Raw genomic sequence first — 109,988 nt, forward strand, 5'->3', positions numbered from 1 at the left:
CGAGCTGACCCTCGGCCGCTGTGCGGCATCGGGAGAAAACGGCGTGGTGCGTGCGTCCAATGCCCTGCGCTCTCGGCTCCGCTCAAATGAGCGTGAGGGCGAGGATCGCACCTATATCGAGCGCTGTTTCGGCAGAAGCATATATTCTCCCAGGCAGCTTGCGCTCATCGAGCAGCGCTGCTGCAGCGGCAGCCATCTCGGCTGTCATCTGTGGTTTACACACGGGGAACACCCGCCGGGACAGGCCATGAGCGCCGACACGCAGCGCCTTTTCGAGCAGGCCGCCCAACAGGCGAAGCGAAACCGTGCCGCCTATGACTGCGAGAGCGAACTGCACCAAAGCGCACTGGTACGCCTGACCGAGCAGATTCAAAACTGTATGCTCATTCACCAGCAGCCGGAGGATCTCCTCGCCCGCAAGGGGCGGCTGGACGGCACACGGGTCTGGCGCACTCCGGTGCTGCAGGACGGCCGGGTATTTCTCCGCAAGGACGAGGAGAGCCGTGCGGGCTTCACCGTCGATTTGATGTTTGATGCCTCGGCATCACGCCTGCGCTGTCAGGAGAGCATTGCCATTGAGGGCTATATCCTTGCCAAAAGCCTGGCGGCCTGCGGCATTCCCGTCCGTGTGACGAGCTTTTGCAGTCTCCGTGGCTACACAGTGCTGCATATTTTGAAGGACTTTGGCGATAAAAACGGCGAGCGCCGGGTGTTTGATTACTTTGCCGCCGGCTGGAACCGAGACGGTCTTGCGCTGCGCGGCATGGGCGAGCTGATAAAGTCCGCACCCGAGGAAAAACACCTGCTGCTTTTACTCACCGATGCCAGCCCGAACGACAGCCATAAGATCCTCCCCAGCGGAAAAGTGCCGCTCAGCCGGGAGTACGACGGGCAGTCCGGCATTGACGATACCGCTGCCGAGGTCCGGTCCCTGCGAGCCAAGGGCGTGCGTGTCGCCGCCCTGTTCATGGGCGAGAATTCCAGCGTCCCCGCTGCGAATGCCATCTATGGCCGTGACCTTGTGCGTATCCGCCGCATTGACCAGCTCGCCTCCGCCGCAGGGCGGCTCATTCAGGACGAGATCCGTGAACTGTCGCTTTGAGCGCTCCGCCGTGCCTGCGCAGCGGCTCCGTTATTTTTCTGTCATCGGCGTTGGTACCCGTATTTCGTCAAGGAGAACAACCGCACCCGCTGTTGCTATATATTTGCCCCTTCCATTGTACCATCCAGATAAATAAAAATGCGGCTCACACTTACCTGTGAACCGCATTTCTGTTACTGCGTATCTTTTGTGCCGGGAACCGCTGGAATTACTAGCTTTTTGCCATTACCGAGTCTGGCTCTACAAGGGAAATGCTTACTTATTCGGGCTCGCCGCAGATTTGGCTTTAGACCGGTGCCGGGTAGCTTTCTTGGTCACATGGTCGTACTCGATCAGTCCGGCATCCATCTCGCGGATGAAGTCCTCTACGGCAATGGTTGCCACTTTGGTACTGCCCAGCTTGACCGCCCGCAGCAGCTTGACGCTGATGAGGTCATACACCATGTTTTTGTTGACCTTCAAAATCTTCGCTACCTGCGGAACCGTCAAAAACTCACAGTTGGTCTGACGGACTTCTGCTACCGCAGCGCGGGTCTGTTCATTCATTGCATTCATGCTCATGCACCTCCTACCGGAAAGTATAGGGGGCGCATGAGCATTTCGCAAAAAATTACAGACCTAATTTTAGTCAGGCTGATTGGCTTTCGTCCAGAGCCTTGACTTCATCCACGCTGATTTCCAGCACATCGGCAATATCTTCGTAGGTGTACTTACCTGCTTTCAACATACGCCGCGCAATACTGACCGTTTTAGCTTTGGTCGCTTCACGCGCAGCTTCGTTTCTCATATCTTCCATAGCCTTGCACATAGTCGCAACTCCCTTGATTGAGCCGAAGCGAAACTGTGTCAGGCTGACCGGCTCTCGTCCAGAGCCTTGACTTCGTCCACGCTGATTTCCAGCACATCGGCAATATCTTCGTAGGTGTACTTACCTGTTTTCAGCATACGGCGCGCGATGCTGAGAGTGTTTTCTCTAGCCGCTTGGTTTCTCATATCTTCCATAGCCTTGCACATAGTCGCAACTCCTTCCGTATCTTCTTTGAAATAGCGAACTCTGTCCGCCAGAATTTGATAGTGCATCTCTTCGGCGCTGGTGCAGGAAAAATCGTGCATCAGCTGACCGAGCGCCGTATCGTCTTTGATCTGGGCGTTCACATACAGGATATGCGATTCATCCCCAAACAATGCACCGGTTTCCCGAACTGTCCGGTCAATATGATAGATCGGGTGGCCATCGCCCAGCACATCATGCTCTGTGATGAAAATGACATAGGTTTCGTTCAGCTTCTCATATTCATCGCCGGGTTCGGTCACATTTGCGTCAATCAGACTACTGTTATACCGGGCACGCTTGGCACCAGCGCCTTTATCGCTGCGTTGAACCTCGATATTGTAAACGCAGTCTGCTTCATCGACGGCCAGAATGTCCAGCCGCACAGAGCGTCCCTGCAAATTCTTAATATCGTGCTGGCCGTGTACGCGCTGTACGCGCAGATCGGTACGCTGCAAGATGATCTGGAGCAGGAACTCGGCACAGGCTTTGTCCTCAAACACCTTGTTCATAAAATCATCATCCAGCAGACGAAAACCGCGCAGCCGCTGCAAATCCTCGGCGTGTTTGCGCTCAAAATCCAAGTCGCTCATGTTCTCACATCCTGTCTCACCTATACTATAACATGGAAATACCGGCGGTTCAAGCTGTGGTTTTGAACTTTTTACGCTGACCGCACGCCCGGCAGTCTCGCAGTTTTTCCTCCAAAAATAAAGCAGGGCGGACAACAAGAAAACAGTCCTGTGGGCTATTTATTTTCGTTTCAGATAGTTTTTCTGAACCAGCTGGATGCTCCTCTTCTCATCCTTTGACAACTGGCGATAGTTCAGGACGAGGCAGGATTCGTCCTTGTCCAGCTCTAATTTGGGCTGGCGCTCCGTTTCGTCCACGGTGTGGCCGATGAGATAGTCCACCGAGACCTGAAAGTAATCCGCCAGCAGGATCAAGGTGGAAATATCCGGCTCGACATTGTGGTTTTCATACTTGTTGATGGATTGCTGGCTGGTTCCAATCACCTCCGCCAGGCGCTGCTGGCTGATCCCCTTGTTCATGCGGAGCTTTCGCAGATTCTTGACCATGGACATCCCCCCACGCCTATCATAACAACCGCTTTTTGTTAAAGATAAATCTAGTTAGTTGTTTATATTCATTGACAACAACCTTAAGTTGTTATAGTATGTATTTAACAACTATAGATGGGGGAGGGTTTAAACACACTGCGGGGGACAAAATCACAAATAAATACAAATGGAGGAACGGATATGAAAAGAATGATTGCCCGGGTATTGTCTGCGGTTATGATACTGTCGCTATGTGCTTGTGGTAACGGAGTATCGGAAGAGGCACGCGCTGTCCAGCATAAGATCGATAAAGCGCTTGAATCGACTCCCACTTATGGAGAACTTGAAGAAATAAGAGAATCATATAATGATTTATTGGAAGAAGAGCAGGCAACAGTAAAAGATTATGACAAAATTGAGCCCCTATTTGAATTAAACGCGACAGAAGTTTCTGCCGTATATGCCGTCCAGCAGTTAAAGGATAGGCTAAAGAATCCATCATCCCTGAAATTATTGTCAGTTGCGATTTCTAAGCCATATGAAAATACCAGCGTACCAATTAAAATCGACTATACTGCTGAAAATAATATCGGCGGAACTGTTGAAGATACCTATTATTGTGTGGTAAGTCTTGCAACTTATGACAAAGACAACGATACGTGGTCATGTGGGCTTGAGTCTCTTTTTCAGTCCCGGTATAGGCTAGAACTGGTCAATTCCTTGTTGGGCAGTAAATCTAGTATAGAAGGCTCGCAGGAGTATGCAAAAAAGGAATATAACAGAGGAAAGCCTGCAAATTTAGATGCTGAAAAAATAATTTCTAATCAGGCCTTAACTATCAAAGAAGTAGAAAACTGATTATAAAATCAAAAACCTGATTTATATCTAAAAAAGGAAGGTATACCATGAAGAAACGTATCTTATCTTGCATCCTGGCCTTTGCCCTGGCGCTCTCACTTGCGCCCACCGCGTTCGCCGCCGCAGATGAAGCCACGGAGGCGGCACAGGCACTGTATGAATTGGGGTTGTTCCAGGGCGTTGGGAAAGATGCCAGCGGAAAGCCGAACTTTGATTTGAACAGGACCCCCAGCCGGAACGAGGTGGTTACCATGCTGGTCCGGCTGCTGGGGAAGGCCGAGGAGGCCAAGGGCACGACCTGGAGCACACCGTTTACCGACGTGGCCGACTGGGCAAAACCGTTCGTGGGCTATGCCTATACAAAGGGCCTGACGGCGGGGACCTCCGCGACGACCTACAGCGGAAATGACACGGTCACAGCGTCGCAGTACCTGACTTTTGTCCTGCGTGCCCTCGGCTACACCAACGGGACTGACTTTCAATGGGACAACGCGTGGGAGCTGTCCGACAAGATCGGCCTGACCGACGGGCGCTACAGCGCCAGCACAACGAACTTCACCCGCGGCGACGCGGCGATCATTTCCAAGCAGGCGCTGTCGATAAAGCTGAAAGATTCCTCTATGACGCTGGCTGAAGCCTTGCCCGCCTCTGCTCCGGCTGAGACGAAGACGACCTCGACCAACGATACAAAGATCGCGATCTTAGAGGCAAACAAATCTGGCATACAGAGCCTTCAAGCAGGACTTTCCTTGTGTCTAAATAGCTTAAACTATCTTTCAGACAGCAATGAATCGTATGCCTATCAAATCGCATATCTGGTGAAGACGTTTCAGTATGACCAGGAATATATCAGAAAGGCCATTGGAAACTGGAACACCGCGATCACGCTGTGCGGAGACTATTCTGACACGCAGTTGATGAAACAATATTTGCAGCAGCTGGTGAGCCGTTTTTCCCAGGCATTGTCGTATACGATCACACCGGATAATGTTTTGGAATACATGAAATTTAGAACGGCATTAACGACCGACGATATCGAGGCTAAAATTGAAAACGTAATGGATTCGTGGGTCATTGACGCAATCAACTAATGATCGAATGTGATCGGGCACGCAAAAAGCGCACAGACTTTAAAAATCTGTGCGCTTTTGTGATTGTCTCTGAAGAGCCAATAAAAGAGAGGGAACCGATCACTCGATTCCCTCTCAAAGTATCACATGTTAGTTTGAATTACTTGTTGAAGTAACGCTTCAGCAGGCCCTCGAAAGCCTTGCCGTGGCGGGCCTCGTCCCGGGCCATCTCGTGGACGGTGTCGTGGATGGCATCCAGGTTCAGAGCCTTGGCCTTCTTGGCCAGCTCGAACTTGCCGGCAGTGGCGCCGTTCTCGGCATCTACCCGCATCTGCAGGTTCTTCTCGGTGGAGTCGGTGACCACCTCGCCCAGCAGCTCGGCGAACTTGGCGGCGTGCTCGGCCTCCTCATAGGCGGCCTTCTCCCAGTACAGGCCGATCTCGGGATAGCCCTCCCGGTGGGCCACACGGGCCATGGCCAGGTACATACCCACCTCGGTGCACTCGCCCTGGAAGTTCTCACGCAGGCCGGCCAGGATCTCCTCGTCCACGCCCTGGGCCACGCCCACCACATGCTCGGCGGCCCAGGTCTTCTCGGCAGCCTGCTCCTTGAACTTCTCAGCGGGGGCCTTGCAGATGGGGCAGAACTCAGGGGCGGCCTCGCCCTCGAACACATAACCGCAGACAGTACAGACAAACTTCTTCATGATAATTTCCTCCTCAATTTTGTATATTCTGGTTGCTTTCTTCCTGTTTTATACATGTTTGGCATCTTCCATAAAAGGTCAGTTCGTGGCGTTCCACGGCCAGACCATATTGCTCGCTGACGGCACGGGTGAGGGAGCTGTCCAGCTTGACGCTGTGCAGGTCGATCACTGCGCCGCAGTTGGTGCAAACAAAGTGACTGTGCGGAGCGGTGTTTGCGTCAAACCGCTCCTGCCCGTTCACCACTCCCACGCTCTGCACCTGTCCCTGCTGCTGGAAAAAGACCAGGTTGCGATAGACGGTGCCCAGGCTCAGGTCGGGGTGGGTGGGCTTTAAGGTGTGGTAGATCCACTCGGCGGAGGGATGACAGGTGGTACTGCGGATGGCGGTTAAAATAGCCTCCCGTTTTTTACTGTATCGTATCATCAGCCCGCTCCTTATCGGTAATAGTTATTGTTTATGCTTAGGATAATAGCATATCGTGACGAGTTTGTAAAGAGGTTTTTTCAAAAAAGACAAAAAATTTCGGGACCGGATGAACCGGCCCCGTGAGACTGTCGAAAAAGCCTGTCATTGCGAGGAGGCCCAACGGGCCGACGTGGCAATCCGTTCCTAAAACTCACGAGTATCAGCACATTCCCGACTTTTTGGTTACGGATTCCCACGTCGCTTCGCTCCTCGGAATGACAGAAAAGGGTTTATCGACACGCTGTCGGGACCGGATGAACCGGCCCCGCACATGATGTAAATTTGTCATTCTTTTCCCAGCCGCTTCAGAATGGCCCGCTCCAGCCTGTCGCCATAGAGCATACCCAGCACAAAAATCGCCGCCCCGGCAAGGCCGATCAGGACCATGGCCCACAGGGGAATGGTCAGGGAGGCCCCGCCCAGAGCGCTGGCAAACAGCAGCCCCCAGGGGCGGGTGACCAGGACCAGCAGGGCAAAACGGCCAAAGGGAATGGCCGTAAGGCCTGCCAGAATACACAGCACGTCATCCGGGAAGTAGGGCAGCAGAAAGGCCAGCGCAAGAAAGACCGTGGTTTTTTCTCGGATGACCTTCTGATATTTCTCGGACAGGCGGCGGCTGACCACTCGGTCGGCAAACTCCCGCCCCAGCGTCCGGGCCAGCCAGAACACCAGCAGGGACCCTGCCGTCACCGCTCCATAGGTGAGGAAAAAGGCGCTCCAGGTGCCGAAGAGCAGTCCCCCGGCCGCCGCCGTCAGATTGCTTGGGATGGGGGCCAGCACCACCGACAGCAACTGCACCACAAAAAAGGTCAGGTGGGAGTAGGGGGCGCTGCGGCTGATATAGGCCCGCAGGTCCCGTATAGAGGCGCAGGCGGCAAAAAACCCGCTGCGAGATAAAAACAGCCCTCCCGCCCCCAGCAGGAGCGCTGTCAGGGCCAAAACGGCCCATTTCTTTCTCTGCTTTCTCATCCGTTTTGTAATGCGTTAGTCCAGTTCGATATCCAGCAGCACCGGGCAGTGGTCGCTGCCCTCCACGTCGCTTAAGATCTCCGCCCGGCGGATCTTGTCCCGCAGGCGGTCAGAGACAATAAAGTAGTCGATGCGCCATCCGGCGTTTTTCTGGCGGGCGTGGAAGCGGTAGGACCACCAGGAATAGGCCCCGGTGACATCGGGATAGAGATAGCGGAAGCTGTCCGTAAAGCCGGAGGCGAGCAGGGTGGTCATCTTTTCCCGCTCCTGGTCGGAGAAACCGGCGTTTTTCCGGTTGGTCTTGGGGTTTTTCAAATCGATTTCTTCATGAGCGACGTTCAGATCGCCGCAATAGATGACGGGCTTGGTCTTGTCCAGGCTCATCAGATACTCCCGCAGATCGTCCTCCCACGCCATGCGATAGTCCAGGCGCTTCAGGCCGTCCTGGGCGTTGGGGGTGTAACAGCAGACCAGATAGAACTGGTCATACTCCAGGGTGATGAGCCGCCCCTCGTGGTCGTGAACTTCCTTGTCCATGCCATAGGCGGCATCCAAGGGCGGATGGGTGGTGAACACCGCTGTGCCGGAATATCCCTTTTTCTCTGCGGAGTTCCAAAACTCCAGCCAGCCTTCCCCCAGCTCCAGTTGGGCCTGCCCCTGGACCATCTTTGTCTCCTGAAGGCAGAGAAAATCGGGGGACTCCCGGCGGAAGAAGTCCAGAAACCCCTTGTTCAGACAGGCCCGCAGGCCGTTTACATTCCAGGAAATCAGCTTCATAGAAATTATCCTCTTGCTGCAAAAGATTTTTGTCCATAATATTATACGCATCCCGGCCCTGCGCGGTCAAGAAGCGATTGCAATCTTTCGTCCGATTCGGTATAATAAGGGGGATTTTAGTCCGATATAAGGAGTGTTCATCATGCGTGAAATTTCTCTTCCTCAGGGTTACAGCTCCCTGCTGTCCATCTACGAGACGCAAAAGGCCATCGGTCTGCTGAAGCGGCTGTTCGAGGACAAGCTGTCCGGTGCCCTCCGGCTGCACCGGGTGTCCGCCCCCCTCTTCGTCTCCGCCGACACCGGCCTGAACGACGACCTGAACGGCGTGGAGCGCCCCGTCTCCTTTGATATCAACGGCGTGAAAGAGACCGCCCAGGTGGTCCACTCCCTGGCCAAGTGGAAGCGCATGGCCCTCAAGCGCTATGACTTCCAGCCCGGCGAGGGGCTTTACACCGACATGAACGCCATCCGCCGGGACGAGGAACTGGATGCCCTCCACTCCGCCTATGTGGACCAGTGGGATTGGGAGAAGATCATCACCCGGGAGGACCGGAACGTGGCCTATCTCCAACAGACGGTGAAGGCCATCGTCCAGGCCCTGGCCGACACCCAGTATTTCCTCCGCTCCGTATTCCCCCAGCTGTCCGTACTGCCCCGTATGTCCACCGAGGTCACCTTCGTCAGCTCTCAGGAGCTGGAGGACCTGTACCCCGCTCTGACCCCCAAGGAGCGGGAGAACGCCTTTGTGAAGGACCACCCCGTCACCTTCCTCATGGGCATCGGCGGCAAGCTGCACTCCGGCAAGCCCCACGACGGCCGCGCCCCCGACTATGACGACTGGGACCTGAACGGCGACCTGCTGGTCTGGGACAGCGTGAACGGCCAGGCCCTGGAGCTGTCCTCCATGGGCATCCGCGTCAGCCCCGAGAGCCTGGACCGCCAGTTGACCCTGGCCGGCTGCGATGCCCGCCGGGATCTGCCCTTCCACAAGCAGCTGCTGGCCGGCCAGCTGCCCTATACCATGGGCGGCGGCATCGGCCAGTCCCGTGTGTCCATGTTCCTGCTGGGCAAGGCCCACATCGGCGAGGTACAGTGCTCCATGTGGGATGAGGCCAACATCCAGGCCTGCAAGAAGGCGGGCGTGACCCTGCTGTGAGCGCAAACGCCACCCCGGGCCGCCGGGAAAAGGGCAAAACACAAAGCCGCACAACGTTCTTCCCCCGGTTCATCGCCGTTGTGCTCATTCTGCTGGCCTTTGTCGGATTCCTGTTCTATCTGCTCCAGCCCGTCACCTTCACCTACCGGGGCATGACCATGGAGGCCGTCCCCGGCGTGGCGGTAAACCGCTATGACCCCGACGGGTTCTATACCGATGAGAAGGGCCGGGTACAATATACCAGCAAGGGGGCTTCCGCCCGGGCGGGCATCGACGTGTCCTACTCCCAGGGGGACATCGACTGGCCCGCCGTGGCGGCGGACGGGGTGGACTTTGCCATCATCCGCCTGGGCTACCGGGGCTATACCCAGGGAGCCATCCAGACGGACAGCTGCTTCTTTCAGAACATCCAGGGTGCCCTGGACGCGGGGCTGGACGTGGGGGTGTACTTCTTCTCCCAGGCCATCACCCCGGAGGAGGCCCGGCAGGAGGCCGACTATACCCTCTCTCTGCTGGAGAGCTACCCCATCACCTGCCCTGTGGTCTATGACTGGGAGCCCATCACCTTTGCCGAAGGGGCCCGCACCGACCACCTGGAGCACGAGGTGCTCACCCAGTGCGCCGCCGCCTTCTGCCAGCGGGTCGCCCAGGCGGGCTACACCCCGGCGGTATACTTCAACCAGGAGATGGGCTATTTCAGCTTCGATCTGAAGGAGCTCAGCCCCTTCCAGTTCTGGCTGGCCGAGTACGACAGCTACCCCAGCTTTTACTACGGCTTCACCCTGTGGCAGTACACCCACGAAGGCCGGGTGGATGGCATCCAGACCCCCGTGGACTGGAATCTGGATTTCAGCCAGCTGAAACGATAAGCGCATCAGCACACACAACACGGACCTGCCAGTGAAAACCGGCAGGTCCGTGTTTGCGTTATCCGTTCAAAATCTCGTCCCCGATCTGCCGGGCGGTCTCCTCCACCAGGTCAAAGTCCACATAGGGGTTATACAGGGCCTCCAGCCTGTCGTGCATGGCCTTGGCCTGGGACAGGGAGGCCACCGCCTCGCCCATCAGGGCGGCGGAGACCTTTCTGGCGAAGCGCAGCCTGGGGCGGTCCCGGCGGAGAACATCCCCCTCTGCCGCCCCGTCCAGGTGGATGCGCCGGTCCGCCGGGCGGGGCAGGGCCGTCTCCCCCGCCGTACTGACAAAGGCCAGCCCCCGCTGGGGCACCAGCAGGTGGGCCAGACGGCTGGGGGCCATGGGATCGGGACAGGCCACCGCGTCATAGCCCCCCTCCACCGCTCCGGCCAGCAGATGGATGAGCAGCTCGTGAGCCAGGCCGTCCCGGTCCGCCAGCTCATATACCCGGCTGCACTGGGCAAAGGCGGTGTCATAGAGACACAGCACTCCCTTGTGGGTCACCGCCCCCAAAAAACGCTGCTTCACCCGGCCCTTCTGTCCCCCGGACCTGGGCCGCAGCTCCCGGGCCAGGATGCCCCGGGCCCGGCGGGCCAGCTTCTCCCCCGCCGCATCGGTGAGCAGGGCCGCGCGCATGTCCTCCCGCAGCCGCTCCGCCGCCCCCAGACAGCGGTAGGCCCGCTGATAACAGGCGGGATAGCCGTCCATAGCCCCTATGATCTCCTCCCGGATGTCCTGCAGTCCGGCGGCATCATAGCTCTGCCCCAGATTCACATACCGCTCCACCACCGCCGGATACTTGGCCTCCACCACGTGGGGGGCCGTACCGTCCACAATGGCCACCTCCAGCTGGGGCAGCACCAGTCCGTCCAGGGAGTCCGGGTCCCCGGAACACAGGATGTACTCCGTCTCCAACCCCGCCTGCTCCATCCGCTCTCCCACCCGGCGCATCAGGGTAGACTTGCCGCAGCCCGGCCCGCCCTTTAAGATATAGACCGCCCGGGCCCGCTCCAGATCGATCAGCTCGGGGTACAGGGAATAGAATCCGTCCGGGGCGTTTGCCCCCAGAAAATACTGTACTTTGTGCTCGCTCATTGGCTCTGCCTCCGTTTCTTTCAGATGACAGACCAGCCTATGCCGCCCTTCCTCCACCAGTGCGGCCATTTTTATGTGGGAAAAGCGGCCGAAATTGACGTAAAAATCGTGAATATATCCATTGACAAGGAAATACAGCTAGGGTAGAATAAGTCGATAAATGAAGGAAAACTTGCATAACGAAAGGGAGGCCGTGTAAACTTGCAGTTTCGTATCACGAAACCAGAAGAAGCACGGGGAAAAGTTGGAGGAAAGAGCTTGTATGCGTAATTTTGAAACGAAAATCCAGGAGCTGAAAACTTCTGTTTTGACGGAGGTCTCCCGTCTGACTTGGGAGGACCGCATCCAGACCGGAATTTTGGATATCCCCGAAAAGATCATCCCCGGTCCCGCCGCCAGTCTGCGCTGCTGCATCTATAAGGAGCGGGCCATCATCAACAGCCGGGTGAAGCTGGCCATGGGCGGCGACAAGGCCAACCCCTGTGTGGTGGAGGTGCTGCCCATCGCCTGTGACGAGTGCCCCGTCACCGAGATCACCGTGGGCGACTCCTGCCGGGGCTGTCTGGCCACCCGCTGCGTCCACGCCTGCCCCAAGGATGCCATCTCCATCGTGAACCACCGGGCCCAGATCGACCACGAGAAGTGCGTCTCCTGCGGCCGCTGCGTCAACGCCTGCCAGTACAGCGCCATCGTCAAGACCCAGCGCCCCTGCGAAAAGGGCTGCCCCGCCGGGGCCATCTCCATGGGCCAGGACAAGAAGGCATCCATCGATATCAACAAGTGTATCTCCTGCGGCAACTGCGTCTATCAGTGCCCCTTCGGGGCCATTCAGGACAAGTCCTGGATCATGGACGCCATCCAGATGCTGCGGGGCAGCGAGCACTGGGGCTATAAGACCTATGCCGTCCTCGCCCCCTCCATCGCCGGGCAGTTCGCCCCCGCCAAATATGGCCAGGTGGTAGCCGGGCTGAAGGCCCTGGGCTTCTCCGGCGTGGCCGAGGTGGCTCTGGGTGCCGACATGGTGGCTGACCGGGAGTCTGACGAGCTGGCGGAGAAGGGCATCCTCACCTCCTCCTGCTGCCCGGGCTTTGTGGGCTATGTGAAGAAGAAGTACCCCCAGCTGGACAAGTACATCTCCCACACCCCCTCCCCCATGGTGATGATCGGCCTGTACCTCAAGGAGAAGGAGCCCGACGCCAAGGTCATCTTCATCGGGCCCTGCGTGGCCAAGAAGAAGGAGTTCCAGCTGGGCCGCACCATGAACGCCATCGACTGTGTGCTGACCTATGAGGAGCTGTATGCCCTGTTTGAGTCCAAGGACATCGACCTGACCAAATTGGAAGAGGCCCCCCTGGACGAGGCCAGCCCCTTTGGCCGGAACTTCGCCCGCAGCGGCGGCGTGACCCAGGCCGTGGCCCAGGTGATGAAGGAGAAGGGCGTGGACTTCGACTTAAAGCCCGTGCCCTGCAGCGGCATCGGCGAGTGCGACGTGGCCCTGCTGAAGCTGAAGCTTGGCAAGCTGGAGGGCAACTTCATCGAGGGCATGGCCTGCGACGGCGGCTGTGTCCAGGGTGCCGGCTGCCTGGTCCGCAGCCCCCGCAACCGCATGGACGTGGAAAAGCACGCCAAGCAGGCCGATGGCCGCACCATCCTCCAGGCCGTGGCTGCCAGCCAGGGCGAGCAGCCCGAGCAGGAAGCCGCTCCCAAAGCGGAAGCCAACCCCGCCCCCAAGGCCCCCGCAAAACCCGAGACCGCGCCTGCCAAGTAAATACTGATATGTGCTAAAAGGGACGGTTCCTGTGATTGGAAGCAATCACGGGAACCGTCCCTTTTCTTTACTTCTTTTGATCGGTCATGCAGATATGAGTGCTTATAAAATCTTGCTGTGCGGCAAGGGCCTGATATTCCGCCGCCAACGCAGGATCTGTCTGGCTGTATTCCACATCACTGGGCGTTCTGAGCAGATATGTGTTCTCCTCCGTTTGTGCGACTACAACACTGTGCCCCGCAACCACCGGCGGGTCGTCCTCGCTCCATTGGCCGGGATAGCAGTCGAGAAAGAACAGAACGCCGCCCTCGCCGTTATCACGGGTCGCTTTGTGATAAAACGTAACGCAATTCCCGCCTCCCCGGTGAGGAAGATCATATTCTTCTTCCACTTCCACTTGCCCCAGCCAACTCAGCGGCATCTCCATAGAAAAACCCAGCCGTTCATTTACATAGAGGCTCGCCGAGGGGCCAGAGGTGTTCCCGCCATAAAAATCAGTCTCTTCCACGCCGTCCCATTCGCCCAGGAGCCGCATATCCGCCTGGTTGGGTGTGGTGAACGCATCGAATCGCCAGCCTGCGTCGGTGTTGACCAGCGTGACGGGATAGGTGCGTGTGTACTCATAGCTCGTCTCCAGACGGTTGTCCCGCTCCTCCTGGGTCTCGTCCTGCCGGGGATAGGGATAGGAGTAGTGCGCCGTCACCGTGAAGTCGATGCGCTCATCCGTCTGTGCGGCCAGCGTAAACTCGTCGGGAATATTGCCGTTGTAGTACTGGTCGCCATAGGCGCAGTCGAGAATGAAAAGCCGGCCATCGTGTTCGATGTAGATCGGCCCGCTGCCGCTGTCGTTGCAGGCGGCCCAGAACGCATCGGTAAACAGCCCGTGGACGACCCGGTCAAAGTCGGCCCAGTCCCGCCAGCGGCTGTTGGAGCTGACGTAGGTAAGGTCGGAATCGGGCGGCGTATACTCGTCGTGCTCCGTCTGCGCGTCTGCGCCGGGGAAGGCGTCGTCAATGCCGGTGGTCTCCCCGTCGAACATGGCGCTGTAAAGTGCAAACGCCTGTCGATAGAGCAGCTGCTGCTCCTCCGTCAGGAACTCCGGTACGGTGCGAAGCCGTGCGGTGTCGCTCAGCGGCAGGTCGGCGTCGGTCAAAGCCTCCGGCCGGGCAGATGGCTCCGGCCCGCAGCCGGCAAGCAGCAGGAACAGGGCTGCAAGCGCAGCAGAAAACAGTCGTTTCACGATGATCCGTATCCTCCTGAACATAGTTCTTACTCTTTTGCAGCATACATCTCCGCCACCTGGGCCAGATAGTTCCCCATCTCCTCCACCACATCCTGGGGACCGACGATCTGGGCCAGGGTATGGAAGCCGAAGATCCAGGCAAAAAACTGGGGGCTGACCACCACGTCGGCGGTGACGGTGAAGTGGTCCGGGCCGTCGGGCACCAGCACCGCATCCCGGCCCAGCCGGTCCAGCACCGCCCCCACCATGCGGCTGTCAAAGCGCAGACGCACCCGCCGCTCCTCCCCGCTGAACATGCCGAAGACCTTTCGGGCATAGACGGCCATGTCCAGGGCCGCATAGGCCCGCTTGCCGTCCCGCTCCTCCTCCAGCACGGCGATGTCCACCATCTTGTCCACCCGGAAGTGCTTGATGACCTGCGCCTGGGAGTCGTAGGCCACCATGTAATAATTCTCGTCGTCCCAGGTGAGGGCGAAGGGGCTGACCTGATAGAAGCCCCCCTCCCGGCGGAACCGGCGCTGTTTGTCTACGGTATAGTCGAAATAGTGAAAGCGGATCTGGCGGTTCTGGGCGATTCCGCTGTGGATCTCGTCCACGTTATAGTAGATGGACTCGTTCATGGTCTTGATGCGGTTGGCCACAAAGACCTGGCGGCTGAGCTGCCGGGCCTGATAGACGCTGGAGAGGCCCTCGATCTTTTTGATGAGAGAGACCGTCTTTTTGTGGGTGATGAATTTGGATGCCTGCACGCTGTCCACCAGCAGCTTCAGCTCGGGCAGCTGAAACTCCCGGTCGCCGACGTAATAGCCGCACCGCCCATCCTCTTTGGTCTGGATGATGTCCAGCCCGAACCGGCGCAGGGTCTCGATGTCGTCATAGATGCTTTTGCGCTCGGCCCGGATGTCCTGTTGACTTAAAAAACCGATGATCTGATTCACCGTCACCGGATGCTCCTGGTCGGAGCTGCGCAGCAAAAAATCCCGCACATACAGAAGCTTTGATTTCTGATTTGCACTGCGAGCCATCGGCGGCCCTCCTCCCGTGTGGAAATTACACTTGCCGCTCCATCCCTCCGGTGCCGCTGATCTCCCGATAGAAGGCGGCATCGGCGGCAGTCTGATAGGGGTTCAAAAACAGGTTGCCGATGCCAAAGGTGAACAGGCACAGAATGATCCAGCCGATGAAGCTCAACTGCAGGCAGAACAGCCGCCAGCGGTTGCCCCGCATCATCTCTTTGGACCGCTGAATGGCCTGGCTGGCCGTCAGGTCCGGGTCCTCGGCCAGGATGTAGCCCGTCATGGCATAGCTGTACGAGGCCACGATACCGGGGATGATGAACAGCAGCGTCCACAGGAGGATGAGCACCCACTGGAGCAGATTGGCGACCACGGCAGTCTTCCACCAGGGGAAATAACCGAACAGGCGGCTGATGTTGGCCTCCTGTCCGTCCACCAGATCCAGGTTGAACTTGGAGTAGCCCACATTGACCACGCTGCCCACCACAAAAAGCAGCACCACCACCACCAGGGCTGTGGCCACCAGATACACCGCCGCCCCGACCAGCCAGCCGCTGAACCGAAGGTCCATGTCCATGCCAACAGACGCCAGTTCCCGCCCGACATAGTTCAGGCTGACCCGGCCCACGCCGGCACCCGGGTTAAAGTTAAATTTGATCTCCGGTCCTTTCAGCGTCGTGCCGCCCAGCAGCGCAGCCAGCAATCCGGCCAGCACCGCCATCAGCCACTTGCCCCGCAGCGCCTGCCGGGCCTGAGTGCGAAAATCAGCCGCCAGTTTCATGATATCCCTCTTTTCTGTCTCAAATCTCCCCGTGGGGGCTTGTTTTTGTTCTTATTTTACAAACTCTTGTCTAGAGTATAGCATTCTTTTATTGAAAATGCAACCTTTTCCATTTTCTGCTGTAAAGCCGCCTTTTTGCAGTATATGCCCCCGCGGGGCCAAAGCTTTCTATCCGCATTTACCCGGGCCGCCATCCATCCATGGCCGCCGCCAGCTTTTCCAGCGCCCGTTTCTCGATGCGGGATACATAGCTCCGGCTGATACCGCACCGTGCGGCGATCTCCCGCTGGGTCTGGGGCGGGTGGTCGTCCAGTCCATAGCGGCAGATAATGATCCGGCGCTCCCGGTCATCCAGACAGGCATCCACGCAGCGGCGCACCCGCCGGCAGGCATCCCGGGTGTCCAGGTCCTCCAGCATGGTGTCGTCCACGGCGATGACATCCATCAGCGACAGCGAGCCCCCCTCCCCCGCCGTCTCCAGGGTGTCCGCCAGAGAGACCTCCCCCTGCAGCTTCCGTTGAGACCGAAAATGCATTAGGATCTCATTCGCTATCCTCTCCTGACGGACACATAAGCTGCCCTATGGGCGGCAAATTCAGCTCTCCATCCTCCGCAAAGAGGTATACATAGACGTTTTTGCCGTCCCAAACCACTTTTTTGACGATAGTACGCAGCAGGCGACGCCGTTCTTCAATAGTAGTCGAATCCACCGTGTCGGCGAATGACTCAATCATATCTCTATAGAAAAATAGATTTTGGCTCAGAGCATTACTCTGCCTAGCAAGCCTTTCCAATTCAGCAATTCTTGTCTGCTCCTGTTCGCTCTGCCGGTGCAGCTCATCAATCTGCTCCATGACGTATTTGGCCGAGGTCTCGCTGGCAACGGACAGAGATTCCACCAGTCGTTTGATGCGGGCTTCTGTTTCAGCATGGTTCTTCACTAATAAAGTCAACTCAGCTTCATAACTTGCTTTGTTGTCATTGATTACTTTCTTGGTTTTTGACAGTAACTGGCCAAAGTCTTTTTTGTCGGTGGCAACCTTACGTATTTCCTCAACAATCTTAGCATCTAGAGTGTTGCCGTTGCAGTTTTTCATACTACAGACAGTACCATGACTGCGCTCTTTGGTGGAGCACATATAGGTGTAAATCAACTCCCCATTAGCATTAGTGCGACCAGTCAGTTTCGGGCGCATATAGTCACCGCACTCGCCACAACGCAGAAGGCCGGACAAAAGCGCCACATTGCTGCGCGGTTTGCGATAGCTCTTGGATTTGTTCACGTCCAGCATAGACTGTACTCGTACCCAGTTTGCACCGGAGATAATGCCGGGATGTTTCCCCACTGCCACAATCCAATCTTCCATCGGGCGAATCTGAGTAGCCTTGCCAGGGCGTTGGAGCGTGCGGTTGTAGGCCATAATACCGTGCTCACCGTCAAACTCCGATGGCTCAGCAAAAAGGTCTACGTTGTTCTCCTTGAGATACTGATACGCCGTATCGTCAGCAATCATATAAACCGGATTTGTCAGAATACCCCGGATGGCAAAGCGTGTGAACTGCTTGCCGCGCTTTGTGACACAGCGGTGCTCTAATAAGTACTGGTCAGTTTTACTGAGGGAGCCACTTTCCGTGAACACAGAAAAAATTGCCTTTACCAGCTGAATCTCCTCCGGAATAGGTTTGAGCTTACAAGCTTTTTTAACCTTGCCATCTACTGTTACGCTGGACAAGCTTTCCGAAGCGTAGCCAGTTGGTGTCGTCCCGCCCAGCCAGCGTCCGGTCTTGGACAGCTCATGCATGTTGTCGCGGATACGCTCGGCTATGGTTTCTCGCTCCAGCTGGGAGAACACTGACGCGATATACATCATTGCACGCCCCATTGGAGAGGACGTGTCGAACTGTTCCCGGATGGAAATGAAGTCAATGTGCCGGTCACCCAGATCCTCGATGAGCTTTGCAAAGTCACCAATATTGCGGCTGATACGGTCAAGGCGATAGACGACAATAGCAGCGAACTCAATCTTCTGGGAATCCTTCATCATCTGCTTGAACTGCGGACGCTCCAGATTGCCGCCGGAAAACCCTTCGTCCTCATATACAAGCGCATGCTCCGCCTCGTCTTCGCCAAAGTGCATTGCAATATATTGGCGGCACAGCTCAATCTGGTTCTCAATACTTTCGCCTTTCCCGGTAAATTTGGATTTGCGGGAATAGATGACGTATTGCTTCACCTGCGGCTGGTCTGTTGTTTTCATAGCAACACCTCGCATTACATTGTTAGGTTGTTAGATATATTGTAACGGATTGGAACCCATTTGAAAAGGTGCAAATGAGATTTTTTGAAAAGTTCTCCAAAGAACGTTATACCCCTTTATACCCCTTTCAAAAGGGTATAAAGGGGTATAACGTATTCTCACTGCCAGTTTCGTTTCAGGACTTCGCTTTTGAGATACAGCGTGCTCTTCTCCGATGTTTTGATTGGATGCAGCTTCCCGCGTTTCGTCAGGTCAATGATATTCTGCCGGGAGCAGCCCAATATCTCCGCCGCCTCCGCTGCATTGATAACTCTGTGCGTGGCAAAGTTCCGGAAATCCTCAATAGTCAGCGGAACGCTTTTGCCGATCCGGTAGAGCATCGCATCCGAGACGGTCATGTTCACATCCCATGCAACGCCATATCCGCCCGTCTGCATCTGCACATGCTGAAAATAGTCCGGCTTCTTGAGAAGAATCTGAAATGCTCTTGTCTTTTCAAAATGCTTCTGCAAATCGCACTTCTTCACTACGCCATCCCGGAAAAATACCAGCAGGCAATGGTTCTCCAGCGGCAGCACATCTTCAATTCTCTTTGAGAACCGCCGCGTAATTTCTTCCGGAAGCTCCTTCTCGTTAATGGGAACAAGGTAGTAATCATCCTGTGCGCATCGCCCCATTGCCAGCATCAGAAGCTCGTACTCATCATATTCCTTCAGATGATTGTCGCGCAGAATCTCACCGATGTTCTGGCGGTCGATCGGAACGATCCGCTGCTGAACCCAGATCTTGCTCCAATAGGAATTGACTGTGGTTTCCCCACGCTTCACAAAGGAGTCCAGCAACAGCGGCGTTTCCCATGCATCCGCATTTTCAGGCAGCTCAATATAGAACTGCTTTTCCTGCTTGTAATACAGGAGGTACGCCAGATCCTTCTGCTCCTGCGTCGATTCATCTCGAATTGCAAAAATCTTCATATGCGCTCCACCTTTTCCAAATCATTTCCCATACGCCTTCAGAAAAGACCCACCAATTTCGATAGAATTACGGTGGACAGGCCATGACAAATGGGTCAACTCCTGTTTTTCCTTCATAAGCTGCATATGTACATTCTCACTCCCCATTATCGTACTTCATTACTTGTCATACGTCAAGCTATAATGCAAAAAGCCGCCACCCTGATTTCACTCAGGGCGGCAGCTTAAACTTGTTTATAGCAAATCGGATAAACAAGTTGACACTATTGCTTGGAACGTAAATGTTCAACTACTGCATCGATAAGCTCCAACTTTTGTTCCGTAGAGCAGGGCAATTTCTGCACCATCTTTAGCGCTTGCTCTGCGTGGAACTTGGCCAATTCCTTGCTAAGTTTCGCCTTTCCTTCCGGCGTGGTCGGCATAATCAAAAAGACTTCCATATCTATTGTTCCTTTCCGAAAACTATGTGTGAGTTGTAGCAAATCGCTGCAACTCACGGTGGTTATCCTAAAATTTCCAAGTGTTTTACGGCTCCGGCTTTTCAACAACGAAAAGCGGGAATAGGTCATAGTTTCCATCCTTATCAGAACTCAAATTGAGCTCAGATAGAACCTGCTCCTGAACCTCAGGTTTAAGATCACAAATATATATTTCAACGCTCATGTGTCATCCTCCATATATGACTACTTTGCAAATTAATGGAGAGAGCTGCAGCAACCCGCTGCAGCTCTCAAATCATTTGTCTCGGAAAAGGTGCTTGTAAAGGTCATCCACACCCTTTTGCTTTTGTGTCCAGGTAATCGGTGCCATTTCAAAACCGGCAGCCGCACCCATCTCAATATAACGATCACGCGCTTTCCGAACTTCCTCTTTGACCTGATAATCCGAATCGACCATGACGTTGATTCTCTTCACGCCAATGGAGTCTAGTTCTTCAAGGGCTCGTTCGTACTGAGAATAGCTCGGTATGCCTGTAAGGCCCACGAAACCACACTCATAAGGTGAACCCTGCGCGAAGCTGTAGGCAAGGTCGGACTTCATAACTCCCTCCGTAAGGCAAACCACTTCATCGCCTTCATGAACGCCGACATAATGCGGGCAGCACTTCGACTGTGTCCCGTAGTACTGGTCAACACTCGTTAGGTTATAGAATTTCTGGTTGTAGACCTTATCAAGCCGAACCTGAATGGCTTCAATTTGGCCGAGCAGGTTTCGGTCGGGTAGCATGATTCCCGAGCCTCGGATATCCAACACCCATTGGCCAGAGTCCTTCTGGCAGTAAAATCCGGGAACCCCATCAAGAATGCAGCCACGCTCCAACAGCTCTGTAACAATCCGTTTCAAACGTGTTGTGGGCGTCGTTCGATAGCATAGCAGCTCCATCTCCTCTGATTTTAGCCCGCGCTCTTTCAAAGCGGATTGATGTGTTGGGCATAGAGTCAATAATGAGAGAAGGTTGGAATACGTATTATCCCGTACCTCAGCCGAGGCAATAGGGAGTTCTACCGTTTCTATGGAGCGAGGCTTCCGCTTGCATTTGCGCACCGGTTCACCTCCATCTGGCCCGAATATTTTGCAGAGTTCTTCGTAAGCCGTATGGAGATTGACATCACAGTACTCCGCATAAAGATGGAGGATACCCCCACCTTTACCACAGCGGTTACACCGAAACACATTATCGCGGATCTTGACATTCATATGAGCTTTTCGATCTGCACAGAATGGACACCTGCAATGCAGTTGAGTCCCGGTATCTCGTATGACTTCGATGCCAAGAAGATCAACCACTTGTTCAATATCACATGGCAGATCAGGTATTCTGCCCATCTAAACCACCTCCCTTAGCTAGGGGAAGAATCAGCTGGCCATCTGGCCTACCGTTTCCAAAAGCTTTGTAGCCCCTGCTTTCAGTGCGAGATTATGGCCGGAATAGTTCTTCACATACCACGCGAGGTCCCCTGGGCTCTTCATAGCGATTTCGCCAAGAGACCAGCCACTAAAGCGGCCAAAATCAACCTTGACGGCTTTCGCCTGTTCAATGGTCATGACACGCAAGTACTCATCCAGCGTTTTGGGGGGCTCCGGAGCAGGAGCATGAGACTGCTGCACAGGAGGCTGAACCTGCTGCTGAGCAGGCTGGGTAGATTTAGGCGCCGTCGCCGTCTGAGAGAAGGCAGGAGGATCCGCTGTCGGTTGAGCGGTAAAACTCGCCACAACACTACCAGGGTGTCCTGCATCTTCATCAGGAGGCATCTTGATTGGGGCATCCGCGATAATACCGGCCAGCGCATCACCATTCATACAGAACTGCGTACCATAACCTGCATCAGCCAAAGCGCGGCCCTTTGCGACTGTTTCGGCGATCTCCAAGAAGCGATCGCCAAAGCGCTCTTCCGTTGAGAAACGCTGAGAATACGCCTTCCCAATGAACTGGTCAGCTGGGTCAGCCTTATCGGCATAGATCCTGCAGCATACGATTGCATTCTTCTCATCAACTCGGATAAGCTCCGGGTCGATCTTTCCATTCGGATGGTGCAGGCGGAACCAAAGAAGGCGATATTTGACATCAAGGTAGAGATCGTTTTCGCCTTCCTCACCCACGGTAGTACGCACGAAATCAGCGGGGTTAAAACCATCGACAGCGTTGATGGCAGGGATCACATTAGAGTTCGATTCACTCATGGTAATTGTCCTTTCACAATAAATGTAGAAACGAGGCAGCTTTTGACCACCCCGTTTCCCAAATAATCACGCTACTCGCCGACTCAGCTCGCGGTTATAATAAGCCACGATTCGATCCGCGAGTACCGTATTCCTTTGACCCACATCACATTTATGGATCGCAACAAAGACTGCCTGCTTTTGCCCAATCAGGATGACCTTCGACTTGGCTCTGGTCACAGCAGTATAGAGCAAATTCCGCCGCAGCATGATATAGTGCTCTTTCAAAAGAGGAACAATGATGACAGGATACTCCTGTCCTTGGCTCTTATGAATGGTCGTACAGTAGGAGAACTCCAAATCCTCCAGCATTTCCTGCGTGTACTGTAGTGTCCTTCCATCCAAAAGCCTCACGCATGTGATCGTCTCATCATCCTCTTTCTTCATGTCGGTTATGACGCCGACATCGCCATTTGACACATTGATTCGATTTGCCGTCTGCATAATGCGGTCACCAACTCGAAATACTCGACTGCCACACTTAACCTCTTTCTTCAGGTTGTTTGGCGGGTTGACAAGGTCTCGAATGGTCTCATTCAACGCATTTGCCGCAACCGCACCTCGCTTACGGAGAGGTGAGAGAATCTGCACGTCCTCAATACCATGCAAAGAGACTTCCTGCAGATAGTTCTTGATGACCAACTGCGCAGCCTCTTCCGAGTTCTGAACTTCCAAAAACTGAAAGTCATCCCCGAACTGAAGATGTGTGTCGTTGTGGTTGATGGCATAGGCGTTTGTGATGATACGGCTATTAGATGCCTGGCGGAAAACAGTCTCTAAGACTGCCGTAGGAACCTTTTCACTTCGAATCATCTCTCGCAGCACATTACCCGCGCCAACAGATGGGAGCTGGTCAGCATCACCGACAATAATCAGCTGAGCACCCGACTTGATACGATCAAGGAGGATATACGCAAGGCGCATGTCCACCATTGAAAACTCATCAACGACTACCAAGTCTGCTGATAGTAACTCTTTGTCGTTCAGCGGGCTGTCTTCATCCGTCACAAGGCCAAGCGCCGAGTGAAGTGTAGAGGCGTACATTCCCGTCTGTTCTGCCATGCGCCGACTGGCACGGCCAGTAGGTGCAGCCAGCAGGACTTCATTCGCAGGGAACGCAGCTTTATAGATATCCAGGATGAATCGTAGTGTTGTGGTCTTTCCGCTGCCGGGGCCTCCGGTCATGATGGAGATCGGATGCGAGAGGCACAGCTTCACAGCATTACGTTGCGAAGGAGCCAGTCTTTGATGCAAGGTCCTCTCCGCATTGTCGATTTTGCTGTCCAGATCGTCGATCTTTGTAAAGCCCTCTTGGAGTATCATGGACACAATGCGCTTAGCTGACTTAACTTCGCACATGCGCTCGTAACTCAGGTATACACGGCTTCCCTCAACATAGATACGGGATTCCACACGTTCATTTGAGATCGCTTGGCGGATTTCCTCTTCGGAAACCACTTCATCATCGCAACCCATATTGAGAAGCTCATAGCACTGGCCAACCGTCTCATCAACGGATAGAAAAAGATGCCCAGATACGCGTGCCTCATCCAGCACATAGTTGATCGCACCGGAGTATCGCAAAGGGTGCTTTAAGCTGACTTTTGTTTTACGGGCAACGGAATCGACTGTCATGAAGCCAAAGCCTTTGATCTTACAGAGTTGGAATGGATCCGTCTTCACGATTCTCAGGCTGTTATCTCCGAACTCTTCTCGGATCATCGCAACCTTTTTCATCGAAACACCGAAAGGCGCCAAGTATATCATGAGATCACTCAAGGCTTTCGTTTCCCCGTAGGATTTGATGATAGCCTTGAGTTTTTTCTGGGCAATCCCCTTGACGCTAAGCAGCTTGTCCGGCTCTTTCTCTAAAACCTCCATCGTCTTATCGCCAAAGCGAGCGACAATGGCCTTTGCGGTCTCAGGGCCAATTCCTTTGATGATACCGCTGCTCAGGTAAGCAAGGATGCCGGCTTGATCTCTCGGCACGACTTCCTTACACATTGAAACCGACAGCTGTAAACCGTGTTTGGAATTCTCCCACGCTCCATCCAGTTCCACTTCCACGGCATCTGTAGCAATCAGATGATAGCCGATTGCCGTGAAATGAATCTTGTCGTCATGGCAGTAAGACCGATTACGGGCTTCCTTTGGAACAGACTCATCAGAAGTACTGTAGGCAAAAATGCAGAAGCCCTTATCGGACTTAAAGATGGTTCTTTCATATCGACATAGCATTTGATCACTCCTTATGCGATGGCCGATTTGACCACCTTAAAGATTCTTGATTCCGTCTGATCCACAAACTCATCATAGATATCAGGATACTGAGCTCGCAGAGCGGATAAACGGTCCTTTGATATTCCTTCCCGATACAGAGGATTGTAGGATACCTTGAAACACTCGCCGCCCTGTTCACAGGTTCCTTTGCATGCGGTACCCATCTCTTCGACGATGGGAGCATAGAGGGATTTGATGCGAGTCTCAAGTGCTTTTACCTGAGCATCTAAAGATCTCTTTTCCTCTTTGAGTGCCAGGATCTCCTTGAGGTTCACCACAAACTTGCGGTCAAGATCCACGGTCGGTTCGGACTTGTCAGCAGGGCCGAAATAGCGACGGAGCGACTCCAGAACCGCATCTGGCTTTTCGACCAGGGGTGGCTCCACACGAGCCATGACGTGATTATTCCAGAATGCCGACAGCTCCATGATCGTGTTCTCTTCTTCCTCGAGGTCACGCTCAATCTTTTGCCATACAAAGTCATTCTCATTATTTGAGAACAGGCAGGCAATGAATGCAACATCGATATTCATCACCGACATGTAGTGCCGAACCTGCAATTCATAGTGGCGAGGGACTGCTCCGTTCGCCCACTTGAATTGCATGTCATAGTGCGCCGTTTTGCACTCTAAGATGGCCTTACGTCCATCCGGCAGGGTTACAAAACGATCCACATCGGCAATCAGGAAGGGGAAAAACGGGTGTTGGTACATCCAGTGGTCTTCATACACAGATAGTCCGGTCTTCTTTGCGAAGATTTGAGCTACCACATCTTCGAGCAAATGCCCAATCTGGAATGTGATGCTTTTGTCCGGCCCATCATCTGACATGACGACCCCAATTTTGTCATAATAAAGGTCTCGTGCCGTGCGATATGGGGAGGAATTAAGGGCGACAGCTACATCGCTGCCGCCAATTCCTTTTCGCCTCCAACTGAGCCATTGATCCTCTGTTAGAGTTGTGATGTCCACCAATCTGTTTGGCGTGTAGTTCAGGTTCAGCCCCATAGCCTACACCTCCTCGCAGCGATCAAACCCACAATTGCCGCATTCTGGGCATTCCTGATCATCAGGATCCTCGAACGAGGCAAAGCTTGTTATCTCCCCGCAATGCCGACACTTATAAGCAAGTAGATCTTTTTCGGTGTGCTCTACCGTCCCTGTGTCATCGCAGGTAATGTGTTCCTCAAAACATATTCCCGGCTCTGAGGTCTGGATCATGACAGAAACGCCATCTTCTGCGCAGGCCTCTGAGAGAGTCAGGCACTCACTAGGAGAATTCTGAGGATATCCACCAATCAAGCAACTGTATGCTGACCATGCGAACGACGCGACAAACGAGTAACTTGCTTTGGCATCGACGGCAGGCTCGGAGAATTCTTTCATAGCCTCATCAATGAATGCTTGTCTTTTCGACTGGATGAAGCTCCGTGCAAAGAAACGCTTGCCTGGAATGGTTGAAGGATCGTCTTCGCTGACAAACCGTTCAATGAACGACTTAATGCCATCCCGTGTACCGGTGACATTTACATACCCAAACGCCCAATTAGGCATAATCTATCCTCCTTACTCTTCAAAATCAGTATTGTAGTGCTCGACGATCTCAGTCGGCTCGTCAGATGCACAGTTGCCGTAGACAACAGTCTGAAGTGCTTCCTTGTTTGGATCGTATTCTACGCAAGCCAGGATTGCTGTAGCGCCATCCTTGCGTACATAATCGATGAAAACGCCTGGATAGTCTGCTGCACAGTCAGTCTCATCGTGCTTAGCGTAAATCGCGAGTTGTCCTACTGGCGTATCAACAATAAAATGCCGAGTCTTTTCCATATTCAATCCGCTCCTTGTTTTCGGTGATATCTTTTATGACTGAATCCATAGCGGAGAGTACTACCTCAACTCCCTCGAAGATGTGGTCACTATCTAATGCCCACATCATGTCATGGAATTCGCCCTCTGGCGTATAGACAAAGCACTCCCACCAGTTGTTGTGTTCCATATCGAGTCGATACCGTTTATGCGTATCACCCATGGCAGCATATAAGGCATGATCCGTCTTCAGATATGGCAAAACATCAACGCCAAAACGTCCAGAGTTACTCTTATCTTTGACATAGAGTAATTCTGTACCATCACTCTTATCGTAAAGTGTGGCGTAGATATCTCCGCAGGCGTGAATGGCAAAAACACACCCGCGCACCTTGATAGATACCACCAGGCCGCCGTACCAGAGGGAAGAATACTGCTTGCGGCAAATCGGCTGATGGAATTCAACTTTGATAGGTTGATGTATCTTTCCAATCTGCTTTCTGATCTGCCAGCAAAGGTGTAGACGTTGTAAGGTGCTGATGCCTTCGAAGGTTATATTCTTCATGTGAGATCACCACCTCTTACCACTTAAAGTCACCGGGATGATCATACTCATGCCAATTCACATTCAAGGCACGAGATACAATCTCCTCCAACTGAGCAATCCTCAGCCCAGAGGCACCGTCACACTGCGCAGAGAAGATCACATCGCTCATCTGCATGAAGAGTTCATAGGCCGTGCAAGGACTGTCTCCATGAATTGCTACGAAATAGTCCATAGCTTCATAGGAGGCTTTCTTCGGGGCCTTGATTCTTTTCAGAACACGCATGAGTGTAGTGACGGGATAGCGGATCTCGATGTTCATGAGCTGCACTTGCTTGTCCAGCGCCTTTTCAAATTGCGCATAGACCAATCTGAGCTGTTCCTCAAAATACTGCATATCCACACCATTCTTGTGTTCGGTGCGAATGGAGTACCCCAATGGAACAATACGGCTCTCGGCACCAACCAGAAAAATCGGATAGAGATTTGCGCCGCTCATGCCCACATCGGAGGTGGAGAAACGCAGTGCGGGAACCAGTTTGTCGGCACGCAGGCCTTTGGCGGCAATCTCCCTATGATATGTATCGAGAAGATTGTCTGCCTGGCCATCCAGACACCAGATAGCGGTTGCGATAGAGTGATCAAAGTGTGCGGTCATGAAGCGATTGCCGGGATACTCTCGATCGAGAAAGTCATTGGTCGCTTTGAACAGGGGCAGCATCTCCATGACCGTGTAGTCCTTGGGATCTCCACCGTGTACTGCCGATACCTTCTCATCTGCGACTTTGATCAGGCTGTCACCAGAGGCAACGCCCATGCAGTAGTTGAGGATCTCGGCGAATACCGTCTTGGAAACTTTGTTGAGTGCATGCCCAGAGATGCGTGCGCGCTCGAGAACTGTCTTGATCGCACAGGAACGGACCGGGTAGTCCTTACCATCTACCTTCAGCAGGAGGCTGGTATTCTCCATTGTGTCCTCCAGAACATCTGCATCGCCGTTGTGGTCGTAGATCTGCATATACAGATTTCCGAGCGTGGATCCCCGTTCCACCGGCTCAAACCGGAGTTCCTTGGACGGGGCTGTCATCCACTTGCTGCGGGCCTGCCGAGCGCTGAGGAACTGAAAGAAGTCCCCCGACTCGCTGAAGCTACGACTGAAGTTGTCCGCGAATACTTTACTTTCCATCATTTGCTTGTTCCACCTTTCAAATAAATATTTCTCAAACCCGCAATGCGGAATTTGGACAAAAAAAGAGCGCTCTGATCTGAAAACTCAAATCAAAGCGCAAAGAGAGCGGCGAAACAAATTGTTCGCCCAGAAGTGCCAATATGAATTGGCTCACAGCTTATGAAGCTCCGCATCGGAGATGAAATCTAATAAGTACGGAGATAGGATACCATTAGATCCATCCATTCGCCATAATACCCATTTCTGCTTTCTGGGCAAAAACAACTCACGAGTATTGTGTATTCCTCCCCTTGAACGCAAACCTCTTTGGTATTCTTATGGAGGACAACAGCGTTCTCAACTTCTTCTATGACGTGCCGAACGATGCCTATTACTATGAAGCCGTCAAGTGGGCAGCAGAGAACGGCATCACCGGCGGCGTTGGTAACAGCCTCTTTGCACCGAACCAGCCCTGCAACCGCGCTCAGATCGTGACCTTCCTCTGGCGCGCGGCGGGTTCCCCCGTGGTGAATTACCTGATGCCGTTTACCGATGTGGACGAGGGCGCATATTATGCCGAGGCAGTCCGCTGGGCAGCGAGCACCGGCATCGTCACCGGTCTGACGGAGACGACCTTCGGCACAGACAGCGTCTGCACCCGTGCGCAGGCTGCGGCCATGATCTACCGCTGCGCTCAGGCGCAGGGTAAGGGCTTCACGGGCGCGTGGATGTTCCACCTGCCGTTCACCGATGTGCCCGAATGGGCGTATGAATCGGTGGCGTGGTGCTACATGAACAGCGTGACCACGGGCGTGAGCGAGACATCCTTTGCGCCGGGCAATGACTGCACCCGCGCGCAGATCGTCACGTTCCTGTGGAGAGCGTTCAGCAAGTAAATAGGCGAGTTCGTAGTGCTCCGCCACTACAAGAAGGAGGAGACGCATCAGATGCGTCTCCTCCTTTTCATGTTTGTCACACATAATTTGGGTTACAGCTTGAATGATTTTATATCAATCATAATTGGAAAGCTCAATTCCTCTGTCATTCGTCGAACACATTCTTCCGTTTCTGCACCCACCTCACTAATTACCATATGCGTATGATCCGCATTCCATCCACATAGGAGAAAGCTACCCTGCTCCGTCAACTCGACTGTACGCCATACGGGGCAACTGCCATCGAACTTGACGGAGCAGCCGATCATCTTACAGTGCAATGGCATTGTAGGTTCCGGAAGCCTCATAACCACGCAGACTCGGTCAGCAGAATGAAAATCCGTTACAGTAAAGTCGGCAGAAGAATATTCAACGAAGTCTCTTGTGCCTTTCGCATCTGGCTCGATATAGTTATACGCTGTTGCCAAAAGCTCGCCTCTCTTTTCTATCGCATACTGAGTGAAGCGTTTTGGCTGAGCATAAAAGGTGTATGGCAAATGCTCGTGCTCGTTATAGTACCTCTGTAATGCAGCGCTATACATTTTTTCCCTCCTCACAAGTTTCTCCAATGTCATGGGCTCTAAAGTAGATCCCTCAATGGCACCTTTCGTTCCACAAACCAACGGCCTATCGTATTACCCGTTAGATTGGTGGATCGTTCAAAATAGAGATATGTTCTTGCACCATTGACTTGGATGGTGTAACGATCGCCTTGCCCGCCGGCTTTTGCAGCATAGGCTGGGCGAATATCGATCACGCGGTCTATTTCATATTTCTGGCCATCCTCCCAGATGATTTCCCTAGGCAGCATTGTCCCATCCGAACGATGCTCTACAAAAACGCTCACATAGACCTTATAAGCCTCACCTGGCAGCATACTTAACTCAACGGCTGCTCCAGATCTCGCTTGAGGAAATCCCCATGCGCGATATACGGAGCTATGATTCTTACACCTTGGCATTGTAGAATCCGGAGCTTGAAGTCCAGTAACTCAGGTGGCACATACAAACACTTCGCTGTCTGATAAAAGTCCATTTGCATCTCCAGCGCTTCTAAGACGGTGTCATCGCTGAGCATGAACTCCGCAGCAAACACATTTGCCTCATACTCCATTCGACTTGTATCCTCAAACATCGCAAACTCATGGAAGGTGTTAATGGCAGAATCGCTGTGGAGGACTGCATGCCCCAGCTCGTGCGCAATGATGATCCGTTGAATGCTGTCGGGCAAATCACTGTTGATTACAATCAGTTTGCACCGAGAAGAAACCAGGAAAAAGCCCTTGCAGGAACGGGGACTCTTTCCCATTGGACGATCCATCACCTGGATATCCAAATACTCGCAGATCTCATACGGGTCATCTGTCTGATATTTCATTTTCAATCGACTTACTTCCTGCCTAATCGTCATCGTCAGCAATCCACTCGCCTCACTTCAGAAAGTAGTTTTCTATTATACAGCCTGACAGTACCACAAGGGTTGTCCAAAAATCCGTACACTCAGAATATACCTGCTTACTTTTTGTAGTCTTTACGGGTGAACTTCTCGCTGGCTCGCTGCTTATTAGCAAAATACGCCTCAGTGACTGCTTGGAAGAAAAGCTCCTTATCCTGCTCAGGGACATCTCCACCAGCAAAGAGAGCACGCGTTTGTGTCAGCAGCTGCTCTACATCAGTTGCTCCTTTACGGCCATAGGCTGCTCTTGCGCTCTCGATGTATGGTGCCTCTTCAAGTCCATAGTTGGGGTCTACGATCTCATCGTTGCTTAGATATGCCGTGGAAACACCCAGCACCTCTGCCAACCTCTGAAGATTTACACCGCGAGGCATTACACCTTGTTTTTCGTATTTGGTAATCGTGCGCAGCGTGACACCAATCTTATCGGCCAGTTCTGTTTGCGTAAGGCCCAGATGCGTGCGGCTCTCTCGAATCTTTTCACCAGTCGTCTTCATAACCGTCTCCTCTCGCAGGTTTGGAAAGTTTTTGAAAGTTCTATTGACAAACCATTTTCTGACCTGCTATTTTGTTATTAGAACTTATTGGAACTTAATAGAACTCGGTTGGAACTTTAGGCTCATTATATTCTGCGAATTGGAACTTGTCAATAGGAACTTTTAGGAACTTGATGGAACTATTTCTTGAAGGTTATGGACAGGAGGTATGCCGAATATGGAAGGCCGAGTTGTATTGCATAGTGACCTCAACAACTGCTATGCGAGTATTGAATGTATGCTGCATCCGGAATTGCGTGGAAAGTACATTGCGGTTTGCGGCAGCACAGAGGATCGACATGGGATCGTTCTTGCGAAGAACCAATTGGCAAAGCAATGTGGGGTGAAGACAGGTGAAGTGATTTGGGAGGCAAAGCAAAAATGTCCACAACTGACGATTGTAGAACCGCATATGGAACAATATCTGAAATTCTCCAAAATTGTCCGCTCTATCTATTTGCGATACTCTCCGGAAGTCGAGTCATTTGGCATTGATGAGAGCTGGATTGAACTGACTGGGTCTCCGCTTCTCCAGCAGAAAACTCCGATTGAAATCGCCAATGAGATTCGGACTACTGTGAAAGAAGAAGTCGGACTCACCGTTTCCATTGGCGTCAGCTTCAATAAGATTTTTGCGAAACTCGGCTCAGACATGAAAAAGCCAGATGCCGTGACTGTCATAACGCGGGAATCCTTCAAAGATCAAATCTGGCGGCTCCCCGTTTCAGACCTGCTCTATGTGGGGCGAGCAACGACGGAAAAGCTTCGGCTCTACGGGATCCGTACCATCGGAGATCTGGCCCAAGCGGATCGGGCAATGCTAATTCGCAGGCTTGGCGTCAATGGTGAAAAGCTGTGGGTGTTTGCCAATGGACTGGATCAATCGCGCGTTATGCCATGCGACTACCAAATCCCCATCAAGAGCGTTGGACACGGAATCACCTGCACAGCAGACCTGCGTACAAATGAAGATGTTCGACATGTTCTGATGGAGCTCTCACAGGAAGTGGGCGCAAAGCTGCGGAAAAGTAAGCTGGCTGCCACGCGGATCCGCATCAGTATTCGCGACAACACACTGTCTCAGAGAGAGTATCAGGGGAAGCTGGAATTCCCAACTCAAAGTTATACAGAGATTGCTGCGGCTGGCTTTAATCTGTTCTGTCGGCGTTATCCATGGAATGCGGATGTTCGATCTCTGACGATTAGCGCGATCGACCTGATTCCCTCGGATACACCAATCCAGCTCGATCTCTGGTCTGATTTTGAGAAGCATAATAAGCGTTTAACTTTGGAACGCACCGTGGAAGATATCCGCCATCGCTATGGGCTCAGTATGATCAATTTCGCCGCACTCACCACGGGGCTGAAGATGCCTGCCCATCGGGAGGTTGAATACAAGATGCCCTCTGTTATGTATCACTGAGGAGGTATTGACTATAAGCGCAGCAGTTGAAACGACTCAAGCCAGACACCCCATTTTGAGCAATGGCTATGGCTCCATCCAGATCGACGGATTTTCTGGTCTGATTCCCAAAAAGTGTTTTTGCATTATGGCCGATGGACATCGCTATCAGGAGCACGGCATTTCCACCGGCAGCGTGTTGTTCTGTCAGAGGGCAGCCGAGATCAATGACGGTGACTTGATCATCGTGAAGGAAAATGGAGCCTTCGCACTCTATCTCTACCTGAAAGATCGTAAAGTCAAGGCGGACGGCGAAAAGCGCATCCTCCACAATAAGTCCAAGGCCTATGCCAAAGTTCTTGGCTCCTTCAACTTTTACCATTAAAGAGGCCTGGCAGAAAGGACAAATAATGAGTAAATTCCAGAACTACTTGAAAACCTTTGACATCACCAGTACCCTCACCGAGGAAGATATTGATAAGACCTTGGCGCTGCTCCAGATTTACGGCCCCGCAGTTCGAAGGACTGCCTCTCGCATCGGCGAGATGGAAGAAGAGTGCTATGAAGGTAGACGGCAAAGCATCTCCGACTTCATCAATCTGGCCATCGACTATGACCGTGACACTGACCGGAAACGCATCGCCGATCGCCTTGCCGAGATGGGCCACTCCATGCAGCTTCTGTCCGTCATGGAGGATGCCCTGGTACTCGTGAAGGACACCCCGCCCAATGGAGGCACCTATTTCAATATCCTCCAGGCAAGGTACTTTGATGTCTACTGCACCTCAAATGAGGAAGCATATCTCAACCTCGGAATCTCCTCATCTACATACTATCGGCACATCAAGCCCGCTATCCGTGCCTATGCAGCAAACCTCTGGTGTGTCGTAATCCCCGATCTGATCATCAGGGAGCACCTGCAGCAAAACGGTAGCGTCACCACTCAGGTGGAAGTCTCGTGAGAGACAAATGAGAGACAATGTGGCAGTCAGATGAGAGAAAACATGATAGAAAATCGGGAGGAAATTGAGAGCCAAACGAAATTGTAGTGTAGAGACTCAGCAGGTATAATGGATTATGCTGGAGCACCTATAGCCTCTCGGGTCTATGATCCGAGGGGCTTTTTTCATACCCTTGTGCGCCAGCCAATACCGGAACAAAGAGCCGACCATTCTCGAAAACGAGAGTGGCCGGCTTTTTTGTTGCCCTGATTGGGAGCGTAATCCATGTCAAGAGCCAGCTACTGGGCCCGTGCGCCCCCTTCAAGTCGTTCGTCCGCATCCGCTAACGAAACGACTTGGAGGTAACACATGAAGACAATCAAAATCAAGGACTACTATGGCATTTATCAGGAAATTCCCGTCAGCGATGAGCTGTATGAAGAATGGCGCACTCTTCAGAATGAAACACAGCGCGTCCATCGCAAAGAAGTATATCACCGTGATTGGACACCAATCGAGGACCTTTTCGAAATGCCGAAGTCTTATGAGCAGAACCCGATGGAAGATACGTTGCTGTGGGATGAGCAGGTCGCTGCGCTGTATGCAGCGATCGCGCAACTCACCCCGATCCAGCAGCGCAGGATCCACATGCTGATGGAGAATATGACGATCCGTGAGATTGCCCGTCAGGAAGGGTGCCATATGAACGCAGCGCTGAAATCTGTCAACGGTGCGCTCAAAAAGCTCCACGATCTTCTGAAAGACTGGGCATAAATGCCTAAAGGAAAAACATTTAGTGTAGTTGTTGTTCTATGAGAACACTATGCGTAATTTCTTTTAGATGCTTCGAGTGCGACATCACACGCACTTTGTTAAACGAAATGAGGAGGTTCCAATCCATGATTATCTCTGTCGATCACGGCAATAAATCGATCAAGACCCCGAACGCGCTTTTCACCTCCGGCCTGATTTCGTCCGAAGGGCTGCAAGGATTCAAAACGGACTATATCTGCTGGAACGGGCGCTACTATACGCTGACAGAACAGCGCATTTCTTATCTGCGCGACAAAACCGAAGACGAGCGGTTCTATGTCCTGACGCTCTTCGCTATCGCTAAGGAACTGGAGCGGCGCAAGGCAGCTGAAACGCTGGATCCGATTGACATCACACTACTGATTGGATTGCCCCCGGCGCACTATGAACAGCTCCACAGTTGCTTTGAGCAGTACTTTCTGCGGCGCCGTGAGGCCATTGACTTCGAGTACAATGGAAAATACTACTCGATCCGCATCAGCAAAGTCCTCAGCTATCCTCAGGCATTTGCGGCTGCTGTAACACAGTACAGTACGCTCAAGACCTATTCTGTTGCCTACATCATCGACATTGGCGGCTTTACCATTGACGTTCTCAAGCTGCGTAACGGACGTCCTGACCTGGCGGTGGTCGAAAGTTTTGAAAAGGGGGTCATCACCCTCTACAACAGCATTACAAGCAAATGCAATGCGCTCTATGCCCGGATCTTGGAGGACTGCGATATTGATGAGGTCATTCGCAATCAGCCTACTGTCCTTCCTGGTGAAGTGCAACAGCTGATTCGCAGCATGACTGGAGAGTTCCTTTCGGAGTTCTATAACTTCCTGCGTGAGCGTGGAATCGATGTAAAGACCAGCAAATGCGTGTTTGCTGGTGGTGGCTCTCTTCTCCTGAGAGGAATGATTGAGAGGGGAAATAAAGTAGCATTCCCCATTTTCATCGAAGATATTCATGCCAATGCACGCGGCTATGAACTCCTCTATCAGAGTGAGGTAGCGTCGAATGGGCAGTAATAGTAAGCCTCGTGTTGTGCTCCAGTTCAATGAAATGGACTTTCGGCACCGACGCGCACTCGATATTTTGCGGCAACGACCACGCAGCATGTCCGAACTAGTCGTCAATGCGGTCCTGCACTACACAAGCTGCCCAGAAGCGGCCAACGAGTTTGGCCGCGACTGGGTGGTGAGCATCGTCAAAGATGTTGTCCGCGAGATGGTCGCAAGTGGAGAACTCCAAGCTGTATCACAACCCACGTCCCCAAAGTCGGAGAGTCCAACGCTGGCGGCTGATGATCTTGCGGATCTTGGTGGTGTCATGGGTATGTTCCGGTCGAAGGAGTAATGCCATGAGCAACAAGAAATTTGGATATGCTCGTGTATCCACAGCTGAGCAAAATGAGGATCGTCAGGTTCTTGAATTGCTCGAGTACGGCATTGAAGAGCGTGATATCTATCTGGACAAGCAGAGCGGCCGTAGTTTTGAGCGAACAAACTACATGTCACTACGAAATAGCATTTTGCGTAATGGTGATATCTTGGTCGTTAAAAGCATTGATCGTTTTGGCCGTAATTACTCTGGAATTCGCACCGAGTGGGAATATCTTACCAAAACGCTTGGTGTGGACATCGTTGTCCTGGACACGCCCATTTTGGATACGACCCGATACAAAGATCTGCTCGGTAGTGTAATCACGGATATTGTCCTCGCCGTACTATCTTTCGGCGCTCAGCTGGAAGTTGATACCAAGTCGAAGGCACAGGCGGAAGGTATTGCCGCCGCGCATCTAAAGGGTGTCAAATTTGGGCGGCCAAAGTGTTCTGTAAAGGATTGGGATATCTATTACCCCAAGTGGAAGCAAGGAGAAATCACGGCTGTCGAGTGCTATAGGCAGTTGGGCGTCAGCGCATCGACATTTTATCGGTTGGTGCATGAGTTTGAGTCGGAGGGAAAAGCACGATGAAACGCTGCATTATATGAACGCTTGCCTTTCTGACCTTCGCGTTGTGAACCCGACGCTGCGGACATTCAGCGCAGCAGAGGCACGCATTGCGCAATCGTCTATTCGCTTTAATAATCTGAGTGCGGCAGAACTTGGATACCCCGAAAATGTTCGGCTCCTGATCAGTTCCGAAGGCACTACTCTGGCTATTCAGGCGTGTGATAAAGACGATCCATGTGCCGTTCCCTTTTATGTCCGGAAGAACCGCAGAGGATCTGAAGGGGCAGAAAAAGTGGACAACCGTAAGTAACCGAATGCTGATGCACATCATTCGCACAAAACTCGGTTGGGATAGCGGCAAGACGCCTCGCCGCTTCTATGGTGTACCTTGGCCTGAGCAGTATGCGATCCTGTTCGATCTGACCCGTGCTGCCCCTCCGCGCACCCGTACTCCTAATTTGTCGGTTGAAGATATGCTGCGCACCTACGAGCTGGCGGCATCTGGCAGCTTGATGCCTGTAGGGGACAACACATGGGCAAAAACGAACAAGTTTGCTTCTGTGCCGCCGAGTAGAGTGATTGAGGCTCAGTTTGTAAATGTGACTTAAAGCGAATGGCCTTCGGTATGTGTCGTACCGGAGGTCATTCGTTTACGTACCATTTCAGTACGGCAAATACCATAATGCTCATTTCTGATTTTTTGCCATCCATCTATACTGTGAGAAAGTACAGGATAGGTAGGAGAAGATCAAATGAGTACGAGATTGCAAATCATGGGCAGCCGGATTCGGACTGCACGGCAGTTCCGCCGCCTAACTGGTGAACAGCTCGCTGAGAAGATTGGTATTGCTGTAGACTCACTTCGACACATAGAAAACGGAGTCAGGTCACCAAGTTTCCAGCTCATTGAGCGCATCTCGGATATTCTAGACGTTTCACTCGACTACTTAGCTGGGAAGACGGATTCTCCTCTGGAGCATAGAGTTCGCAAGGAACTTGAAAACTCTGGACTAACGAAGGAGCAAGAAGATGCCATTGTTGAGTTGGCATTAAATTCGATCCCGATCATCAAAAAACACATTTGAGCAATGCACCTGTCGATCTGGCAGGTGCAATTTTATTTTTCATTCTCCCTTAATCCGACTGTTTTCGCGCTTTCACTCATGTAATATGTACTCACTTGATACGATTGTATCAAATCTGTACGGAGGGATGAAGACATGACAGTACAAAACGCATTAGAGGAAATGAAAGAACGCGCATTTGCCCCTGCTTTTCAAAAGTATTTGTTCGATACATACAAGGTACTGGCGCAAACAGATTTTTCCGAAGAGGAAAAGGACTACACAGCGGCTGAGGACTATTTCACCACCACATTGGAGCAGTCCGAGAACGAGATCCTAAGCCAGTTCAAAACCAATTACGAGGCAAAACTGCGGTATGCATCCCAGTATGCTTTCAACGCCGGCCTGTATTCCGGGTTCGTCCAGCACTTTTCCAATCAAGATCTTGTTGTCGATGGATTTGAAAAGCATCTCATGCAAGATCTCTTTGAGATGCCGGGTATGCAGCGCCATACTCTGTTTTTGAAGATGCATGACGAAAACAAGAAGCTTATCGAGCAGCTCGAGATTGATGGTGATGAAGAGCGACGAGAGCATTTGACCTCGATCGAGTGTGCGTGGGAGCAGCGCGTTCATTGGGCGGCCTGCCACAGCTTCTACTGCGGTTATCGTGCTGCGGTCAAAGTTCTTACTGCTGTTGACGGCGTGAGCACCTTTGACATGATCCCACACACTCTGCTGTTGGAATATCACTTGGGATATACGAAATCCTATGACCAAACGGAACAGCAGCATATTGATAGATAGCGGAGTTGAACGGCAGTAGCACAATACAAAGGGGCAATTCAATAAGATTCTCAATGACTTTACATGAATGACATGAAAAGACACACCAATCTGCGGGAATGATTTATCCCATAGATTGGTGTGTCTTTCGCTTCTACTATAATACTAAAGGCTGCGAGGTGTCCGTTCTTTCGGACACCTCTTCTTGTATGCTTGCGGTAGAGTTCGAAGAAAGAACTACCGGAGGTGTTGAAGATGTATGTGCTCGTTGATATGGAATGGATCTCGAATCAGCGTGGTAATCATTGGCCAACACAGTTGGCCGCTGCCCGCGTAGATGCGCATTGGAATACGGTTGATACTCTTTCTACGTTATTTCGCCCGAAAGACTTCTCCTTCCAGCAATGGGGGCATATGGCCTTTTCCGGCTGGAATAAGGAGCAGTTCCTCAATGGTGAAAGCCTTTATGCTGGATTAGATGCCTTCCGCCATTGGCTGCAACCGGAGGATACGATATGTTGGTGGCATCAGGAAGCAAGCGATCTGTTCAATATGTTCTCCAAGGTATCCGGTGTTCCTGATATGACTCAGCATGTCGTGTTGCTCTGTGATTACATCTACGGTTACTTAGCAGGTCAAGAAGCGTCTGTTGGAAGCCCTTATAAGATCTGCGCGGCGCGCAATATCGCCACGCCTTCTCCAGCACACTGCTCCGCCAACGATGTAGCAACCATGCAACTGCTTGCACAGGGCATTGGCTTTGAGCAGAAGCATTTACTTGAGCCGCCGAAAAGATGGGGCAACGACGCAATGGCACAGAAAGGTTCTTCTGCGTATAAGCTGCTCTATGATCCCCAGGCCAAGCTCCTTCATCAATCCGACTGTGAGCTACTACCTGATAATCGGCATTTCCCGGCATTCCTCACATTCAAGCTCCCAATTCGACGTAAGTACAAACCTTGTAGCTGCTGTAGGGATGAATTCTTAGATGCGCTGTGGGATCGCAATCAAGACTCTATCGCTCGCTCTGAATATAACTATGTCTACTCCAAGCAGTCCAAGATCTTTCACACTAGAAAGTGCAGTCATGTACTGCTGGCCTATGATATTCAGGGAACCGTTTCCTACGACACCTGCCTTAAAAGCGGGCGACGGCCTTGTAAGCACTGCAATCCGGAGCCGATTGAGCACAAAACGATTGCTTTTCCGGTTCTTCCAAAGAAGCCGCAATCCCCTCAGGAGCGTTCTTTGAGCAAGGACGAGCAAAGTGCCATCGGACGCTTTAATCGTGCTAAACAGGAGCGTGAAGCTGCATTCAAGAGAGGCTCACTTTCCGATGCCGAGAAAAGCAACATTATGGCACTCTCGCAGCCAGGGCTGGCATTCTGGGCAAGTAAGGGGTATCGGACATTCCACCGCAGAAACTGCCCACAAATCACAGGGCTCAACCAGTTGGTCGGCTTCCCTCGTTATCAGGACGCTGTCCGTGCTGGGTACTGCCCATGCCGGCATTGTAAGCCAAGCCCGAAGCAAGATGTCGTCTATTCGATCCCTATCACAAACAAAAAACGTGTGGGAGAAGGCGTCGAAACCCTGGTGCAACTCTGTACGGAGCACTGCCTACCATTTCACCACGACAATCGATACTTCGAGATGCAGACAATGGTGGGCAAGTGGAAAATTGATATGGACTTACGGCCAGTCCGACTGGAACACATAAATCTCATCTCTCAGCCGGAGAACACAAAGAAATATCATGTGCAGCCCCGTCTGTTCCTTTCCCTGAAGGATACATTCGATTACATTATGCGACATGATAATGCCCTCATGAAACGGATCGAAGGGACAAGCCAAGAAGTACAACTTCAAATGGGATAATTGTTGTTTTCCACTCCTTCTATCCGTAAATACCGTTGGGGAGTGTATCCCCGGAAGCTTGCAAAGGAGTGAAAAATGATGACGCGAGAAGAAGCGGAGAAAGAGCTGATTGCTATGCTGCAAGAGGCGGAAGGTGGGCCTTCTTACTCCATGGGAGAAGTGGACGCTTATATGCGTGAGCTGCTGCATCCAAAAAACCAGATCTACCTGACAGGCGATACGCACGGTCGGTTTGAGCGGATCATCTCTTTCTGTGAGAGGCAGCAAGTTCAATCCGAAAGCACCTTCATTATCTTAGGGGATGTCGGATTGAACTACTATGGGGATCGGAGAGACAGGCGAGGCAAAGATGCGCTGGCACAGATTCCAATCACGTTCTTCTGCATTCACGGCAACCATGAAATGCGCCCATCTGAAGAGTTGGGCTATCAGGTGAAAGAGTACCACGGTGGGAAGGTATGGGTTCAGCCCGAGTATCCAAACCTCGTATTTGCCATTGACGGCGAGATCTATGATTTCTTTGGCCATTCCTGTATTGTCATTGGAGGTGCGTATAGCGTCGATAAATACTACCGATTGGCAAGAGGCTATAACTGGTTTGAAGACGAGCAGCCGTCCGATGAAATCAAGGAGAAAGTTGAGCGTGTGCTATCTGAGCGTGATTGGAAGATCGATGTTGTGCTGTCGCACACCTGCCCGCTCAGGTACGAGCCGACCGAAGTATTTCTATCCATGATTGACCAGTCGAGTGTGGATAAGAGTACCGAGCAATGGCTTGATACAATCGAGTCAAGGTTGCACTACGAGCGCTGGTACTGCGGTCACTATCATACGGACAAGGAGATCGACAAGATCCGTTTCATGTTTCAGGACTATGCGCTGCTGCCGCATCAGATTTCCCTTTCTGCGGAGAAGGAAATGATCCGCCGGATGCAGCGACAGGCCGAGATTGTCGAGGCGCTGGGCCTGATGGATGAGGCTCAGGAGGAGAAATAAGAGGGTTTTACATGAGCACATATTACGACTTTATGGTCGAGGCCAAGTATAAAGACAAATGGTACAACATCGACCTACATACAAAGGATTTTGACGGAAAGCTGCGGCATCAATACCTTGCAACCTTCTCCCGCAGCTTTGTTGGCCAATTGGAAAGCCTGATCGATGGCGCATGGAGGATCGATTTTGATGATCTAGCGGAAAGTACACAGAATCTCCTCCTATCCAGTATCCCTGCAGAGTGTGAAGATAGCGTTCGACTGGAGCAATTCTATGTTGCCGGTAATCTTGTGGATTTCGAGAAACTCCTGAAGGCGCCATACCAAAACGAATACTATGTGACGCGGAATCAGATTGCCGCATATGAGTCCCATGAGATCGATGACATCTGTGACTATTTAACTGTTCATGAGGTGCTTGAGCTTCCCTATACGGCTCGCAGCGAGTATGTCCTATATCGTTGGAATGATGTCTTTGATAATGCAGAGAAGATCCGCTCGATGGTAGATCGCCTGCGATTTCAGGTAGAATGCTTCAACGAAGCGCTTCCCTATGAGGCAGGTCAGTCCTATGGAGATCGTGCGGCTTCGCAAGTCCGTGTGATCTACCGGATTTCATGAGGAGGTCTATCACATGAACTACTTCATTGGAGACCTCCATCTCTTCAACCGGAATCAGACGGGTGAGGGTGTGAACTATGACGGGAGACCGTTCGCCACCGTGGCTGAAATGAACCAGTATATCCTTGAGCATTGGAACGCCAAGATCACCAACGGCGATACCGTTTATATTCTTGGGGATATGGCCATGCGGGGTAGAAACGAAGCACTCATCGCATTGGTCGCGCAGCTTAAAGGTCGGAAGATTTTGTTCCGAGGGAATCACGATGATCTGTCTGATTACAGGTATCAGAAGCTCTTCGCTGACATCACCGATTATCGCGAGATCAGCGAAAGCTTTGACGGACAGTCGTATAAGCTCTGCTTGATGCACTATCCCATTCTGATGTGGAATGGGCAGCATCGCGGATCAATCCTTCTCTACGCTCACACTCACAATACCGTGGAAGAGACGTTCTTCCAGAAATGCGTCAAAGGGCTCAACGAGAATAAGAAGCTGAGTGTTCAACAAGGAAAGCCCATTCGTGCTATCAATGTCGGTTGCATGATGCCATATATGAAGTACGAGCCAAGAACACTCAAGGAAATTCTCTCCGCACAGGACGCGAGAAAGGAATAAGGCCTATGTTACCGAAAGAGCTATTCCTCAGCACGCTAGAGAAGATTCAAAAGCAAGAAGCTCGCATTGACGAGTTTAATACCGCGCTATCAAAGATCTGCGATGGGTTCCCTGTGTTTGATTCGGAGAATCAGTACCTGATTGCGCTCCGGGAGCTGCTGAAATACACAATGCAAGATCAATATGACTACATTGGATGGTGGCTATATGAAGCGCCGGATGCCGGATACACAGTCTGGTGGGATGATGAGGACGGTAAAGAAATCCGCGTGGACTTGACAGAACCTGGTGCGCTCTATGACTATCTGGTGGAGTATGCCGCGCCGGAAGGAGTTCAGGAGGATGAGCTGTGAGCACACAATATTCTGTTGTTAATACACGGATCACCGAAGAAGTCGCCGAATTCCAGAAAAAGGTCTCAGCAATCCGAGCAGAATGGCTCCGAATGATGCGTGAGGCCTCTGTATCTGCTGACTTGCAGGAGATCAAAGAGGATCTCATAGACAAGCTTTCTGACCGTGCGCTATTCTCTGTTGAGGAACCAGAAGGGACATCCATTGTAATCGGAACGGCAAGAGCGGGCCATTTTTCATGGCGCACTGAGAATGGCTTCCATGACCTTGACTCAGTCATGCGTTGGCTCCAGTCACACCCGGACTACACAATCTGTGATGAGTATGGAACAATTGAAACGGCAGAAGAATTCAAGCAGGTATTAGACTGGTGCGGGACTTACATCTCCTCATAGTTAGATTGCGCGCAAAAATTCCAGTCTTTTAACCACAAGTTGAATGACAAACCTGAAGAGTTGTGGTATAGTACAGTCAGAAACCAAGAACAACTACTTTACAGAAAGGACTCCGTACCATGAAGAACATCTCTTCCGCTATCTTCTATATGAGCGAATGGCAGGCTATCTTCCAGTGTGAGGAATATAGCCTCTGCGAAGCACGCCCATATCAAGATAAGCAGAAGAATATGATCGGAATGAGTACCTGTTTGCCCGGTTGAACATCCGCCGGGAACTCCTTCCCTGAATGATCAAAGCCGCTTGTCTTGATTGCAGACAAGCGGCTTTTTTGCGTCCCCGAACGTGAACCATTCAGAGAAAGGAGGTGCCTGGAAATGGGTTTTCCGACGATCAACTTAACACGCACTGGCGCGAACATTATTCGGCTGCGCAAAGCGGCAGGTCTTACTGTACACGATCTGCAAATGGTATTCGGTTTCAATTCCCCGCAAGCCATCTACAAATGGCAAAACGGGACTGCGCTGCCGACGGTAGACAATTTGATCGTTCTCGCAGCTCTGCTGCAAGTGAGAATTGATGATATTCTCATTACGGACAACGCTGTTGCCTAAATGCGGGAAGCTCAGTTTCCCGCCCACGGTCCGCTCGTCTAAATGGTAAGGACACAGCTCTTTCACGGCTGCAATGACCGGTTCGAGTCCGGCGCGGATCTCCATAATACTGGGATATGGCCAAGCAGCTAAGGCACCGACCTTTGACGCCGGCACCGTTGGTTCAAATCCAACTATCCCAGCCATGATACGGTACTCAAGAGGTTTAAGAGAGCAGCTTGCAAAACTGTTATTCGTCGGTTCGAATCCGACCCGTATCTCCATCTGGTGCCTTCGTCTAATTGGTGAGGACGCAAGCCTCTCAAGCTTGTAATGCTGGGTTCAAATCCCGCAGGCATCACCATCATCATACAGGGGTATAGTTTAACCGGGAGAACAGCGGTCTCCAAAACCGCCCGTGGGTGTTCGAGTCGCCCTATCCCTGCCAATATACTGGGGTGTCGCCAAATGGTCAAGGCACCGGTCTCTGACACCGGCATTTGTTGGTTCAAGTCCAGCCACCCCAGCCATATTTGGAGAGTGAACCCGGAAGGCCCGGGGACCGCCCGCTAAGCGGATCGCACCGCATGGTGTCAGATTCGAGTTCTGCGCTCTCCGCCATATGGAACTGTAGCTCTGCTGGTAGAGCACCTGGTTGAAGCCCAGGGTATCGTTGGTCCGATTCCAACCGGTTCCGCCATACGGGTCAGTACGCATAGCTGGCGATTGCAGCGGTCTGTAAAACCGTGACATTAGAAACACCGTTGGTTCGACTCCAATCTGGCCCACCACGAACGAAAAGGTTGCCTCACATTATTGCGTGAGGCAACCTTTTCGTTATTCAATATGGTCGTTGATCCAATACCGAAGCTCCGTTTCGTCCTTTGTGCCATCCGCGATACCAATGAACATATCGGCCAGCTCATTCTGCTCCAATTGGAACTGATATCCATTCCATTTGAGTAGCAGTTGCGTGACCATGGCGCCAATTCGCTTATTGCCATCGATAAATGCGTGATTGGACGCTAACCCAAACCCAATACGAGCGATTTTCTCTATGTCAGTTGGAAAAAGATATTCTCCTCCAAATGATTGAAGGGATGCGGCAATAGCCGCTTCTAATCCAGCACGATCACGCAGACCATCAATGCCACCAGAAACTTGAATGATACGGCTATGAATCGCTACGACATCTTCTGCTGTAACCCAAATCATTCTGCCATCCTCTTATAGTCAGAAGCGAACTCGCTCAATAGTTGATCGGTGTCCGCCAGCATTTTTTCGCGGCTCACAGCTGTTACAGGCTCCTGAATCGTGACAGCAAAAGGCATGCCTTTTGCTCGAACAAAGGCATTGGCAAAAATATTAAATGCAGTAGAAGTTGACATGCCCAGTGCATCACAGATGGCTGCCATTTGCGCTTTCACTTCAGAATCAATGCGAAAAGTCATGTTGGAATCCATGTTCAAGCCTCCTTTGCACTACAATAATACTACATAATATGTGCATTGTCAATCCGGTCGTTTCTTGATGATGGTCGGATGCGGCTGATCCAAAGGGAATTGATTATTCGACATAGTTCGATTATATCACAGAACGGCGACAACAGTGTGGCGCGGTTTTCCTTTTTTGCTCATTATGATCGATTTGTTGCATTTTCGACCGTTAAACCGTAAGACTTACCAGAATGGAGGTATGTCTATGTATCCGCGCACGATTATTGACTCACTATCGGCAGTTCCTAACAGAGATCAACTCACGCATAAAGATCTACACGCACATTTCAGCACTGGTCAATCGATTCTTCTTTCTGGTTCTGGGAGAGATAAGAAGTACGGGTACCGCAATGGTATCCAGACGGATCTTGGAGACATCAGGTACGATGTCTGGCGCGATTTGGTGCGTGAGCTCATTGTCCGGAGCCACGAAGAAGACTTGTTCGATAAACTCCTGGAGTGGGAGAAGGAGCACACCTATTGGTTAAAGACGAAAGCAGAACTGGAGCATTACACGCTTGAGCTCTACGCTGCAAGGATCTTTGACAACCCGAAATGGGTTGACTATGAAGCTTTTGCCAAGCACTATGGCTACCAGCCGCAGTCCTATGAGGGGTAAACAACTCAATGCATCGGATATACATGAAAACGGCAATGCCATTGGCACTGCCGTTTTCTTATTGCCTTTTTTCAGTTCACGGTCTATTGACTACGCCAACAAAGAGTGGAAGTCCATCTGCACCAGTAATGGCGAATAAGAACGGTCGATCCAATACGAAGTCCATTTCCTCTTCAGGTGGCGCCGCAGCACCATTCATCATCATGACGGTATATGCCGCTGCGGTAACCCCCTCTTCATCGATGGCAACGCGGGCTGCATGGTCGGCTTTGGAAAGGAAGATCTCTGCAACTTCCGAAGTCATGGGGGTAAAATCGGCCACTTGGACATCAAATACATCTGTGACACCAAGGGCACGAAGGCCTTCTCCCAGGTCAAAATCAGAGACTACATCAAATTTGGGAACGGACATATTCACGATCAGGTGCTTGCTGTTCTCCCAGTTTCCATTGCTGTTCAAGAACTCCATCGTTTGCTCATCGTTCAGGAGATCATCCATAGTCACGCCCTCGTCAGGCAGGAGCAACCACATCTTACCGCTGCCCTCCAGGCTCAGAGAAACGGCACCGAACTGATCCGCCCAGTAATAGGTGTTGCTGCCGCCCTTGTGCATAAAGTCGCACTCCACGGTCTCTCCATCAGCACTGAGCAGGTGGAACAGGCTCTTTTCCGTTCTGGCCTCGTTAAACTCACTGTGCCACTTGGCGCGGTAGTAGATGGTAGAGGCCAGAGCCATAACGGTTTCAGGGTCCATCGACAGTCCATCAGCCTGCGCTTCCAGCAGTCCTCCGGTCTGCTCATTGATCCAGTCCCGCAGAGCCTGATTAAACTCCTCGCTGCCCATCTCGCCACGGAAGGAGGAGGCGTAGTAATTCGTTGCCAGACTGTCCATGGTGGACTGGTTGAAATTCACGGACTCATTCAGCCACAGGGAGTTTGCCAGAATGCTTGTCACGGCACCGTCATTGCTGTAATTGGCGTTCCAAACACTGGCTGCCTGTGCGCGCAGAGTCTCAATACTTTCACTGCCCAACAGATCAAGGATCTGCTGGCGACTTTCACCGTCCGTCACCTCTGCCAGCATGGCAAGGGCCATGTAGATGTTTATGGGAGAGTAGACCTTGTTCGCACCGTTGGAATTGCTGAGAAACTCCCGGATCGAGCTGGCAAAGAAAGCTTCCAGACCGTCTGCATAGCCCTCCGGCTGACTGCGCTGGGCTTTTCTGTCCGCCTGCCAGGCGTCATAGACCACATCAAAGCCATCGCTGTCAAACTCGCCGGTCTTTTCATCGAAATACTCCATCTCGTTTGGGTAGGGAGCCATCTCCGGATAGCTAGCCAGTGCCAGAGCATAGGCCGATGCGGAGTTGTTTGGTTTCTTTTCGTCCATATTGGTATCTCCTGCGCAGCCTACCATAGAAATCAGGCAAGCCGCTGCGAGGCATAGCGCTACAATTCGTTTCATACTGCGTACCCTCCTTAGTCTACGATGGTGTCTGTGCAGATTACCTGCGTTATGATTTCCATAGCAGTCTCGCCGTAGCGTGACCACCAGCTATTTACACCCTGGGTCGTTGCCACAAAGTTGCCTTTGCTGGCAGGGTAACTGATAAAGTTCCAGATAGCACCGCCATCGTAGGTGCCCATGGAACCATTTCCAAATTCCTTCATTGACAATCCGGTGCCGCAGACGCCGAATGTAGGCCAATAGTGGAAATCGATCCATCCATCTTCACCAGCGGGTCGGAAACTGACGCCATAGCTCATGCCATCGGCACTGTATTCCTCAACCTTGTATTCCCAACCAGAAAGAAGCGGCACACTGACGCCAAATCCGCCGTGTTCGTAGGAAACATTACTTGTGTCAGCGGCGTCCACGAGATCAAAGCCTGCATAATAGGTTTTGGTGTCATAATCACCGGTACCCCGGAAATCCATAACCGATTTGCTGATCCGGTAGGAACCTGCGGGAAGCTCTCCGTACAGGCGCCTCCAATTCACTTCCCATTCTGTTTCCACATTGTTAGGGATCATCCATGCTTCTGACGTCCAGGCAAGCTCATACTCCATAGGAAGCAGTTCGACCGCAACCCATTCCCCATCCCGCAGAACTTCCAATCCATAATAGCTTCCGGTATTCAGCTCGCCGGTGGGCTTGCCGTCCTGCTGCGTACAAACAATGGTCAATCCGGACGGGGTGATATTCTTTGCGGTCAGCTTCACACCCCAGGGGTCCTGATAGGCGTGAGTCGCCGGTGTACGGCTGATGCCAACAAGACCGGATATTGCCGGAGTGCGTTCGCTCTGTTTTCCATTGATCCAAACCTTGTCGGTGGCCTTGATCACATCGCCCATCTGCACTTCAAGGAATAGATGCCACTGAGCCATATCCTCTGTTCCTGCCTCAGGGACCTTACGGTCAATCGTAATGTCCCACCCATCCAATGCACCGTTCTCAATACGGTGACGACGCACATCTGTAATCTCATGCCGAATTGATCCGCTGCCTTCCTGCAGTACGATCAGAACAAGATTCTGCCGTTCAAAATAGGCGTTATCATATTTGTCGCAGGCATCCAAAAAGCCGATTGTGCTGTCGGAGTAGACTGTCTCTCTTCGTTCCAGACTATAAATGTCCTTGTATGCCTCGTAATAGGCTTCCAATTCCGCTCTGGAACTGATCACGGTGTGGTAAGGATAGCCATCTTCAGGTCCGCCATTGGTCTGGATGTACTGCGCCTCAAAAGCGTATGCTTCCGGTTCAGGCGTCACGGAATCTGGATCAGCTTCATTTCCTACAATGGTCCATCCGAGTTTCGTAAGCTCTTCTATGACCTGTTCCGGAATATCGGCCTGCGTACCGTCTTCCAATTTCACACACCAATACGCACCGGTCCTGCCTGGATAGGTTTCCGCAATCCCATCGTGGAAGATCAAAATCTTATCGCCGGTCCCCAAGCCAGAGAACAGACCTTCCTTATCCTTTCGGTTGCTCATGATAATGGGGGAGGTTCCATCGATGAACATATACGATCCGTTGTCCGCTACTAAGCAGCGTCCGACAGAGAAACTCATGGAGTGATTTATCATATACCAAAGGCCACCCACACAAAGTAGCAGTATGACTCCTATCACACAGAGGGGAATAACCCATTTCTTTTTCTGTTTCATATCAGCAGCCTCCTTTTCATATCAGACATGAATCCCTTATTGATATAGACGCAAAAATAGGGAAAATGTTCCCTTGTGATGCGATTTAGAGAGTTGCCGGAACAAGTGAGTAGCATAATCGAAGTCAAAGGCAACCTCACGATCGTCACTTTGCTTCATCACTCATTATACGACCATCGACAAGGCCCTACAATCCACCTAAGTTCCTGTGCATACCAAAACAGCAATACCAATCAGGTATTGCCGTTTTGGTATTAACTCTTCAGCTGTCTATCCTTTGCAAAGGCCATCAGCGCCTCATGCTCGTTGGGGATCTGCTCATCCAAGACTGCATCCAGGCATTCCTGCAGCACACGGCCAATGGTCGGTCCCTGAAAGCCCAATGTCATCATATCATGTCCATTAGCTGCCAAGTCCTTGAGTGTGAAGCAGCTCTCTTCCTGCAGGATCTCATTGATCATTTGCGATACTTCCTCAAAGATTGCGATCCGGTGTCTGCAGATGGCCGATTGACCAAGCGTATCTGCCTTGTGCAGCTCGATCAGTTGCCGGGTAGCCTCCTCACCGTGCTTGCTCAAAAGCCGTTTGATTGGCTTCCTGTCGGCCGTGATGGGCATGTCATGATAGCGAACGAGTCTTACAATTTGTTCTTTGCTGGCGTTATCGAAGCGAAGTCTACTGAGGATACACTCCGCCATTGAAGTACTCTGATCCGAGTGCCCGAAGAAGTGGCCAATGCCATCCTCGGCGAGCGAGAAACAGGAAGGCTTCCCAATGTCATGCAGCAGGGCTGCCCAACGAAGCACCGGTTCAGGGGTGATACTTTCAATGACCGCGATGGTATGGTCCCAGACATCCTTGTCATGATGTGGATTATGCTGCGCAAAGCCAAACATGGGTGTGAGCTCCGGGATCGGGACGGCCAGCACATCGGCGAAGTCCCGCAGAACACCTGCCGCGCCCTGAGCGCAGAGCATTTTGGTAAGCTCAACCAGAATGCGCTCCGCAGCGATACCTTTGAGCAAGTGCTTGTTCCTGTGGAGGGCCGCTGCCGTGGCAGCTTCGATCGTCATGCCATACACGGAGGCGAAGCGAAGGGCTCTGAGCATTCTCAGGCCATCTTCCTGGAATCTCCGATCTGGATCTCCCACGCAGCGGACAAGGTCGCCGGCAATGTCCGCCTTGCCTCCTACGAAGTCAACAACACCTGTCCTGGGGTTGTAGGCCAGAGCGTTCATGGTGAAGTCCCGGCGCTCAAGATCGTCCTTCAGGCTGCGGGTAAAGCTGACTGAGTCCGGGTGCCGATGGTCGGAGTAGTCCCCGTCAACGCGATAGGTCGTGATTTCTAGCGGCTCTTGGTCGATCACAACGGTTACAGTCCCATGCTTCAAGCCAGTCTCAATCAGGTGGTAGCCTGTAAAGATCTCCTCCACCTGCTCTGGGAGCGCGTTGGTGGTGATGTCCCAATCCTTCGCAGGACTGTTGTCACGCACATAATCACGCACTGCGCCACCAACAAGGTACGCCTCATAGCCGGCCGCTTCAAGCATCTCAAATGCTGTATTCACTTGTGGTGGCAATTTCATCATAAGATCACATCTCCAGTGCGGCGAGGAACAGCGCATTGAGTTCCGCCCAGTCCTTCGTGATTTCTCTCGGATACTGCTCCACCAGAGCACGCACCTCTGCAATGCTCCGATCCATGTAAGCGTTGAGGATATCGATTCTCGGGATCATCTTCACCTCAGGGGAGTTCATCTTCAGATCAAGCAGCTTCGCAACGGTTTTCTCCAGGTAGTCCGGAAGCTGGCTCGCCGCCAGTTCAGAAAAGAGCATTGGGGGCGGAGTACCTTTTTCAAGGATCCACCGGCAAGCAAGGATCGGCCGCAGAACATAGAAATATTTCTTTGCTTTGACCATGTCCCTCTTTAGGTAATCGCGGTAGTTTCCACTTGCCATCTGAAGGTAATGCCACAGGCCACTTTTGGAAGAGAAGTAATGCTGCATGACAGGCTTGAACTGGTCGGCGAATGGGGTGGTCTTGTAGATAACGGGAGAGGAAAACCACTCAAAAACGGTTGGGTTGGATTTGTGGAGCAGCTTCAGCGCCTTCTCAACATCCCAGCCGTTGATGTCCAGCACATCGTTGATTGGCAATTCAATCACATCACGCGGACGATTCAGCTTGAGATAGCTTTCTTTATCACGGACATAGATAAACCGCACATCGTAGTCGCTATCCGGTGAGGCAAAGCCCCATGCCCTGCTGCCGGATTCCACCGCCAGCAGGATGCGGCAGTTCTCCCGCTTCTCGATCTCATGTAGTTTTTCTTGAATCAATGCCTCCACGGTGCAACACCGCCTTTCTATTTTAGTCGGACGCCTTGAAGTTGTAAACAGGGCGAATCCGCTGAACGATTTCAACGGTAGGTTCAATCTGGTCTATGATCTCAGCCATACTCTTATAGGCCATGGGGGATTCATCCAGGGTATCGGGAACAACACAGGTCGTATAGATTCCTTCCATCTCCTTCTGAAACTCTTCCATAGAGAGAGCCTGAAACGCCGCGTGACGGCTCATGAGACGACCGGCGCCATGCGGAGCGGAGCAGTTCCATTCCTCGTTTCCCTTACCGATACAGATGAGGCTCCCATCCCGCATGTTGATGGGAATGAGCAACTTTTCTCCCTTCCGTGCGGAGACGGAACCCTTGCGCAGAATCATGGCGTCCGTATCGATATAGTTGTGGATCGTGGTAAACTCATCGACAGGAGTAAGGCCCATACCAGACAGAATCACATCCACCATTGCTTTGCGGTTGAGTACGGCGAACTTCTGAGTCAGCTTCATGTCGTGAATGTAGTCGTCAAAAAGTGCGCCTTCCACATAGGCAAGATCCTTGGGAATGCTCAAATCGTGCTCACGCTTGAGAGCCGTGATCGTCTTTTGAATCTCCTTGAACCGGCCCTCCGCCTTCATCTGATCGATCGTAGCCTTGATCTGATAGTGTGCGCCACCCCAAAGAGCACGGCGGCCCTCGTCCTGATAGAAGTTTGCAACCTCAGTCCCAAGATGCCGGCTGCCGGAGTGGACTACCAGAAACAGCCGCCCATCTTCCGCACGATCCACCTCAATGAAGTGGTTTCCGCCGCCAAGGGAGCCGATGCTTCTCATCGCGCGATTGAGGTTGACTTGATCTGCGCAACACAGCTGAGACAGATCGAGGTCCGCATTCAACGCATGGATCTCGTCTCTCACCTCTCGACCGTAGGGAATCTCCTTCCGAATCAGCGCGTCCAAACGCTCGAAATTAATCTCACGCTCGGACAATTCCACCGTTTCCATGCCGCAGCCGATATCAACGCCGACCATGCCTGGAACGATCTTGTCCAGAATGGTCATGGTGGTACCAATCGTACAGCCCTTGCCAGCGTGGACATCAGGCATAACGCGGATCTTGCAGCCCGCGAATTCCTTTTGATCACAGACCGACTGGATCTGGGCGCGGGCTGCATCTTCCAGTACAGGGGTATAGCAGAAAGCGGTATTATATAATCCTTCTATCTTTACCATAGCAATTTCCTTTCTTCTTACTTCCTATTTTACGGATAGGCTCCGTTAATTGCAACAGCTCTCTTGGTTGCAAAAAATGAGGGCTTTCACTACATGTGTGAAAGCCCTCAACAATTTAATGATACAGTAATCGCGCAGAGATGTCAATCTGGTCTTGCACATTCGCGCCACATTTCATTGTAATGACTAGTTTTTTGAAAGATAAGTTGTGTCTTTCCTGCATTGTTTTTTTGTCTATCCTATGCTATCTTATAGGTACAGAAAGGGTGAGTCCAATGTACAGCTAACTCCCTCTCAACTCAAGAAAGCGAGGTTAAATTGATGTTAGATACTAAGAACGAAAGATGAGCCTTGACTGCTTTTGCTGGTGGTCAAGGCTCATCTTTTTCGTGTAAATCACAAGTCCCGAAAGGGGCTTTTTTTGTTTGCAGGTAATTTGATAATCATCTGTATTCAATGTGCCAATAGGGATAATTCGCATTGTCCGTTCTTTTGGACACCGACAGCTCTATGATGATTACAATCGAACGAAAGAAGGAGCAATTGCCGTGGAGTACATTGTCATGGATATGGAGTGGAATCAGGCGCTTACCTTTTCTGAGATGGTCAAAGATCCGGTTTTCTTGACAGGTGAGATTATTCAGATTGGAGCAATCAAGCTAAATCAGACTCTTGAAGTGGTAGACTCCTTCAATGAACAGATTGCGCCTCAGTACTATACAGAGCTTCACCCCAAGGTAGCGGAGATCACTAAACTTTCCAATCGGGATTTACAAAAAGGGAAAGGGTTCCATACGGTGTTTAATTCTTTCTGCGATTGGTGTGGCGATGACTTTGTGTTCCTGGCCTGGGGGACGGAAGATCTTCGTATTTTGCGAAAGAATATGGATCTCCATAATATTGATACCAGCTTTATGCCCCCGTGTTTCAATCTACAGAACATCTTTGTGGATCAAGTTACACACGATACAAAGCAATACGCATTGGCCAATGCATTGGCGATCGTCGGCGAGGTTCCATTTGATTCCCACGATGCCCTAAATGACGCAAGGAGCACAGCGCTTCTCTGCACACATTTAGACCTCATAAGGGGACTGAACGAGTACAAGGAGACCGTAGAGAATAGAAATGGCATCGTTGAGAGTTACGAGTTTGAAGAGCCCTATGCCGATATTGGCGATGCTCTGAGCGATGATTACGTTGTATCCTTCGAGTGTCCACATTGCGGCGAGATCGTCTGGGGAGAAAACTGGATCCGAAAGACGGGTACAAATCTCCTGTCTCTATCACAGTGCAGCGATGGACAAGAATACCTTATTAGCCTCAAATTCCGACCGATTGCAGAGAATAAGGTTGTTGTGAAGCGGCTGGTCTATGCTCTGACGGATGAACTGCGAACGGACTATCAGCAGTGTATGGAGCAGGCTGCTGCATGGAGCAAATATGTGATCCCCGCATACTCGTTTTGACTGTGAGGAAATAACCATGTTGAAGCTTTTCGATACCGTTACCTTGAAAAATGATGATCCCGAAACTGGGGTCAAAGCAGGGACTGAAGGAACCATTGTCGATGTACTCGGTAACGGCAAAGCATTTACCGTTGAATTCTTTGATGAAGATGGGAATACAATAGAGGCATCCCTTTATACAGAGTACACTCCAGCGCAATTACAAAAGGTCGAAACAGCCCTGACTCTAACATAGCAGATTTAATCTGTGCAAGACGCACTCAATGGCGTTTAGAGCGCAGGATTCCATAAAATGCAAAAATGCAAAAAGCTATATAGAGGACTGGACATGCGCATTTTGACCTGTTATAATAATATAATACATCCGGGTATAGCGAAGTTGGTATCGCGCCTGGTTTGGGACCAGGAGACCGTGCGTTCGAGTCGCACTACTCGGACCAACGAAAAAAGGGACTCTGAAATTGCTGATTTCAGAGTCCCTTTTCCTTGTTCAATGTCTACTGTGATGTTGGATCTAAATCCGTCGAATTCGACGGGTTTAGGCAGTTAGCCAGATCCGATTCATAATCACCACGCACTACCGCACTCGGTGAGTGAACGACATTAACCTGCACATTGACACTTGCGTTCATAAAAACGCCGATCTTTTCAGCCGCGCCTCGCTTCATTTGTTCTGTCACATGCGTGTAAGTGTCCAGCGTGAATGCGGCACTATAGTGGCCGAGCATGCCAGCGACCGTTTTTGCATCTACGCCGCTCTGAATTGCTAAGGTCGAAAATGTATGTCTCAAGTCATGAAAGCGAACGCTTTCATCCACTCCGGCAGCGGCGAGCATTTGTTTGTGTAAATGTCGAAGAGAGTCCGGACTCCAGTAACCATTAGTTCTCGGACACCAAAACATGAGGGGACTATCCGGATGCTTGTTGTGCTCATCTATGAGCAAAGCAACAGTATTCTCCGGAAGAGCTATTGTTCGAATCGAATTCTCAGTCTTCGGTACAGAAATGCACAACTCTCCCCCAGAACGAGTGAGCTGCTTGTTAACCGTCAGCATTCGTGTTTCCGGATTCAAGTCGGCCCACTCCAGGCCAAGTAATTCTCCCCGTCGAAGCCCACTTGTCAATTCCAAATAGAAAAGCGCATAGACCCCAAGTCGCTTTGCCTCATCCAGATATGCACCTATCTTGTCCTGCGGCAGGACGTGCATTTCTTTCTTTTCACGCTTTGGAATTTTGCAGTTATCGCAAGGGTTGAAGGGAATAATCCGCTCCTTAACCGCCTGTTTCAGAGCGCCGCTCAATACCGCATGAATGTGCTTCACGGTGCTTGCAGACAATGGCTCATATTTCCGATTTCCATGGTTGTCTAAGCGGCCATGTGTGTGCAGATCATTGTAGAATCGTTGGATCTGAATCGAGCTGAGTTTTGAAAGCTGGATATGGCCCAAAACCGGGATGATGTGGTTCTCGATCATGCTCCTATAACCATCTGCTGAGCTAGGGCGAAGATTTGGCTTTGTGTAGGAATCAAACCAAAGCCGAATCCATGTAGAAAGGGGCTGTGAATCATATCCTTTGCCCTTGCGATAATAAGGCCCTGTATCCTGTTGGATGGCTCGTGCCAGCTTCGCTGTGCATTCTTTTCGTGTCTTAGCAAAAACGCCCTTTTGAATACGCTTTCCCGTTAGAATATCGTAGCCGGCAGTATATCGACCTTCCCAACAGCCGGGGTATCTCTCTCGAATGCTGCCTTCGCCATTCGCTCTTTGCCTACCAGCCATAATGATCTCCCTTTTCCATTTGCGTCTGAGCATCAAGCCACGAGAGAAATTTTCCTTTGTCAATATAGACCCTTTGACCACTTACCGTATGGGGAAAGTCATCTCTCTTTAGAAGTCTATATGCAACCGTAAGACTGCATCCGAGGGTCTTTGCAACGAGCGGCATCGTCATCACATCCGGAAGATCTTCTTTGCGCCGGATTCGCGGCATCTTACTATCGTCCATCCTTGTCACTCCGTATAGAAGAGAGAGTCCTTCTCTTCTGTTTGCACATTTAGCCAGGTAAGGAATTTGTCTTTCGGCACGAAGATACGACTTCCAACTTTGAAGGCAGGAAAGTCGATGCGCTTCACAAGCTCATAGACCTGAGACAGCCCGAGGCCGAGGAAATTGGACACCTCCTGAACATTGAGGATAAGGGGGAGCTCATCGGAACTCTTATACTGGCAACTTTTCATTTTGCATTCCTCCTGTGAAGTAATCTATATCAATACTTACGAGGAGGTTTGGTAACCAACAACAGGTTCGTACAAATTATCAGCAATAGAAAGCAGAAACTGCATTTTATTTGTGGCGAATTTGCCGCAATTAAACGACAGTTGCGTTGGGACGTTATGAGATTAGCTAAAAAAGAAGCACTTACGGATCAATACCGTAAGTGCCTCTCTATGGGTTTTCAAATTACTGGATGGCGTCTTTGAAAGCCTTTCCTGCTTTGAACGCAGGTGCCTTAGATGCAGGGATATCAATCTGCTCACCTGTTGCAGGATTCTTGCCAGTACGGGCAGCACGTTCTTTGACCTCGAAAGAGCCGAAGCCCACCAGCTGCACCTTGTTGCCAGCCTTCAGAGTGTTCTCAGTAGTTGTGATAAATGCTGCGAGAGCAGTCTCACAATCCTTCTTGGAAAGGCCACTCGTTTCAGCCATTGCAGCAATCAATTCAGTCTTATTCATGTTTTTCCCCTTCTTTGATTATGTATCTTTGGCGCTTTGTTATTATAACGAGTGTGAGATGGAATGGCAATACTTTCTTGATCCATTGCCGGCGTATACTCGTTGCTGAATGCATAAGTGCTGGCCCTTGCAAAGGTCGGCCCGTTATGCTAAAGTAACATATGTAACATACACACGGAGGAACGATGCTATGCTCAGTCAGGAAAAGCAAAAGAAATTAGCGTATGTCGCACGCAGATACTATCTGGAAAATCAGCGGCAGAGCGATATTGCAAAGGAATTAGGGGTTTCCAGGCCCTTAGTCAGCCGGATGCTTTCTGAAGCGCGTGAACTTGGTGTGGTGGAAATTACGATCCATGAGCCGGGGGCGCGGGCGGAGCGCCTGATGGAGCGGCTACATTTGTACAGCGCCATTCAAAACGGCGTTTTAATAGAAGATGGGAAAGATGAGGACGAAACCAATCGCGCGCTTTCTCAGGGAGCGGTCGAACTGCTTCAGAATATAGGAACTCAACGGCTTGGAGTTGGCTGGGGCTATTTGATCGGACAGCTCGTGACATGGTTGGAGACAAATCCTCAGCAAGACAGCTCCATCACAGATATTTGCCCGCTGGTTGGCAATGCCAATATCCCTGCTCGGAATTACCAATCCAATGAAAATGTCCGCTTGATGGCACAACAGTTTGGCGCAGCTTCGCACTTTCTCTACCTGCCTGCATTGCCGGACAACCAAGAGGAGAAACGCCTGCTCTGCTCAACGGAGGTCTATCACCAGATCGAACAGCAGTGGGAACAGATTGATACCGCCCTCGTCAATATCGGCAATTATCCGTCCAGCCCTGACTTTGCCTCACTCGTTCGCTATGGCGACTTGCTCCAGAAGCAGCACGCCTGCGGCCGGATGCTCATTTACTATTTCAACGAGGACGGGACGGTCATCCAGTCGGATCAGGATTTTGCCATTCAAATCCCGCTTGATCTTCTGCGGAAATGCCCGAACATCATCGGAGTCTGTTCGGCAAATACCAGTGAGAAGGCCCTGTGCGGTGCCCTGCGGTCCAATGTGCTGACGCATATTGTCGCCCGGTCTTCTCTTGTGCAGGCATTATTCGACAAATAAGTTACATATGTTACGCTCGGAATATGATTTATTCCGAGCGTCATTGTTATTCTGACAAATTGCACATTTTTAATAGGTTGTATTCGGTATATATGGTGAAATTCTGTCTCTGCTATTGACATCTGTTACGCTCTACATTATCATAAATTCACAAATGTAACACAAGGGCGATGGAAGGAGGTGAAGCGAAATGACGAAAACAGAATTTGCAGCACGGCTGCAGCAGGCTTGCGCGTCGGTGACGGCTGCAGAGCAGGAACTGACGGAAATTGACTCCAAGTTTGGAGATGCCGACCACGGCTTGACCATGACCAAGATCGCCGGTGCGATCTCCGGTGCGGTGGCCGAATCCGACGGCGGCATTCAGTCCATGCTGGATGATGCGGCTATGGCTGTTATGGTGTTGAATGGAGGCAGCGCCGTTCCCCTGTGGAATACTTGGCTGGATGGAATGCAGGAAAATGCCCCCGACGGAGACGAGATCGACACCGCAGGACTTCAGGCAATTTTTGCTCGGGCTCTTGAGGCGCTGAATGAGATGTCGGGTGCCCAGGTGGGCGACAAGACCATGATGGATGCCCTGATCCCCGCCAGCGAGGCAATCGCGGCATACACAGGAAATGACGAGCAGGAGTTGTTTGCCGCAGCAGCTGAGGCAGCGACTCGAGGTGCCGAAGCCAGTAAACAGTTCGTGTCCAAGTTTGGACGGGCGAAAAGCTATGGCACACAGACCATTGGAACGCCGGACGCGGGCGCAACTTCAATGGCGTATTTTTTCCGCGGGCTGGCGCAGTTCTGAGTACAAACAACTGATCTGAAATGAGAGGTATTTTACATGAACATGAAGAAGTTTATCAATGCCCCCGAAACGATTACCGATGAGGAACTGGTTGGCCTGGGTCTGGCCTACCCCGACATTCTTGATGTGGACGGTCATCTGGTCATCAGCAAGGATCTGGCCGACGCCGACCGTGTGACGATCGTGACCTATGGCGGCTCCGGCCACGAACCCGCTCAGGCTGGCTTTGTGGGCAAAGGTATGCTGGATGTCCAGGCTGTCGGCGATATCTTCGCTGCCCCCAACGGCAAGCTGGTGTTTGACGCCATGAAGCTGGCGGATAAGGGGCACGGCGTGCTGCTGCTGACCTTAAACTATGCCGGTGACCAGCTGGCTGGCAAGCAGGCGATGAAGCTGGCTCAGAAGGCTGGCCTGAATGTCCGTCAGGTAGTTACCGGCGAGGAAATCCAGTACGATCCCAACGGCGAGGATAACAAGCGCGGTCTGGCCGGTGCGGTGGCTCTCTACCACATTGCCGCAGCCGCAGCCCGAGAAGGAAAGAGCCTGGATGAGGTGGCTGACCTTGCTCAGCGCTATGCCGACAACATGGCGTCCATCACCGTTAAGTCCACCGATGCCACGCACCCCCAGAACGGAATGTCCTTCGGTGATCTGGGCGAGACAGATCTGATGGAGATCGGTGCCGGTCAGCATGGCGAGGGCGGCGGCATCCGAGTGCCTATGTCGTCCTCTAAGGAGACGGTGGCCCTGGTGGCTGAGGCTCTGTGCAAAAATCTGGAGTTGAAGGCTGGCGATAAGGCTTTCGTTATGATCAACGGCTGCGGCGCGACTACCATGATGGAGATGCTGGTGCTGTTCAAAGATACTGTGGAATTCTTGAAAGCCAAGGACATTGAGGTCGTCGGGAGCATGGTCGGTGAGATCCTCACCGTGCAGGAAGCCGGCGGTTTCCAGATGAATATTGCCAAGTGGGATGAGGAGTTCACCCGCCTGTGGAATACACCCTGCCACACGCCCGCGTTCAGCAAGGAGTAAGCCATGGCCGATAATGTTGGAAATAAGGCAGCACACGATTATCATTTGGATGTGCCTGCTGTACAGGAGGGCTTCTATGTAAAAGGCGCCTCCAACTGTGACTGGGGAATGAAAAACCGTATGGCGCGGCTGTTTGATCCCAAGTCAGGCAACACGGTCATGCTGGCCTTTGATCACGGCTACATAATGGGTCCTACGGCGGGGCTTGAGCGTATCGACCTTGTCATCCCGCCCCTGATCCCTCATGTCAATGTGCTGATGGGGACTAAGGGCATGATCCGCTCCTGCATCTCTCCCTCCGCGCAGGTAGCCAAGTGCGTCCGAGTGACCTACGATACGACTGTTCTGTTCGACGATATGTCCAACGGCGGTGGAATCGCCTGCGATATTGAGAACGCCCTCCGGATGAATGCCGACTGCATGGCGGTTCAAACCTTTATTGGCACTCCCGGCGAGTCCCGTTCGCTGGAGTTGCTGTGCCGCACCGCTGATGCCGGTACCCGCTACGGCATTCCCACCTTGGGAGTGGTGGCCGTAGGCAAACAGATGGAGCGGACGGAGAAGTTCTTCCAGTTGGCCACCCGCGTGCTGGCGGAAAACGGGGCTAACGTGGTCAAGAGCTACTTCTGCGAGGGCTTTGAGCGGGTAGCCGCTGCCTGCCCGGTGCCCATCGTCATTGCCGGCGGCAAGAAGCTGCCGGAGTTGGATGCACTGGAGATGGCCTATCAGGCCATTGATCAGGGAGCTCACGGCGTAGACATGGGCCGGAATATCTTCCAGTCCGACTGTCCCGCGGGTATGGCTCAGGCCATTGGTAAAGTTGTCCATGAGGGCTATACCGCCAAACAGGCCTATGAGGTCTATCAGGAAGTTAAAAATCAGAACGCATAGGCAAATAAAATAGAAGAGGGCCCTTCAAAAGAAGGGCCCTCCCGGAAACTGCGGAATACGTCAATGTGATCTCATCGTGCGAGGATAAGATCACCGCCTTCGCGCAGCAATTTGATTATATACTACATTTGAATAAATTGCAATGCGAAGGATTTATTTTAAAGAAAAGAGGGATCCTTCCATGACTGCAAAGAAATACTTTCCCATCGCTTTATTTATCGGCCTACAGGCCGCTGTCCTCCAGGCTATTGACCAGGCCATCTGCGCCGGTATCGTTCCCCTTTTCGCCGGCGGCGGATGGATCTCTTTCCAGGCTTGGGCCGTGTACTTCATGGGCGGCTGCACCGTTAAGAACGGTGTCCGCGCCATGATTGGCTATGTGATCGGCATGGTAGCTTCCATCGCCATTATCTTCTGTGGCGGCCAGTTGGGGGCGCTGGGCTTTTGGGCCATGCCCCTGGTGCTGCTGGTACTGGTTCCTATCATCCTGTATCTCGATATTGCCCCAGAGATGATCAATTTTGTTCCTGCCGTGTTCGTCGGCGCGGGTGTGTTTTTCGGTATCATGAGCTATATCCCCGGTGCTACCTTCGGCAATGCCTTCATCAGCGAGGGGATCTATGCCCTGATCGGTCTGGTCTTTGGCTGGCTGACGATCACTTTCCGGGGCTGGTATGAGGCCAAGTACGTCAATAAGTAATATAGCAGGTATGTCCTGCAAATAAAAGGAGGAGACTCGTTATGTCCGCTACCTATATGCACATCGGTATTCCTATCACGAACCGCAAGCCCAACATGACTTACAATGAAGGTGCAAAGTTCTGGGTTAGCAATGTTGACGACTATGACTATAAGATCGAGTACCTGAAGTTTGAGGAGGGCACACCTTTCCCTGAGGAGATCCACCGCAACCCGCATGTTGCCTATAAGGTGGACGACCTGGAGAAGTACATTGCCGATGCCGACAGCGTCATCTGCGGCCCGATGGCAGCCAATGACAAGGGCGATCGGCTGGCATTTGTCTGGAAAGATGGCGCCATTCTGGAACTCTACCAGGAGGCTTGAGTTTCAAAGCCACAAAAAAGTAAATGCAAAAAGACGAGCAGCAATCTGCTCGTCTTTTTTCTTGCGGTTGTTCTGCTGAACTATACAAGGTCTGTCCTGATGGGCTGGCTCTATGTATACCAAAAAGCATACTTTTTGGCTGATGGCATTTTTGGTCGATCGAAATCAAATATGTGTTTCAAAATGCCATAAACAAATTAGTGAGATATTTCAAAAAACAATGGACATTATGGTGCAATTCTTCTCCATAAAACGTCGCCCTTTTCCGATGCTCGCATTACAATCGCATTAATGCTTTTAGAACAGTATAGCAAACTATTCGCAGAGAGTGATCAGGGGGATTTTCGTACCATCGGTGGAGCAAAATACTGTCTTTCGGCTAAAATTACTTTTCGTATACTGCGAATTACCGCATATACAATTGCCTGTCGCTGATGAAGGGTGATAAGGTTGTCGAGGACTGAAAAGAACGCTGAAATACTTTCCTGCTCAATGCGGGAAGGAAAACATACCGGACCTTTCAAGGCGTTCTCAGCGGATACTTTCATATCATTCTTTGCACCCTTATTGACCAATGGATGCATATAGTTATTCATTCGTGCGTGCTGCTCAAAATACACTTGAATGAAGTCCGAAAAAGCATTTTCCTTCGGATGATAAACGGCATACAAAGTTGAAACAATGCCTGGTTTTCCTTTGTTTGTCTTGATTATTCCATACGGATTAGAGTTAAGAGGCGACTTTGTATATACTACATCACCCGTCTGAACGACACCGTAATTTGATACTGATGCACCAGCGAAAGAACGACCTTGAAACTCAATCTGATTAACTATTCCATAGTCGCCTGAAACGGACAAAACATCAGACTTACCATATATGTTGCCAGTGTTCTTTTCGGCGGAAACAGTAAGGTAATCTTCTAACTTACGCTGTTCCCAAGAGAATGTATAAAAAGGGGGTGTCAGTTGGACAATCAGAGAAATATCCGGAGGTGAATGCAAAAATGGCTGTCGTTGATGAAGGGTGATAAGGTTGTCGAGCTGGCGAATAAACGCCCCGATTTGTTTTTGCTCTGCAACATCTTTAGGTACAGAAAGGTCTATGTCAAAGAAATCTTCAGCAGAAATATTGAGCAGGCCGTGATTTCTTGCGCCCTCGGCAGCTCTCTCGGCTACACCCTTATGCCACCTATCTGTATCGAAGAAAACGGTCAGAAAATCCGAGTCAACCTGCTGCTCTTTTTTCGGAGAAAAAACGATGTAGAGCGTTGATAATACGCCTTTTTCATATAGATCAAGCCTTTTGACCGCGCCGAATGGATAGCCGTCAGAGGTACTTTTGTTGTAGGCAAATTCGCCATTCAGCACCAAGTAATAATTGCTCACATCTCGGCTTGCAACACGGTTGTTAAAGTATGTGATTTGGTCAACCAAACCATATTGTGCCGAGATTGTTAATGGTAGCGTAGATTCGTTGTTTGTATTCTTGCGAACTACTCTGTCAACGAGTTCACCCAACTTACGCTGTTCCCAAGCTATTCGGTTACAGTCGAGCTTACACAGGTATGAAATATAGGAATTAAGTTTGATATTTCGGGATTTATAGTTGCTATTCCAGGATTATATGCTATAATATAAAATGTATTTTAGTACTTACTCGCGGGCCGAGAGAAAGGAATGATATGATGGCTGTAAGCTATAAAAAACTCTGGCACATTCTGCTTGATCGAGATATGAAGAAAAGAGATTTGCAGGAAGCTGCAGGGCTCACAAAATACGCAATGAATAAGCTTAGTCGTGATGAAAATGTCAGCACTGAAGTGTTGGGAAAAATCTGCTCCGCTTTGAATTGTACAACTGACGATATTATGGAGTTTGTTTCTGACGAAAAGTAAGTCCGTTTTATGGGACACTAGTTGTGTGTATCATAATAGGGGGGTAGTACGTTGCCCTTAGAAAAAGAAAAAGGATGGGGTCACAGAATGAATAAGCAACAACTTGCTCAGAAAATATGGGCTTCCGCAAATCAAATGCGTTCCAAAATTGAAGCAAATGAATATAAGGATTACATACTAGGCTTTATTTTTTACAAGTATCTTTCCGATAAGGAAGTTAAGTTCTTGAAGGAGAACGACTATGATAATGAACTCCTGAAAACCGTATCGGAGGAAGATGCCGAAACAGTTGAATGGATCCAAAAAAACATAGGCTACTTTATTGCCTATAAGGATCTTTTCTCCACTTGGCTCACGATGGGTAAGGACTTTGATGTTTCAAATGTCCGTGATGCTCTTTCTGCATTTAGCCGACTAATTTCTAATTCGCATAAAAGGGTATTTGAAAAAGTATTTGATACCCTGCAAACAGGCCTTTCCAAACTTGGCGATAGCTCCGGTTCACAAACGAAAGCAATTAGTGGGCTGCTGACGCTGATAAAAGATATTCCTATGGATGGCAAGCAGGACTACGATGTTCTCGGTTTCATCTACGAATATCTTATCAGTAACTTTGCAGCAAATGCTGGAAAGAAAGCTGGCGAGTTCTACACCCCGCACGAGGTATCGCTTCTGATGTCCGAGATCGTTGCGAGTCATTTGAAGGGTAAAAGTGAAATCAAAATCTACGACCCGACAAGCGGTTCGGGCTCACTGCTTATCAATATTGGTCAAAGCGTTGCGAAGTATATGAGCGACGACAACAATATTCAGTATTACGCTCAGGAGTTGAAAGAGAATACTTATAACCTGACCCGAATGAATTTGGTTATGAGAGGCATTGATCCCGCTAACATTATCACTCGTAACGGCGATACTCTCGAGGAGGATTGGCCGTACTTTGATGAAAATGATCCGGTCAATACCTATAACCCTCTCTATGTGGATGCGGTCGTATCCAATCCGCCGTATTCGCAGGCTTGGGATCCGTCTAATAAAGAGGGAGATCCTCGTTATGCTCGTTTTGGACTTGCTCCCAAAGGAAAAGCCGACTATGCTTTCCTACTTCACGACCTGTTCCATATCAAACCGGACGGCATTATGACAATTGTTCTTCCCCACGGCGTACTGTTCCGTGGCGGTGAGGAAGGTGAAATCAGAAAAAACCTGATCGAGAATAACCATATCGACGCCATTATCGGGTTGCCTGCAAATATCTTCTTCGGGACAGGGATCCCCACCATTATTATGGTGCTGCGCCAAAAGCGTGAGAACACCGATGTTCTTATCATCGACGCATCCAAGGGATTTATCAAAGAGGGTAAAAATAACAAGCTCCGTGCGTCTGACATTAAACGCATAGCAGACACCTTTATCAAGCGTGAAAGCGTCCCGAAGTTTTCACGAGTTGTCAGTCGTGAAGAAATTCGCAGCAATGATTATAACCTGAACATTCCTCGCTATGTGGACTCATCTGAAGCAGCCGAGCATTGGGATGTCTATGCGTCTATGTTTGGCGGTATCCCGACGGCAGAAATTGAAGAGCTGGGCGAATTTTGGACGGCGTTCCCGGCACTGAAAAAGGCTCTGTTTACAGAGAGTGGCATCCCCTATGTGAATGTGTCTGTCGATGACATTAAGAGCGCCATCAAGAGCCACCCCGATGTGGTCGGATTTGAGGATGCTTTTAATGCCGCCTTTTCTACTTTCCCGGCGTTCCTGAAAGAAGAACTTATCGACCGGATGGAAAGCATTGAAATCTCTAAGGCTGAAACCGTTCTGAGCGCTGATATTTTTGAGCGTCTGAAGGATATTCCGCTTATCGACAAATATGCGGCGTTCCAACTCCTTGACGACGATTGGACTGGAATTTCTATTGATCTTGAGGTCTTGCAGACCGAGGGCTTTTCTGCGACAAAGGAAGTCGATCCGAACCTTGTCATCAAGAAAAAGGATGGCAAAGATCAGGAGGTGCAAGAAGGCTGGGTAGGTCACATAATCCCGTTTGACTTGGTACAGGCGACTTTGCTCTCCGCAGAAACGGATGAGCTCCACGGTTTGGAAAGCCGTTTGGCGGAAATCCCGTCTGAATATGAGTCCATCCTTGATGAAATGACAGAGGAGGATAAAGAGAGCTGCAACGATGTTCTCACCGATGAAGGCGATGCTTTCGTTCCGAAAGAAGTATCCAAAAAGATCAAAGAACTGAAGAAAGACCGTTCTCCTGAAAGCGTTGCGCTCTGTACACTCTTAGAAAAGGTTGAGTCTTTGGTCAAGAGCGAGAAAGAAATCAAAGCGCAAATCAAGGCAAAGAGTGTTGCGTTGCAGGCAAAAACAAAGGATACGATTGAAAACCTGAGTGACGAACAGGCTTTGGATTTGCTTAAAAAGAAGTGGATCGCTCCTCTTATTGAGAGCATTCACAAGCTGCCTGATACCGTAATCGACAGTTTGGTAAGCAAAATTCAAGCCCTACAGAACAAGTATGCGACAACTTTCTTTGAGGTCGAACAGCAGATCAGCGAAACCGAAGCTACACTTTCGGGAATGATCGACGACCTTGAGGGTAACGAGTTTGATATGCTGGGACTTGGTGAGTTGAAGAAATTGCTGGGAGGTAGTGCAGAATGACGAAAAAACCAGATGCTCCCGCAATTCGCTTCAAAGGTTTCTCGGACGCTTGGGAACAGCGTAAGTTGACTGAGTTTGTCGAGTTCTTTTCAGGATTAACTTATACGCCTAATGATGTTCAGGAAAATGGAACTCTTGTGCTTCGTTCATCAAATGTAAGCAACGGTGAGGTTGTCGATGCAGATAATATCTATGTAAATCCGCAAGTTGTTAATTCTGAGAATGTTAAAGTCGGCGATATAGTTGTTGTTGTTCGTAATGGCTCTCGTTCACTCATCGGAAAACACGCACAAATTAAGGCTTTTATGCCCAACACGGTAATCGGAGCGTTTATGACTGGTATTCGTTCGGAATGTCCAGAGTTTACAAATGCTTTACTTAATACTTCAAGATTTGAAGAAGAAATCGCAATGAATATGGGAGCAACAATCAACCAAATCACGGGATATATGTTTTCCAAAATGGAATTCAAAGTGCCGTGTTTGGACGAACAAAAGAAAATAGGCGAATATTTTGAAAAACTCGACAACCTTATCACCCTTCATCAGCGTAAGTTTGAAAAGTTGACGAATGTGAAAAAGTCAATGCTCGAAAAGATGTTCCCGCAAAATGGCTGCAGTTACCCCGAAATTCGCTTCAAGGGATTTACTGACGCTTGGGAACAGCGTAAGGTATCGGAATTAGCTGAAAAGACCTATGGTGGCGGTACTCCTTCGACATTAAATGAGGCATATTGGGATGGTGATATTCCGTGGATACAGTCCTCTGATGTAGTTGATGGAAGGTTGTTCGGCGTTGTACCGAGGAAGCGTATAACTCAGTATGGATTAAACAATTCTGCAACTCAACTTGTACCTAAAAACTCAATAGCAATTATTACCCGTGTAGGTGTTGGAAAGCTCGCATTTATGCCGTATTCCTATGCTACCAGCCAAGATTTTCTATCGCTGAGCAAGCTCAATGCAGAGCCACTTTTCACGGTATATGCTTGCTATAAAAAGCTGCAATCCGAGTTGAATGCAGTACAAGGAACATCGATTAAAGGCATTACTAAAGATGAACTGTTAGCAAAGACCGTTATGGTTCCTCAATACGCTGAACAGCAGCAAATAGGTGCTTTCTTCAGCCAGCTTGACAACCTTATCACCCTTCATCAGCGTGAGTTGGAAAAGCTCCAAAATATCAAGAAATCCATGCTTGAGAAGATGTTCGTTTATGGAGGAACGAGGAAATGGGAATCATAACTCTATACCACGGTACTCCCAATAAGCTCGTAGTTCCCCAATACGGTGGCGGGGATGAAAAGCACGACTATGGCAAAGGCTTTTATCTAACCGAGAGTATTGAACTTGCAAAAGAATGGGCGGTCTGCCGACCTAATAATACAAACGGATGGGTCCATAAGTACGAACTTGATACCGACGGACTAAGAATCTTAGATTTCCAGCAGCGGGATGTCCTGGCGTGGCTTGCAGAACTGATGAAGCATAGGGAGGCAGCTGATTCCAAACGATATCGTATGCTCGCAGAGAAGTTCATCGAGAAGTATGGCATTGACACAAGCGATTACGATGTCATTCGTGGCTGGAGAGCTAACGCTTCTTACTTCTATATTGCGAAAGAATTTGTTCGGGACAATATCGATATTGATATTCTTGAAGAGCTGCTCTCGTTGGGCGGGTTAGGTCTCCAGTACTGCATCAAATCCAAAGCAGCCTATGCGAATCTGAGAGAAAAAAGCGACGAGCTACTTGTTGTCCCTTATGCAGAGTTTAACGACAGATACAACCAGAGAGATGTGTCTGCAAGAAACAATATGCGTGAACTTGTTGATTCCGACGCAAACAAGGTCACAAAGGTGTTCAGCACTTTATTTGAGAGGTGATGATAGTGCGAGCGTATGCAGAGGCATACTTAGACGATGTTGTAGAAAACCAGGGCAAGCTCTTTGACCTTGTTGCACAGCAGTATCCCGACAAAGATACTGAGGAGTTCATTAACACCTATATGGCAAGCAAAACGAGAAAGAGTATTGACGAGGCAAAAGCGTATGTCAATACAATGGATGCGAAGGAGCTTTGGACTTATTTCACCGAAACAGAAAGCTATTGTCTTAAAGAAGGAAAGGCGATGGGCGGGTTTATGCCAGCTTGGATTGGAGAGTTTTACGCCTATTATCAGTGGTTTTACGGCTTGTCTAGTGCGGAACTGGTCAAGAAGATTCCTGTGTCCTTTTTGAAAAAAGCCTACGCAGGGCTCCATGACTTGGAACTTGATTTGGCAGTAAAAAAAGTAGGAGAAGTGTGATGACTGTTATCTGTTTTCACAACAATAACGAAGAGAATGGATACCTTAGCAACTGGTATCCTTCCACATTTACGCACAATGGTATCACCTTTTCCTCAATGGAGCAGTATATGATGTACCGCAAGGCACTTTCCTTTGGCGATGAAAAGGTTGCCACACAGATTCTTGCTACGGATAATGCTGCCGAGATAAAGGCTCTTGGACGGCTTGTATCCGGCTATGATGAGAGCCTATGGAACGGTATTCGACAAATTGTCGTCTATGAGGGGCTTTTCGCAAAGTTTACGCAGAACCCTGATCTAAGGGAGAGACTGAAAGATACTGGAAATGCATTTCTTGCTGAGTGTGCTGTAAATGATCGGATTTGGGGCATTGGTTTATCCATGCGTGATCCAAGCAGACTTGACCGGGCAAAATGGCGGGGGCAAAATCTGCTGGGTTATGCCCTGATGATGGTGCGTGAAAGGCTGTAATCAGCATATTCTTGGGAACAGCGTAAGTTCTCCGAGATAACTTTTCTGTCGGGAGAAAAGAATAGAGAAAACCTGCCGTTGGAGAGTTATTCAATAACCAACGAGAGCGGATTTGTGCCGCAAGACGAGAAGTTTGAAAATGGTGGCACTATGCGAGAAGCTAATAAAAGAATGTACTATATCGTTTCTCCAAACTCGTTTGCCTACAATCCGGCAAGAATAAATGTTGGCTCGATTGGATATCAAAACACCGGGAAAAATGTCATAGTTAGCTCACTTTACGAGATTTTTAAGACTTCCGATGATGTTGATGACAGACTTCTGTGGCACTGGTTCAAGTCGCCTGATTTTCAAAAGTTGATTTGGCAGTTGCAAGAGGGCGGTGTTCGACTTTACTTCTATTATGACAAACTCTGTATGGGCGAGGTATCTCTCCCATCACTTGAGGAACAACGCAAAATTGGAAAGTTTTTTGATACTCTCGACAACCTTATCACCCTTCATCAGCGTAAGCATTTGCGCTTGCACCCTTAAATAAACCTTAGCGTGAAAGGCTGCTTTCACCGCAGAGAGGAGGAAATCGTATGACATTCCAAAAAGAGGCAGACTTTGAGGAAGCCCTGATTAAAGTCTTAGCGGATAAAGGTTGGGAAAAAGAAGTTATCAAGAACCCGACCGAGCAAGACCTCATCCGAAATTGGGCAAAGATTCTGTATGACAACAACCGTGGAATTGACCGCTTGAATAACTATCCTCTTACGGATGGGGAAATGCAGCAGATCATCGAGCAGATCACGGAACTCAGAACCCCGTTGAAGCTCAACGGCCTTATCAACGGGAAAACTGTATCTATCAAGCGTGACAACCCTGATGATAAGCTCCATTGTGGCACGGAAATCAGCTTGAAAATATATGATCGCAGAGAAATCGCCGCCGGACAGAGCCGGTATCAAATCGCACAGCAACCGGTTTTTCCGAGCAAGTCAAAAATGCTGAATGACCGCCGTGGCGATTTGATGCTGCTCATCAATGGTATGCCGGTCATACATATCGAGCTGAAGCGCAGCGGTGTCCCTGTCAGTCAAGCGTATAATCAGATTGAGAAATACTCATATGAGGGCGTTTTTACAGGACTGTTCTCTCTCGTTCAGGTTTTTGTTGCAATGAACCCTGAAGAAACCCGCTATTTTGCTAACCCCGGTCCCGATGGGAAATTCAACACGGATTACTATTTCCATTGGGCAGATTTTAACAACGAACCGATCAATGATTGGAAAGCGATCGCCTCCTCTCTGCTGTCCATTCCTATGGCGCACCAACTCATCGGGTTCTATACTGTTGCCGATAATGCTGACGGTGTTCTGAAGGTGATGAGAAGCTATCAGTACTACGCAGCCAGTGCTATCTCCGATGTGGTATCTAAGACAAAATGGGATAGCGGGAAGCAGCGTGGCGGATACATTTGGCATACCACAGGTTCGGGCAAAACGATGACGAGTTTTAAGTCAGCTCAGTTGATTGCAAACTCCAATGATGCCGATAAAGTCATCTTCCTTACCGACCGCATCGAGTTAGGAACCCAGTCACTCAAGGAGTATCGGGCATTTGCAGATGAAAATGAAACAGTACAGGCAACAGAGAATACCTATGTCCTTTTGTCAAAGCTGAAGAGTAACGCCACAGCAGATACCCTAATCGTCACTTCTATTCAGAAGATGAGTAATATCCGGGATGAGGACGGTGGGCTTAACGCAAGCGACATTGAAATAATCAACGGCAAGCGACTTGTCTTTATCGTTGATGAAGCCCATCGCTCGACTTTTGGAGATATGCTCTCAATTATAAAGGAAACATTTCCTAATGCGATTTTCTTCGGTTTCACCGGAACACCGGTGTTTGAGGAGAACGCAAAGAAAAACAATGCCCAAACAGATGTTTTTGGCAATGAACTTCATAGATATAGCATTGCTGATGGTATCAGGGATAAGAATGTGCTTGGATTTGATCCTTATAAAGTCCTGACCTTCCGTGATAAGGATGTCCGCAAAGTGGTTGCCTTGGAAAAAGCAAAAGCAGCAACCGAAGAAGAAGCGATCAGCGATCCGAAAAAGGCAAAAATATTCTATGAGTATATGGACTCCTCCACCGTTAAGATGGCAGGTTTCTTGGGCGATGACGGCAAGTGGGTCAAGGGCATTGAAGATTATCTTCCAAAGGCTCAGTATCTTTCCTCGGAGCATCAAAGCAAGGTCGTTGAGGATATTCAAGAAAACTGGCTAACTTTGAGCCACAACGGGAAATTTCACGCAATCTTTGCAACGAGCAGCATCCCCGAAGCAATAGACTACTATCGACTGCTGAAGGCTGCAATGCCGGGACTCAGAATCAGTTGCCTTTTTGACCCCAATATCAGCAATGAAGATGGTGATTACAAAGAATACAAGGGGCAGCCGATTGCTTTCTATAAAGAGAAAGGCTTGATTGAAATCCTCACTGACTATAATGCGATGTTTGGTCAGGATTTTTCGATTACTACACACGCTCGCTTCAAAAAAGATCTTTCTCTACGCCTTGCCCACAAAGAACAATATAAGCGGATCGAAAGAGAGCCTGAAAAGCAACTCGACCTTTTGATCGTAGTGGATCAGATGCTTACCGGCTTTGACTCTAAGTGGGTCAATACGCTGTATATGGATAAGATACTGGAGTATGAGAACATCATTCAGGCATTTTCCAGAACCAACAGACTTTTCGGACCCGATAAGCCTTTTGGCATAATCAGATATTATCGCAAGCCGCATACGATGGAGCAGAATGTGAGCAAAGCGGTTAAGCTCTATTCCGGCGATAGACCGATAGGTCTGTTCGTTGAAAAACTGTCTTACAACCTCGGAAAGCTCAACTCTGTGTTTGATGACATTGCGTATCTGTTCAAAAACGCTGTTATCCCTGACTTTGAAAAGCTACCTGCGGATGGAACGGTAAGAGCTAAGTTTGCCTCACTGTTTAGAGATTTCAACGGATACCTTGAAGCTGCTAAAATCCAAGGATTTAGGTGGGACAAACACACCTACTCATTCAAGGATGAGGAAAGCGGTAAAACGATTGAGATTGCAATGGAGTTTGATGAGAACGCATTTTTGATTTTGGCACAGCGTTATAAAGAGCTTTCCGCTGCTTCTCCCGATGATCCCGGATCACAAGACATAGATATACCATACGATCTTGTTGGATACCTGACTGAAATTGACACAGGGGTTATTGATGCCGATTATATGAACAGTCGTTTCGATAAGTACCTCAAATTGATTCGACAGGAAGGTTCTTCCGAGGAATCTATTGAGCAAGCAAAGGCAGAACTACACAAGACTTTTGCTGCCCTAACGCAAGAGGAGCAGAAATACGCAAATATCTTTCTGCACGACATTGAGCGAGGCGATGTCATTGCCGAGGACGGAAAAACGCTTCGTGACTACATCACGGAGTATCAGTTTAGAGCAAAAGATGACCAAATTCACCGTTTTGCAACCATCTTCGGTCTTGATGAGGATAAACTCAGGAATATGATGGGGCTTAACCTGAATGAAGCGACTATCAATGAGTTTGGCAGGTTTGACGAGCTGAAAAAGAGCGTCGATAAGTCCAAAGCAAAAGCGTTCTTTGAAGCATATGAACAAACCAAGTTGATTCCGCCCAAGGTCAATATGAAAACAGATCAGCTTTTGCGGCAGTTCATTCTTACCGGTGGATTTGAGGTTGATATGCCGTAATGAGTGCCATCAACGCTAAAGCAAGCCGAAAAATGAAAAAATATGCGGTCTTAACAAGAGAGCCAAGGTGTTTCCTTGGCTCTCTTGCTTTTTCTTGGGAACAGCGTAAGTTGTCTGAAATGTGCGGTACTTTTGAGTATGGACTTAACGCAGCCGCTAAGGAGTTTGACGGAAAAAACAAATACATCAGAATCACGGATATTGATGATGCCAGCAGAGAGTTCTTGCTTTCTGATCTTTCGTCCCCTGATATTTGCCTTGATGGTATGTCGAAATATCTACTCTCAAGCGGAGATATTGTCTTTGCACGAACTGGTGCAAGTGTCGGAAAAACCTACATTTACAGGGAAAACGACGGCATTGTGTACTTTGCAGGTTTCCTTATTCGGGCAAAAGTCAATCAGGACAATGATGCAGAATTTGTTTTTCAAAGCACCCTTTCGCCAAGCTATGAGAAGTATATTCGTATTACCTCGCAGCGATCTGGACAGCCGGGTGTAAACGCACAAGAGTATGGTGAGTACGACTTGTTTGCCCCGTCAAAAGAGGAACAGCAAAGAATTGGACACTTTCTGCGAGGTATTGACAACCTTATCACCCTTCATCAGCGTAAGCCATTTTTAATGAAATGGAGGACTTCTGATGCTAACAGAAACCAAACGAACAGACTTGTTCTGTGAATATTATGCAAAATGGATTACGGTGTATAAGAAGGGCGCAATCAGAAAGGTGACGATGGATAAGTACCTAATGACGCAGAAATGGCTCGTTAAGCTCGTCCCGAACCTGAGAGTATGTGATATGAACCGGATAGCTTATCAGCAGCTGTTGAACGATTATGCTGAGTTCCACGAGCGCCAAACCACGATGGATTTTCACCACCAGCTCAAGGGAGCAATTCTTGATGCTGTTGATGAGGGCTTGATTGAAAGAGATCCTACTCGCAAGGCAATCATCAAGGGGAAGCCACCGGTTGCTAAGAAAATCAAGTATCTCAATCAATTTGAGCTACACACGCTGCTGATCTCGCTTGACCTGAAGGATAAGGTGAATTGGGACTATTTTATCCTGTTGGTAGCAAAGACGGGGATGCGCTTTTCTGAAGCACTGGCTCTTACCCCCAAAGACTTCGACTTTGCCCATCAAACACTGTCCATAAGCAAGACTTGGGACTACAAGGGAAAGGGCGGCTTCCAGCCTACGAAGAACAAGTCGTCTGTGCGGAAAATTCAAATTGACTGGCAAACTGTCATTCAATTTTCTGAATTGGTAAAGCACCTTCCCGAAGATAAGCCCATCTTTGTCAACTCCACTGTCTACAATTCGACGGTGAACGACATTCTCGGCAGGCATTGCAAAGCCTGTAACATCCCTATCATCTCTGTCCACGGATTACGACATACACACGCCTCTTTGCTGTTATTTACGGGCGTTTCCATTGCGAGCGTTGCCCGCCGTCTTGGACATTCGAGTATGACCACTACGCAAAAAACCTATCTGCACATCATTCAGGAACTTGAAAACAAAGACATCGACTTGGTGATGCGCTCTCTTTCGAGTTTGAGCTAAAAGATTAAACCGGCTTGCGCTGATTAAAGGTGATAAAAAAGATGCCATCCGAAAGGGTGGCATCTTGATTTCATCTGTTGTAGAATCCAGCTCAATAATGTCATCACCAGCAAAACTGCAGACAAATGGATAACCTATTATTCTGACATATCGTATTACCTTCTTTAGTGCACTTCCCGCAGCTTTCTTATAAGAATTATCCCAGAAACTGCTTTGTCGCAGCAAACAAGGCCTTTGCTCGTTGAATATGGAAAGCGCTGATGTTCTTTGCCATATGCACCTCGCTATATTCTACCGAGATTATCTTTGAAGATCACTTGCGTTCGAATACAAAACTGATACGGTCTTGGTATTCAGGCAACTGCTCCAGATAGACATTAAGGCGCCGTTCTACCTCAGCACGCTCCAATGCTGACGCTTCTACCGGGCTTAGGTCGTGCCCACCTTCCTCCATGATATCCACTGCCATTTCATACAGCAGCTTATCCAGAAGCTCTTCGGGGCTATCAATTACAATGCAGTCCATGTCGCCGACAGTACCACGGCAACTATCGATACTGATGTAGATATACCCGACCTTACCAGACCATACAATATCGAAGTATGGAGTTGTTTTGATGTACTCGGAGAATACGCTCATGACTCGTTCAATGGCCTCTTTCACGCTGGTGTCATATTCCTTTTTCATGTCGGAGTCCTCCTTAAAATCGAATGGATGGGAGATGCACCTCTCCATACTTATCCGCTTCATGGATAATGCGAGGATAAGCACAGTAGAAGAACAAACCTCCTTGCCTATAATCCGTTCCTGTCCGGAACTCGTTGATTAAATTGTTCTGACATTCCCGGCATTGGTTGTTATGCCAATCGTGCGTTTTCGGGCATATGTACCAGTCCCGTGGATTACCCTTGATTTGGCTGCACTTCGGCGCATAGGGTTGGTTATCACGGAGGAAGGCATCAAACCGCTTCCGCTTGCTCAACAGAATGTTTTGTAGGCCGTCTTCAGTAAAAAGATCTGGCGCAAAACCATCATCAATGAAGAATCGGCGATAGTCGGCATACCCATCATCGTCTACGATCGCCCACTCCACCTTCACGAGCCATTCGCAACCGTCGTCATCATGGTCTTCGGTAAGCTGCAGAACGACTGCTATATCTGTGGATCGCTGAGGAACAACTGAAGCGAGCATGCGATTCGGCCACTTCCACACAAACTTGTTCTCATCATCCAGGCTGCTGGAGATATACTCATTCCCAAAGGCGTAGGTCTCATCGAACACCCAAATCACCTTATAGCCGGCCCTCGTGTAGAACTTATTGCGCCGTTCAAATTCACCGGCAGAAATTGGACTGTGCTGAAACTCAATGACATAGCCGCCCATCAAGATGTCTGCACGATGGCATTCGCCCCTGTGTTCCACGACAATCTCACGAACATTTTCGGGAAAACGCGATTGCCATCCTCGGTGCCATTCAGACATATCGTATTTCCAGTCATCCATACACGAGGTCACATGAGCGAAGTGCCACGAATTGACTTCGCCCTGGCGAGGAATCACCTGGTTGCCGCACACAGGACAGTAATACTCTTGCCCCTTCTCCGCATCGAATGCGTGAACGCGGTGATGATCCGCTGTCAAAGCATATTCCAAAGTGATCCCTCCTCGCAGAATAATCTAATCGCTGTCTTCTTGGCTGCTCGCGTTTCTCTGGAAGCCATACTCAAAAAAGCACATGTCCAGGATTTTGGCTGCCGGATACTCAATTCGGCTGCCGCAATGTTTCCGGAGCTTTTCAAACTCATCCTCATGGTCAAGATACAGGTTGCCAAGGGTTCGGATGGATTTCGCACTGAAAACTTGGGATGCAGCACAGGTATCAGCAAGAGCCTTTTTGAAATACCGATCATAGGCGGGAACGCAGCCCACAGTACCCAGCAAGATCTTGGTAAGCAAGGTATCCGTTGGGATGCCGGCACCGGACGCCACATAAGCTTCTGTAATGCTCTCGCTAAGTTTCATGATGCGGTCAGCATAATACTCCTGCGAGAGTTTCTCGGGAGAAAGGTCCCAGAGATCATCCCACTCCGGCTGATAAATCAAACGGACAACATCCGCATGGATCTTGTAATCCTTCTGCATGAGGAAAGAGTTTCGAAGCATACCCCAACTGGCCAAATACCAAGCCAAGTGAAGGCAGAGATAGTCGATCGTAGCGTCAATCTGCGGGCGCCTATTCAGCCGAAACGCTTCATGGCAGTACTCCCAAGAGAGATACCGGTGATGTGGATCATCCTTCATACTGTCATAGCACTCGTATCCGGCTTGAATGGCTTCAGCAAATTTTTTCTGATCCACAACACGATAGGGCGGCTTACTATGGTGCGTGTGGCCCTGTACTTCACCTTTCCTGAATACGACCCATTGTTCCTCTAAACTAATGGAATCCACGACATATCCCGCACTGATCCAGCTGGAGCAAAAGGATGCAGGGTTTGAGAGATTTGCCCAGGATGGTCTGTTCTTATATGCGTGGTTAGGGATTGGGATGATCTGGTTCAACTCATCGAAAGTAAGCTTAACAGAGTCTCCTCCGTGTTCCTTCAGCCAATTTCCAAGTGGAGCATATTTCTCTCCAATAGCCATATCCGTCACCCATTCAGTTCATGAGGCTTGAACACTCTTTTGTCCAGCGCGAAGATGCGACTGCTCACCTCTCCCACCTGGAGACCGGCCAAGGTCTCGCGGTAGATCTCCATCCGGCTGTCAAGCATATCGATCTGGGAGAGCAGCTCGCTCTCCGCACAGATGGGCTTCACTGCAGCGCCGAATTCTGGCTCTCCGTGATGGGAAAGAATCATGTGCTGCAGCAAAACGGACTTGTCTTCAGGGATCCCCAGTTCCGAAGCTACGGCAGCAACTTCCTGTGCGCCCATTACGAGATGGCCAAGGAGCTGTCCTTTCACCGAATACTCCGTGACGAGGCCGAGCTGGGAAAAGGTAAACTCCTTCTCTTTGGCAAAGTCATGCAGGAACGTGCCTGCAAGAAGCAGGCTGCGATCGATGATATCCCCGTAAAGGCCGGCCAGGAAATCAGCCGTTTTCATCATGGTCGCAGTGTGCATCAGAAGTCCGGAGATAAAGCCGTGGTGGACGCTTTTAGCGGCCGGGATCGTCTTCAGGGACTCCTTATGGCGGGCCATCATCGTGCTGCAGATCTTCCTGTAATCAGCATCCGTAATCGAACTGATCAGTCTCTCCACTTCTGCCATCGTAGTGTCCACATCAATGGGAGCCACCGGGACCAAGGCGGACAGGTCGTAAGTATCATTGTCGTCAGCCAAACGGATCCGATCGGCAGTAATCTGCGGGGTGCCTCTGAACTCGGAGACAGTGCCACGGATCTTCACAACATTGCCTTCATCAGCAGAGGAGATGGGGCCAGAATAGTCCCATACTTTTATTTCGATGGAGCCGGATCGATCCGACAGAGAGGCGCTCAAAAACGGCTTGCCGGTTGTGGTCGTCTTGGGATATGCAGCTTTCAAAACATAGAAGCCCTCCACCTCATCCGAAAGGGACATCTCTGCGATCAATTTGTTATATTCCATCATTATTCCTCCGTAGTCGGTCTTCGTTTACTCGCCTTTGACACGAACCCCAAACCCATTGACTTCAATATCCTCGTCTGCGGGAATGAGCAAGTACTTCCGGCCATCAATGATCCTTGTCTCAACCAAGTAGCTGTGCTCCGGATCGAGCGAAATTGTCGCATCGGCGGTCTTAACTTCAAAGCGGCTGCTATCAATCAGATTGGCTGGGTTCAGCGTTGCTCCATCACCAAACTGGGCAAAGCAATTATCACGGAACGCAAGGATCTTTTCCTCTTCCACACCGTTATCGCGCAGGATTGCTGCCGCATCACTGACGGAGAGTTCCAGCGGTTCGGGGTCATGGCTCTCCTTATGCTGTTCAATCTGGTCGCGGAGTCTGTCATGGATAGACTGGACCAGTTCCATATTGCAGGCATCCCCCAAAGCTTCGCTGAGTGCATTCTGGAATGCTTCTTTTTGCTCAGCGGCAGACATGGGGGCTGTGGTATGAAATACGCTGTCGATAACTTCCTGGTGGATCTCATCTGTCTTTCTGGAATAGAACAAAGCATTGTAGATATTGGCCGCACGATCGTCAAAGGCTGGGAACAAGAATCCCAGTTCCGGTGCGGCAACGATCTGGCCGGCACAACTGTGGAACTCATTATCTCCAGGGAAGAATCCCAACTCCGCTTTGCACTCCTTCACAGGACAGACACAGCAAACGACATAGGAGAATACGGCATCGGATGCATCTGCATCCATCTCGTCGTTTTTGTTCTTACAGGGGACATCGTATGTGTCATATGCCAGGAGGATCAGGTAGTTGCTGTCCCCAAGGTCAAGAGAGTTGATGATTTTCTGATAGAACTCCTCACGGATCTCACCATCTTTCAGTTCCGAGTCGCGCAGTGCAATGAGAAGGCGATGCTCATCACTGTCGGCTACCTGCTCCGTGGAGAAGATAATATCGATCAGGTTCTTCCCAAGTTTGCCGGAAAGAGCCTTCTTCAGCAGGTTCAGGTACTTCTCTGCTTCGTCCTGCGGGAGAATCCCCATGGCTTCATCAATGTATGAAACGATTTCACGGCTGCTATTGACAAAACAGCCATAGATACGGCTGATAGCATTCCGATCCATACGAAAACGGCGGCGCAGTTCGCTTACTTCTTTCAAATTCAATTTAGGTTACCTCGCTTATCAAATTGGTCTAGCTGCTTGAAGCAGCAACCTCATCATATCACAGTCTGCCGATTCTGTCACATTCCGAGAACTCGTTGAATTATTCCTGCCAATCATCCTCACAGCCAGTTTCTTGAGCAATCATTATCGCAGTATCGGAGAAAACGAAGCAGTGTTTCTGCTCAGAACAAGGACACTGACAGGCCATTCTCTCCCTGGCATGCTAACTCACGGTTTTGTATTGATTGTTGATTACATCCAAACAGCGTGTTCTGATGTAATCAATCGAATAGTCCCTCAAGTGATCCACAATCGTTTCACCACACTTAACAAGAAATAAGATTTCCTACTTGGCCGACCAGTCAAGGCTTGCAACGGCCACAGGGAGAATACCCCAGTGCAATGGTCTCATCGCGGGTGCCGAAGAACTCCTGCTTGTTCTTTTCCTTCATATCGTTCACGCTGGAACAGGTGGGATAGTGGAACTTCTTCGTGTTGGTATTAAGGATATAATCTGCCTGCGACGCCTCACTTCCGGTCACTGGCTCCTGCTTTTCAGGCTCTGGGGAAGGTGTGGGAGTTGCCGTAGCCGTCTTCTGCTCCTCGTGCTGAGCACCATCTGCCAGCTTGCTCTCGCCTGTGGCATAGTCAATCTCAATGCCCGGCTGGACATTGTAGGCAAAGACGCAGTAGGAAACCCCGGCACCCTTGTCTTCCACAGAATAGCCTTCCATCAAAACACCGTTAGCCAGCAGGTTATTCCCTTCAAAGATTGGGGTCACGCGATATAGGACATGGTTATTAGTCTCCTGGATGTAGTCGGCAACCATGTTCTCAAAGGGCAACATTCCCTCAATATTCAGATACCGTGTGCCCGTGATGAGGTTCTGCGTATTGGCGTTTTCACCAGTCAGCTGATAGCCAATGAGATGGCAGCGGTTATATAAGTACTTGCCATCAACCAAATCATCATAGCGGACGGTGTGCCAGCCGGTCGGCTTTACCATGCCGATGGATCCGCGCTCCTTGGTAGGCATCAAATCCTTCCCAATACATGCGTAAGTCACTCCGCAGCGACCGAGAGTATCCAGATCACTGTAGGTCTCAAAGGATGTTGTCGTCAGTTCTGCAGCGGTGAAGTAAGGTACATTCCCATTGACTGAGGTATATGCCTTACCGCTATACGCAGGCACATCGCTCAGAGAGAACGAGGAGGCTGTCGTGATCTCTGTCGGGGCGGAAGATTCGGTTTGCTGCCCTTGAGATGCAGACGGTGCATCCGACTGACTTGGGACTGTATCCCCCTTGCATGAAGCACTGTCCAAGGATTCGAATCCATCCCGCTCTTCGGTCTCCCCAGGTGTGCTATCCTGCAAGTCAGAGATCTCGACCTGCAAGGACGAGCTCGGACTATGATCGGATGGTGCCGTGTCACTGCCGCAGGCAGAAAGAGTAGAAATACAGAGTGCAAAGATCAAAAAGCAGGAAAGGATGCGCGATTTCATCTCAGATAAACCTCCATGGTAATTCGCTCGTGAGAGTGCCCGGTAAACTCAACCGACTCACATATTTTCCAGTTGCCTCCGGAGAGGTCAATATCAAAGTGCTGATCAGCGGGGTACGTTCTGTGCCATCTGAAAATGATGATCTTCTCAATCCACCGTTCAAATGGTGCCAGAGCGGCATCTTCAACAAAACAGTAATCGCCATCAACCGCTTCCTGCAGGAAAGCGTCATCCACATTCAGGTGCTGAATGGATTCCGCATCAAATTGTTGGGCTGAGTAGTGGTTCATCCAGAGCATAGCACCACCGACCAGCGCGGCAATATGCGCCCGCAGCACTCTGTCTTGGCTCTGGCGTCGATGGTTGAACATCATGCCTCCATTATCATCTAAGCAGGCAATCACGATCATAGCGAAATCCCTTCCTTCAGTCTTCCACCTCGGTTGCGGTGAACTGCGTCATGTCACAGAACACTTTCTCGGCCAACTCCTTGATCATGGAATCGGCATTGGCCCGCACGATTCTTGACACCTCATAATTGGTTCCACTTGCAGCGTACAGCAGCAACAACTGATCCTCCGGATCATAAACGGCCTCTTCCACTTCCAGCGCGATCAGAGCCTGATCCTCGGCATCTCTCAACAGTGCTCTCATAGGTTACCTCCGTCAGTCATCCAGCAATTCTTCGATTTCCTCGATCTTTTCATCGAGATCTTCACATCGCTCCTCCCACTCATCGTAGGCATCGCTGCAAGGATCGTCCGGCTCCTCATCTTCCATATCTTCGCGTTGCTCTTGGAGTTCCTCCAGAAGGCTCTCAAGCTCATCGCGATCCATGCTCTCGTAGTCCTCATCGCCATCGGTGGAGGCCTTGATTGTTATCTTCACCTCGGCTTCAGTCTCAGATAAGGCGGCCAGAATAGCGCCAAGACCAAATGCTTGCTCGCTGCTGCTCACTTCACCATCCCGATTGAAATCGAATATACTCATCTGTTTTGCTCCTCTCTTTGATACGATAATGTGGGAACTATACGCATCATAGCAGGGGCTCTGTCCAAAAATACGGACAGAGCTCGCCAAAAACAACAAAAGATGTGAGGCCGCCATGCGGAAGCCCCACATCCTACTTAATCTACAAAGGTCAATCCTTCCGCAATTCCTAGCACGATAAGCTCCATCTCCGACCGAACTTTGGCCTCAGACACTGTAATCCGGTAATCTCGGATAGTGTAGTCAGCTCCAACGGTAGCAGGATAGATATCAATGGCATCTTCGACATAAAGGTCAGCCAGAACAAAACCATTCTCGGCGTGGTCCTTCAAGAGAACTCGGCAATCCAAGCAAAAGTGAGAAACCTTCAGTCCCTTCGTCTCTATTGGAAGATCTACGGTACAGGTGTGGGAGCAGGTATCGCGCCGCCCGGTATAGCCGGCGCATGATGCAAAGCTAAAGGTTCCAGTGGTCTGAATGGGCGCAATCTCATACTCCGAAAAAGGCAAATCAGGATCGTAAATCCGCATTTCATTGCTCTGACCGGTTGTGAGATTGAGGATCACCGGCGCCTGATAACGCTCTCGATTTCCACTCCCACAAAGGGAACACACCTCTGACTGGCGATAGGTCAGATAAAGCGCAGTACCAGAGATTACGATTGCAGCTCATAGTAAGCCTACCATCAGATGCCTCCAGTTGCCTCTGATCCACCCTCGCATAAGCTCCTCCTCAAAAGCTGACCAATATCACGGTCAACATTTTCTCTCATTGTACCGTAAAATGATGATGATTGCAACCAATACTGGTCAATGGGGAGAGATCATATGGAACAGAAAATCCGTCGTGACCGCAACATGGGGTCTAATCTCAGGCGGCTGCGTGATCAGTATGGCATTTCACAAGAGAAGCTCTGCGCTGAGCTCCAGCGTCGCGGCTGTGATATCGGTCGAACCGCTTATGCCAAGTACGAATCTGGAGAACTGAACATCAAGGCAAGCGTCATTATTGAGCTGCGCAAATTCTACAACTGCAGCTATGACGAGTTCTTTGCCGGCTTAGACGAATAAATCGGGGCAGCACGCTTGTGCTACCCCGATTTTCTATTCCTTGAGTTCGAAGATGTACTTCAGTGAGAAAGTGCGCCTTAGCAGTACATCGCTGAGTTTGATGAGGTTGATAGGTGCTTTGAATTCTTTGCTCGTAACAGTAACACAGCTTTACCTGATAACGCTATGTCTCTTTAAGTCCAAAACCTCTGTGGCAGAAGCCTGTCAGATTGGACAAATAATCGGAGATTTCCTCCGTATCTGTCATCCCGTCCGGTATCTGGACCTCTTTGGGCAGCGAATCAAGATCCTCCGCCAAGTCCACATCCCACTCGATGTTGACGGCTTTCAAATAACGATTGGTATCCATATTCAGTTCCTCACTCTGACAGTTTTCCAAGACACCCGCTGAGCAGAAGTCCTTCAAGATTTTTAGGTGAATTGATTCTTCCTACGGGAGGAGGATTGTCACCGAGTTTCAACTCGGTGACAATTCCACTCTTGAAATGAAGAAATACACGATATCCATTATCCAGCAACCATGTAGATAAAAACACCGACTGATCCGTGTGGATGTTCTCTACATGAAATCGAATTGCCCGCTGCGTCTGGTAATAGCCGATGAAGAACTGATGTCCTTTCGGCAGGTTACGAGGCATGGTCCAATAGTCTTCGTACCAGTGATACTCCATAATCAGCCCTCCGTTTCAGCGCAGACATTGTGGATCAGCTCACTCATGCAGTCGAAAAACCGCTGGGAGCACTGGGCACCCTTAGCTCTCATGTACCGCAGGTGCTCACACTTCCCATTTTCGATCGTGACGCTGGTCAGCTTCTCATTGATCCATCCCTGTGTGCGGAGAGGGACATTAACTCCATATTTCCGCATCAGGTAGTTGACAATAGAAAAAGCGTTGCAGCGGTACCGGCTGCGATAGAACTTCACCGTCTGGTTTTGCAGGACACCACCGTCTTTGATGGTTCGGATCGCTTCTTGAACGGCCTGCTCGGACAGTCGATTCTGCTCTTCACAGAATGCTCTCTCTTCGGATTCGGCCTTAGCTCTCCGCGCCTTCGCCACTTCGTCTCCCTTCTTTCGATACACAGCTGACAGTGCAACGCACTTATCAAGCTCACCGAGGATCAGGGCACCGACATAATCAGGGAAACTTTCGCCTCCGTTTTCTTTGGATTCCACAAAACACGCAACATTGTTGTCAAACAGCTTCTTGATGTAGGATGCTTGGCAAGCTGGGTCGCTGCCCAGGAGCATGATTCTCTCCCGCTCACGCCGGACAGCTTCCAAGACAGCATCATCGCCAGACTTGCGGAGATTATCGAAATAATCATTGCGGGCATCCTTGTTACCATACAACTCTGCGACAGCTGCAGGGTATCCGGCGTGGTCGATCAGATAGAAATCCGTGATTCGCAGAGGAACCAGATAGTCCCGGATCTCCGCATAAAGGAGATAGTTATCATTCTCTGCGCGGGGATACTGGATGTCCGGCTTCCCGTCACTTCTCCATAGCCGATAGGAAACCGTGCCATCAGAGATTTCTCGTTCGAACACAGCTCTCATTTTCTTACCATCTCGGTTAAAATTGCCATCATAAAACAGCGGTTTCATCAATCGTGCATTGCTCACAATCGTTCCTCCAATCATTCGAAAGTCTTCAGGATGTGTTCGTGTTCAATAAGATGCGTATAATCATCTGCATTGCCATCGCCATAGGCAATGGTCTGCAGGCACTGCTTGTCCGAAGAATACTCAACCCAAGCAAGGCGGACAGCGCCCTCTTTGAAGCGGTCATTGAGATGTTCTCCACGCAGCTCTACAAAGATGCCGGGATAGTCGTGGTCAGACTTGATCCCGACCACGATCTCACCAATTGGTGTCTTGGCAATCAGTTCGTCATTCATCGTCATCATCCTCCATAGAACCAGGCAGTGCCTTACTTCGTGTGCGCCGGTCAATACCGCTCATCATCGCTCTCAGTTTCTCAAGCCGAACCAGATCGATTTCATCGTCATCGCTGGGCGAGGCCAGTTCCGGTGGTGGGAAAATGTCATTCTTCGAAATAAATGCAGAATAGAAGATGGCAAGTTCTTCCTCCCAAGCGGCCTTGTAAAACTCAAAGTCGGCCTCAATCTCAATGTACTGGGCCGGCGTACAAGTCACACATATCTTCTTGTGCGGCCGTCCCGATTGGGTGCCGACCGTACCGCAGCAGTGACCGCTGCCAAGATGCTTGTAGGCAATCTGTACGATGAGCTTTCTCTCCCAAAAATTATGATACCGGATGAAGTAGTCTCGCTCTGCGGTGTCTTCAATGTCCTCTTCTGAAATGCCATACTTGGCCATCAGGCGGTTGAGAAGTGCTTCGGCATTCTCTTTTTCGCCGCCAACGCCACGCTCGGCCAGGGCCTTCACGCGTTCCAGGCGCCGCAACAATTCCTCTCGCTCAGTCATACCGCTTCCACCCCCTCTGCAGGAACGAAGTTCGCAAACTCGGTTTCGGCGTTAGGCCGGTGGAGGCACAGGTCAACGATGTCAATGCAGTTATAACAAGGCGACTGGTATGTCGCCTTGTTCTTATGCAGGCAGAGTCCGCAAGGCGGCATATCTGCCATCTGACCGTCAGATCGTCTTTGGTAGAAACCTTTCATTTCACACCTCCATCAGCGCTGTTTCTGACCAATCAGGCCAGAGCAGATACTGCCGCTGATTTCCACGCCGCACCGCTTCTGCAAAAAGCCCTCCAGAAAGCGGAGCGCAATCATGGCCAAGGCTGCATCGTCCACGCTGGGGCCCACAGGCTCAACTTTAGCCTGCTGCGTAAGAGGATGGATACCGAGAGATTTCATAAGTGCCATATCTACCTGCTCCATTTCCCCGTCCGTCAAATGGCCTTTATAGTCACCGAGCCGGCTGACATCCACAGAGGTGATCTGCTCACAGAGGGCCGTAGAGCGCCGACCAATGCTTTCGATCCGCACATGCGTCGGCATGGGCTTTTTGTACTGGCAGGTCAGGTACACGACCTCAACCACAGGACTGTGCTCATTGCACTCGGGATTGGATACGATAATGGCGGGCCTTCCGGACCGCTGCTCGGAGCCGATGGTCTCGCTACGGTTCACATAGAATACATCGCCACGGTTGATTCCCATAAACAAGTCTTCCTTTCTATCATCACGAATTTCTGCCTTGCTCGAAGGCATAGAAGTCTTCATCGCATTTGAAGCACTGGTAAGCATACCCGGAGATGTCGCTCGGAAACAGTGGATCTCCGCAGCGAAAGCAGGTACCGACACTCTTTCGGAACACCATATCTTCCATCTCGTCTTCGGTTACACCATGCTCACGCAGGTACACCTTTGCCGCTTCAACACCTGCAAAGTAGATCACTTCATCCGCATCATTCTTCAGGTATTCGAGTCCATTCAGGGATATCCCGTTGATGTACCGGCCAACAATGACAGGATCGGATGAACCATCTGACAACTGCGTTTGCCGATTGAGAATGGGGATCCCCAATTCCCGCGCTCTTCGGATTTCCTCCTTCATGCCACTACTGATGCGGTCGCCATAGATGACCAAGCGATCACACAGGGCAAGCAGGCTTGCGCCAAAAGATAGGGCAAGTGCTCGTTCTTCCGGGTTGGAATCGTCAAGCAGATAAGGTAAATAAGCGTGCGGGGCAACTGCGCGGCAGCCGAACTCCCGCTCACACATTGCCATATACGTGCGTGCTCTTTGGGCATTCACCATGATCTCAGCCCGTGTAGGGGCAGAGAGGGGCGAGCACACATAGGTAAGAGCCATTCTAAACAACCTCCTTCATACATAATGCGAAGGCCCGAAGACGAGGTGCTATTGCAACTCTCGTCTCCGGGTCTTCTCCAAAAATCAGATATGGCAATCGACGATGGCAAGGAAGTCATCATCTTTCGCCTCATTCATGAGCTTTTGGATCTCATCGTTCCAGGCTCGCTCGTCCTTGTCGTTGCTGGAGATCCCAAACCAGCCCATATCACCGGAGCCGATCCAATCTCCATTGCGATCAACAAATGCATAGGTATGGCACATGTATCGATCCAGATCGGTAGCGCCTTTCCGCGCCTTATACTCATCCAGAGTTTCACCTTTCAGATACAGCATTTCGCCCCAGGCTGAAATGCCCTCATCAAGGATCCTGCACAGAGGTCCGAAATCGGTAATGTCTTTGGTCTCAAATGCTTTTACACACTTCTGATACCGTTTCTCGACCGTATCGACAGCGATCTTACGCATGACATCCCAACAGATATCCTTTTTGCGCGCGGCATCGGCATACTGATACCCCTCAGGAGGAGTGGCAGATTCGCCATCATCGTCTTTCGCAGAAGGAATGCAGTCCTGCAGCCCTGCCGGAACTAAGAATCGATTTGGGAATCTACCGCCGATCTGCCACCAGTCCCATTTCGCGTTGGGGTTGCAAGTGTAGCCCCAACGTCCATCTGAAGCCTTCACAAAGCCGCGATGTTCATCACAATAAGCCTCGAATGAGGGATACCACGATTTGACGGGGTAATCAGTCACCAACTCCAGTGCTTTGGACTCCTCCGTCTGGAGTTTGCTCTTTCGATCCCGGTTCGGGCCGAACGCATAGATCCTGTCCTCCTCAATGAAGAAGGACTTGTTGAAAGCATCATCGTAAATGGAGTGGATGCTGCCATCCGGGAACCGGACGACACGCATGGTGTCATTCTCAAAGTCGGCTTTTGCCTCTTCCGTGCGATCTTCGAATTCGCGGTACTTCTCTTCCTCTGTCTGTTCATCGAAGGGTGCCAGAACAGGAACCAGGTGGTCTTCCAGATTATTGGCATGGATGTTGTTGACAACGCCATCGTCAGGAACAATAACACAAACAGAAAAATGACTCATAATTCAATTCTCCTTATAATCAGATAGTATTTTGCGGATCCGGGCAAAGCGCTTTTCAATCGCTTTGCGACCGACTCCGCATAGTTCAGCAATTTCACGATTGGTGTAGCCCTGGTTGCGGAACTGGATCGCCTCAAATTGCTTATAGGTGAGGTTATCTTCGATCACACGCCAGAGGCCATCATCAATCGGAACAATTTCAGGTGCAGGGATCTCACAATAGAACTCGATTGGGATCTCCTGCAGTTTTCCGACTTGATCTCGTGCATAGTTCGATAGCTCTGAACGCAGATGGTACCAAACCACCGTGGAGAAGCTGTACTTACGCAGCGCTTCCTCCGATAGGTAGCGTACCACCACTTTCAGGTACCGATTGGCCAAGAGGTCGTAGTAGTCATCCCCAAGGCTGTGCTTTGCCATGAAGTCAAGAAGGAGTCCATGATGCTCCTCAGCAAAAGCCTGCTGCTCGGGGGTGAGTGGCTTCATATCCTTTCACCACCTAACCGCTTATCTTCGCAAGCCCTTCTGCACACTTGTAGTATTCAAGTGCAGTCAGGATCACCTGCCTCGTTTCTTCCGACCAGCCTCGAATCTGGAATTGTTTACGGACCTCATCCTTATCAACCCGCGTATCGCTCATGTGCTCAATGCTGCTTTCAAAAAGCTCTACGAACTCCTCAGCTCTATTGATTTGCGGGAGAAAAACATGATTATACTCTTGGGCCGTCATGTTCCATTTGCCTCCTATTCATCCGTGTCATCTTCTTCGTCATCGGAGAAACGGTTGAAGATTTCATCATATGCACTATTAACAGAGCAAAATTCGCAGCCATCAGATTCACAGTGCCCTTTGTTGATTTCTTGTCTACAGTACTTACTGAAGAGTTCGCGAAACGCTTGCATTTCTTGTTTATTCATCATCAGATACTCCTTTTCTTTCAGGCTGGCTTCTCCAGAACAGCTTGGATCCCGACCAACTCGTCATACTTGCCACGGTCGATTGGCCGGAACTGCTGCTCGCGAATGAAGAAGTACAGGCGTACCGTCATCACGAGATACTCCACGAGATCAACGTAGAATGCCATCAAATTCGTGTAGTCGTAATCCGGAGTAAAGCGATCCATAGCAAGCTGATAATCGACCCAGTAGGGATTACTCTCCTGGTAATAGGAGCAGTTGCACGCAGCGTCCTTCGGCTGCTCTCCAAGCACATCATCCGAAAACCAAGCGGATGTGGAATTGACAACCATCGCAAATACCTGCTCCTCTGTCTGCCGGCACATGAAACCCGGCAAAGCGGATATCATGACTAGGAGTTTTCGGAGCGTTGTTACGCGGCACTCGAGTTCTTTGAAGAGCCAATAGTAGCGGGAATCCGCCTGATTGAAAGACTTGGAAAGAGCAAGGGACAATCGCTGCTCATAGTGCCTTTGAAGGTGATGGAGTAGATCGACTCCAAAGTAGAAATCCATCCTACTGCACCTCCAGCTTCACGTCTGGGAGCAGGTCGTTTGTAAGCTGCTCCCTCGTGATCCCGAACACGCGAGTAAAAAGATCCATATATCGCTCTTGAGCCGGCGGGATCAGCATGTTGTTGGGCGAAACGATCGCCCACAGCGCAAGTTCCTCCTCTGGAAGAGAGAAGGGATCCTCGCGCCAAGTACCGTGAGAGTAATCAGGCTTCGGTGGTTCAGATGCGTGCTTCACTTCACTTGCGGTCTTTGCTTTCAGAATCAGCTTGAGCTTTTTATCAAAAATGACATCAAGAAGATCCTCGCGAATTCCGTGCTTTTCATACTGGCACATCAGGCCTTTGACCTGCTGGAAAGCATACAGTTTGGCCTCCAGCAACGCTTTCGGCTGCTGCGGATCGGCAAGCAATTCACCGATAGCTAAAACAAGTGAAAAGTCCCAATTTGAGATCATGGCTTATGCACCTCCTCTACGGGGCAGGGGAGTGCCGAAGCACTCCCCTGCAAAAAACGTTATTTCCTCAAATAAACACAATGAACGCAAAGTCAATTACCCCATTCTCATCAGCGTGTGTATAGCAGGTATAGCCGCCATCGCCGAAACCGGACGATGAGACCGCACCATAAGGCAACACGCCGGCTGACATCTTGCTGAGTGTGATGTCGCACACATGGCGATACCAGAGATCACCAATAGCGAAACCCGGTGCAGGCAGTTCCTCAAAAACCGTATCGTTCTGATAGAACGCATCATCAAAGAACCCTGCCTGTCCGGAATCAACGCCGACCTCAAATGACTGCTCGACACATTTGCACGCCACTTTGCGCACTTTGCCTAAGCGGATCACATTGAAATCTGGACCAGTATCCTTATGACGGACGGCAAGGACGGCACAGCGTGTGCCCCATTCGCCTTCATCCGTCTTCAGGACGCCTGCCTCCCAAGTCCCGAGTTTGCAATGGTCAACGGTGCCACAGCACCAGACATCACGCTCGTAACAGGGGTCGCTGACACGCATGACTGGAGAAGTCATCTCAAACTCGCCAAGGTCGATAAACTCGCAATTCCGTTTCATGCCTACTGCACCTCCTTACTGCTGCGCCGCCGCGCGCTGCTCACTCAGCAGCTTTCTGGCGTCGCGAATCAGCTTCGGGCCGTAAGTCAACTCCCACGACTCAATGAATCGTGTCGTGCGGTAGACAAGATTGAAGAAGTCCAGATCGTTGATGTTGACATACACAGAGCGCTGCTTTTTGTAGGTGCCCGACTTGATATGGGTGCCTCCCGTCGCAGTTTTCTCTTTGACAGCGCGGCCGTTTTCCACGATGACGCACCAAGGATAATTCCTGGGCTTTCCATCGGTTCCAACCGACGCGCGCTTGACCGAGAGCTTTGTCACTGTACTCAGCCCATGCTCGTCCGGCTCACCGAAGATCTTATCTTCCGTGAAGTCGAAGCGATCCAGATCGTTCTGCATTCTGCTGAGAACGAAGGGGAAAAATCCAGGGGAAAGATTCGCTGTGACACGAACGGTTTTGTCGCCAGTACCGTTGGAGTAATCCTGCAGCACAACACCAATGCAAGAGTAGGCACGGATACCATCCGCCTGCTCCTCGCCCTGGGCATGCATATGAGCATAGTACTCGATCGGTGCCGGCTTGAGCTTGTCCGTAAACTCGCAGAGCTTCTTGTTGGTCATGTAGATCGCGATCTGGTTTTGAATGCGATTATCTTCCATTTTCAGGTATCCTCACTTTCTTCACATGCGTAGAATTCATCCACATAGGTTGCGTCCGGAATGAATTCCTCAGAAGTCACTTTGTCGCCATCCACCGTGATCGTGTAGTAGGACATGCCGCCCTCGACCACAGCGAACATCTTGCCATCGAGGTGATAGCCAAGCTTCGAGAGCCACTCAGCAATGCACCCGATCCAATCCGTGATGTAGTAGGCCTTTTCAGCCTCATTCCACCCAAGATAGGAGTGTCCGTTGTCAGGATCGTTCCGAAGCTCCAGATCACAATAAAGGCTCGGACAGGGGCCGGGCGTCATATTCATGTCACGCTCATCTGTGAGCCCTTCCGCATAGCGTTCGTGCAAACAGATGCGGCGCGTGAGATCCCTCGTATGGATGGGCAGGAAGAATGCACCATCCTCTCCAAAATCTCCATCGCCAAACAGCGTGACTGCTTTGCGCTCTTCCAATGTTGGGAAAAGGGCTTCCAGTATTTTGACATCCCGCTTCATATGCCGGATGCCGAGAAACTGACGAAATCTTCCCGCCAACGGGTCTTTCAGACAAGGGGTAATGCGGATGGCACCTGTAAAATCGGTATAGGTTCCCATAATGCGCTGCTCCTCTTCTCAAAAGTGATAGTCGAGTGTCCCACCAAAATAAAAGGACCCGCTGAGATCAGTCTCGCGAATCCATTCATCCAGTGTTTTCAATTCATCTTGGTAGTAGATGTAGAAACTGAACTTATCCTGGTAGGCTTCATTCAGCTTATACATGGCCATGCCAATGTCGTAAGGGGTCTCAGCACAGAAGGCTTCGATTGAGATGCCTGTCAGCTCTCTCGCTTTATCCAGGAAGGCGTAGTACTGTCTGTGGAAGTACTTCTTCTTGGCATTCGGCTTGAACGTAAAGCTCTCTCCATCCTCAGCGACATCCACGATGTGGGCAACGATTTCCAGGAACCATTTCAGGTCTTCATCCCGGTCCGTTTCCGCATTCGTGTAGTCCGCAATCGAGTGGTAGAACCATTCCGGCACACTGCACTCTCCCATACGGTCATCAGGTAAAATGGGCGCATTGCCCAGTTCAATAATTCTACTATGCATTTGTTCCTCCTCAATCAAATCGGTCGAGATGTGTGGCTACGAATTCATTTGCGTAGTAGCAAATGAGGTTGACCAGCATTCCCACTGCCAAGTACGACTCCTTGTCCTGCTTCAAGGTCTTGAGCACATAGACGCGGGCGCGGCTTTTGAACGGGTCATCCCGCTCTTTGGACCAGTTGCCATACAGGAAGATATCTCCGTAGATACCCTCGCTGCTGCCGTAGGTCACTTCGCCTACCACATCGAACTCGCACCTGTAGAGCTTGTCGTACTTGCATGTGCTGCAGAGCAGGTCATAGTCCAGCTCACAGATCTTGCTGTACTCTTCATATCGAGGATCCGTCTTTGCCCGCGTGACCGCCTGCTCAAACATGTCCTTGACAGAAAAGTAGCGCTTCTCATCAGCCATCGTCATCACCCCCTTCCTCAGGATCTTCTTCCCGTTCGGAAGGCTGCACCTTAGGCCGCCCGGAGGCATCCTTGAAGATACAGTGTGGATTATCACAACGATTGCCGAGGTAGCACGGGAGCATGTCTGCTTCCTGATAGAATGGATGGCAGTAATAGCCGATCTGAGCTTCTACCGCGTTGATAGCGCCCTCTACAACATTGGCAATCATCTCATCGTCCCGTTGAGGAATGGATAACTCGAACTTCCTCGGCGGCGCCGATTTGGCTGTCAGGGCTACGATGAGTTCGTAGGCGGCATTATTGATCACGTCTTTCTTGGTCTTGCAATACCAGTCGAAATCCACGGGTTTCTTCACATTTCTTCCTCCTTTAGTGTGGGAGGCTACGCACGATCAGGTTCGTCAGCATCACCGGCAGTTCTTGGAGATTGGTGATGTCCAAATAGCCATCACCATAGATCCGCTCAATTCGCGGGCGGTCTTCACCAATGGCTGCCGCGTAGATTTTGACACCTTTTCGCGCATACTCCAGTTTGATCCCACGCAGATCAGCTTCTGCTGCAGATCCGGAGTAACCGTCATCATTTGGCTGCCCATCGCAGATGATCATGAGGATTTTCACCTCAGATGTCTGCTTAGAGAGTTTTTCCGCCACAAAGCGCAACGCAGCGCCGTCGCGGTTACAGTCTCTGGCACTCATGTCCATTAGCCGATAGCGGTTATTCTTATCGTAGGTATCGAAATCCGAGTAGGAAAACAGTTCAACATGTGAGCTCCAGGCGGTATGACCAACGACCAGCAGCGGGATACCAAGCGACTCGCAGAAGTCCTGGATCACAATGGCAGTTGCTCTGGCTCTGGTAATGCGGTCATTTGAACACATGGAGCCACTCTCGTCGATGAGCAGGCCAACGGAAAGGTTGATCGGCTCCGTCGGGAGTCGGGAATTATAGAAGATGCGGCCATCGTTCCGATAGAGCGCATGCTGATTAAGTCGTTTCCCAATCAGGAGTCCTGTCTGCTTCCCGCCCTGCCGCCGATCGCGGAGAGCGGAACTGACACTACGCTGCAATCGTTTGGAGAGCATTAAAAGCTCCGGAGCTACACGGTTATAGCTGTCGATGAGGTTCTGATCCACATGCGCCATACGACTGACGGTCACATGGATGTTGCGATGCGCGTTACCATATCGGATGGCATTCGCCTCTCGCTGCAGTTCCTCAGATAGTTCTTCTTCCAATTCCTCTGTCACCTTTTCCTCCGCCATGGAGGATAAGAGACGCTCAATGTCATCAGCTGCATGCTCATAATCGTTGCCTTCATACTCATTGTTCTGGTCAACGCCACCATTTCCACTACTTGTGATGCCATTCGTCAGATGGGCGGCAATACGGCTTGTCTCCTCAGCAATCACACGCTCGACCTGTGCCCGGATCGCGTTCATCTGACCGGGATTGGGAGTAAAGGTGCCATTACTGGGAACCGGCTTGGTTTTGATGGTGAAGTTAGCTGCCGCTTTCGGGAGTTGGCTGGAGAGGTCTTCCTCAACCGCCTGTTGTCCCTGCTGGCTGCCATCATTGTCATCATCGCCGCTGCCGGGCTGACCAGAACCACTCACGGAACCGCCTTTTGCGGTTTGCTGGGAGGATTGCTGCGCCTGCTGCTGGGCTTGCTTCTGTTTATCGCGCAGAGCGTCGAAGCAGCGCTGCATCATGGGCCAAAGATCCACAAGGATCCTATTGGCAGCCTCACAGCGGGATCTGGCATCGTCATCATAGACAGACTCATCGATCCAGGGGATATACTCATACAGCTTGTCGATGAACTCACCGGTGTAACCGGATAGGTTGTTGACCTCATGCGCCCTGACATACTGGATTAGGAGATTGACTACGATCGAATGGTCATAGTACTTGCGATTGATCATCTCCGTGATCTCCGGCATGGTATCCGCATAGCGTAGGTTATTGAGCGCGATCCCTTTGGCGGGGGAGCCAGGAAACTCATATGAGTACCTGGCATCCACATATCCGTCTTCTAAGATGTTGCTCAGCGCATGTGCTGTGCTCATGATGACCTGCATGGGGACTGTGTCTGTATCGTCTGTAAGCGCCTCAAGGATGTCTTTCGCATAGAGCTTTTGCATACTGTCCAGACCATCCGGCATCTTCGGATAGAATTTGCCTTTAGCGAGTCCGGCGAAGTAGCTATGCCAAACGCGCTCGTCGGTGAACAGGTTGTGACCGCACTCATGCGCATTCAGGCCTTCAAGACTCATGGAACGAAGGAGCCTCGAAGGGAAGCTCCAGGTAATGTGGTTACAGGCATTGATGTAGATCCCGTGGTAATCCGTGAAAGCAACGGTCTCATCATCATGATCTGCAACAACTCGCACACGCAGCGGACGCTTATAGCGTTTTGTCGCCGCTTCCGCAAGATCCGTCAAATACCCGTTATAGGCTCTGGAGGAGAAGAACTCCTCGTCAGTGATCTTGCTCTTGGCGTCGAGGATCCTCTTTCGGATTTGGCGGTGGGATGTTCTCATATGCACAGCCTCCCATCATGCCGGGATACTATCGCAGCTGATAGGGATCTCGCCGAGCATCGCGGAGAGTGCATCGCACATTCCCTCAAAGGACTGCTGCGGGTAGAACCAAAAGAGATGCTGCTGCACACCAGCCATGCTGATAATAAGCGGCATCTTGCTGGAAGCAGGATAGTTCTCCATAGGCTCCACCTGGACATTCGATGCGTCAGGCCCGAGTGCCATGTCAATGACCCACTTCACGAGCTGCGCCGCCTCCTCAGAGGTCATTGCTCGGTCAGTAGGCAGGTCGTAGCATGCCAGCGCGACAGCGACAGCAAAACGGATAAAGTACTCTCGATCAATTCTCATCAAATCACACCTCTTTTATCAAATCGTTTTGGAATACTGGGGTTCAAGGCAAGCGGAGATCAGCTCAGCACGATTATCCGGATCCGCTGAAGCGGAAGAGATGATCGTAGATAAGGCTGACTCATAAGGATCATTCGTCACCATCGTGGAGAGCACCCAACTCTTGAATTCACGCATACCGCAGCTGCCGTCCGTGATCATCGTTTGACGGCAACGCTCTGCAATATCGCGCACGACAATGGCCATCTTTGTCGCTTCCTGCTCATCGGTAAATCCGGTGACATTCATCACGCGCTTGACCATCGTGTTCAAATCAGGCGCTTCCATGTCGTAGATCAGATCCATTCGGGAGATCACGCTCTGGTTCATGTCGCGGCAGCCGGAGTAGTCGGAGTTTGTCGTAACAACAATGACTGTATCCGGATGGCGTCGCACACGCTCACCAGTCGGCAGAGTAATTACCTGGCAGTTGTCCAGCAAGGAATTCAAGCCGACTAAGACACCTGGATTCGCGATACAGGAAGGTTCCTGCAGCTCACAGACATACCCATGCCTAATCGCCTCGACGAGAGGCGTATCCACATAACGGATGCGCTGGCCAGCAGGATCCTCTTTCTCCATGAGATTGCCAACGGCAATCTCAATGAGTTTCTGCAGCACATCATCTTCCGTCTTGGACTCATCGTATTCGCCGGTCAGCATCATATAGACACTGGGCGGATGCATGGTGATGTCGGAGATCTTCGGGAGATCCTCGATAGGAGTACTGCCATGAAAGCCGTTGGTATCAGGAATAAACTGTCCAACCAAGTCGGTAATCTCCGTATTGGCACTACAGGTCATCAGGGTATAAGGCAGATTTAAGCCAGCAGCGATAGCCTGTGCGCCCATAGTCTTGCCGGTACCCGCCTCACCGCGAAACAGGAAGTTTCGCATTGGCTGGTTGGATGCCGTCGTCGCTTTGGCATGCTCGCACACGCGAACGACCTCTTTGGGAATGATGTACCAGTCGGGCAGCGTGGGTACCATTGCCTTCTCCCGATCTGTGAGGATCCGATTAGAGAGTGCGTACTTTCCGACAAAGTCTTCCTTCTGAAACGAGGTGGCTTTTGCCGTAGCGTTACCTGACAGCTGCATGATGGTGAAGTTGCCATAAGAGGCACCAGTCGGCGCATAGTTCCCGCTATCCATTGCCATCTGTGTGATGACTGAGATATTGCCAGTAGTGGGAATGGAGATCTTGACGCCATCCGTACCCAACTGCTTGCTGTTCTCAATTCGACGATAGACATTGTCGCAGAGGACAAGCGCACATTCGAACGCAGCGTCCATATCAGCCCAACCGTTCTCGTAATGTGAGGTGAACTCCTGAAATTTCTGGCGGAACTCATCATCTTCATTGAGAACGGGCATCAGGCAGAATAGCAGGGCAGATCCAGAACCATTACCAGCGCCCAAAGAATAGGGCTTCAGAACCTGCGAGCCGTCCTCAATCTGTACCGCGCTGAACTTGCCGGTAACTGGATTGAATACGACACAATCGGTCTTGTTGGCAGATCGGTACTCGCTGATCCGGTAGGTATTGCCTTGATGACCGATGGCACCGAGGTCATCCACACTCTGCCCATTCTCCGTTGCGCTCACCAGCTTTGCATAGGCCAGCAGCGCGCGAAGAGTAGGTGCGTGGAGTGTAGCCTTCTGAGCGGTACTGGAAGTGTTGTACTGCGAAAAGCCCATCGGTTTTGCTCCGGAGTATTTTGGGTCATCAAAAGGCGGTGGGAGCTGGAGCCGGAAAGTCCAAGATTCGAAAAGCTTCGTCTTTGCCATAATTACACCTCATCATGATCAATTAAGGCCAGGACACAGCAAGTTCCTGGCCACGCACTTCTGCAGAGATATCATCTTCGCGAGCGAGTACACAAAGATCGTCCCAAGCGGGGCGAGGGGGAAAGTCAGGGATGGTATCTACCGTCTGTTCCTTTCCCTCGACGGTAACGAGGACATCACCATTTTCATGAATGGCAAGCCGCTTGTGGCCTTGCACATTCAGCTCATCGATCAATACGCTGAGTAGAGCAATACCTGTTTCCGTGTACCATTGCTTCACATCGTTACGAGAGAGAATGTCCTTTTCCTCCAAGTCTTCATCACTCTTCGGCTGCACCTCTGCTTCAGCAAGAGGCACGAGCTGAATGAGCGCGATTTCCAGCTTCCCAGACGCGCTCAGTGTCACCTCCCCAAAATTGAAGGGGTCACAGTGATAGAGCTTGATACGTTTCGTACAGCCTCTGTTGATATCTTCCGATGAAGGACGCGTATCCCAAAGCCATGATACTGTGGGATAGCTCTGCTTCAGCTGCTCCATGATTCGATAATTGACCTGTCTGAGCAAGCTCAGTCGGGTATCATCATCTGCTTCTTGCGGAGTCTCCGTTAGCGGTTTGGTCTCCTGCTTCGCAGGAAAGGCCTTTTGCTCTGCGGGCATCTTTTTGCAGTGTTTTCTATGCGAGCGAAATAGCTTCGAGATCACGAAACACACCCAGACAAAAAGCGCAACGCAAGCGATCCATTGGAATATGGGGCGCTTGAAGATCGCGCAGAGAAACAGACAGGGTACAACAAGAACCCTCAGCAGGGTCCATGCGTCAATTCGGCTTTTGACAGCCACAAATAGTCAGTCCTTTCGTATGTAGATTTTGGAATGGACAAAACAAAATGGGCTGCAAGCATTCACAACACTTACAGCCCATATATGTATGTCCAGATCAGAGGGGGAGGTCGTCATCGTCATCGCCACTTGGAATCGTCTGCTCCGGGCGTACCTTACCGGTGCTCTTCTGTGCGGTTTTTGTCGTACCCTGCGAAGAGTCCGCCTCATCGCCTTTCGGCTTTGAACCAGTAAAGTGCCACTCGAGGACACTGACATCCGCAGAGATCTGACGGATGCCATCATCCGTCTCGTAGGGACGCAGATTCAGATTACCGATGATCTCGATCAGACGGCCCTTCTTGATGCCGGCCTTCTGCATCCGATTGGCGATGTACTCGCTTGCGGTGCAGTTGAAGAAAGAGGCGTTGTCCTGATTTCCATATTTTGTGTTGACCACAAATCGGAATGTGCAGTAGTCTCCATTCTTTCCGCTCTTGATCTCCGGATCGGTGACCAGACGGCCCTCCATAATGATGGTTGCGTGCATAATTCTTTTCCTTTCTGCCTTACGGCTTAAAATATTCCAAACACCTTACGGTGCGTGGTTCAAAAGTTGCCAGCTGTTGCTTGGCATAGAAAAAGACAGACGCAGGTTGAATCTTTCAAACCGCAAGTCTGTCTAATATGCCTGCGTAAATGACACAGGCTCACATCTTAAAAAGCTCCCTGAGGAGAAGACATCTAATAAAGAACACTGTAAGCATAGCATTCCTATGATGCGCATTCCAGAGTACCTAAATCTGCTTGCTTGTAGAAAAAGAGAGTTCTTCAAAGCCAAATACAGTCGAGGACGGCTGAAGGGTCTCCGGGAGATTCGGGAGATCATTGGTCTGTTTTTTGAGGTAAAATCGATATAAGCTTCCAGCTTTGAGTTTATATCGTCCATCCAGAACCCGCTGTACGTGGCTTCCATTCTCCAGCTCCAGAACGATGGCGTGGCGCTTTCTATGAATATTGACCTGCTCTTGGACAAGCAGTCCCTCGAGACACTCGTACTGCTGCCTGCTCACCTGTCGGTAGAAAGAACACGCCTTCACACCGCCCGTAATCGCTACACCGGCGGACAGAATAAGCAACTTATGGTCATGTGAGATCATGGCAAAGATGACTCCCAAAACCGTGATCGACAGAATCGAGAATATCAGCTTGGCAAAACGAATAGCGATAGGGTTTGGCATTTTCATGGAATACTCCTTTCTCTACCGATATGGCAGGACAAAATGAGGGCCGGAAAGATTCTCTCCTTTCCGGCCCGTGATACTATGCGTGTTCAAGAATGACCTGGCGTGTCAAATACAAGTTCGTGGTTGCTTCCAGCACATCCTGCCTATGATTTGAAAGGCTGCATGCGTTGTTTAGCCGCGCCTGGTTGTCAGATTCTTCCGTATAAATGGCGGAAATCACTTTGTCGGCCGAGCTGACATCTCGAACATCGTTTTCAAAGCATCGTACCAGCTCAGGGACGCTCAGCGGCGTCTGGGTAACCAACTTCATGATTCGCTGTTCCGCTTCTGTACCCTTATCTGGCTGCAGGAGGTAGACGGCCTCAAAGAAGTTGACTTTACCTTGCTTGAGCAGCTTTGCGATATTCAGCAAGCGCCGTGTACCCTGAACACCCCGCAGCGGTATGACATAGGTATCATAAAGCATGTTGTAGAGCGCATCCGCACCGGTGTATCCAACACCTTTGATGATGAGCTTTCGCTTTACGAGCATCTCGAGTGCCTTCTCAAATCCGGAGGGATCCAATTTCACTTCCTCCATCTTTTCAAAATATTTCTTGCGGAGCTCGTCATGCGTCAGGACATCCCACAGCAACATACTCCAGATACTGAACTCCGGAATAGAAACTGGCTGGAGCTTCCCAAGCCGCATAATATAAGGCATATCTTTGCCGTCTTCATTGCGAATCTGATAACTGCCAGCGGCAGCATAGAATGTCATCATAATGCTCTCCTCCTCAGCCATTCTGTTCTTTCTTACGAAGATACGAGACGAAGAACAACAACTCAATACAGGATTTCCAATAATGCTGGCTCGTTACGGAGCTTGCTGCGAGCACGCGAGATCCATGCGTTGACGTTATTTACGCTCGTATCATAGTGTTTTGCAATCTCCGTGGCCTCATAGCCCTTCAGCTTCATCTCGATGGCTTCCACACCTTTTCGAGCGACGCCATTGTATTTCTCCTTACAGGCAGCAAGCGCAGACATAGCGGTGGCATCCGTTACGGTCTCATCAAAATCAACAGAAGTGCAAGTCAGCATATCGAGAAGAGAGGCATTTTCATCTTCGCTGATCTCTACACTTCTTTCCAGTCGGTAGTTCATTGCGCGGCAGTGATCAACGATGGCATTGTAAATGTACCGGCAGGCGAAAGGTGCAAAAGCTCCCATATCCGGCTGATACTTCAGCGCCGCTCTGCAGATAGCCTCGCAACCAATGGCGTAAAAGTCATCATAGGTCAGGAGTGGACGGTTCGGAATGGAAATGCGCGTGCGGATGACCCAGTTGACCAGGTCCAAATTCTCCAGCACCAGGGCGTCTTGATAATCAGTCATGTCGAGCACCTCCTTTATGCGACACAGTTGTTTCTGGCAAGTACTTCATTGCAGAGGCGGATCAGCTCACGGCATCGATACTCACTGCACATGCCGATGTGAGCGTCACGCAGGCTAAGTCCGAATGAATCCGCGAACCAGCGATAAGCTTCTTCACGAGTCATGATCCCGTTCTTCCAGATAAGGTCGAACTTTCGATGAGCCTGAATACGGAGATTCCGAAGATTCCCATTCGCCGGCACACCCATTGGTTTGTCAGTATTCGGGTGTGCCGCAACATAGGTGTTACAGGCGGGATAGTTGTGACATACATAGAGCTTTCGGTCAGATTTCGCATCATGATAGATTTCGGATGCAGGTCTCAGGATCATGGCCGCCCCGCAATGCGGACAGCGGAAGGATCTACTGCGCTGGGCTCGGGCCTTTCTTTTTTTCAAAATGGTCATCTCCTTTTTTGCGTTCTACTAGAGTTCACTCAAAAAACAGGGGGGTACCCCCCGTCGCTTTGAAAAGAAATTTGTAAACTTTTTGTGAACGGACGAAAAAGAGCTATTGCACGCAAAATGCAATAGCTCTAAAACGGGATATTGAGTTCTGTAGGATAAGTCAAACTTGAAGCGGAGGCTTAACCGTGTTAGGCAAAGGTTGTCCTTTCTATTGGACAGGTTTTATGCTATGATATCATTGCCTTGCAGAAAACGGCTTGACCGAGTTGAAAGGATGATGAACATATGCCTCGCTCCTCATTTCAGAAGCTGAAGATTATCTACATCATGGAGTACCTGCTGAAGAACTCAGATGAAGACCATGCCGTAACCACCAGCCAGATCATTGCCTACCTGAAGTCTCATGATATTACTGCGGAGAGAAAGACGATCTATAGTGATATCGATGCTCTACGAGATTTTGGATTGGACATCATCCAGGTATCTGAGGGGAACAATCACGGCTACTACGTGGCAAGCCGTGACTTTGAACTACCGGAGCTCAAGCTCCTCGTGGATAGCGTCCAATCCTCGAAATTTATTACCCATAAGAAAACGCTGTCCCTGATCAAAAAGATTGAAAAGCTGGCCAGCATTCATAGCGCACAACTGCTCAACCGGCAGGTATTCGTGAAGAACAGGATCAAGACGATGAATGAGTCCATCTACTATAATGTCGATGAGATTCATAACGGCATCTCAAGTAATCGGAAGATCCGGTTCCTGTATTTCGAGTATAATGTCGCCAAGGAGCGCGTGTACCGACATGGTGGAGCTTATTATGTTGTCAGCCCATTTGCAATGACATGGGACGATGAGAACTACTACATGGTGGCCTTTGATTCTGCTGCAGGGATCATCAAACACTACCGCGTCGATAAGATGGAAAAGATCACCGTTCTGGATGAAGAACGAGATGGTCAGGACGCTTACGAGGCGCTCGATATGGCCGTCTATGCGCGTAAGACATTCGGCATGTTCACCGGCGAGGAGGTCAAGGTTCATCTCCGTTTCGAAAATCATCTCGTGGGCGCCGTACTCGACCGTCTCGGGCGGGATGTGATCTTAGTCCCGGATGGAGAAGATCACTTTACAGTATGGACAGATGTGATCGTCAGCCCACAGTTCTTTGCGTGGCTCTGCGGGTTTCAGACGGCGGCGAAGGTCATTGGGCCTGATGATGTAGTCAAGCAGATGGCGGAGCACGTCAAGTCGATTGCCGAGCAATACGAATAACGCCTGAATTATGGAAGCGGAGGAGCTATATATGTCCTACCCAAAACCACTATCTGAGAAATCTCTAGAGCGCCTATATACACAGGCGGGTTTATCAACGGAAACATGTGCTTTCCTCCATTCTCTATTCGCCGCCTGTGCAAATCTATATGGCACCATCGCCCTTCGCGATGTATGGTCGGTTTATCAGGAGCTAAAAAGCGATGTGCCGCGGATTCATCGACGCGATCTTATCGCCTTTTCCTCTATTGTCCGTCGAGAGGTGCAACCCTATTGGGTTTATGAGATTGAAGAACTGTACACGGAAGAACCGCACAATGATCTGGATCGGCACATCGTATCAAAAGAAGTGATTGGTGCTGGCTATGGTAAGATGTTTTCCTTCTATGCACTGATGGACGAGCGCGATGATCGCCCCTATTGTGTCCCCGATGATTTTCTCTCATATGCGGAACCAACAGCATCTGTAGAGGAGAAATCACTCGCAGATTTTATTGGGAACCTGAAGTCCACGGCGATGGAGTGCGCCCCAAAACAACGTAAAACCTATCCGAATGAGAATCGCGGGAAGAAATTAAACGAGTTTTCTTTTCTCAATTTGAACGAGCGGTTCAATTTGGATTATTACAAGAAAGTCCCCGCCACTTATTCTGCCCTGTTGGCAGAGTACAGCGGTACAGAGGCGGAAAAGATTATGCGGTTTCATCGGCGAGCCGAGAATGTTGGTCATCTGCGCACAACGGATATGATCCAGAATATGCTGATTGAATTGTGCGAGGTAGGTGTCCGCCTGACGGAAAAGCAGCAAGATACTCTTATGCAGCTCATCGTGCAGTATCACAATGGAAGCCGCTTGTGGTGTACCTGCGGTTGGAAACCGGATGAGCTGGCAGCTAAGTTTAACGGTATCGGAGCATTCCCTGGTCAGGAGGCATCATCTCCAGAGGGAATGATGGATGAGAAAGATATCATTCGCAAGATGAAAGAGTTGGGACTGAAGGTCTTGGAGTGAGCAACATGTCAACCATTGAGCAAACACTTTTACGCCTACAACAGTCTGCTTTCCGCGCAAAGTTCCATTTGAGTGAAAAGGACAGGCAGTACATAATGGGCAAGGGCATGGAAACCATTCAGCATCATGCGGCCGACTTCATCAGAACGCGGATTGCGCCGGCGATCATCCCAAATGACGGCAAACAGACACCGATGCGCGGGCATCCAGTGTTTATAGCCCAGCATGCCTGCGCCTGCTGCTGTCGCAGCTGCTTAAACAAGTGGTATCATGTTCCGATAGGGCGTGAGCTGACGGAGGATGAGCAGAAACGCATCGTGAGGTTGCTGATGGCATGGATCGAGCGACAGCTTGCAACGGATGCGAAATAGCGAGAAATTGAGGTGACAACTATGTCTACGATTGGAAATATTCTTTGGTTCCTATTTGGAGGATTGATTGGCGGGCTTGCCTGGGTACTGGCCGGCTGTCTTTGGTGCATTACCATCATCGGCATACCCGTTGGCCTGCAATGCTTCAAATTCGCAAGTCTCGCCTTTTTCCCATTTGGGAAAGAAGTTGTGTATGGCGGTGGAGGCTTTTCCTTCCTCGTCAACCTAATTTGGATCATTTTCTTTGGCCTTGAGATGGCAATCGGATACTGCATTCTGGGCTGTCTCTGGTGCATCACGATCCTTGGCATTCCAATCGGAAAGCAATGCTTCAAAATGGCCAAGCTGTCTTTAATGCCCTTCGGGGCATCGGTCGTGTAAAGCAATATTGTATGCGACCGCTCCCACATGGCCTTTTTCCAATCCGCGAAAAAAGCAACGACTCTAATGAGAACACTCTCAATCGATTGAGGAGGATAAGACATGGGAGAGATCATCAATACGAATACCGCTATAGAGACTCAGCCTGGCGGTGATACGGTGGCATTATTGGATATTACCCAAAGCCTCTTGGCGGATGCAAGGATTGCTCTGAACAGCAGCGGTGTGTTAAGCGTTCCTATTGCGGAACTCTCTACGCTTGGCGCTGGAGTCTCTTCGCTCATCCCTGCGTTGAATACTGTTACGCAGACGACGAGCATCGCAGCAGATGGCTTCTATACCATAGCCAATGCTGGTGTCGGTGATGTACTGAAAGCGGCAAAGAACGGAAACTTCTGGGCCTCACTCAAAACTGCGGATGGAGCGTCTAAAATGGTTCAGCTGCAGGAAGCAGGAGCAATTACCGCTACCACACAGACAGCGGCAGCATTCAATCCCGCCACTATGATGATGGCGGTCGCACTATTCTCAATCGAACAGGAACTTGGGGAAATTGAGGATATGCAGAGGCAGATCATCTCGTTCCTTGAAATTGAAAAGGAATCTGAGATAGAAGCGGATGTTGAAAGTCTCATGAGCATCATCAAAAAGTATAAGGACAACTGGGACAATGAACGTTTTGTCAGCGGCAATCATAATCAAGTCCTTACCTACCAGAATCGCGCACGCAAAAACATGCTTGGTTATCAGAAGAAGATCGTTGAGTCGATTGGGAAGAAGCCGCATATCGTCACACAGGCTGGCGTAAAGCAGGCGTTCGCCTCTTTGGAGAGGAAATTCAAATACTATCGCTTGTCCCTTTATACATTCTCACTGTCATCTCTCATGGAGGTCATGCTCAGCGGCAATTTCAAAGAATCCTATATTTCCGGGATTCGGGATGAACTGCAGCAGATGTCGGACGCTTACCACGATTTGTTCGAGGAGAGCTCACACTATTTAGAGAAACTGAGTAACTCAGCAGTAGATGCTAATGTCATGAAAGGTATCGGCACGGCAGGAAATGCAGTCGGGAAATTCATTGGAAGTATCCCTCTTGTAAAAGAGGGGCCAGTTGATGAATTCCTTCAGGATGGCGGGATACACTTGAAGAAGAGTGCTCTCGATATGGAAAAGGATGCCGTACACCGGTTCGCTTTCATAGGCAATCCTGGCACACGGATGTTCATGGAAAAGATGGATGAGATGATCCAGATCTATAACCGTACCGAGCAAATCTGCTTCGATGATAAAAAGATATATCTATTGCCAAAGAAGCTCGCCGTTTGATCACTCAAAAGGCAGCTATCACAGGAGGTCCATTTATGCCGCTCCAGATCGTAAGAAATGACATCACAAAAATGAAGGTTGACGCAATCGTCAATGCCGCAAACAGTTCCCTCTTGGGTGGTGGCGGCGTAGATGGCTGCATTCATCGTGCCGCCGGCCCGGAACTCCTGGCCGAATGTGAAATGCTCAATGGATGCAAAACTGGTAGTGCTAAGATAACAAAGGGATATAAGCTGCCATGCAAATATGTAATCCATGCGGTTGGCCCTCGCTGGTGCGGTGGGCAGTATGGGGAGCATGACAAGCTTGTCTCGTGCTACCAGACGTCACTCGCGCTCGCAAAGGAGCATGGTTGCGAGTCGGTCGCATTCCCTCTGATCTCCTCGGGAATCTTCGGCTATCCAAAGGATGAGGCGCTCAAAGTAGCTATCGACACGATCAGCAGTTTTCTGCTTGAAAATGATATGATGGTTTACATCGTCATCTTCGATCGCAAGGCGTATCAGATCAGCAGCAAGTTGTTTGTGGACATCAACGCCTACATAGACGACCGATATGTCGAAGAGCATCGAGACAGCTATGCTGAGCGGATCAGCCGGCTGCATAGCCTTGCAGCGGAAGAGAGCTGCCCTATCCCCGCTGCCCCTATGGTAACAAAGGCAGCATCCCTGGACGATGCGCTGAAGCAGATCGACGAGAGCTTTTCCGAGATGCTTCTGCGTAAGATTGATGAGTGTGGCATGACGGATGCAGAGTGCTATAAGAAGGCCAACATCGATCGAAAGCTGTTCTCAAAGATTCGGACGGATAAGCTCTATCGACCATCAAAGCCTACTGTGATTGCCTTTGCGCTTGCACTCGAATTGCCGCTTGACGAATTGGAGGATATGCTCTCGAAAGCAGGATTTGCCCTGTCGCACTCCAGCAAATTCGACATCATCGTGGAGTATTTTGTCGAGCGAGGAAACTACAATGTATTTGAGATCAATGAGGCGCTGTTTGCATTCGATCAAAGCCTGATTGGCGCATAATAGTTATCAGGTGCTGCGACTTTTCGTCGGTGGAACCCTGATTGATATGCTATCTTTTCCGGAGGTGTGCTGCGATGGAACAAAAAGAGCTTGAGTATCTGCGTCAGGTAGAAGATCAAGCTTCACGGACAGGCTGGGTGTCTCCGTTGACTCGTGAGGACAAAGAGTATTTTTCCTATTTGCGTCAGGTCAGTAAGCGGTATAACATCGACATGTCCAAGGCAAATCGACTGGAATACAATTTCGTGATTCGTGTTGCAGAGAGCGAGTTTTACGCACATCACACATCCTGAGAAATCCAGAGACGCAAGCATCCTTGCTTGCGCCTTTCATTGAATTGTCGCTTAACAAGCGACCAAATGAAGCGAATATCAAAGTAAGATATGGCTGTAAGGTGAAACACCAAACAGCCATAATTTATTGGAGGTATTTGCAATGAATAAGAATCTGACTGAGATCGTCTTTATCCTTGACCGCAGCGGTTCCATGAGTGGACTTGAGTCCGACACAATCGGCGGCTTCAACGCCATGATTGAAAAGCAGAAGAAAGCTCCCGGCGAAGCGCTGGTCTCCACTATCCTCTTTGACAATGTCAGCGAAGTGATCCATGACCGCATCAATATCCGAGACATCAAGCCCATGACGGATAGCGAATACTGCGTGCGCGGCTGCACCGCCTTGTTGGATGCGATTGGAGGCGCGATCCACCACATCGGCAACGTCCACAAGTATGCGCGGGAGGAAGATGTTCCAGCGCACACCCTGTTTGTTATCACGACGGATGGAATGGAAAATGCAAGCCGTCTCTATGATAGCGCCCGTGTTAAACAGATGATCGAGCATGAGAAGAGCAAGTATGGTTGGGAATTCCTGTTCCTCGGCGCCAATATTGACGCCGTCGAGACGGCGAAGCATTTTGGTATTAGTGAAGACCGCGCGGTCAATTACCACTCCGACAGCGTGGGGACAAGACTGAACTATGAAGTGGTCAGCTGCGCGATTACAAGCATGAGAAGCGGAGCTCCTATGAGTGCCGATTGGAAAGCGCCAATTGAAGCGGACTATAAGACCCGGAAGGGTGAAAAAGACTAACCGCATCGATTTCGACACGGTTAGTACTATCTCCTAAGCCGCACCATGTAAATGGTGCGGCTTTTTCATTTGATGCATACTCGTCAGTTTACGTATGTATCAAAATATATATCAGCTCTATTGACACTTTTGCTCGTTGCGGATATAATAATGGTGAAGATCAAAATTGGAGGTCTATCATGAGAGATTACAGCAAGTACGAAAAGACACCCGTGTTATTCTCTGGGGCAGAAAAGAAGTTTGAAATCATCATTGACGGGTTTCGTTATATTGTTAAGTTTCAGAAGAATTCCGAAGTGGGCTTGACCTTCAATTATGTTTCTGAGTATTTGGGAAGCCATATTTTTCAACTTATTGGTATTCCCGTACAGGAAACCTTCCTTGGCACTTATGAGGGCAAGAATGTAGTCGTTATGAAGAATTTCTTAGAGCCCGAGGATGATCTTGTTGCCTTCAACGGTGTCGGCGAAAGCTCGCTGGAAAGAGACAAAGAGCTCTATCAGTACACTTATGAAGATATTACCGCAATGCTGCGGGAGAATATGAAGTCAACAAATGTCGAGGAGACAATCGACCGTTTCTGGGATATGTTCATCGTGGATGCTCTGATCGGCAATTTTGACCGGCATGGCGGGAACTGGGGCTTCATTAAGAAAGATAATCACTACCGGATCGCCCCGGTATATGACAATGGTTCAAGTCTGTATCCGAAGCTGAATACGGACGAGAAGCTGGAGGCCGTACTCTCCTCCGAGGAAGAAATTGACCAACGGATCTATAAGTTCCCCACCTCCCACATCAAGGTGAAGAATCGCAAAAGTTCCTATTTTGAAGTGATCAGCAGCTTGCAATTCGAAGCTTGCAATGATGCCCTAAAGCGAATTGTACCTCGCATCGATTTTAATCAAATCAATGCTCTTATTGACGAAGTGGAAGGGATCTCAGAGGTGCGTAAGCGTTTCTATAAAGTCATGCTGCAGCAACGGTATGAAAAGATCCTTATGTACGCATATCGCCAGTTGTAACATGGAAAGGAGCGGCTCATGAGGCCTGTTACGCATGATTACCAAAGTCTAAACGAATATACGTTTCCCCTGCAGGGAAAGCCCTATTACCGCAGCAGTGGCATAATCTATGCGGTGGATCGCACCGGCAATAAGTATGCTGTAGGGCGAGTTGATCTTGAGCGCTTTGATGATCAGAACTTCCAGTATGTCTTTACTCCTGAATGGAGTGTAATCGATACCCTGCCGTCCTCCATTTTCCAGGGTATTCCCGGACTCGACATGTCCATGCGGCTCGAGCGATACTATCGCGTTAATATGACGCCGTACTTCATTTCTGAGCGTACACCCAGCGAAAGTCGAGAGGATCTCTGGGAACTACTTGAAGCAGTTGGTCTGGATTACTATGATCGCTTTGAGTGGCTGCTCCGGACGGATATGCGCTGCGGTACCGATAACCTGATCGTTGAGCGGGCAGAAGCTGCTCGGACTATCACATTTGAATCGATCAACAGCCTGCCGCCCGATCTCCAGCCAACCGACCTTGTTACGATTCAGGGATTCCACAGCATCGCAAAGACCAACCACCAGCTCAGAAAGATTCTCCTTCAGATTTTGAGGAGTGGCGCTCATATCTGGGATGAAACAGACTCGCGGCAGCTCTCTGAAGAGGAATGCAGTCTGCTGCTAAACCTGCTCATGGTTCAGGAATCTATGGAGGCGAAGCAGAATAAGCAGCGTCACCAAGAAGGTGTCGCACAGGCAAAGAACAGCGGAAAATACGTTGGTCGGAAGAAGATTGCAGTCGATCCAAATCTGTTCCGCCAAATCGCCAAGGATTTCCGCAACCATAAAGTAACGGAAGAAGAAGCCATGCATCGTGCCGGTATCAGTTCGAGATCAACATTCTACAGGCGCCTGAAAGAGATATAGACTAAGAAACGAGAGGGTTCCCGCACATTGCGCTGCAGGAATCCTCTCTCTAGTTAATACAATGTCCACCAGTAGTCAAAAAGGCGCCGATAGTGGTTCCCCTTTCGGGGCAGATCCCTACAGTTCCGGGACTTTCGGCTGGTTTCTCGTTTCATCCACCGCTGGCAATTACTGTTCTTCGGATACTTGATGTACTTTCCCGAATGGAGCAGCGTGTCACCATCAAAGCCATAATCGATATAGCCGGCATGAGGCACATACTTTCTTGTGACAATGCGCATGAGCGCGTCATTCTTGCGGATGCGCATTTCTCTTCGATACGCAGAGCCAGTTCGCCTGGATGACTGCCCGGGAGCTGACTCAGTCAGTAAATTCTCGATCTTCTCGTTTAACTCGATTTCGGTCATAGGCTTTACCATTTGGAACAGTTCTTGTGACAGGAGAAATACCATACCAGCTACCGCGCTGCTTGGCATGTTGCTCCTTTTGCGCTTTCTTGCTCTACTTTTTGAGCGGTATCATCTGTTTCATTGGTAAGAACACCTCCATTGTCTCGAACGGTTTGAACTTTCTTTTTAAGATCCTCGCAGAATGTAAGGTAGTCAGGATGCCCGCACAGGAGCATCTTGTTGGGCAATTCACGGATCGCTGCCAGGAAAGCATCGACATCACGCTTCCAGCACTTGCACATGATGACGCGATAGGGAGCATTCGGGCAAACGAACTCAGGGCCGAACCCTACTCTGACCTGATGCTTGATAAAAAGCTGGTCTGCAAGGTAATCTGCTGTATCGATAATTGCGAAGTAGTTGTGGAAAAATGAAAACTTTTCGATCGTCCAGCAGCAGGATTCATTGTATTCTCGACTCACGATCGGGCCTCCTTATGTGACAGTTTCTTTACAAAATCGAGTTTGCTCTTGCTTTTTGAAGGTTCTTCCAGTATTCTGAAGTACTCCCGTTTAGGAAGACTCTTTAGATGGAGGCGATTGCCATGAATATGAAGCAGTTTCCGGTCATTGATCCGATTGCGACCGGAAAGAACATCATCCGTCTTCGCGTCGAGCGCGGGATGAGTGTCCGCGACCTGCAGGCATACTTCGGTTTCGAAGAGCCACAGGCGATCTACAAATGGCAGCAAGGAAAGAGCCTGCCTTCCGTTGATAATCTGTATGCTCTCGGCGCGTTGTTTGAAGTACCGATGGA

General features: G+C 50.3%; 135 protein-coding genes and 9 tRNA genes (2 of these 144 running past the window's edge). 64 read left to right on the forward strand and 80 right to left on the reverse strand.

The features are described from left to right. Positions 1-1,102: the 3' portion of a vWA domain-containing protein gene (locus H8S55_RS05760; RefSeq protein ID WP_186878168.1), read on the forward strand. It extends 650 nt beyond the left edge of the window; only the last 1,102 of its 1,752 coding nucleotides appear in the window; the start codon falls outside the window, past its left edge; it ends in the stop codon at positions 1,100-1,102. A 255-nt stretch (positions 1,103-1,357) separates the two neighbouring features. On the opposite strand, the gene H8S55_RS05765 is transcribed toward H8S55_RS05760, so the two are convergent. From H8S55_RS05765 to H8S55_RS05780, 4 genes are all read right to left on the reverse strand, one after another. Beyond that, entirely contained in the window at positions 1,358-1,657 is a 300-nt protein-coding gene (locus tag H8S55_RS05765; protein WP_243200475.1) for a helix-turn-helix domain-containing protein, read from the reverse strand. Between the two features lie 73 nt (positions 1,658-1,730). Next, positions 1,731-1,910: a hypothetical protein gene (locus tag H8S55_RS05770; protein WP_186878169.1), complete on the reverse strand. Its 180-nt coding sequence runs from the start codon at positions 1,908-1,910 to the stop codon at positions 1,731-1,733. A gap of 38 nt (positions 1,911-1,948) precedes the next feature. Next, the gene (locus H8S55_RS05775; RefSeq protein WP_186878170.1) at positions 1,949-2,746 is read right to left on the reverse strand and encodes an Rpn family recombination-promoting nuclease/putative transposase; all 798 of its coding nucleotides are present in this window, start codon (positions 2,744-2,746) and stop codon (positions 1,949-1,951) included. Positions 2,747-2,905: 159 nt separating this feature from the next. Continuing rightward, entirely contained in the window at positions 2,906-3,232 is a 327-nt protein-coding gene (locus tag H8S55_RS05780) for a helix-turn-helix domain-containing protein (RefSeq protein WP_147560910.1), read from the reverse strand. Between the two features lie 183 nt (positions 3,233-3,415). Between H8S55_RS05780 and H8S55_RS05785 the strand changes: the two genes are divergently transcribed. Next, positions 3,416-4,072 (forward strand): hypothetical protein, encoded by a 657-nt coding sequence (locus tag H8S55_RS05785; RefSeq protein ID WP_186878171.1) that lies wholly within the window; start codon positions 3,416-3,418, stop codon positions 4,070-4,072. Between the two features lie 47 nt (positions 4,073-4,119). Continuing rightward, the gene (locus H8S55_RS05790; RefSeq protein ID WP_186878172.1) at positions 4,120-5,163 is read left to right on the forward strand and encodes an S-layer homology domain-containing protein; all 1,044 of its coding nucleotides are present in this window, start codon (positions 4,120-4,122) and stop codon (positions 5,161-5,163) included. Positions 5,164-5,302: 139 nt separating this feature from the next. Here H8S55_RS05790 and H8S55_RS05795 read toward each other — a convergent pair whose 3' ends face one another. From H8S55_RS05795 to H8S55_RS05810, 4 genes are all read right to left on the reverse strand, one after another. Further along, a complete protein-coding gene (locus H8S55_RS05795) occupies positions 5,303-5,848 on the reverse strand; it encodes an NADH peroxidase (RefSeq protein ID WP_186878173.1) in 546 nt (181 codons plus the stop codon). Positions 5,849-5,861: 13 nt separating this feature from the next. Next, positions 5,862-6,272 carry a Fur family transcriptional regulator gene (locus tag H8S55_RS05800; RefSeq protein ID WP_186878174.1) on the reverse strand — a complete coding sequence of 137 codons (411 nt, stop codon included), beginning with the start codon at positions 6,270-6,272 and terminating at the stop codon, positions 5,862-5,864. A 327-nt stretch (positions 6,273-6,599) separates the two neighbouring features. After that, the gene (locus H8S55_RS05805) at positions 6,600-7,253 is read right to left on the reverse strand and encodes a TVP38/TMEM64 family protein (protein WP_243200476.1); all 654 of its coding nucleotides are present in this window, start codon (positions 7,251-7,253) and stop codon (positions 6,600-6,602) included. A gap of 45 nt (positions 7,254-7,298) precedes the next feature. Further along, the gene (locus H8S55_RS05810) at positions 7,299-8,060 is read right to left on the reverse strand and encodes an exodeoxyribonuclease III (RefSeq protein WP_186878176.1); all 762 of its coding nucleotides are present in this window, start codon (positions 8,058-8,060) and stop codon (positions 7,299-7,301) included. 142 nt (positions 8,061-8,202) lie between these two features. On the opposite strand from H8S55_RS05810, the gene asnA reads away from it, so the two are divergent. Both asnA and H8S55_RS05820 read left to right on the forward strand, forming a co-directional pair. Then, positions 8,203-9,216 (forward strand): aspartate--ammonia ligase, encoded by a 1,014-nt coding sequence (gene asnA, locus H8S55_RS05815; protein ID WP_186878177.1) that lies wholly within the window; start codon positions 8,203-8,205, stop codon positions 9,214-9,216. Continuing rightward, positions 9,213-10,085, forward strand: coding sequence for a glycoside hydrolase family 25 protein (locus H8S55_RS05820; protein WP_186878178.1), 873 nt, complete (start codon positions 9,213-9,215; stop codon positions 10,083-10,085). Before asnA ends, H8S55_RS05820 begins: the two co-directional genes overlap by 4 nt. Positions 10,086-10,143: 58 nt before the next feature. Here the strand turns inward: H8S55_RS05820 and H8S55_RS05825 are convergent, their stop codons facing one another. Next, a complete protein-coding gene (locus tag H8S55_RS05825) occupies positions 10,144-11,223 on the reverse strand; it encodes a hypothetical protein (RefSeq protein WP_243200477.1) in 1,080 nt (359 codons plus the stop codon). Between the two features lie 262 nt (positions 11,224-11,485). Between H8S55_RS05825 and H8S55_RS05830 the strand changes: the two genes are divergently transcribed. Further along, on the forward strand, positions 11,486-12,991 hold the full coding sequence (locus tag H8S55_RS05830) for a 4Fe-4S dicluster domain-containing protein (protein ID WP_186878179.1): 1,506 nt from the start codon (positions 11,486-11,488) through the stop codon (positions 12,989-12,991). Positions 12,992-13,058: 67 nt separating this feature from the next. Here the strand turns inward: H8S55_RS05830 and H8S55_RS05835 are convergent, their stop codons facing one another. The 16 genes from H8S55_RS05835 to H8S55_RS05910 form a co-directional block, all read right to left on the reverse strand. Continuing rightward, a complete protein-coding gene (locus H8S55_RS05835; RefSeq protein ID WP_186878180.1) occupies positions 13,059-14,231 on the reverse strand; it encodes a hypothetical protein in 1,173 nt (390 codons plus the stop codon). Positions 14,232-14,260: 29 nt separating this feature from the next. Continuing rightward, positions 14,261-15,259 carry a helix-turn-helix transcriptional regulator gene (locus H8S55_RS05840; RefSeq protein ID WP_186878181.1) on the reverse strand — a complete coding sequence of 333 codons (999 nt, stop codon included), beginning with the start codon at positions 15,257-15,259 and terminating at the stop codon, positions 14,261-14,263. Positions 15,260-15,284: 25 nt separating this feature from the next. After that, complete coding sequence (locus tag H8S55_RS05845; RefSeq protein ID WP_186878182.1) at positions 15,285-16,031, reverse strand: DUF975 family protein; 747 nt, start codon at positions 16,029-16,031, stop codon at positions 15,285-15,287. Between the two features lie 178 nt (positions 16,032-16,209). Next, positions 16,210-16,566, reverse strand: a complete 357-nt coding sequence (locus H8S55_RS05850) for a sigma-70 family RNA polymerase sigma factor (protein ID WP_186878183.1) — start codon at positions 16,564-16,566, stop codon at positions 16,210-16,212. A gap of 7 nt (positions 16,567-16,573) precedes the next feature. Further along, complete coding sequence (locus tag H8S55_RS05855; protein ID WP_186878184.1) at positions 16,574-18,289, reverse strand: recombinase family protein; 1,716 nt, start codon at positions 18,287-18,289, stop codon at positions 16,574-16,576. Positions 18,290-18,447: 158 nt separating this feature from the next. Beyond that, a complete protein-coding gene (locus H8S55_RS05860) occupies positions 18,448-19,263 on the reverse strand; it encodes a helix-turn-helix domain-containing protein (protein ID WP_186878185.1) in 816 nt (271 codons plus the stop codon). 263 nt (positions 19,264-19,526) lie between these two features. After that, the gene (locus H8S55_RS05865; protein ID WP_186878186.1) at positions 19,527-19,703 is read right to left on the reverse strand and encodes a hypothetical protein; all 177 of its coding nucleotides are present in this window, start codon (positions 19,701-19,703) and stop codon (positions 19,527-19,529) included. An 85-nt stretch (positions 19,704-19,788) separates the two neighbouring features. Beyond that, positions 19,789-19,926: a hypothetical protein gene (locus tag H8S55_RS05870; RefSeq protein ID WP_172592777.1), complete on the reverse strand. Its 138-nt coding sequence runs from the start codon at positions 19,924-19,926 to the stop codon at positions 19,789-19,791. Between the two features lie 72 nt (positions 19,927-19,998). Then, positions 19,999-21,090, reverse strand: a complete 1,092-nt coding sequence (locus H8S55_RS05875) for a CHC2 zinc finger domain-containing protein (protein WP_186878187.1) — start codon at positions 21,088-21,090, stop codon at positions 19,999-20,001. A 30-nt stretch (positions 21,091-21,120) separates the two neighbouring features. Then, positions 21,121-21,945, reverse strand: coding sequence for a hypothetical protein (locus tag H8S55_RS05880; RefSeq protein ID WP_186878188.1), 825 nt, complete (start codon positions 21,943-21,945; stop codon positions 21,121-21,123). 66 nt (positions 21,946-22,011) lie between these two features. Further along, positions 22,012-24,222, reverse strand: a complete 2,211-nt coding sequence (recD2, locus tag H8S55_RS05885; protein ID WP_186878189.1) for an SF1B family DNA helicase RecD2 — start codon at positions 24,220-24,222, stop codon at positions 22,012-22,014. Positions 24,223-24,233: 11 nt separating this feature from the next. Then, a complete protein-coding gene (locus H8S55_RS05890) occupies positions 24,234-25,271 on the reverse strand; it encodes a YqaJ viral recombinase family nuclease (RefSeq protein WP_186878190.1) in 1,038 nt (345 codons plus the stop codon). A 3-nt stretch (positions 25,272-25,274) separates the two neighbouring features. Further along, positions 25,275-25,817: an FmdB family zinc ribbon protein gene (locus H8S55_RS05895; RefSeq protein WP_186878191.1), complete on the reverse strand. Its 543-nt coding sequence runs from the start codon at positions 25,815-25,817 to the stop codon at positions 25,275-25,277. 12 nt (positions 25,818-25,829) lie between these two features. Next, the gene (locus H8S55_RS05900; RefSeq protein WP_186878192.1) at positions 25,830-26,090 is read right to left on the reverse strand and encodes a hypothetical protein; all 261 of its coding nucleotides are present in this window, start codon (positions 26,088-26,090) and stop codon (positions 25,830-25,832) included. Further along, positions 26,062-26,634 carry a hypothetical protein gene (locus H8S55_RS05905; RefSeq protein ID WP_119347283.1) on the reverse strand — a complete coding sequence of 191 codons (573 nt, stop codon included), beginning with the start codon at positions 26,632-26,634 and terminating at the stop codon, positions 26,062-26,064. Before H8S55_RS05905 ends, H8S55_RS05900 begins: the two co-directional genes overlap by 29 nt. A gap of 16 nt (positions 26,635-26,650) precedes the next feature. Beyond that, entirely contained in the window at positions 26,651-27,802 is a 1,152-nt protein-coding gene (locus tag H8S55_RS05910) for a transposase (protein ID WP_186878193.1), read from the reverse strand. Positions 27,803-28,119: 317 nt separating this feature from the next. On the opposite strand from H8S55_RS05910, the gene H8S55_RS05915 reads away from it, so the two are divergent. Then, a complete protein-coding gene (locus tag H8S55_RS05915) occupies positions 28,120-28,677 on the forward strand; it encodes an S-layer homology domain-containing protein (RefSeq protein ID WP_207721773.1) in 558 nt (185 codons plus the stop codon). A 92-nt stretch (positions 28,678-28,769) separates the two neighbouring features. Here the strand turns inward: H8S55_RS05915 and H8S55_RS05920 are convergent, their stop codons facing one another. The 4 genes from H8S55_RS05920 to H8S55_RS05935 all read right to left on the reverse strand — a co-directional run bounded on the left by H8S55_RS05920 (position 28,770) and on the right by H8S55_RS05935 (position 30,668). After that, positions 28,770-29,258 carry a hypothetical protein gene (locus H8S55_RS05920; RefSeq protein WP_186878195.1) on the reverse strand — a complete coding sequence of 163 codons (489 nt, stop codon included), beginning with the start codon at positions 29,256-29,258 and terminating at the stop codon, positions 28,770-28,772. A 38-nt stretch (positions 29,259-29,296) separates the two neighbouring features. Next, positions 29,297-29,593, reverse strand: coding sequence for a hypothetical protein (locus tag H8S55_RS05925; protein WP_186878196.1), 297 nt, complete (start codon positions 29,591-29,593; stop codon positions 29,297-29,299). Between the two features lie 2 nt (positions 29,594-29,595). Continuing rightward, positions 29,596-30,093: an ImmA/IrrE family metallo-endopeptidase gene (locus H8S55_RS05930; protein WP_243200504.1), complete on the reverse strand. Its 498-nt coding sequence runs from the start codon at positions 30,091-30,093 to the stop codon at positions 29,596-29,598. A 137-nt stretch (positions 30,094-30,230) separates the two neighbouring features. Continuing rightward, positions 30,231-30,668, reverse strand: coding sequence for a helix-turn-helix domain-containing protein (locus H8S55_RS05935; RefSeq protein WP_118624399.1), 438 nt, complete (start codon positions 30,666-30,668; stop codon positions 30,231-30,233). Between the two features lie 217 nt (positions 30,669-30,885). Here H8S55_RS05935 and H8S55_RS05940 point away from each other — a divergent pair, with 217 nt between their 5' ends. The 25 genes from H8S55_RS05940 (at position 30,886) to H8S55_RS06065 (ending at position 43,897) form a co-directional block, all read left to right on the forward strand. Next, positions 30,886-32,130, forward strand: coding sequence for a DNA polymerase Y family protein (locus H8S55_RS05940; RefSeq protein ID WP_186878198.1), 1,245 nt, complete (start codon positions 30,886-30,888; stop codon positions 32,128-32,130). Between the two features lie 7 nt (positions 32,131-32,137). Next, on the forward strand, positions 32,138-32,494 hold the full coding sequence (locus H8S55_RS05945; RefSeq protein ID WP_207721775.1) for a S24 family peptidase: 357 nt from the start codon (positions 32,138-32,140) through the stop codon (positions 32,492-32,494). Between the two features lie 25 nt (positions 32,495-32,519). Continuing rightward, the gene (locus H8S55_RS05950) at positions 32,520-33,071 is read left to right on the forward strand and encodes a hypothetical protein (protein ID WP_186878200.1); all 552 of its coding nucleotides are present in this window, start codon (positions 32,520-32,522) and stop codon (positions 33,069-33,071) included. 348 nt (positions 33,072-33,419) lie between these two features. Continuing rightward, positions 33,420-33,824: an RNA polymerase sigma factor gene (locus tag H8S55_RS05955; protein WP_186878201.1), complete on the forward strand. Its 405-nt coding sequence runs from the start codon at positions 33,420-33,422 to the stop codon at positions 33,822-33,824. A 125-nt stretch (positions 33,825-33,949) separates the two neighbouring features. Then, positions 33,950-34,876 (forward strand): ParM/StbA family protein, encoded by a 927-nt coding sequence (locus H8S55_RS05960; protein ID WP_186878202.1) that lies wholly within the window; start codon positions 33,950-33,952, stop codon positions 34,874-34,876. Further along, on the forward strand, positions 34,866-35,204 hold the full coding sequence (locus H8S55_RS05965) for a hypothetical protein (protein ID WP_207721777.1): 339 nt from the start codon (positions 34,866-34,868) through the stop codon (positions 35,202-35,204). The genes H8S55_RS05960 and H8S55_RS05965 overlap by 11 nt, the downstream gene beginning before the upstream one ends. A gap of 4 nt (positions 35,205-35,208) precedes the next feature. Beyond that, positions 35,209-35,823 (forward strand): recombinase family protein, encoded by a 615-nt coding sequence (locus H8S55_RS05970; RefSeq protein WP_186878204.1) that lies wholly within the window; start codon positions 35,209-35,211, stop codon positions 35,821-35,823. Between the two features lie 197 nt (positions 35,824-36,020). Next, the gene (locus H8S55_RS05975) at positions 36,021-36,410 is read left to right on the forward strand and encodes a hypothetical protein (protein ID WP_207721778.1); all 390 of its coding nucleotides are present in this window, start codon (positions 36,021-36,023) and stop codon (positions 36,408-36,410) included. 144 nt (positions 36,411-36,554) lie between these two features. Next, positions 36,555-36,887 carry a helix-turn-helix domain-containing protein gene (locus tag H8S55_RS05980; RefSeq protein ID WP_119347296.1) on the forward strand — a complete coding sequence of 111 codons (333 nt, stop codon included), beginning with the start codon at positions 36,555-36,557 and terminating at the stop codon, positions 36,885-36,887. 135 nt (positions 36,888-37,022) lie between these two features. Continuing rightward, entirely contained in the window at positions 37,023-37,673 is a 651-nt protein-coding gene (locus H8S55_RS05985; RefSeq protein WP_186878206.1) for a hypothetical protein, read from the forward strand. 234 nt (positions 37,674-37,907) lie between these two features. Beyond that, the gene (locus H8S55_RS05990; protein ID WP_186878207.1) at positions 37,908-39,530 is read left to right on the forward strand and encodes a hypothetical protein; all 1,623 of its coding nucleotides are present in this window, start codon (positions 37,908-37,910) and stop codon (positions 39,528-39,530) included. A 75-nt stretch (positions 39,531-39,605) separates the two neighbouring features. Then, positions 39,606-40,526 (forward strand): metallophosphoesterase family protein, encoded by a 921-nt coding sequence (locus tag H8S55_RS05995; protein WP_243200478.1) that lies wholly within the window; start codon positions 39,606-39,608, stop codon positions 40,524-40,526. An 11-nt stretch (positions 40,527-40,537) separates the two neighbouring features. Next, positions 40,538-41,146, forward strand: a complete 609-nt coding sequence (locus tag H8S55_RS06000; protein ID WP_186878208.1) for a hypothetical protein — start codon at positions 40,538-40,540, stop codon at positions 41,144-41,146. 13 nt (positions 41,147-41,159) lie between these two features. Next, positions 41,160-41,765: a metallophosphoesterase gene (locus H8S55_RS06005; RefSeq protein WP_186878209.1), complete on the forward strand. Its 606-nt coding sequence runs from the start codon at positions 41,160-41,162 to the stop codon at positions 41,763-41,765. Positions 41,766-41,770: 5 nt separating this feature from the next. After that, positions 41,771-42,118 carry a hypothetical protein gene (locus H8S55_RS06010; protein ID WP_186878210.1) on the forward strand — a complete coding sequence of 116 codons (348 nt, stop codon included), beginning with the start codon at positions 41,771-41,773 and terminating at the stop codon, positions 42,116-42,118. After that, the gene (locus H8S55_RS06015) at positions 42,115-42,513 is read left to right on the forward strand and encodes a hypothetical protein (RefSeq protein ID WP_186878211.1); all 399 of its coding nucleotides are present in this window, start codon (positions 42,115-42,117) and stop codon (positions 42,511-42,513) included. Before H8S55_RS06010 ends, H8S55_RS06015 begins: the two co-directional genes overlap by 4 nt. A gap of 377 nt (positions 42,514-42,890) precedes the next feature. Continuing rightward, positions 42,891-43,127, forward strand: a complete 237-nt coding sequence (locus H8S55_RS06025) for a helix-turn-helix domain-containing protein (RefSeq protein ID WP_186878213.1) — start codon at positions 42,891-42,893, stop codon at positions 43,125-43,127. A 27-nt stretch (positions 43,128-43,154) separates the two neighbouring features. Next, positions 43,155-43,231, forward strand: a tRNA-Glu gene (locus tag H8S55_RS06030). A 6-nt stretch (positions 43,232-43,237) separates the two neighbouring features. Further along, positions 43,238-43,312 (forward strand) — tRNA-Gln (locus H8S55_RS06035). A gap of 1 nt (position 43,313) precedes the next feature. Continuing rightward, positions 43,314-43,390 (forward strand) — tRNA-Cys (locus H8S55_RS06040). A 3-nt stretch (positions 43,391-43,393) separates the two neighbouring features. Beyond that, positions 43,394-43,470: transfer RNA gene (locus H8S55_RS06045), tRNA-Glu, on the forward strand. 9 nt (positions 43,471-43,479) lie between these two features. Beyond that, positions 43,480-43,554, forward strand: a tRNA-Trp gene (locus H8S55_RS06050). A gap of 6 nt (positions 43,555-43,560) precedes the next feature. Further along, positions 43,561-43,636: transfer RNA gene (locus H8S55_RS06055), tRNA-Gln, on the forward strand. 94 nt (positions 43,637-43,730) lie between these two features. Further along, positions 43,731-43,806: transfer RNA gene (locus tag H8S55_RS06060), tRNA-Phe, on the forward strand. A gap of 3 nt (positions 43,807-43,809) precedes the next feature. Further along, positions 43,810-43,897: transfer RNA gene (locus H8S55_RS06065), tRNA-Tyr, on the forward strand. 46 nt (positions 43,898-43,943) lie between these two features. Here H8S55_RS06065 and H8S55_RS06070 read toward each other — a convergent pair. After that, complete coding sequence (locus H8S55_RS06070; RefSeq protein ID WP_186878214.1) at positions 43,944-44,321, reverse strand: type II toxin-antitoxin system death-on-curing family toxin; 378 nt, start codon at positions 44,319-44,321, stop codon at positions 43,944-43,946. Further along, positions 44,318-44,569, reverse strand: coding sequence for a type II toxin-antitoxin system RelB/DinJ family antitoxin (locus H8S55_RS06075; RefSeq protein WP_108979731.1), 252 nt, complete (start codon positions 44,567-44,569; stop codon positions 44,318-44,320). The genes H8S55_RS06070 and H8S55_RS06075 overlap by 4 nt, the downstream gene beginning before the upstream one ends. A 238-nt stretch (positions 44,570-44,807) precedes the next feature. Between H8S55_RS06075 and H8S55_RS06080 the strand changes: the two genes are divergently transcribed. Continuing rightward, positions 44,808-45,221: a hypothetical protein gene (locus H8S55_RS06080; protein WP_186878215.1), complete on the forward strand. Its 414-nt coding sequence runs from the start codon at positions 44,808-44,810 to the stop codon at positions 45,219-45,221. A 76-nt stretch (positions 45,222-45,297) separates the two neighbouring features. Here the strand turns inward: H8S55_RS06080 and H8S55_RS06085 are convergent, their stop codons facing one another. The 5 genes from H8S55_RS06085 to H8S55_RS06105 all read right to left on the reverse strand — a co-directional run bounded on the left by H8S55_RS06085 (position 45,298) and on the right by H8S55_RS06105 (position 51,966). Continuing rightward, entirely contained in the window at positions 45,298-46,686 is a 1,389-nt protein-coding gene (locus H8S55_RS06085; RefSeq protein ID WP_186878216.1) for a serpin family protein, read from the reverse strand. A 14-nt stretch (positions 46,687-46,700) separates the two neighbouring features. Continuing rightward, positions 46,701-48,392, reverse strand: coding sequence for an immunoglobulin-like domain-containing protein (locus H8S55_RS06090; RefSeq protein WP_186878217.1), 1,692 nt, complete (start codon positions 48,390-48,392; stop codon positions 46,701-46,703). A 254-nt stretch (positions 48,393-48,646) separates the two neighbouring features. Then, entirely contained in the window at positions 48,647-49,981 is a 1,335-nt protein-coding gene (locus H8S55_RS06095; protein ID WP_243200479.1) for a CCA tRNA nucleotidyltransferase, read from the reverse strand. Positions 49,982-49,985: 4 nt separating this feature from the next. Continuing rightward, on the reverse strand, positions 49,986-50,741 hold the full coding sequence (locus H8S55_RS06100) for a nucleotidyltransferase domain-containing protein (RefSeq protein WP_186878218.1): 756 nt from the start codon (positions 50,739-50,741) through the stop codon (positions 49,986-49,988). Between the two features lie 22 nt (positions 50,742-50,763). Then, on the reverse strand, positions 50,764-51,966 hold the full coding sequence (locus H8S55_RS06105; RefSeq protein WP_186878219.1) for an RtcB family protein: 1,203 nt from the start codon (positions 51,964-51,966) through the stop codon (positions 50,764-50,766). Between the two features lie 548 nt (positions 51,967-52,514). On the opposite strand from H8S55_RS06105, the gene H8S55_RS06110 reads away from it, so the two are divergent. The 3 genes from H8S55_RS06110 to H8S55_RS06120 all read left to right on the forward strand — a co-directional run bounded on the left by H8S55_RS06110 (position 52,515) and on the right by H8S55_RS06120 (position 53,875). After that, positions 52,515-53,435 (forward strand): 3'-5' exonuclease, encoded by a 921-nt coding sequence (locus H8S55_RS06110; RefSeq protein ID WP_186878220.1) that lies wholly within the window; start codon positions 52,515-52,517, stop codon positions 53,433-53,435. A 16-nt stretch (positions 53,436-53,451) separates the two neighbouring features. Continuing rightward, positions 53,452-53,670 carry a DUF4926 domain-containing protein gene (locus H8S55_RS06115; RefSeq protein ID WP_186878221.1) on the forward strand — a complete coding sequence of 73 codons (219 nt, stop codon included), beginning with the start codon at positions 53,452-53,454 and terminating at the stop codon, positions 53,668-53,670. A 129-nt stretch (positions 53,671-53,799) separates the two neighbouring features. Continuing rightward, positions 53,800-53,875 (forward strand) — tRNA-Pro (locus tag H8S55_RS06120). Positions 53,876-53,932: 57 nt separating this feature from the next. On the opposite strand, the gene H8S55_RS06125 is transcribed toward H8S55_RS06120, so the two are convergent. From H8S55_RS06125 to H8S55_RS06140, 4 genes are all read right to left on the reverse strand, one after another. Continuing rightward, positions 53,933-55,249, reverse strand: coding sequence for a tyrosine-type recombinase/integrase (locus tag H8S55_RS06125; protein WP_366467509.1), 1,317 nt, complete (start codon positions 55,247-55,249; stop codon positions 53,933-53,935). Further along, entirely contained in the window at positions 55,206-55,442 is a 237-nt protein-coding gene (locus H8S55_RS14620) for a helix-turn-helix domain-containing protein (RefSeq protein ID WP_186878222.1), read from the reverse strand. The genes H8S55_RS06125 and H8S55_RS14620 overlap by 44 nt, the downstream gene beginning before the upstream one ends. Before the next feature lie 5 nt (positions 55,443-55,447). Continuing rightward, a complete protein-coding gene (locus H8S55_RS06135) occupies positions 55,448-55,675 on the reverse strand; it encodes a helix-turn-helix domain-containing protein (protein WP_177305688.1) in 228 nt (75 codons plus the stop codon). 223 nt (positions 55,676-55,898) lie between these two features. Beyond that, positions 55,899-56,171 (reverse strand): HU family DNA-binding protein, encoded by a 273-nt coding sequence (locus tag H8S55_RS06140; RefSeq protein ID WP_186878223.1) that lies wholly within the window; start codon positions 56,169-56,171, stop codon positions 55,899-55,901. 190 nt (positions 56,172-56,361) lie between these two features. Between H8S55_RS06140 and H8S55_RS06145 the strand changes: the two genes are divergently transcribed. The 6 genes from H8S55_RS06145 (at position 56,362) to H8S55_RS06170 (ending at position 61,081) form a co-directional block, all read left to right on the forward strand. Further along, on the forward strand, positions 56,362-57,291 hold the full coding sequence (locus H8S55_RS06145; protein WP_186878224.1) for a sugar-binding transcriptional regulator: 930 nt from the start codon (positions 56,362-56,364) through the stop codon (positions 57,289-57,291). Positions 57,292-57,481: 190 nt separating this feature from the next. Then, entirely contained in the window at positions 57,482-58,090 is a 609-nt protein-coding gene (locus H8S55_RS06150) for a DAK2 domain-containing protein (RefSeq protein ID WP_186878225.1), read from the forward strand. 36 nt (positions 58,091-58,126) lie between these two features. Further along, on the forward strand, positions 58,127-59,125 hold the full coding sequence (locus H8S55_RS06155; RefSeq protein ID WP_186878226.1) for a dihydroxyacetone kinase subunit DhaK: 999 nt from the start codon (positions 58,127-58,129) through the stop codon (positions 59,123-59,125). A 3-nt stretch (positions 59,126-59,128) separates the two neighbouring features. Further along, positions 59,129-60,016, forward strand: coding sequence for a 3-hydroxy-5-phosphonooxypentane-2,4-dione thiolase (gene lsrF, locus H8S55_RS06160; protein ID WP_186878227.1), 888 nt, complete (start codon positions 59,129-59,131; stop codon positions 60,014-60,016). 181 nt (positions 60,017-60,197) lie between these two features. Continuing rightward, complete coding sequence (locus H8S55_RS06165) at positions 60,198-60,716, forward strand: DUF1097 domain-containing protein (RefSeq protein WP_186878228.1); 519 nt, start codon at positions 60,198-60,200, stop codon at positions 60,714-60,716. Between the two features lie 41 nt (positions 60,717-60,757). Continuing rightward, positions 60,758-61,081, forward strand: a complete 324-nt coding sequence (locus tag H8S55_RS06170) for a VOC family protein (protein WP_186878229.1) — start codon at positions 60,758-60,760, stop codon at positions 61,079-61,081. A 332-nt stretch (positions 61,082-61,413) separates the two neighbouring features. On the opposite strand, the gene H8S55_RS14100 is transcribed toward H8S55_RS06170, so the two are convergent. Beyond that, positions 61,414-62,601, reverse strand: coding sequence for a restriction endonuclease subunit S (locus H8S55_RS14100; protein ID WP_243200480.1), 1,188 nt, complete (start codon positions 62,599-62,601; stop codon positions 61,414-61,416). Between the two features lie 167 nt (positions 62,602-62,768). Between H8S55_RS14100 and H8S55_RS06180 the strand changes: the two genes are divergently transcribed. From H8S55_RS06180 to H8S55_RS06225, 10 genes are all read left to right on the forward strand, one after another. After that, complete coding sequence (locus H8S55_RS06180) at positions 62,769-62,978, forward strand: helix-turn-helix domain-containing protein (protein WP_186878313.1); 210 nt, start codon at positions 62,769-62,771, stop codon at positions 62,976-62,978. Positions 62,979-63,065: 87 nt separating this feature from the next. Continuing rightward, the gene (locus H8S55_RS06185; RefSeq protein WP_186878230.1) at positions 63,066-65,648 is read left to right on the forward strand and encodes a type I restriction-modification system subunit M; all 2,583 of its coding nucleotides are present in this window, start codon (positions 63,066-63,068) and stop codon (positions 65,646-65,648) included. Continuing rightward, complete coding sequence (locus H8S55_RS06190) at positions 65,645-66,892, forward strand: restriction endonuclease subunit S (protein ID WP_186878231.1); 1,248 nt, start codon at positions 65,645-65,647, stop codon at positions 66,890-66,892. The genes H8S55_RS06185 and H8S55_RS06190 overlap by 4 nt, the downstream gene beginning before the upstream one ends. Continuing rightward, positions 66,880-67,533 (forward strand): DUF3990 domain-containing protein, encoded by a 654-nt coding sequence (locus tag H8S55_RS06195; protein WP_186878232.1) that lies wholly within the window; start codon positions 66,880-66,882, stop codon positions 67,531-67,533. The genes H8S55_RS06190 and H8S55_RS06195 overlap by 13 nt, the downstream gene beginning before the upstream one ends. After that, complete coding sequence (locus H8S55_RS06200; RefSeq protein WP_186878314.1) at positions 67,533-67,955, forward strand: hypothetical protein; 423 nt, start codon at positions 67,533-67,535, stop codon at positions 67,953-67,955. The genes H8S55_RS06195 and H8S55_RS06200 overlap by 1 nt, the downstream gene beginning before the upstream one ends. Further along, positions 67,955-68,428 (forward strand): riboflavin biosynthesis intermediates N-glycosidase, encoded by a 474-nt coding sequence (gene ybiA, locus H8S55_RS06205; RefSeq protein ID WP_186878233.1) that lies wholly within the window; start codon positions 67,955-67,957, stop codon positions 68,426-68,428. The genes H8S55_RS06200 and ybiA overlap by 1 nt, the downstream gene beginning before the upstream one ends. Positions 68,429-68,542: 114 nt before the next feature. Next, complete coding sequence (locus tag H8S55_RS06210; RefSeq protein WP_207721781.1) at positions 68,543-68,962, forward strand: restriction endonuclease subunit S; 420 nt, start codon at positions 68,543-68,545, stop codon at positions 68,960-68,962. A gap of 50 nt (positions 68,963-69,012) precedes the next feature. Then, positions 69,013-72,198: a type I restriction endonuclease subunit R, EcoR124 family gene (locus H8S55_RS06215; protein ID WP_186878234.1), complete on the forward strand. Its 3,186-nt coding sequence runs from the start codon at positions 69,013-69,015 to the stop codon at positions 72,196-72,198. Then, entirely contained in the window at positions 72,198-72,878 is a 681-nt protein-coding gene (locus H8S55_RS06220; protein ID WP_243200481.1) for a restriction endonuclease subunit S, read from the forward strand. Before H8S55_RS06215 ends, H8S55_RS06220 begins: the two co-directional genes overlap by 1 nt. After that, positions 72,841-73,767, forward strand: coding sequence for a site-specific integrase (locus H8S55_RS06225; RefSeq protein ID WP_186878235.1), 927 nt, complete (start codon positions 72,841-72,843; stop codon positions 73,765-73,767). Before H8S55_RS06220 ends, H8S55_RS06225 begins: the two co-directional genes overlap by 38 nt. A 313-nt stretch (positions 73,768-74,080) precedes the next feature. Here the strand turns inward: H8S55_RS06225 and H8S55_RS06230 are convergent, their stop codons facing one another. From H8S55_RS06230 to H8S55_RS06275, 10 genes are all read right to left on the reverse strand, one after another. Then, complete coding sequence (locus tag H8S55_RS06230) at positions 74,081-74,455, reverse strand: hypothetical protein (protein WP_186878236.1); 375 nt, start codon at positions 74,453-74,455, stop codon at positions 74,081-74,083. Between the two features lie 13 nt (positions 74,456-74,468). Then, positions 74,469-75,422, reverse strand: coding sequence for a competence protein CoiA (locus H8S55_RS06235; RefSeq protein ID WP_186878237.1), 954 nt, complete (start codon positions 75,420-75,422; stop codon positions 74,469-74,471). A 24-nt stretch (positions 75,423-75,446) separates the two neighbouring features. Next, positions 75,447-76,415, reverse strand: a complete 969-nt coding sequence (locus tag H8S55_RS06240; protein WP_186878238.1) for a DUF7662 domain-containing protein — start codon at positions 76,413-76,415, stop codon at positions 75,447-75,449. A 5-nt stretch (positions 76,416-76,420) separates the two neighbouring features. Further along, positions 76,421-77,380, reverse strand: coding sequence for a 3'-5' exoribonuclease YhaM family protein (locus tag H8S55_RS06245; RefSeq protein WP_186878239.1), 960 nt, complete (start codon positions 77,378-77,380; stop codon positions 76,421-76,423). Positions 77,381-77,407: 27 nt separating this feature from the next. After that, entirely contained in the window at positions 77,408-78,544 is a 1,137-nt protein-coding gene (locus H8S55_RS06250; RefSeq protein WP_186878240.1) for a DUF4317 domain-containing protein, read from the reverse strand. A gap of 362 nt (positions 78,545-78,906) precedes the next feature. After that, complete coding sequence (locus H8S55_RS06255) at positions 78,907-80,049, reverse strand: DNA/RNA non-specific endonuclease (RefSeq protein ID WP_186878241.1); 1,143 nt, start codon at positions 80,047-80,049, stop codon at positions 78,907-78,909. Further along, the gene (locus tag H8S55_RS06260) at positions 80,046-80,459 is read right to left on the reverse strand and encodes a ribonuclease Z (RefSeq protein ID WP_186878242.1); all 414 of its coding nucleotides are present in this window, start codon (positions 80,457-80,459) and stop codon (positions 80,046-80,048) included. The genes H8S55_RS06255 and H8S55_RS06260 overlap by 4 nt, the downstream gene beginning before the upstream one ends. A gap of 16 nt (positions 80,460-80,475) precedes the next feature. Further along, positions 80,476-80,703, reverse strand: coding sequence for a hypothetical protein (locus tag H8S55_RS06265; protein WP_186878243.1), 228 nt, complete (start codon positions 80,701-80,703; stop codon positions 80,476-80,478). A gap of 12 nt (positions 80,704-80,715) precedes the next feature. Next, positions 80,716-81,039: a hypothetical protein gene (locus H8S55_RS06270; RefSeq protein ID WP_186878244.1), complete on the reverse strand. Its 324-nt coding sequence runs from the start codon at positions 81,037-81,039 to the stop codon at positions 80,716-80,718. 137 nt (positions 81,040-81,176) lie between these two features. After that, positions 81,177-81,569, reverse strand: coding sequence for a hypothetical protein (locus H8S55_RS06275; RefSeq protein WP_186878245.1), 393 nt, complete (start codon positions 81,567-81,569; stop codon positions 81,177-81,179). Between the two features lie 297 nt (positions 81,570-81,866). Between H8S55_RS06275 and H8S55_RS06280 the strand changes: the two genes are divergently transcribed. After that, positions 81,867-82,109, forward strand: coding sequence for a helix-turn-helix domain-containing protein (locus H8S55_RS06280; protein ID WP_108979759.1), 243 nt, complete (start codon positions 81,867-81,869; stop codon positions 82,107-82,109). A 163-nt stretch (positions 82,110-82,272) separates the two neighbouring features. Here H8S55_RS06280 and H8S55_RS06285 read toward each other — a convergent pair whose 3' ends face one another. From H8S55_RS06285 to H8S55_RS06420, 28 genes are all read right to left on the reverse strand, one after another. Beyond that, positions 82,273-82,458 (reverse strand): hypothetical protein, encoded by a 186-nt coding sequence (locus tag H8S55_RS06285; RefSeq protein ID WP_119347330.1) that lies wholly within the window; start codon positions 82,456-82,458, stop codon positions 82,273-82,275. A gap of 10 nt (positions 82,459-82,468) precedes the next feature. Then, a complete protein-coding gene (locus H8S55_RS06290; protein ID WP_119347331.1) occupies positions 82,469-82,780 on the reverse strand; it encodes a hypothetical protein in 312 nt (103 codons plus the stop codon). A 2-nt stretch (positions 82,781-82,782) separates the two neighbouring features. Next, a complete protein-coding gene (locus tag H8S55_RS06295; RefSeq protein WP_186878246.1) occupies positions 82,783-83,736 on the reverse strand; it encodes a hypothetical protein in 954 nt (317 codons plus the stop codon). 14 nt (positions 83,737-83,750) lie between these two features. Continuing rightward, positions 83,751-84,011 (reverse strand): hypothetical protein, encoded by a 261-nt coding sequence (locus H8S55_RS06300; RefSeq protein WP_186878247.1) that lies wholly within the window; start codon positions 84,009-84,011, stop codon positions 83,751-83,753. Beyond that, entirely contained in the window at positions 84,004-84,561 is a 558-nt protein-coding gene (locus tag H8S55_RS06305) for a DUF2786 domain-containing protein (protein WP_186878248.1), read from the reverse strand. The genes H8S55_RS06300 and H8S55_RS06305 overlap by 8 nt, the downstream gene beginning before the upstream one ends. Positions 84,562-84,770: 209 nt before the next feature. Then, a complete protein-coding gene (locus H8S55_RS06310) occupies positions 84,771-85,262 on the reverse strand; it encodes a type II toxin-antitoxin system PemK/MazF family toxin (RefSeq protein ID WP_186878249.1) in 492 nt (163 codons plus the stop codon). A gap of 22 nt (positions 85,263-85,284) precedes the next feature. Beyond that, a complete protein-coding gene (locus H8S55_RS06315; protein ID WP_186878250.1) occupies positions 85,285-85,917 on the reverse strand; it encodes a DUF7768 domain-containing protein in 633 nt (210 codons plus the stop codon). An 84-nt stretch (positions 85,918-86,001) separates the two neighbouring features. Next, positions 86,002-87,018, reverse strand: a complete 1,017-nt coding sequence (locus H8S55_RS06320) for a hypothetical protein (RefSeq protein ID WP_186878251.1) — start codon at positions 87,016-87,018, stop codon at positions 86,002-86,004. A 3-nt stretch (positions 87,019-87,021) separates the two neighbouring features. Continuing rightward, entirely contained in the window at positions 87,022-87,504 is a 483-nt protein-coding gene (locus H8S55_RS06325) for an RNA polymerase sigma factor (RefSeq protein WP_119347339.1), read from the reverse strand. A 13-nt stretch (positions 87,505-87,517) separates the two neighbouring features. Then, on the reverse strand, positions 87,518-87,748 hold the full coding sequence (locus H8S55_RS06330; protein ID WP_186878252.1) for a hypothetical protein: 231 nt from the start codon (positions 87,746-87,748) through the stop codon (positions 87,518-87,520). A gap of 14 nt (positions 87,749-87,762) precedes the next feature. Further along, positions 87,763-87,939 carry a hypothetical protein gene (locus H8S55_RS06335; RefSeq protein WP_172592785.1) on the reverse strand — a complete coding sequence of 59 codons (177 nt, stop codon included), beginning with the start codon at positions 87,937-87,939 and terminating at the stop codon, positions 87,763-87,765. 17 nt (positions 87,940-87,956) lie between these two features. Next, complete coding sequence (locus H8S55_RS06340; RefSeq protein WP_186878253.1) at positions 87,957-88,490, reverse strand: hypothetical protein; 534 nt, start codon at positions 88,488-88,490, stop codon at positions 87,957-87,959. A 1-nt stretch (position 88,491) separates the two neighbouring features. Then, positions 88,492-88,944, reverse strand: coding sequence for a hypothetical protein (locus tag H8S55_RS06345; RefSeq protein WP_186878254.1), 453 nt, complete (start codon positions 88,942-88,944; stop codon positions 88,492-88,494). Positions 88,945-89,011: 67 nt separating this feature from the next. After that, positions 89,012-89,566, reverse strand: coding sequence for a DUF4241 domain-containing protein (locus H8S55_RS06350; RefSeq protein ID WP_177714486.1), 555 nt, complete (start codon positions 89,564-89,566; stop codon positions 89,012-89,014). A 15-nt stretch (positions 89,567-89,581) separates the two neighbouring features. Then, positions 89,582-90,229: a hypothetical protein gene (locus H8S55_RS06355; RefSeq protein WP_186878255.1), complete on the reverse strand. Its 648-nt coding sequence runs from the start codon at positions 90,227-90,229 to the stop codon at positions 89,582-89,584. A 2-nt stretch (positions 90,230-90,231) separates the two neighbouring features. Continuing rightward, on the reverse strand, positions 90,232-90,837 hold the full coding sequence (locus tag H8S55_RS06360; RefSeq protein ID WP_186878256.1) for a hypothetical protein: 606 nt from the start codon (positions 90,835-90,837) through the stop codon (positions 90,232-90,234). A gap of 18 nt (positions 90,838-90,855) precedes the next feature. Next, positions 90,856-91,332, reverse strand: coding sequence for a hypothetical protein (locus H8S55_RS06365; protein ID WP_186878257.1), 477 nt, complete (start codon positions 91,330-91,332; stop codon positions 90,856-90,858). A 10-nt stretch (positions 91,333-91,342) separates the two neighbouring features. Continuing rightward, positions 91,343-91,741, reverse strand: coding sequence for a hypothetical protein (locus H8S55_RS06370; protein WP_186878258.1), 399 nt, complete (start codon positions 91,739-91,741; stop codon positions 91,343-91,345). Next, positions 91,734-92,099 (reverse strand): hypothetical protein, encoded by a 366-nt coding sequence (locus tag H8S55_RS06375; protein ID WP_186878259.1) that lies wholly within the window; start codon positions 92,097-92,099, stop codon positions 91,734-91,736. Before H8S55_RS06375 ends, H8S55_RS06370 begins: the two co-directional genes overlap by 8 nt. Positions 92,100-92,112: 13 nt before the next feature. Next, the gene (locus tag H8S55_RS06380; protein WP_186878260.1) at positions 92,113-94,287 is read right to left on the reverse strand and encodes a vWA domain-containing protein; all 2,175 of its coding nucleotides are present in this window, start codon (positions 94,285-94,287) and stop codon (positions 92,113-92,115) included. Positions 94,288-94,302: 15 nt separating this feature from the next. Continuing rightward, on the reverse strand, positions 94,303-94,638 hold the full coding sequence (locus tag H8S55_RS06385) for a hypothetical protein (RefSeq protein WP_186878261.1): 336 nt from the start codon (positions 94,636-94,638) through the stop codon (positions 94,303-94,305). An 18-nt stretch (positions 94,639-94,656) separates the two neighbouring features. Further along, positions 94,657-96,465, reverse strand: coding sequence for an AAA family ATPase (locus H8S55_RS06390; protein ID WP_186878262.1), 1,809 nt, complete (start codon positions 96,463-96,465; stop codon positions 94,657-94,659). Between the two features lie 22 nt (positions 96,466-96,487). Further along, positions 96,488-97,306, reverse strand: a complete 819-nt coding sequence (locus H8S55_RS06395) for a hypothetical protein (protein WP_186878263.1) — start codon at positions 97,304-97,306, stop codon at positions 96,488-96,490. 97 nt (positions 97,307-97,403) lie between these two features. Next, positions 97,404-97,835, reverse strand: coding sequence for a single-stranded DNA-binding protein (locus tag H8S55_RS06400; RefSeq protein WP_186878264.1), 432 nt, complete (start codon positions 97,833-97,835; stop codon positions 97,404-97,406). Positions 97,836-98,082: 247 nt separating this feature from the next. Further along, a complete protein-coding gene (locus tag H8S55_RS06405) occupies positions 98,083-98,532 on the reverse strand; it encodes a hypothetical protein (protein WP_186878265.1) in 450 nt (149 codons plus the stop codon). 76 nt (positions 98,533-98,608) lie between these two features. After that, the gene (locus tag H8S55_RS06410) at positions 98,609-99,295 is read right to left on the reverse strand and encodes a hypothetical protein (RefSeq protein WP_186878266.1); all 687 of its coding nucleotides are present in this window, start codon (positions 99,293-99,295) and stop codon (positions 98,609-98,611) included. Positions 99,296-99,357: 62 nt separating this feature from the next. After that, the gene (locus H8S55_RS06415; RefSeq protein WP_119347357.1) at positions 99,358-99,909 is read right to left on the reverse strand and encodes a sigma-70 family RNA polymerase sigma factor; all 552 of its coding nucleotides are present in this window, start codon (positions 99,907-99,909) and stop codon (positions 99,358-99,360) included. 14 nt (positions 99,910-99,923) lie between these two features. After that, a complete protein-coding gene (locus H8S55_RS06420) occupies positions 99,924-100,346 on the reverse strand; it encodes a zinc-finger-containing protein (RefSeq protein ID WP_243200482.1) in 423 nt (140 codons plus the stop codon). Positions 100,347-100,682: 336 nt separating this feature from the next. On the opposite strand from H8S55_RS06420, the gene H8S55_RS06425 reads away from it, so the two are divergent. The 10 genes from H8S55_RS06425 to H8S55_RS06470 all read left to right on the forward strand — a co-directional run bounded on the left by H8S55_RS06425 (position 100,683) and on the right by H8S55_RS06470 (position 108,783). Next, entirely contained in the window at positions 100,683-101,630 is a 948-nt protein-coding gene (locus H8S55_RS06425) for a helix-turn-helix transcriptional regulator (protein WP_243200483.1), read from the forward strand. 31 nt (positions 101,631-101,661) lie between these two features. Beyond that, positions 101,662-102,642, forward strand: a complete 981-nt coding sequence (locus tag H8S55_RS06430; RefSeq protein ID WP_186878269.1) for a hypothetical protein — start codon at positions 101,662-101,664, stop codon at positions 102,640-102,642. A 5-nt stretch (positions 102,643-102,647) separates the two neighbouring features. Next, on the forward strand, positions 102,648-103,013 hold the full coding sequence (locus H8S55_RS06435) for a DUF4186 domain-containing protein (protein WP_186878270.1): 366 nt from the start codon (positions 102,648-102,650) through the stop codon (positions 103,011-103,013). 21 nt (positions 103,014-103,034) lie between these two features. Beyond that, positions 103,035-103,394, forward strand: coding sequence for a YccF domain-containing protein (locus H8S55_RS06440; RefSeq protein WP_108979790.1), 360 nt, complete (start codon positions 103,035-103,037; stop codon positions 103,392-103,394). Positions 103,395-103,496: 102 nt separating this feature from the next. Further along, complete coding sequence (locus H8S55_RS06445; protein WP_207721783.1) at positions 103,497-104,723, forward strand: hypothetical protein; 1,227 nt, start codon at positions 103,497-103,499, stop codon at positions 104,721-104,723. A 35-nt stretch (positions 104,724-104,758) separates the two neighbouring features. Continuing rightward, positions 104,759-105,754 carry an O-acetyl-ADP-ribose deacetylase gene (locus H8S55_RS06450; RefSeq protein ID WP_186878271.1) on the forward strand — a complete coding sequence of 332 codons (996 nt, stop codon included), beginning with the start codon at positions 104,759-104,761 and terminating at the stop codon, positions 105,752-105,754. 74 nt (positions 105,755-105,828) lie between these two features. Further along, a complete protein-coding gene (locus H8S55_RS06455) occupies positions 105,829-106,047 on the forward strand; it encodes a hypothetical protein (RefSeq protein ID WP_186878272.1) in 219 nt (72 codons plus the stop codon). Between the two features lie 142 nt (positions 106,048-106,189). After that, on the forward strand, positions 106,190-106,846 hold the full coding sequence (locus tag H8S55_RS06460) for a vWA domain-containing protein (RefSeq protein WP_186878273.1): 657 nt from the start codon (positions 106,190-106,192) through the stop codon (positions 106,844-106,846). 179 nt (positions 106,847-107,025) lie between these two features. Next, the gene (locus tag H8S55_RS06465) at positions 107,026-107,871 is read left to right on the forward strand and encodes a HipA domain-containing protein (RefSeq protein WP_186878274.1); all 846 of its coding nucleotides are present in this window, start codon (positions 107,026-107,028) and stop codon (positions 107,869-107,871) included. A gap of 18 nt (positions 107,872-107,889) precedes the next feature. After that, complete coding sequence (locus H8S55_RS06470) at positions 107,890-108,783, forward strand: recombinase family protein (protein WP_186878275.1); 894 nt, start codon at positions 107,890-107,892, stop codon at positions 108,781-108,783. Positions 108,784-109,240: 457 nt separating this feature from the next. Here H8S55_RS06470 and H8S55_RS06480 read toward each other — a convergent pair whose 3' ends face one another. After that, positions 109,241-109,654 carry a hypothetical protein gene (locus tag H8S55_RS06480; protein WP_186878277.1) on the reverse strand — a complete coding sequence of 138 codons (414 nt, stop codon included), beginning with the start codon at positions 109,652-109,654 and terminating at the stop codon, positions 109,241-109,243. 107 nt (positions 109,655-109,761) lie between these two features. Here H8S55_RS06480 and H8S55_RS14485 point away from each other — a divergent pair, with 107 nt between their 5' ends. Continuing rightward, positions 109,762-109,988, forward strand: partial view of a helix-turn-helix domain-containing protein gene (locus H8S55_RS14485; RefSeq protein WP_349148286.1) — the 5' portion only. 136 nt of this gene lie beyond the right edge of the window; 227 of the gene's 363 nt are visible here — the first part of the coding sequence; its start codon is at positions 109,762-109,764; its stop codon lies beyond the right edge, outside the window.

The sequence above is a fragment of the Flintibacter faecis genome, from assembly GCF_014287875.1.
GTDB classification, from domain to species: Bacteria; Bacillota; Clostridia; order Oscillospirales; family Oscillospiraceae; genus Lawsonibacter; species Lawsonibacter faecis_A.

Excerpts from the sequence above, each read along its gene's own strand:
- H8S55_RS06385 (WP_186878261.1), bottom strand. The coding sequence starts at position 94,638 with ATGAGAATTGATCGAGAGTACTTTATCCGTTTTGCTGTCGCTGTCGCG.
- H8S55_RS06105 (WP_186878219.1), bottom strand. The coding sequence starts at position 51,966 with ATGGTAAAGATAGAAGGATTATATAATACCGCTTTCTGCTATACCCCT.
- H8S55_RS05940 (WP_186878198.1), top strand. The coding sequence starts at position 30,886 with ATGGAAGGCCGAGTTGTATTGCATAGTGACCTCAACAACTGCTATGCG.
- H8S55_RS06200 (WP_186878314.1), top strand. The coding sequence starts at position 67,533 with ATGATAGTGCGAGCGTATGCAGAGGCATACTTAGACGATGTTGTAGAA.
- H8S55_RS06215 (WP_186878234.1), top strand. The coding sequence starts at position 69,013 with ATGACATTCCAAAAAGAGGCAGACTTTGAGGAAGCCCTGATTAAAGTC.
- H8S55_RS06330 (WP_186878252.1), bottom strand. The coding sequence starts at position 87,748 with ATGACGGCCCAAGAGTATAATCATGTTTTTCTCCCGCAAATCAATAGA.
- H8S55_RS06365 (WP_186878257.1), bottom strand. The coding sequence starts at position 91,332 with ATGCATAGTAGAATTATTGAACTGGGCAATGCGCCCATTTTACCTGAT.
- H8S55_RS05770 (WP_186878169.1), bottom strand. The coding sequence starts at position 1,910 with ATGTGCAAGGCTATGGAAGATATGAGAAACGAAGCTGCGCGTGAAGCG.
- H8S55_RS06245 (WP_186878239.1), bottom strand. The coding sequence starts at position 77,380 with ATGGAATATAACAAATTGATCGCAGAGATGTCCCTTTCGGATGAGGTG.
- H8S55_RS05825 (WP_243200477.1), bottom strand. The coding sequence starts at position 11,223 with ATGAGCGAGCACAAAGTACAGTATTTTCTGGGGGCAAACGCCCCGGAC.
- H8S55_RS05900 (WP_186878192.1), bottom strand. The coding sequence starts at position 26,090 with ATGGAAAAGACTCGGCATTTTATTGTTGATACGCCAGTAGGACAACTC.
- H8S55_RS06435 (WP_186878270.1), top strand. The coding sequence starts at position 102,648 with ATGTCAACCATTGAGCAAACACTTTTACGCCTACAACAGTCTGCTTTC.
- H8S55_RS05970 (WP_186878204.1), top strand. The coding sequence starts at position 35,209 with ATGAGCAACAAGAAATTTGGATATGCTCGTGTATCCACAGCTGAGCAA.
- H8S55_RS06415 (WP_119347357.1), bottom strand. The coding sequence starts at position 99,909 with ATGACTGATTATCAAGACGCCCTGGTGCTGGAGAATTTGGACCTGGTC.
- H8S55_RS06370 (WP_186878258.1), bottom strand. The coding sequence starts at position 91,741 with ATGGCTGATGAGAAGCGCTACTTTTCTGTCAAGGACATGTTTGAGCAG.
- H8S55_RS05870 (WP_172592777.1), bottom strand. The coding sequence starts at position 19,926 with ATGAGCGTTGAAATATATATTTGTGATCTTAAACCTGAGGTTCAGGAG.
- H8S55_RS05795 (WP_186878173.1), bottom strand. The coding sequence starts at position 5,848 with ATGAAGAAGTTTGTCTGTACTGTCTGCGGTTATGTGTTCGAGGGCGAG.
- H8S55_RS06450 (WP_186878271.1), top strand. The coding sequence starts at position 104,759 with ATGCCGCTCCAGATCGTAAGAAATGACATCACAAAAATGAAGGTTGAC.
- H8S55_RS06320 (WP_186878251.1), bottom strand. The coding sequence starts at position 87,018 with ATGAGTCATTTTTCTGTTTGTGTTATTGTTCCTGACGATGGCGTTGTC.
- H8S55_RS06000 (WP_186878208.1), top strand. The coding sequence starts at position 40,538 with ATGAGCACATATTACGACTTTATGGTCGAGGCCAAGTATAAAGACAAA.
- H8S55_RS06315 (WP_186878250.1), bottom strand. The coding sequence starts at position 85,917 with ATGGCTCTTACCTATGTGTGCTCGCCCCTCTCTGCCCCTACACGGGCT.
- H8S55_RS05925 (WP_186878196.1), bottom strand. The coding sequence starts at position 29,593 with ATGCTGCCAGGTGAGGCTTATAAGGTCTATGTGAGCGTTTTTGTAGAG.
- H8S55_RS06095 (WP_243200479.1), bottom strand. The coding sequence starts at position 49,981 with ATGATGAAATTGCCACCACAAGTGAATACAGCATTTGAGATGCTTGAA.
- H8S55_RS05905 (WP_119347283.1), bottom strand. The coding sequence starts at position 26,634 with ATGAAGAATATAACCTTCGAAGGCATCAGCACCTTACAACGTCTACAC.
- H8S55_RS06465 (WP_186878274.1), top strand. The coding sequence starts at position 107,026 with ATGAGAGATTACAGCAAGTACGAAAAGACACCCGTGTTATTCTCTGGG.
- H8S55_RS06380 (WP_186878260.1), bottom strand. The coding sequence starts at position 94,287 with ATGAGAACATCCCACCGCCAAATCCGAAAGAGGATCCTCGACGCCAAG.
- H8S55_RS14620 (WP_186878222.1), bottom strand. The coding sequence starts at position 55,442 with ATGGACGATAGTAAGATGCCGCGAATCCGGCGCAAAGAAGATCTTCCG.
- H8S55_RS06440 (WP_108979790.1), top strand. The coding sequence starts at position 103,035 with ATGTCTACGATTGGAAATATTCTTTGGTTCCTATTTGGAGGATTGATT.
- H8S55_RS05845 (WP_186878182.1), bottom strand. The coding sequence starts at position 16,031 with ATGAAACTGGCGGCTGATTTTCGCACTCAGGCCCGGCAGGCGCTGCGG.
- H8S55_RS06445 (WP_207721783.1), top strand. The coding sequence starts at position 103,497 with ATGGGAGAGATCATCAATACGAATACCGCTATAGAGACTCAGCCTGGC.
- H8S55_RS05785 (WP_186878171.1), top strand. The coding sequence starts at position 3,416 with ATGAAAAGAATGATTGCCCGGGTATTGTCTGCGGTTATGATACTGTCG.
- H8S55_RS05850 (WP_186878183.1), bottom strand. The coding sequence starts at position 16,566 with ATGCATTTTCGGTCTCAACGGAAGCTGCAGGGGGAGGTCTCTCTGGCG.
- H8S55_RS06240 (WP_186878238.1), bottom strand. The coding sequence starts at position 76,415 with ATGGCTATTGGAGAGAAATATGCTCCACTTGGAAATTGGCTGAAGGAA.
- H8S55_RS06255 (WP_186878241.1), bottom strand. The coding sequence starts at position 80,049 with ATGAAATCGCGCATCCTTTCCTGCTTTTTGATCTTTGCACTCTGTATT.
- H8S55_RS05830 (WP_186878179.1), top strand. The coding sequence starts at position 11,486 with ATGCGTAATTTTGAAACGAAAATCCAGGAGCTGAAAACTTCTGTTTTG.
- H8S55_RS06350 (WP_177714486.1), bottom strand. The coding sequence starts at position 89,566 with ATGAAACGGAATTGCGAGTTTATCGACCTTGGCGAGTTTGAGATGACT.
- H8S55_RS06355 (WP_186878255.1), bottom strand. The coding sequence starts at position 90,229 with ATGGAAGATAATCGCATTCAAAACCAGATCGCGATCTACATGACCAAC.
- H8S55_RS06265 (WP_186878243.1), bottom strand. The coding sequence starts at position 80,703 with ATGAGAGCACTGTTGAGAGATGCCGAGGATCAGGCTCTGATCGCGCTG.
- H8S55_RS06405 (WP_186878265.1), bottom strand. The coding sequence starts at position 98,532 with ATGAAAATGCCAAACCCTATCGCTATTCGTTTTGCCAAGCTGATATTC.
- H8S55_RS06170 (WP_186878229.1), top strand. The coding sequence starts at position 60,758 with ATGTCCGCTACCTATATGCACATCGGTATTCCTATCACGAACCGCAAG.
- H8S55_RS06360 (WP_186878256.1), bottom strand. The coding sequence starts at position 90,837 with ATGGGAACCTATACCGATTTTACAGGTGCCATCCGCATTACCCCTTGT.
- H8S55_RS05775 (WP_186878170.1), bottom strand. The coding sequence starts at position 2,746 with ATGAGCGACTTGGATTTTGAGCGCAAACACGCCGAGGATTTGCAGCGG.
- H8S55_RS05855 (WP_186878184.1), bottom strand. The coding sequence starts at position 18,289 with ATGAAAACAACAGACCAGCCGCAGGTGAAGCAATACGTCATCTATTCC.
- H8S55_RS06225 (WP_186878235.1), top strand. The coding sequence starts at position 72,841 with ATGCTAACAGAAACCAAACGAACAGACTTGTTCTGTGAATATTATGCA.
- H8S55_RS05915 (WP_207721773.1), top strand. The coding sequence starts at position 28,120 with ATGGAGGACAACAGCGTTCTCAACTTCTTCTATGACGTGCCGAACGAT.
- H8S55_RS06115 (WP_186878221.1), top strand. The coding sequence starts at position 53,452 with ATGTTGAAGCTTTTCGATACCGTTACCTTGAAAAATGATGATCCCGAA.
- H8S55_RS05780 (WP_147560910.1), bottom strand. The coding sequence starts at position 3,232 with ATGGTCAAGAATCTGCGAAAGCTCCGCATGAACAAGGGGATCAGCCAG.
- H8S55_RS05995 (WP_243200478.1), top strand. The coding sequence starts at position 39,606 with ATGATGACGCGAGAAGAAGCGGAGAAAGAGCTGATTGCTATGCTGCAA.
- H8S55_RS06325 (WP_119347339.1), bottom strand. The coding sequence starts at position 87,504 with ATGAAGCCACTCACCCCCGAGCAGCAGGCTTTTGCTGAGGAGCATCAT.
- H8S55_RS05955 (WP_186878201.1), top strand. The coding sequence starts at position 33,420 with ATGAAGACAATCAAAATCAAGGACTACTATGGCATTTATCAGGAAATT.
- H8S55_RS06085 (WP_186878216.1), bottom strand. The coding sequence starts at position 46,686 with ATGAAACGAATTGTAGCGCTATGCCTCGCAGCGGCTTGCCTGATTTCT.
- H8S55_RS06075 (WP_108979731.1), bottom strand. The coding sequence starts at position 44,569 with ATGGATTCCAACATGACTTTTCGCATTGATTCTGAAGTGAAAGCGCAA.
- H8S55_RS05920 (WP_186878195.1), bottom strand. The coding sequence starts at position 29,258 with ATGTATAGCGCTGCATTACAGAGGTACTATAACGAGCACGAGCATTTG.
- H8S55_RS06275 (WP_186878245.1), bottom strand. The coding sequence starts at position 81,569 with ATGCGGATTTACGATCCTGATTTGCCTTTTTCGGAGTATGAGATTGCG.
- H8S55_RS06285 (WP_119347330.1), bottom strand. The coding sequence starts at position 82,458 with ATGGATACCAATCGTTATTTGAAAGCCGTCAACATCGAGTGGGATGTG.
- H8S55_RS05910 (WP_186878193.1), bottom strand. The coding sequence starts at position 27,802 with ATGATGGAAAGTAAAGTATTCGCGGACAACTTCAGTCGTAGCTTCAGC.
- H8S55_RS05985 (WP_186878206.1), top strand. The coding sequence starts at position 37,023 with ATGACAGTACAAAACGCATTAGAGGAAATGAAAGAACGCGCATTTGCC.
- H8S55_RS06430 (WP_186878269.1), top strand. The coding sequence starts at position 101,662 with ATGTCCTACCCAAAACCACTATCTGAGAAATCTCTAGAGCGCCTATAT.
- H8S55_RS06335 (WP_172592785.1), bottom strand. The coding sequence starts at position 87,939 with ATGATGAATAAACAAGAAATGCAAGCGTTTCGCGAACTCTTCAGTAAG.
- lsrF (WP_186878227.1), top strand. The coding sequence starts at position 59,129 with ATGGCCGATAATGTTGGAAATAAGGCAGCACACGATTATCATTTGGAT.
- H8S55_RS06260 (WP_186878242.1), bottom strand. The coding sequence starts at position 80,459 with ATGATCGTGATTGCCTGCTTAGATGATAATGGAGGCATGATGTTCAAC.
- H8S55_RS05865 (WP_186878186.1), bottom strand. The coding sequence starts at position 19,703 with ATGGAAGTCTTTTTGATTATGCCGACCACGCCGGAAGGAAAGGCGAAA.
- H8S55_RS06125 (WP_366467509.1), bottom strand. The coding sequence starts at position 55,249 with ATGCTCAGACGCAAATGGAAAAGGGAGATCATTATGGCTGGTAGGCAA.
- H8S55_RS06300 (WP_186878247.1), bottom strand. The coding sequence starts at position 84,011 with ATGAATGACGAACTGATTGCCAAGACACCAATTGGTGAGATCGTGGTC.
- H8S55_RS06180 (WP_186878313.1), top strand. The coding sequence starts at position 62,769 with ATGGCTGTAAGCTATAAAAAACTCTGGCACATTCTGCTTGATCGAGAT.
- H8S55_RS05990 (WP_186878207.1), top strand. The coding sequence starts at position 37,908 with ATGTATGTGCTCGTTGATATGGAATGGATCTCGAATCAGCGTGGTAAT.
- H8S55_RS05860 (WP_186878185.1), bottom strand. The coding sequence starts at position 19,263 with ATGAAGATTTTTGCAATTCGAGATGAATCGACGCAGGAGCAGAAGGAT.
- H8S55_RS05960 (WP_186878202.1), top strand. The coding sequence starts at position 33,950 with ATGATTATCTCTGTCGATCACGGCAATAAATCGATCAAGACCCCGAAC.
- ybiA (WP_186878233.1), top strand. The coding sequence starts at position 67,955 with ATGACTGTTATCTGTTTTCACAACAATAACGAAGAGAATGGATACCTT.
- H8S55_RS06425 (WP_243200483.1), top strand. The coding sequence starts at position 100,683 with ATGGAGTACCTGCTGAAGAACTCAGATGAAGACCATGCCGTAACCACC.
- H8S55_RS05810 (WP_186878176.1), bottom strand. The coding sequence starts at position 8,060 with ATGAAGCTGATTTCCTGGAATGTAAACGGCCTGCGGGCCTGTCTGAAC.
- asnA (WP_186878177.1), top strand. The coding sequence starts at position 8,203 with ATGCGTGAAATTTCTCTTCCTCAGGGTTACAGCTCCCTGCTGTCCATC.
- H8S55_RS06080 (WP_186878215.1), top strand. The coding sequence starts at position 44,808 with ATGTATCCGCGCACGATTATTGACTCACTATCGGCAGTTCCTAACAGA.
- H8S55_RS05790 (WP_186878172.1), top strand. The coding sequence starts at position 4,120 with ATGAAGAAACGTATCTTATCTTGCATCCTGGCCTTTGCCCTGGCGCTC.
- H8S55_RS06165 (WP_186878228.1), top strand. The coding sequence starts at position 60,198 with ATGACTGCAAAGAAATACTTTCCCATCGCTTTATTTATCGGCCTACAG.
- H8S55_RS05895 (WP_186878191.1), bottom strand. The coding sequence starts at position 25,817 with ATGCCTAATTGGGCGTTTGGGTATGTAAATGTCACCGGTACACGGGAT.
- H8S55_RS06150 (WP_186878225.1), top strand. The coding sequence starts at position 57,482 with ATGACGAAAACAGAATTTGCAGCACGGCTGCAGCAGGCTTGCGCGTCG.
- H8S55_RS06270 (WP_186878244.1), bottom strand. The coding sequence starts at position 81,039 with ATGAGTATATTCGATTTCAATCGGGATGGTGAAGTGAGCAGCAGCGAG.
- H8S55_RS06410 (WP_186878266.1), bottom strand. The coding sequence starts at position 99,295 with ATGATGACATTCTATGCTGCCGCTGGCAGTTATCAGATTCGCAATGAA.
- H8S55_RS06470 (WP_186878275.1), top strand. The coding sequence starts at position 107,890 with ATGAGGCCTGTTACGCATGATTACCAAAGTCTAAACGAATATACGTTT.
- H8S55_RS06190 (WP_186878231.1), top strand. The coding sequence starts at position 65,645 with ATGACGAAAAAACCAGATGCTCCCGCAATTCGCTTCAAAGGTTTCTCG.
- H8S55_RS06345 (WP_186878254.1), bottom strand. The coding sequence starts at position 88,944 with ATGATCTCAAATTGGGACTTTTCACTTGTTTTAGCTATCGGTGAATTG.
- H8S55_RS05950 (WP_186878200.1), top strand. The coding sequence starts at position 32,520 with ATGAGTAAATTCCAGAACTACTTGAAAACCTTTGACATCACCAGTACC.
- H8S55_RS05800 (WP_186878174.1), bottom strand. The coding sequence starts at position 6,272 with ATGATACGATACAGTAAAAAACGGGAGGCTATTTTAACCGCCATCCGC.
- H8S55_RS05965 (WP_207721777.1), top strand. The coding sequence starts at position 34,866 with ATGGGCAGTAATAGTAAGCCTCGTGTTGTGCTCCAGTTCAATGAAATG.
- H8S55_RS06230 (WP_186878236.1), bottom strand. The coding sequence starts at position 74,455 with ATGAAAAAGGAATATGACACCAGCGTGAAAGAGGCCATTGAACGAGTC.
- H8S55_RS06070 (WP_186878214.1), bottom strand. The coding sequence starts at position 44,321 with ATGATTTGGGTTACAGCAGAAGATGTCGTAGCGATTCATAGCCGTATC.
- H8S55_RS06010 (WP_186878210.1), top strand. The coding sequence starts at position 41,771 with ATGTTACCGAAAGAGCTATTCCTCAGCACGCTAGAGAAGATTCAAAAG.
- H8S55_RS06220 (WP_243200481.1), top strand. The coding sequence starts at position 72,198 with ATGAGTGCCATCAACGCTAAAGCAAGCCGAAAAATGAAAAAATATGCG.
- H8S55_RS06185 (WP_186878230.1), top strand. The coding sequence starts at position 63,066 with ATGAATAAGCAACAACTTGCTCAGAAAATATGGGCTTCCGCAAATCAA.
- H8S55_RS06005 (WP_186878209.1), top strand. The coding sequence starts at position 41,160 with ATGAACTACTTCATTGGAGACCTCCATCTCTTCAACCGGAATCAGACG.
- H8S55_RS06195 (WP_186878232.1), top strand. The coding sequence starts at position 66,880 with ATGGGAATCATAACTCTATACCACGGTACTCCCAATAAGCTCGTAGTT.
- H8S55_RS06460 (WP_186878273.1), top strand. The coding sequence starts at position 106,190 with ATGAATAAGAATCTGACTGAGATCGTCTTTATCCTTGACCGCAGCGGT.
- H8S55_RS06310 (WP_186878249.1), bottom strand. The coding sequence starts at position 85,262 with ATGGGAATCAACCGTGGCGATGTATTCTATGTGAACCGTAGCGAGACC.
- H8S55_RS06390 (WP_186878262.1), bottom strand. The coding sequence starts at position 96,465 with ATGGCAAAGACGAAGCTTTTCGAATCTTGGACTTTCCGGCTCCAGCTC.
- H8S55_RS06025 (WP_186878213.1), top strand. The coding sequence starts at position 42,891 with ATGGGTTTTCCGACGATCAACTTAACACGCACTGGCGCGAACATTATT.
- H8S55_RS06305 (WP_186878248.1), bottom strand. The coding sequence starts at position 84,561 with ATGACTGAGCGAGAGGAATTGTTGCGGCGCCTGGAACGCGTGAAGGCC.
- H8S55_RS06145 (WP_186878224.1), top strand. The coding sequence starts at position 56,362 with ATGCTCAGTCAGGAAAAGCAAAAGAAATTAGCGTATGTCGCACGCAGA.
- H8S55_RS05930 (WP_243200504.1), bottom strand. The coding sequence starts at position 30,093 with ATGAAATATCAGACAGATGACCCGTATGAGATCTGCGAGTATTTGGAT.
- H8S55_RS05890 (WP_186878190.1), bottom strand. The coding sequence starts at position 25,271 with ATGGGGCTGAACCTGAACTACACGCCAAACAGATTGGTGGACATCACA.
- H8S55_RS06155 (WP_186878226.1), top strand. The coding sequence starts at position 58,127 with ATGAACATGAAGAAGTTTATCAATGCCCCCGAAACGATTACCGATGAG.
- H8S55_RS05935 (WP_118624399.1), bottom strand. The coding sequence starts at position 30,668 with ATGAAGACGACTGGTGAAAAGATTCGAGAGAGCCGCACGCATCTGGGC.
- H8S55_RS06140 (WP_186878223.1), bottom strand. The coding sequence starts at position 56,171 with ATGAATAAGACTGAATTGATTGCTGCAATGGCTGAAACGAGTGGCCTT.
- H8S55_RS05875 (WP_186878187.1), bottom strand. The coding sequence starts at position 21,090 with ATGGGCAGAATACCTGATCTGCCATGTGATATTGAACAAGTGGTTGAT.
- H8S55_RS06135 (WP_177305688.1), bottom strand. The coding sequence starts at position 55,675 with ATGAAAAGTTGCCAGTATAAGAGTTCCGATGAGCTCCCCCTTATCCTC.
- H8S55_RS06340 (WP_186878253.1), bottom strand. The coding sequence starts at position 88,490 with ATGGATTTCTACTTTGGAGTCGATCTACTCCATCACCTTCAAAGGCAC.
- H8S55_RS05880 (WP_186878188.1), bottom strand. The coding sequence starts at position 21,945 with ATGAGTGAATCGAACTCTAATGTGATCCCTGCCATCAACGCTGTCGAT.
- H8S55_RS06290 (WP_119347331.1), bottom strand. The coding sequence starts at position 82,780 with ATGGAGTATCACTGGTACGAAGACTATTGGACCATGCCTCGTAACCTG.
- H8S55_RS06455 (WP_186878272.1), top strand. The coding sequence starts at position 105,829 with ATGGAACAAAAAGAGCTTGAGTATCTGCGTCAGGTAGAAGATCAAGCT.
- H8S55_RS06090 (WP_186878217.1), bottom strand. The coding sequence starts at position 48,392 with ATGAAACAGAAAAAGAAATGGGTTATTCCCCTCTGTGTGATAGGAGTC.
- H8S55_RS06400 (WP_186878264.1), bottom strand. The coding sequence starts at position 97,835 with ATGCACGCAACCATCATTATGGAGGGCCGTCTGGTCACCGATCCGGAG.
- H8S55_RS05765 (WP_243200475.1), bottom strand. The coding sequence starts at position 1,657 with ATGAATGCAATGAATGAACAGACCCGCGCTGCGGTAGCAGAAGTCCGT.
- H8S55_RS06280 (WP_108979759.1), top strand. The coding sequence starts at position 81,867 with ATGGAACAGAAAATCCGTCGTGACCGCAACATGGGGTCTAATCTCAGG.
- recD2 (WP_186878189.1), bottom strand. The coding sequence starts at position 24,222 with ATGCTATGTCGATATGAAAGAACCATCTTTAAGTCCGATAAGGGCTTC.
- H8S55_RS05840 (WP_186878181.1), bottom strand. The coding sequence starts at position 15,259 with ATGGCTCGCAGTGCAAATCAGAAATCAAAGCTTCTGTATGTGCGGGAT.
- H8S55_RS05980 (WP_119347296.1), top strand. The coding sequence starts at position 36,555 with ATGAGTACGAGATTGCAAATCATGGGCAGCCGGATTCGGACTGCACGG.